A 114,885-nucleotide genomic window follows, 5' to 3' on the forward strand; every position below is an offset into this window, starting at 1 on the left:
GAGCAGATCCGCCCGACCCCGGAGTTCGGCGCCGCCGTGGACACCCGCTTCATCTCCGGGATCGGCACCCAGGACGATCGCATGCTGATCCTGCTCGACATCGAGACCCTGCTGGACAGCGCCGACATGGGCCAGGCAACCACCCTCGACGACGTCGCCGCCTGATGACAGACCCGCGGCCGCCGCGCACTGCGACGAAGGTCGACATTGACCCTTCAGTTCCCGCGCGCGTGGCCGATAGCTGGAATCAGGACCCGGCTGTGCTGGACACCCCAAGGCCGGGCCAACTTGTCCACATCCTCCGGAGAACCATCCGATGAAGTCCCTGTTTGCGCTGTTTTCTGCTGCCGTGCTCGCCACCACCGCCTCGTCCGCCTTCGCGCAGACGGCCGAAATGATCCCGCCGGAAATGGCCCCGCGTGCAGTCGGCAAGGACGGCATGGTCTGCGGCAAGGTGGAAAAGGCACGTTACGCCGAAGGCTCCGAAGGCCAGCCGACCTTCCTGTACATGGGCGGCGCCTTCCCGCGCCACACCTTCTCGGCCCGCATCGCCGGCGCCAACCGCAGCAAGTTCAGCTTCCCGCTGGAAACCCTGGAAGGCAAGACCGTGTGCGTGATCGGCAAGATCGCCCGCGATGCCTCGCGCGCTGAAATCGAAGTCAGCTCGCCGGCCGGCCTGAAGCTCGCCAACATCAAGTAATTCGCTGTACGCCATGCCACGCCGGCGCTGGCCGGCGTGGTCGCTGCAACCGGGCACGATGCCCGGACGCGTTTGCCACCGGAGACCGCACCGCCCATGCCGTGGATCAACAACCTCAAACTGATGCCCAAGCTGATGCTCACCTTCGGTGTCATCCTGCTGGTGATGCTGCTCCAGGGCATCGTGGCCTATCGTGGCTTGTATTCGCTCAACAACGTCACCACCGAGCTGGCGGGTCACCGGATGGAAAGCATCCGCATGGCTGGCGAAATCCGTGGCATGGTCGGTGAGTATCGCAACTCCGCCTATCAGGGTCTGATCCGCGCCAGCGACGACGTCAAGGCCGAGGCCAAGACGCGTGCCACCGATCTGCGCGGCAAGATCGACGCCTCGATCAAGAAGTACCCGGCGCTGATCGACAACCCGCAGCAGAAGCAGCTGTTCGACACCTTTGCCAAGGATTGGAACGCCGCCTTGGCGTCCTATGACTCGGTCACCGAGATGCTCGAACTGGACCTGCCGGACGATGCGGTCGACACCTTCGTCGGTGAGACCCGCACCAGACACCGCAAGGCCTCCGCCGCGCTCGAAGCGCTGATCGCCGAGGACAACCGCCTCGCCCGCGCCTCGCGTGAAGAAGCCGAATCCACCTACGCCGCCTCCGCCACCCTGACCGTGATCGCCCTGCTCGGCGGCGCGGCGCTGGGCCTGGTGCTGGTGTGGCTGTTCGCCCGCTCGCTGGTGGGCAGTGTCCGCGGCGCCGTCTCGGTGGCCAACGACGTGGCCGGCGGCAAGCTCGACGGCCACATCGATTTCACCCGCAAGGACGAAGTGGGCGACCTGCTGCAGGCCATGCAGCGCATGCAGCGCGACCTGCGCGAGCGGACCGAGACCGACCAGGCGATCGCCCGCGAGAACCTGCGCATCCGTACTGCGCTGGATTACAGCTCCACCGGCGTGTACCTGACCGACGACAGCCTCAACATCGTCTATACCAACCGCGCCCTGCAGCACACGCTCACCCGGTACCAGGACGAAATCCGCAAGGACCTGCCGGACTTCGATGCCGCCACCTCGCTGATCGGCAAGCCGGTGACCGTGCTCGAACACGGCAACGAGATGGACCAGCGCACCTTGAGCCAGCTCAAGGAGCATGGCGTCAGCCGCCGTCCGATGCAGTTCGGCGACGCCCAGTTCGCGCAGGTGGTCTCCTCCATCGCCAACGAGCAGGGCGACACCGTCGGCCACGTGGTCGAATGGCGCGACCGCACCCCGGAAGCCGCCGTCGAAGCCGAGGTGGCCCGCGTCATCGCCCAGGCCGCCGCCGGCGACCTGTCCGGCCGCATCGATGACGCCGGCAAGGAAGGCTTCTTCCTGCAGCTGGCCCAGCAGATCAACGGCCTGCTCGAAGCCAACGCGAGCAGCATCGACCAGGTCTCCGGCCTGCTTGCCGCCCTGTCGCAGGGCGACCTGAGCGCACGCATGCACGGCGACTTCCACGGCGTGTTCGCCCGCATGCGCGACGACGCCAACGCCACTGCCGAGCAGCTCAGCGGGATCGTCACCCGCATCAAACAGTCCAGCCAGGCCATCAGCTCGGCCGCGAGCGAAATCGCCACCGGCAACAGCGACCTGTCGCGCCGCACCGAGCAGCAGGCGGCCAACCTGGAAGAAACCGCCGCCTCGATGGAGGAACTGACCTCCACCGTGCGCCAGAACGCCGAGCACGCCCGCCAGGCCAACCAGCTCGCCATCGGCGCGCACACCGTGGCCTCGCAGGGCGGTGAGGTGGTCGGCCAGGTGGTCATCACCATGAGTGCGATCCAGACCTCGTCCAGGAAGATCGCCGAGATCATCTCGGTCATCGACGGCATCGCCTTCCAGACCAACATCCTCGCGCTGAACGCGGCCGTGGAAGCGGCGCGTGCCGGTGAGCAGGGTCGCGGTTTCGCGGTGGTCGCCAGTGAAGTGCGCACCCTGGCCCAGCGCTCGGCCGGCGCGGCGAAGGAAATCAAGGGCCTGATCGACGACTCGGTCGGCAAGGTCAACGACGGGTCGGCGCTCGTGCACAAGGCCGGTGCCACGATGGGCGAGATCGTCGCCTCGGTCCAGCGCGTGACCGACATCATGGCGGAGATTTCGGCGGCCTCGCAGGAACAGTCGGCCGGCATCGAGCAGGTCAACCAGACCGTGGTGCAGATGGACGAAACCACCCAGCAGAACGCCGCGCTGGTGGAAGAAGCCACCGCCGCCGCGCGGGCGATGGAAGAACAGGCTGGCCACCTCAGCGATGCCGTGTCGATCTTCACGCTGGACGAGCGCGACCTGGCACCGGCACCGGTCGCCGCCCCGGTCGCTGCCGCACCGCGCCCGATCCGTTCGACGCCGGCGCCGGCACCGGCTCGCCGTGCGCCGAACCGGCCGGTCGCCACCGAACTGGCCGACGGCGACTGGCAGGAGTTCTAAGCGCGTCGCGCCGGTCAACGACTGAACCGCGAAAGGCTCCGGTGCGAAGGCACCGGAGCCTTTTTCCTTTGCGGCGTCCGCGCCATCCGCCTGCAACCTGAATACGCTCAGCCTGCACACCTCAACCGCAGCGGTTCGCGGCCGATAACTGCATTGCCGCGACACGTTCGCCGACCAACGATGCCATGCCCATGACCTTGATCAGCCGCTGGAACCAGTACTTCTCCAACCTGTCCGTCCGTCGCAAGCTCAACCTGCTGACGGCGCTGATCGCCGTGGGCGTCATCGCCCTGGCGGTGATCGCCGCCCGCATGCAGTACCTGGACCTGACCGACACCCGCAAGGACAGCCTGAAAATCCAGGTCGAACTGACCTACGGCATCCTGGACCACTACCATCACCTCGCCGAAACCGGCGAGCTGACCGACGCGGCGGCCAAGGAGGCCGCGCTGCTGGCGCTGGACCGCATGCGCGCCGACAACGACGCCTACTACTACAGCGTCTACGACACGCAGTACCGCGTGCTGATGCATCCGTTCCGCAAGGACCTGATCGGCAAGGACATGAAGGACTTCCGTTCCGAGGACGGCGTGCGCCTGTTCTACGACATGGTCGGCATGGCCCGCCTGGGCGGCGGCGTGGTCTCCTACAAGTGGGCCAAGGCCGGTGAAGAAGGGCTGTTCGACAAGTCCTCCTATGCCGGGATGTACGCCCCGTGGCAGTGGGTCATCAGCAGTGGCGTGTACATGGAAGACGTGCAGCAGCAGGCACTGGTGTTCACCGCGATCATGACCGCCGCCGGCGGCGCGCTGGTTCTGATCGTCCTGGCCCTGAGCTGGCTGATCGGCAACCGCATCACCCTGCCCCTGCGCCAGGCCACCACCGTTGCCGAGAGCATCGCGCGCGGCAGGCTGGACAGCCGCATCGGCGAGCAGGCCCACGATGAGCCCGGCCGCCTGCTCGAGGCCATGTCGCGCATGCAGAGCCAGCTGCACGGGGTCATCACCGCCCAGCGCGACATGGCCCGCCGCCATGACGCCGGCGAGGTCAGCTACCGCATCGACGAGAGCGCCTTCCCCGGCGAGTACGGGCTGATGGTGCATGAGACCAACACCCTGGTGGGCGCCCACGTGCAGACGATGGAGGCGGTGCTGGAAGTGGTCAAGGCGTACGCGGTCGGCGATCTGCGCGCCGACATCGCGCGCTACCCTGGCGAGAAGGCAACCATCACCGCCACCGTGGACACGGTCAAACAGAATCTGGGCAGCATCAATGCCGAGATCAAGCGGCTGGCAACGGCCGCGGCGGCCGGCGACTTCAGCCAGCGCGGCGACAGCACGCGGTTCGATCACGATTTCCGCCTGATGATCACCAACCTCAACGCCATGATGCAGGTCAGCGACGAGAACCTGGGCAAGCTGTCCGCGCTGCTGTCAGCCATCGCCGAGGGGGACCTCACCGCGCGCATGCAGGGCCGGTTCGAGGGCGTGTTCGCCACCATGCGCGATGACGCCAACGCGACCGTCACGCAATTGACCCGCATCGTCGGCCAGATCCAGGAGTCGGCCAGCAGCATCAACCAGGCTGCCGGCGAAATCGCCACCGGCAACAGCGACCTGTCGCGCCGCACCGAACAGCAGGCGGCCAACCTGGAAGAAACCGCCGCGTCGATGGAGGAACTGACCTCCACCGTGCGCCAGAATGCCGAACATGCCCGCCAGGCCAACCAGCTCGCCATCGGGGCGCACACCGTGGCTTCGCAGGGCGGTGACGTGGTGAGCCAGGTGGTCACCACCATGAGTGCGATCGAAGCCTCGTCCCGGAAGATTGCCGACATCATCTCGGTCATCGACGGCATCGCCTTCCAGACCAACATCCTCGCGCTGAACGCGGCCGTGGAAGCGGCGCGTGCCGGTGAGCAGGGTCGCGGTTTCGCGGTGGTCGCCAGCGAAGTGCGCACCCTGGCCCAGCGCTCGGCTGGCGCGGCGAAGGAGATCAAGGGCCTGATCGATGACTCGGTCGGCAAGGTCAACGACGGGTCGGCACTGGTGCACAAGGCCGGTGCCACGATGGGCGAGATCGTCGCCTCGGTGCAGCGCGTGACCGACATCATGGCGGAGATTTCGGCGGCCTCGCAGGAACAGTCGGCCGGCATCGAGCAGGTCAACCAGACCGTGGTGCAGATGGACGAAACAACCCAGCAGAACGCCGCGCTGGTGGAAGAAGCCACCGCCGCCGCGCGGGCGATGGAGGAGCAGGCCACGCAGCTGGCCGATGCCGTGTCGATCTTCCGTCTGGACAACCAGGTGGCCGCGGCGGTCAGCGCGGTGACCGCGCGCATCAGCCGTGCCGCGCCGCAGCCGGTACGCAGCACGCCGGCCCGCACCGTGGCCCCCGCCGCCGGGCCCGCAGCGCATGCGCCACGTGCCGCGCTGCCCCGCGACGACGGCCATTGGCAGGAGTTCTGAGCCGTGTCCACGCCTCCCCCCGTTGTGGCCACCTCGCAGGCCGGTCGCGAGTTCGAGTTCGCCGACCGCGACTTCCGCCGCATCTGCGACCTGATCTACCAGCGCGTCGGCATCTCGCTGGCGCCGGCCAAGCGCGACATGGTCTATGGCCGCCTGTCGCGCCGCCTGCGCGCACTCGGCATGCGCAGCTTCCACGACTACCTCGACCAGCTCGAAGCCCACGGCGGCGACGAATGGCAGGCGTTCACCAATGCGTTGACCACCAACCTGACCGCCTTCTTCCGCGAGCCGCACCACTTCGAGAAGCTCACCGACGAGCTGCGTGCGCGCAGCGGCCACGGCACGCTGCAGTTGTGGTCGTGCGCGGCCTCCACCGGCGAGGAGCCATACTCGATGGCGATCACCGCCTGCGAGACCTTCGGCACGCTCAAGCCACCGGTGCGCATCCTGGCCACGGACGTGGACACCCAGGTACTGGCCACCGCCAGCCGGGGCGTCTATGCCATCGACCGCGTTTCCGGACTGGACCCGGCCGTGCGCAAACGCTATTTCCAGCGCGGTACCGGCCCCAATGAAGGCCACTGCCGCGTGCTGCCGGCGCTGCGCGAGCTGATCGACTTCCGCCCGCTCAACCTGCTCGCCACCCGCTACGACGTCGGCGGCCCCTTCGACGCCCTGTTCTGCCGCAACGTGATGATCTATTTCGACAAGCCCACCCAGCGCGGCATCCTCTCGCGCCTGATCCAGCACATGGGCGACGACGGCCTGCTCTACACCGGCCACTCGGAGAACTACCTCCACGCCGCCGACCTGATCCAGCCCTGCGGGCGCACCCTGTACAAGCGCGCACCCGGAGCCCCGGTATGAACCAGGCCGCACGCAGCGACGAAGTGATGCGCTACTTCGACAGCCGCTTCCAGGTCACGGCGGCCAAGCTGCTGCCGACCCAGTATCTGGCCGTGGACGACACCACCGCCCTGACCACCACGCTTGGCTCGTGCGTGGCCGCCTGCCTGCGCGACCCGGTGCTCAAGATCGGCGGCATGAACCACTTCCTGCTGCCCGAGGGCAACGTCGGCGATGGCGCGCCTGCGCGCTACGGCAGCTACGCGATGGAACTGCTGATCAACGACCTGCTCAAGCGTGGCGCGCACCGCAAGCGTCTGGAAGCCAAGGTGTTCGGCGGTGCGAACGTGCTCAAGGGCTTCACCAGCAACCCGGTCGGCACCCGCAACGCGGAGTTCGTGCGCCAGTACCTGCAGGCCGAGCACATCCCGATCATCGCCGAGGACCTGTGCGGCATCCATCCGCGCAAGGTGTGGTTCTTCGCCGATAGCGGCCGTGTGGTGGTGCAGCGCCTGCCGCACGCGCACGAAGCGGAGGTGGCCGCCACCGAATCCGCCGTACGCGCACGCCTGTCGCGTGCGCCCGTCACCGGCGGCGTGGAGCTGTTCGAATGACCGTTGGCCCGCCCTGCAAAGTCCTGATTGTCGACGACTCGGCCGTCGTCCGGCAGATGCTCAGCGAAATCCTGGCCAGCGATCCCGGCATCGAGGTGGTCGGCACCGCGGCCGACCCGTTGCTGGCGCGCGAAAAAATCAAACGCCTGCATCCGGACGTGATCACGCTGGACGTGGAAATGCCGCGCATGGACGGGCTGGCGTTCCTGGAGAATCTCATGCGCCTGCACCCGGTGCCGGTGGTGATGATCTCCTCGCTGACCGAGCGCGGCGCCGATACCACCCTGCAGGCACTGGCGCTGGGTGCGGTGGACTTCGTGTCCAAGCCGAAGCTGGACGTGGCGCGCGGTCTGCAGGGCTACGCCGATGAGATCATCGCCAAGGTCAAGATGGCCGCCCGCTCGCGGGTACGCAGCCTTGCCCGCACCACCGTGCCGCGCATCACCCTGGAAACCACGGCCACCCCTGCCCCGCGCTCGATCCAGTTCCGCACCACCGATCGGCTGATCGCCATCGGTGCCTCCGCTGGCGGTACCGAAGCGCTGCGCGTGGTGCTCGAAGGCCTGCCTGCCGACGCACCGGCCGTGGTGATGACGCAGCATCTGCCCGCGACCTTCAGCAGCGCGTTCGCCGAGCGTCTGGACCGGCATTCGGCGATGTCGGTACGCGAGGCCAGCGACGGTGAAGCCGTGCTCCCCGGCCATGCCTACCTGCCCCCGGGCGGCAGGCACCTGCGCGTGATCCGCGACGGTGCGCGCTGGCGTTGCCGGATCGACGACGGCCCGCCCATCAACCGCCACAAACCGGCGGTGGACGTGCTGTTCCGTTCGGTGGCCGAGAGTGCCGGTGCCAATGCCATCGGCGCCATCCTCACCGGCATGGGCGACGACGGTGCACGCGGCCTGCTGGAGCTGCGCAATGCCGGCGCCCCAACCCTGGTCCAGGACGAAGCCACCAGCGTGGTCTGGGGCATGCCCGGCGCGGCCTACAAGCTCGGCGCCGCAGAGGAAATGGTGCCGCTGGAGCGCATCGCCGAACGGCTGATGGCGTTGGCGCGCGGCTGATCCCCATCGGCCGGTGTAGACTGCGGAAACTGAAGGAGCAAGACCATGCATGGACCCTGCCATATCCTGGGTGGGCTGCTACTGGGCGGCCTGTTGATGACAGGCCCTGCCGGCGCACAGGGAAAGGCCCCCGCTGCCGACGCGCGCGTGCGCATCTTCGGCCAGAATGGCCAGGCCATCACGATGTACACCAACGCGGCCTGCCGGGAGGTCTACGACAACCGGGTGGATATCGCCCGGTCGACCCATCTGGTCCTCAACACGATGATGAGCGGTGCGCCGGCAAATGTGTCGCTCGGCATGCCGCAGACCGATGCCGTGCGCAACATGAAGAGCGTCATGTTCTCCCGGCCCAGCTACGAGGAGTACAGCGTTGCCAGTGGCCAGCCGCTGATCTTCGACGCGCGGGTCGCCAACACCAACGACTACCGCTGTTCAGGCCCGCTGACGCTCCAGTTCACACCCGAGCCGGGCAACGATTACGAGATCCAGATGACCACCGCCGACCGGATCTGCCGGTTCGGAGTGAGGCGCGTGGCTGCCGACGGCAGCGTGCAGCCGGAAGCCTTCACATTGCCGCCGGAACGCTGTGAAGCACCCGCACCCGCCCAGGCCGTCGTGGCGGCGCCCGCCGCCGTGGACGAGACCCCTGCCGAAACGGTGTCCCCTGCGCCGGCCGGCGGCCCGCTGCGGGACTGGACGCGGACCGTGGAGGTGGTGGCGGGCCTGGACCCCAGCCAGGAAGGCGGCGACGAAGGCGCCCTCCCGCTGCGCCTGGTGACGCGAGGCAGGATCGCCGGCGCACAGGTGGGCGCACTGGCGCTTGCGTACTTTGGAAACGGAAAGCTGCAGCGGTTCGCCAAGACCGCGCCGCGCGGCAGCCGTATCGACACCCTGCCAAGCCCGGCGCTCTCGGACATGCCGGGGCTGCTGCGCACGCATCTCGCGCACTTCTTCCTCACCCATCCCGACGCCATCCCCGTCGAGCCCCGGACCGTCCAGAGCCTGGCGGGCGACTGGGTGCTTGCTTACGTGGAAGACTCCGGGGACACCAGTCAATACGAGCTCAGGCACACGGCCACGGTCGGATTCCGGCTCTCCGACGAGGGCGCCAGGCAGACCGCTGTCACCTGCAATGAGCGCCGCCAGGCCCCGTTGGAGGACTGGCAGGCGGATGACTACGCCAAGGTCAGGTCGGCCTCGCACGCGTTCGCCGAGCGCTGCGCGGCACGGTTTGCAACGCAGTTGCCGTCGCTGTTCCCGGCCGTCACCGCGCCCGTCCTGGCGGCGCCTGCGGCGGTCGCGCCCGAGTGAGGTGACGCGGCCGCCGCGCCCGCCGGCATCGCCAACACCAAAAAACCCCCGGTTCTCACCGGGGGTTTTCGTTCAACACATCAGCCGATCAGGCTCAGGCAGCAACCGTCTTGGCCACGTCCTGGTAATCCTCGATCTGGTCGAAGTTCATGTAGCGGTAGATGTCCTTGCTGCTGGCATCCAGCACGCCGATATCGGCCATGTACTCTTCCCTGGTCGGGATGCGACCCAGACGCGAGCAGATGGCGGCCAGCTCTGCCGACCCCAGGTACACGTTGGAGTTGCGGCCCAGGCGGTTCGGGAAGTTGCGGGTCGAGGTCGAGAACACCGTCGCGCCCTCACGCACCTGCGCCTGGTTGCCCATGCACAGCGAGCAGCCCGGCATTTCCATGCGCGCGCCGGCGGTGCCGAAGGTGCCGTAGTGGCCTTCCTTGGTCAGCTCCGAGGCGTCCATCTTGGTCGGCGGAGCCACCCACAGTTTGGTCGGAATGTCGCGCTTGCCTTCCAGCAGCTTGGCGGCCGCACGGAAGTGGCCGATGTTGGTCATGCACGACCCGATGAACACTTCATCGATGGCCGCACCGGCCACGTCCGACAGCGTCTTGACGTCGTCCGGATCGTTCGGGCAGGCCACGATCGGCTCGTGGATATCGGCCAGGTCGATCTCGATGACGGCGGCGTACTCGGCGTCGGCATCCGGCTCCAGCAGCGCCGGGTTGGCCAGCCAGGCCTCCATCTTCTCGATGCGACGCGCCAGCGAACGGGCGTCCTGGTAACCCTCGGCGATCATCCACTTCAGCAGCGTGATGTTGCTGGTGAGGTACTCGATGATCGGCTCCTTGTTCAGGCGCACCGAGCAGCCGGCGGCCGAACGTTCGGCCGACGCATCGGACAGTTCGAACGCCTGCTCGACCTTCAGGTCCGGCAGGCCTTCGATTTCCAGGATGCGGCCGGAGAAGATGTTCTTCTTGCCGGCCTTGGCGACCGTCAGCAGGCCCGACTTGATCGCGTACAGCGGAATCGCGTTGACCAGGTCGCGCAGGGTCACGCCGGGCTGCATCGTGCCCTTGAAACGCACCAGCACCGATTCGGGCATGTCCAGCGGCATGACGCCGGTGGCGGCGGCGAAGGCGACCAGACCCGAGCCGGCCGGGAACGAAATGCCCACCGGGAAACGGGTGTGCGAGTCGCCGCCGGTGCCGACGGTGTCAGGCAGCAGCATGCGGTTGAGCCAGCTGTGGATCACACCGTCGCCCGGACGCAGCGAGATGCCGCCACGGGTGGAGATGAACTCCGGCAGGGTGTGGTGGGTCTTGACGTCCACCGGCTTCGGGTAGGCGGCGGTGTGGCAGAACGACTGCATGACCAGGTCGGCCGAGAAGCCCAGGCAGGCCAGGTCCTTCAGCTCGTCGCGGGTCATCGGGCCGGTGGTGTCCTGCGAGCCCACCGAGGTCATCTTCGGTTCGCAGTAGGTGCCCGGGCGCATGCCCTTGCCTTCCGGCAGGCCACAGGCGCGGCCCACCATCTTCTGCGCCAGCGAGAAGCCCTTGCCGGTATCCGGCGGGTCCATCGGCAGACGGAACAGGTCGGTCGGGGCCAGGCCCAGCGCTTCACGCGCCTTGGCGGTCAGGCCGCGGCCGATGATCAGCGGAATGCGGCCACCGGCGCGCACTTCGTCGAACAGCACGTCGGACTTGACCTTGAACTCGGCGATGACCGCACCGTCTTTCAGTGCCTTGCCGTCGTACGGACGCAGTTCGATCACATCGCCCATGTTCATCTGCGACACGTCGAGTTCGATCGGCAGCGCGCCGGCGTCTTCCATCGTGTTGTAGAAGATCGGCGCGATCTTCGAGCCCAGGCACACGCCACCGAAGCGCTTGTTCGGAATGAACGGAATGTCTTCGCCGGTGAACCACAGCACCGAGTTGGTGGCCGACTTGCGGCTCGAACCGGTACCGACCACGTCGCCCACATAGGCGACCAAGTGGCCCTTGTCCTTCAGCGATTCGATGAACTTGACCGGGCCGCGCTTGCCGTCTTCTTCCGGCTCGATGCCATCGCGCTTGTTCTTCAGCATCGCCAGGGCATGCAGCGGGATGTCCGGGCGGGTGGTGGCGTCCGGTGCCGGCGACAGGTCGTCGGTGTTGGTTTCGCCGGTGACCTTGAGCACGGTGATGGTCAGGCTCTGCGGCACTTCCGGCCGGCTGGTGAACCATTCGGCATCGGCCCAGCTCTGCAGCACGCCCTGGGCGTTGGCATTGCCGGCCTTGGCCTTTTCCTGCACATCGTGGAAGGCATCGAACACCAGCAGGGTGTTCTTCAGCGCATCGGCGGCGATCGCGCCGACCACGGCGTCGTCGAGCAGCTGGACCAGCGGGGCGACGTTGTAACCGCCGAGCATGGTGCCCAGCAGTTCGGTGGCGCGCTCGCGGCTGATCAGCGGATTGGTTTCGCTGCCGAGGGCGATCGCGGCCAGGTACGAGGCCTTGACCTTGGCGGCATCGTCGACGCCGGCCGGCACGCGGTGGGTCAGCAGGTCGAGCAGGAACTCGGCCTCGCCCGCGGGCGGGTTCTTCAGCAGTTCAATGACGTCGGCCGTCTGCTGGGCGCTCAGCGGCAGCGGCGGGATGCCAAGCGCGGCGCGCTCGGCTACGTGGTGGCGGTAGGCTTCCAACATGACAACTCCCGGGTGATTCTTTGCAGAATGCGGTTGAATACAGCGGTGAAAAGGGCGGGCTCAGGCTTGCGGCACGATCAGCTTCAGGCCCTTGAAGTAGTCGCGGTAAAACGTGTCGTTCCAGGTGATCAACCCGTCGCACTGCAGCAGTGCGTGCGCGCCGACCATGAAGTCATCGATGCCGCGCTTGCCGGTGCCGCGCTGGCGGTGGCGGCGGTGCATTTCGCCGGCGCGCAGGGCGGACTTGGCTTCCAGCGGGCTGAAATGGATACCCATCTCCTCCAGCGCTTCCTGCACTTCGGCGCCGCCGCGCAGCGCGGCGCAGATCTCGGCCAGCACCACCCCGCAGATCACCACGCGGCCACCCACCAGGCTCTGGCGCAGGCAGGCTTCCACGGCATCGGCCTGCGGGCCGTTGCTGAGCAGTTCGATCAGGATCGGGGAATCGACGGCAATCATGCGCGGCTCATTCCTCGTCGCGGACCGCATCCACGGCGGCCTGCGCCGAGTCGAAGCCATCCAGCGCGAACTTGCCGCGGGCACGCGAGATGGCATCGTCCACGCTCTTGCGCAGGATGATGCGGCTGCCCTCCAGTTCGACCTTCAGCTGAGTGCCCTTGGTCAGACCCAGCGCATCGCGGACCGCCTTGGGCAAGGTGATCTGTCCGCGTTCTGCAACGGTGGCTTCCATCGGTACGCCCTCCAAAGTATGCACAAATTATACATACTCCAGGGGGCATACTTCCACCCTCACCCCGCTTCGTCCCGCCCCCGGGCCTTGCAGGGCATAAGGATACGCAGCGACCCATGACATCAGCGATACATATCTCCATGTAGCCTGAGACCCTATGCCGCAGGCCACGGGCCGGCTGAATCGTTCATACTCGGACGGTCACCGGGCCCACGGCCATCGGCGAACGCAAGCAGGCCTGCCTCGGGCGGGCCACTGCAAGCCATCCGCAAGAGGAGTCACCCCGCATGAGCGATTCGTTCTCCACCCGCAGTCAGCTGGATGTCGCCGGCAAGACCTACGACTACTTCAGCCTGCCCAAGCTCGGACAGCAGTTCGACATCTCCCACCTGCCCTACTCGATGAAGATCCTGCTGGAGAACCTGCTCCGGCACGAGGACGGGGGTGCGACCGTCGGCCGCGACCACATCGAAGCGGTCGCCCGCTGGAATCCGAAGGCAGAGCCGGACATCGAGATCGCCTTCATGCCCGCGCGCGTGGTCCTGCAGGACTTCACCGGCGTGCCCTGCGTGGTCGACCTGGCCGCGATGCGCGACGCCGTGGTCAAACTCGGTGGCCGCCCGGAACAGATCAACCCGCAGATCCCCTCCGAGCTGGTGATCGACCACTCGGTGCAGGTGGATGTATTCGGCACCCCGGACGCACTGGACCTCAACGGCAAGATCGAGTTCCAGCGCAACCAGGAGCGCTACGGCTTCCTGCGCTGGGGCCAGAAGGCTTTCCACAACTTCAAGGTAGTGCCGCCCAACACCGGCATCGTCCACCAGGTGAACCTGGAGAACCTGGCCCGCGTGGTCATGACCGCTGACAAGGACGGCACGGCCATCGCCTACCCGGACACCGTGTTCGGCACCGACAGCCACACCACCATGATCAACGGCATCGGCGTGCTGGGCTGGGGCGTGGGTGGCATCGAAGCGGAGGCGGCCATGCTCGGCCAGCCGTCCTCGATGCTGATCCCGCAGGTGGTCGGCTTCAAGCTGACCGGCAAACTGCCCGAAGGCGCCACCGCCACCGACCTGGTGCTGACCGTGACCCAGATGCTGCGCAAGCACGGGGTGGTCGGCAAGTTCGTCGAGTTCTTCGGCGAGGGCCTGCAGCACCTGCCGCTGGCCGACCGCGCGACGATCGGCAACATGGCCCCCGAATACGGTGCCACCTGCGGCATCTTCCCGATCGATCACGAATCGCTGAACTACCTGCGCCTGTCCGGCCGCAGCGAGGAGCAGATCGCGCTGGTCAAAGCGTATGCGAAGGCACAGGGGCTGTGGCACGACGCGCAGACCGCACACGCCAGCTACAGCGCCACGCTGGAGCTCGACATGGGCACGGTGAAGCCGTCGCTGGCCGGTCCCAAGCGCCCGCAGGACCGCGTGCTGCTGGAAGACGTCAAGCAGAACTACCGCGACAACCTCGGTGGGCTGACCACCAGCCGCGACAAGCGCAATGAGGACGTGTCCACGTTCGTCAACGAGGGCGGTGGCGCGGCAGTCGGCAACGAACAGCTGGCCAAGGGCTACGCCGATGTCGAGATGGACGGCAGCCGCTTCCGCCTGAAGGACGGCGCGGTGGTCATCGCCGCCATCACTTCCTGCACCAATACCTCCAACCCGGCGGTGATGATCGGCGCCGGCCTGCTGGCCCGCAATGCGGCGGCCAAGGGCCTGGACCGCAAGCCTTGGGTCAAGACCTCGCTCGGGCCGGGCTCGCGCGTGGTCACCGACTACCTGGAAAAGGCCGGCGTGCTGACCGAGCTGGAGAAGATCGGCTTCTACGTGGTCGGCTATGGCTGCACCACCTGCATCGGCAACTCCGGTCCGCTGCCGACCGAAGTCAGCGCCGGCATCGCCGCCGGTGACCTGGTGGTGACCTCGGTGCTGTCGGGCAACCGCAACTTCGAGGGCCGCGTGCACCCCGAAGTGAAAATGAACTACCTGGCCAGTCCGCCGCTGGTGGTGGCCTACGCGATCGCCGGCACCACCGACATCGACCTGACCACCGAACCGCTGGGTACCGGCAGCGATGGCCAGCCGGTGTTCCTGCGCGACATCTGGCCGAGCAACAAGGAAATCGGTGACGTGATCGCCGCGACCATCGGGCCGGAGATGTTCAAGCAGAACTACGCCGATGTGTTCAAGGGCGATACCCGCTGGAACACCATCAAGTCGCCCGACGGCGACCTGTACGACTGGGACGGCAGCTCGACCTACATCAAGAACCCGCCGTACTTCGAGGGCATGACCATGCAGGTCGGCCACATCGAGGACGTGCACGGCGCGCGGGTGATGGGCCTGTTCGGCGATTCGATCACCACCGACCACATCTCCCCGGCCGGCAACATCAAGAAGGACTCGCCGGCAGGACGCTTCCTGCAGGAGCGCGGCGTGCAGCCGGCCGACTTCAACAGCTACGGCAGCCGCCGCGGCAACGATGACGTCATGGTGCGCGGCACCTTCGCCAACATCCGGATCAAGAACCTGATGTTCGGTGGCGAGGAAGGTGGCAACACCCTGTACTTCCCGGCCGATGGCGGCGAGCCGCAGAAGCTGGCGATCTACGACGCGGCGATGAAGTACAAGGCCGAGGGCGTGCCGCTGGTGGTGTTCGCCGGCAAGGAATACGGCACCGGCTCCTCGCGCGACTGGGCCGCCAAGGGCACCAACCTGCTTGGCGTCAAGGCGGTGATTGCCGAGAGCTTCGAGCGCATCCACCGCTCCAACCTGGTCGGCATGGGCGTGCTGCCGCTGCAGTTCAAGGCCGGCGAGAACGCACAGAGCCTGGGCCTGGACGGCTCGGAGACGATCGACATCACCGACCTGCAGGACGGCGCCAGCAAGACCGCCACCGTCACCGCGACCCGGGCCGATGGCACCTCCACGCGCTTCCAGGCGCACGTGATGCTGCTGACGCCCAAGGAAGTGGAGTACTTCAAGCACGGCGGGCTGCTGCAGTACGTGCTGCGCCAGTTGGCCGCCCGATAAGGCGGGCCCTGCTCTGTCGGCGCCTGCCGTCCCCGATCAGGGGGACGGCAACCGATGCCGGCGCTGCCGCGCCGGCATCCGGTCGGTCAAGGCATCACGCCGTACAGGAACCAGGGCGCACGGGTGACCTCCCCGTACAGGGTGACACTGCGCAGCCCGTCTTCCTGGCGGGTCTCGCCATCGGCCGCTGCGATGTTGCGCACGCTCACGGTCATGGTGAAGGGCGGATGCGGCACACCGCCGCTCAGGTAGCAGACCACGCCGCGGTCGCCGGTATGCACGTTCTGTTTGAAGCCCGCCGGGCAGTCCACCGCGAAGAACCGGTACCCGGTATCGTGATCGGCGCCGGGGATCGTCGCATGCACCGAGTAGGCCGAGACGCCCTCGCCCCCGGCGTGCGCCGGTACCTGGACCCGGAACTGCCCCGATTCACCGCGTGCCAGGACCGGAAAGTCCAACTGCTGCAACGGCTCCGGCGCCGCCTGCGCCTGCGCGGCGGGGGCAACGGCCAGCATCAGCGCAACCGTCCAGGCACGACACCGGCGCTTTGCATGGAACTGCGTCATGTTGAGGGTCTCCTTCGGTCCGGCGTTCGAGTCTGCACAGCGTCCAGCGGCAGCGTCTGTAGGAATACGTGCAAACGGGACCCCGAGGCCCGCGTTTCCACGCGGCGTGCACGCGGTTTTCACCAGCCCTTCGCGTTTTCCATTCGGCCCGGTATGCTGCCGGGGCATGAACTGACGGATACTCTCCGTCACCGCACCATTTCATCCACGTTTCCTGGAGGGGGAATATGAGTCTGGAACGTCCCTGGCTGCAGAGTTATCCCAAAGGCGTACCCGCCGAGATCGACGTCAACGAGTTCCATTCGGTGTCGGCGGTGTTCGACACCTCGGTGGCCAAGTTCCGTGACCGCCCCGCCTACTCCAGTTTCGGCAAGGTGCTCACCTATGGTGAAACCGACGCCCTGGTCGAGCAGTTCGCCGCCTATCTGCTGGGCGAACTGCAGCTCAAGAAGGGCGATCGCGTCGCCCTGATGATGCCCAACTGCCTGCAGTACCCGGTCGCCACCTTCGGCGTGCTGCGTGCAGGCCTGACCGTGGTCAACGTCAACCCGCTGTACACCGCGCGCGAGCTCAAGCACCAGCTGGTGGACTCCGGCGCGGCGGTCCTGGTGGTGGTGGACAACTTCGGCGACACCGTGCAGCAGGTGATTGCCGACACGCCTATCCGGCAGGTGATCACCACCGGCCTGGGCGACATGCTCGGCGCCAAGGGCGTGGTGGTGAACTTCGTCCTGAAGTACATCAAGAAGATGGTCCCCAACTACAGCCTGCGCGGCGCGATCCGCTTCAACCAGGCGCTGAAGATCGGCAGCGGTCACAGCCTGCCCAAGGTCGAGATCGACCACGACGACGTGGCGTTCCTGCAGTACACCGGCGGCACCACCGGCGTGGCCAAGGGCGCCATGCTGACCAACCGCAATCTGGTGGCCAACATGCAGCAGGCCTCGGCGTGGATCTCCGCGTCGGGCATCGAGATGGGCAAGGAGTGGATCATCACCGCCCTGCCGCTGTACCACATCTTCGCGTTGACGGCGAACGGCCTGGTCTTCATGAAGTTCGGTGGCTGCAACCACCTGATCACCAACCCGCGCGACATGAAGGGCTTCGTCAAGGAGCTGAAGTCGACCCGCTTCACCGCCATCACCGGTGTCAATACACTGTTCAACGGCCTGCTCAACACCCCCGGCTTCGACGAGATCGACTTCTCCTCGCTGAAGGTCACCCTGGGCGGCGGCATGGCGGTGCAGCGCGCCGTGGCCGAGCGCTGGAAGAAGGTCACCGGCGTGACCCTGGTCGAGGCCTACGGCCTGACCGAAACCTCGCCGGCGGCGTGCATCAATCCGCTGGATCTGGCCGAGTACAACGGCGCCATCGGCCTGCCGATCCCGTCCACCGACGCCTGCGTGAAGGACGACAACGGCAACACCCTGCCCGCCGGCGACGTCGGCGAGCTGTGCATCAAGGGCCCGCAGGTGATGAAGGGCTACTGGCAGCGTCCGGAGGAAACCGCCAAGGCGGTCGATGCCGAGGGCTGGCTGCACACCGGCGACATGGCGCGCATGGACGAACAGGGTTTCTTCTACATCGTGGACCGCAAGAAGGACATGATCCTGGTGTCCGGCTTCAACGTGTACCCGAACGAAGTGGAGGACGTGATCGCGATGATGCCCGGCGTGCTCGAAGTGGCCGCGGTCGGCGTGCCGGATGAGAAGTCCGGCGAAGTGGTCAAGGTGGTCATCGTCAAGAAGGACCCGAACCTGACCGCCGAACAGGTCAAGGAACACGCCCGGGCCAACCTGACCGGCTACAAGCACCCCAGAATCGTCGAATTCCGAAAGGAGCTGCCGAAGACCAATGTCGGCAAGATTCTGCGCCGCGAACTGCGCGATACGCCCGCCCCGTAAGGGTTTGCGCCCATCGTGAACGGACAGGGCCTGCACCGGCGACGGGGCAGGCCTTTTTCATGGCGACCGGCCCGGGGGGTGTAGCATCGCCGCGTGTGGACCCGTCCGGCCCGCCGACCACAACATCCTCCCTGCGGGCCCGCATCGTTGAGGAAATCGCCATGAGCACCATCGAAAAGCTGCCCGTCAGCCACCGCTACGCCACCATCCGCACTGAAACCACCGGCGACGATGCCGCACATTGGCTGTTCATGCATGCTGACGCCACCAGTGGTGTCCGTCCCTGCTGCCGCAAGGACATGCTGGATGAAATGTGGAACTACATGAGCGCCATCACACGCACGCCCGCCGAGCGCAACAGCGGCAAGCTGCGTCATTTCGTGCTGGCCTCCGACGCTACGGCCTACAACCTGGGCGGCGACCTGGACCTGTTCACGCGCCTGATCCGCGAAGGCAACCGCGACCGTCTGCTCACCTACGCCCAGCGCTGTGTGGAAGGCGTGCACCACCTGCACACCGGCTTCGGCGGCGACGTGCGCTCCATCGCACTGATCCAGGGCGACGCGCTGGGGGGCGGGCTGGAGATGGCGTTGGCCTGCCACACCATCGTGGCCGAAGAAGACAGTGGCATGGGACTGCCGGAGGTGCTGTTCGGCCTGTTCCCGGGCATGGGGGCCTACTCGTTCCTGTGCAAGCGGGTGGCACCGCAGCTCGCCGAGAAGATCATTCTGGATGGCCGGGTGTACAGCGCCGAGGAAATGCACGCGATGGGCGTGGTGGACGTGCTGGTGCCCAAAGGCCAGGGCGTGAAAGCGGTCGAGGATCTGATCCGCCAGCACCAGCGCATCCCGCACTCCTATCTGGCCATGAACGCGGCACGCAACCTCGCCCAGGCCGTGCGTTACGACGAACTGCTGGAAATCACCAAGGTGTGGGTCGATTCTGCCCTGGCGCTCGGCGACAAGTCGCTGCGCACGATGGACCGCCTGATCAAAGCACAGACCCGCCGCGCCACCCTTGATGTCGCCTGAGTTCCACCCTCCCCTGCTGTTGTTCAAGCCCGGCCGCCGCCGGGCTTTTTTATGGCTGTTCTCCCGGCCCTGCCGCCGCGCCTGGGCTGGCCCGATCGGACGCACGCCTGTATGGTGCCCTCCCCCATCATCCTCAAGGACCGACGTTGATGTCTCCGCAGCGACATGATCCGGCGAGGCACAGCCTGCGCAAGCTCCTGTGCACATCCCTGCTGGTCATCGCCCCGGCTGCCGACGCGCTCGCGGCCGGCTACGTGCCCAGCGCGGTCGAGGCGTTCATTCTCGAGACCGTGCTGGCCGATGAAGCGCGCACGCTCGAACAGGGGGGACAGACAGTGCTCCTCGCGCCTGCCGACGCCTCCGCCCCGGGTGCCACGGCCGCCGCGGCGACGGTGCGGCACCAGTTCGCGGCGTTCTACCGCGGCGAACGTACGACCGCCCGTGCGATTCCCCACATGGCGGTGGTGATTGCGATGACCGCCTTGCGGCTTGAACAGCCCGGGCAGTGCCGGACGGATCATCGCACCTGCGCCGAGGCCATCCGCCGTGCAGGTCCGACCCGCGACGACACGGACGGTCTGCGGACCGTGGTGGCGCGGTTCCAGGCGGCAGGTCTGGACATGAGCGCCATTGAATCGAGCGGCGCACGGCCGACGGATTGACGGCTCAGCGCACGTCGCTGTCGTTGTCGCCTGGCCGCGCGCGCTGGCGCGCACGCGCCTCCAGCGCCTGGCGGCCTTCCTTGATGCCGCCCTGCAGCACCGACAGGCGCTGGCGCCATTCGCTCTTGAGCTGCCAGTCGGCCATCCGCATCAGGTCGCCGGCGCGGTTGGCCACGCGCACCAGGCCCAGGTTGCTGGCCACGCCTTTGATGGCATGCGCCTGCTCGCGGAAATGGACCCAGTCGGCACGCTCGCCGTCGGCGGTCGCCACCGCCACGCACTGATCGGCATCAGTCAGGCACTGGCGGATGAACTCCCGTTCGAAGCCGTCGCCCATGCCCAGCGACGCCAGCTCGTCGAGCACGCCCGGGTCGAGCACGCCATCGAGCTGGGTGGCGGTGCGCACGATCGGCGCGCTGGCCTTGAGCTGCCCGTTGGAGGCAATGTCGGCCAACGTGTCCAGCAGGCGGACGGCCACCACCGGCTTGGCCAGGAACGTGTGCGCGCCGGCCTGCGTGCAGCGCTGGATCGCCTCGGGGGTGACATCGGCACTGAGCACCAGCACCGGCGTCCGCGGCCCGCCCCCGGCCTGCATCACGCGCAGTTCCTTGAGCATGTCCAGCCCGCTCATGCCGGGCATGTGCAGGTCCACGATGGCCGCGTCGAAGTCGCTCTCGGCCATCGCATCCAGCACCGCTTCACCGCCATTGACGCACAGCACTTTGTGGCCGGCCTTCTGCAGCAGACGCTGCAGGACCATGCGGTTGGCTTCGTGGTCGTCGGCCACCAGAATCTGCATGCTGCGCACGCGGGCGCGGTGGCGCAGGAACGGGTCGGCGAAGGCGATCACATTGCCGTTGCCGTCCTGCTCGCCGTCCCCCACCAGTGCCGGGGTGACGGTCCCCAGCGGCACCCGCGGCGGCGCGAACGGCAGCTCGACCCAGAAGCGGCTGCCCTGCGGCGGATTGTCGTCGTAGCCGATATCCCCGCCCATCGCTTCGGCCAGACCCTTGGCGATGGTGGTGCCAAGCCCGGTGCCCTCGTGGCGACGCGCCATGCTGACGTCGGCCTGCTCGAAGGCTTCGAACAGGCGCGGCCGCATCGCCGGCGCCACGCCGATGCCGGTATCCAGGATGTCAAAGCGCAGGCGGACGCCGCCGTGGGCGTCGGCGCTGAGCACGGCCACGCGGATCTCCACCTTGCCGTGGTCGGTGAACTTGACCGCGTTGCCGGCCAGATTGAGCAGGATCTGGCGCAGGTGGCCGACGTCGCCGCGCAGCAGCGGCGGCACGTTCTCGGCGATCCGGACGCGGTAATCCAGGCGCTTGGCCTTGGCCTGCGGCAGCAGGATCAGCCCGATCGCCTGGATCACGTCGCCGAGTGCGAAATCCTCGGCGGTCACGCGCAGCTTCCCGGCCTCGATGGCGGAGATGTCCAGCACCTCCTCCACCAGCGCCAGCAGGCTGCGCGACGAGGCCTGGATGGTGTTCACGCACTCGCGCTGCTCATCGTCCAGGCGCGTGGTGGCCAGCACCTCGGTCATGCCCGACAACCCGTTGAGCGGGGTGCGGAACTCATGGCTCATGTTCGCCAGGAACCGGCTCTTGGCCTCGCTGGCCCGACGCGCCTCGTCCATCGCGTGGGTCAACTGGCGCAGCAGGGTCGAGAAGTACAGCGGCACCGCCGCCAGCCCGAGCCACAGGCCGAACGCCAGGCGCGCGTTCTGCTGCCAGTACGGGGTCGTCGCCGCGGTGCTGCCGAAGCTCACCAGCGCCATCGCAACGGCGACATACAGATAGTTGTTGCCATAGCGCATGCCGTTGCCAACGGTCACCCACATCACCACGATGTAGACCCAGGCCAGCGGTTCGCCCATCTGCACCATGCCGGCCGCGATCAGGCCGTAATCGGCCAGCATGCCGGCCACGCGGCGCGGGTCCGAGCGCCCCGGCCGTGCCAGCAGCCAGCCGAACAGCGCCAATGACAGGCCCAGACCAGTCAGGACGATGGCCAGCACGCCGTTGTACTGCGTGGGCGGCAGGTCGTTGCGCACCCCCGGCATGGCCACGTAGGTCAGGATCAGCGTGATCAGCACGATGCGGACGATGGCCTGCCCGTGCTCGGTATCCGGGCGTTGCGCCAGCCTGTGTTTCAGCCGCTGGTACAGACGCTGCATGTCACGTCCCCGGGCGCGTGGACGCCGTGGAATGCTGGGCACAGATCGCATCGAGCTGCTCGCGCCCGCGCAGCAGCGCATCCACGCAGCGCGGGTCGAACAACCGCCCGCGCTGGGCATAGAGGTAGGCCAGGGTCGCCTCCATGCTCCATGCCTCCTTGTAGGGGCGTGGCGAGATCAGCGCGTCGAACACGTCGGCCACTGCAACGATACGTGCCTCCAACGGGATCGCATCGCCCACCAGCCCATCCGGATAGCCACTGCCGTCGTAGCGTTCATGGTGGCGCAGGGCGATCAGCGCACCCACCTGGATGAAGCGGTTCTGGCTGCCGCTGAGCAGTTCGTAACCGATGCGCGGGTGCCGGCGCATGATGACCAGCTCCTCCTCGTTGAGCTTGCCCTGCTTGAGCAGCACCGCGTCGGGGATGGCGATCTTGCCCATGTCGTGCAGCGGGGCGGCCATCTCGATCAGTTTGACCTCCTCTTCGGGAAGTCCCAGCTGTTCGGCAATCAGACCGGCCACATGGGCCATGCGTTCCAGATAGGCACTGGTGCCCGCATCACGGAACTCAATGGCGCGCGCCAGCCGCGACAGGGTCTCGCGTTCGCGCTCCTCGACCTCGTGCATGCTGGCCAGCAGCCGCTGTTCCAGCGACAGCGCGCGCTGTTTGACGTTCTCCGACTGCTGCCGCAACTGCAGCAGGTTGTAGCAGCGCGCGCGCAGTTCGCGCGGCCGGATCGGCTTGACCAGGAAATCGATGACACCCGCTTCCAGCGCCGCCTGGCGGATGGGTTCGTCGCCGACCACGGTGATCAGGATCACCGGGATGTCGCGGTGCTTGGGCAACCGGCGGAAACGACGGGCAAACTCAAGCCCGTCCATCTCCGGCATGCGGTAATCGAGCAGCAGCAGGTCAACCGGATGCGACTCGCACCACGCCAGCGCCGTCAACGGGTCGCCGAAGTCATGCACGCTCAGTTCGGGCGCGATGTCCTCGATGACATGGCGCAGCATGGTTCGCGCGGACGTTTGATCGTCTACGATGACAATATTCAAGGCTGCTTCCGCCGTCTTCCTGGACCACACTGGAACATGCAGCGAAGAGGATACCCCGCCGCTCTGCACACTGGCACCTTGCATGAGTCCCGCCTCCGGTGATGTTCGCCCAGTTCATGATCGTCGTCACAGTGTGATGCGCATGTCACGCATCGCACCGGACGGTCATGGTCCGTGGCTATCACCCCCCAACGTCGCAATAGCCCACGTCGAAACCATACGCGCGCGGCCACGCCAGCGGAAGCCCGTCCGGGCGGGCCACCCGGCCCCCCCGGAATGCAGTTCTCAGTTTTCAGGGCGCATATAGGGGAACAGCAGCACGTCCCGGATCGAACTGCTGCCGGTCAGCAGCATCACCAGGCGGTCGATGCCGATGCCCAGACCGCCGGTCGGCGCCATGCCGTACTCCAGCGCACGGATGTAATCGGCGTCGTAATGCATGGCTTCATCGTCGCCACCTTCCTTGGCCGTCACCTGCGCCTGGAAACGGGCCGCCTGGTCTTCCGGGTCGTTCAACTCGGAGAAGCCGTTGGCCAGTTCCTTGCCGTTGATGAACAGCTCGAAGCGGTCGGTGTAACCGGGCTGGTCGTCGTTGGCGCGGGCCAGTGGCGACACCTCGACCGGATGGTCGGTGATGAAGGTCGGCTGCACCAAGGTGTGCTCGACGGTGGCCTCGAAGATCTCCAGCAGCAGCTTGCCCCAGCCGTAGGACGGCTTGATGCGGATCTTCAGGCGCTCGCAGTGGGCAGCCAGCGCGTCACGGTCGGTGCAGTCGGCCGCGCTGATCTCCGGGTTGTGGTGGCGCACCGCTTCGTCCATGCGCCAGCGGCGGAACGCCGGGGCCAGGTCGATGGTGGCGCCATCCCACTCCACCGTGGTGGTGCCCAGCACCTTGCTGGCCACGTCACGGATCACGCCTTCGGTCAGGTCCATCACTTCGTTGTACGTGGCGTAGGCCTCGTACAGCTCCATCATGGTGAACTCGGGATTGTGGCGGGTGCTGACGCCTTCGTTGCGGAAGTTCCGGTTGATCTCGTACACCCGCTCCAGGCCGCCGACGACCAGGCGCTTGAGGTAGAGCTCCGGGGCCACGCGCAGGTACAGGTCCAGGTCCAGCGCGTTGTGGTGGGTGGTGAACGGCTTGGCCGTGGCGCCGCCGGGGATGTAATGCATCATCGGCGTTTCGACTTCCAGGAAGTCGCGGTTGTCCAGCCAGGCGCGCATGGCGCGGATGATCCGCGAGCGCTTGATGAAGACCTCGCGGGATTCCGGCGTCACGATCAGGTCGACGTAGCGCTGGCGGTAGCGCTGCTCCACGTCGGCCAGGCCATGCCACTTGTCCGGCAGCGGCCGCAGCGACTTGGTCAGCAGGCGGATGGTGGTGGCCTTGACCGACAGCTCGCCGGTCTTGGTGCGGGTCAGCCCGCCCTCGACGGCGATGATGTCGCCCACGTCCCAGCCCTTGAAGGCGTTGTAGGCATCGCCGAGGGTGCTGCCCTGCAGGAACAGCTGGATGCGGCCGGATTCGTCCTGGATCTGGGCGAAGCTGGCCTTGCCCATCACGCGCTTGGCCATCAGGCGGCCGGCCATCTTCACCTGGCGGCCAGCCGCTTCCAGTGCCTCGGCGGTCCACTGTTCGGCGTCGGCGAACTCGGCCTGCAGAGCGCCGGCGAACTGCTCGCGGCGGAAATCGTTCGGGTAGGCGATGCCCTGCCCGCGCAGCGCGGTCAGTTTCGCGCGGCGCTCGGCGATGAGGCTGTTCTCGTCGACGGGGGGCTGCGGCGCGGCGGTCTGATCGTTCATGGCGTGGGTCTGTGTATGTCGGGGGGAGTGGGGGTCCCCGCCATCATGCCGATGGCCGGGGGGAATTGCGAAACCGGGCGGAGCCCGGGGGACAACGGAACGGGGCCGCGCGTGGCGGCCCCGACGGTCAGGCGTCGGTGCGTTTGGCACCCACGGCCAGGCCGGACTTCAGGCTGGCTTCGACGAATTCGTCGAGGTCGCCGTCCAGCACCTTCTGCGTATCCGAGCGTTCGATGCCGGTGCGCAGGTCCTTGATGCGGCTCTGGTCGAGCACGTAGTTGCGGATCTGGCTGCCCCAGCCGATGTCGGACTTGGTGGCTTCCACCGCGTCGCGCTCGGCATTGCGCTTCTGGATTTCCAGCTCGTACAGCTTGGCGGCCAGCATCTTCATCGCGTTGTCGCGGTTCTGGTGCTGGCTGCGGCCGGTCTGGCAGGCCACGACCGTGTTGGTCGGGATGTGGGTGATGCGCACCGCCGACTCGGTCTTGTTGACGTGCTGGCCACCGGCGCCGGAGGAGCGGTACACGTCGGTACGCAGGTCGGCCGGGTTGATGTCGATCTCGATGTTGTCGTCCACTTCCGGGGACACGAACACCGAGGTGAAGCTGGTGTGGCGGCGGTTGTCCGAATCGAACGGCGACTTGCGCACCAGGCGGTGCACGCCGGTTTCGGTCTTCAGCCAGCCATAGGCATAGTCGCCTTCCACGCGCAGCGTGGCCGACTTGATGCCGGCAACGTCGCCACCGGACACTTCCATCAGCTCGGTCTTCCAGCCGCGCGATTCGCACCAGCGCAGGTACATGCGCAGCAGGATTTCGGCCCAGTCCTGGGCTTCGGTGCCACCGGCACCGGCCTGGATGTCGACGAAGGCTGCCGCGTTGTCCATCTGGCCGGAGAACATGCGCTGGAACTCCAGCTGTTCCACGTGCTTCTGATACTTGTCCAGGTCGGCGACCACGGCCAGCGCGGTATCGTCGTCCTGCTCGCTCTCCGCCAGCTCCAGCAGTTCGCCGGACTCGGCCAGCCCATCCAGGATGGAGGCGATGCCGCCGACGGTTTTTTCCAGGTTGGCGCGCTCGCGCCCCAGGTTCTGGGCGTACTCGGCGTTGTTCCAGATATCCGGGTTTTCCAGTTCCCGGGTTACTTCTTCCAGACGCTCTTTCTTGGCGTCGTAGTCAAAGATACCCCCTGAGCGAGAGCACGCGATCGGTGAGATCGGTGATCCGCTGGCGGACAGGATTGAGCTCGATCATGTCGGCAGTTAATGCGTGCGAAAAGACTGTCAATGATAGCCCATCCGGCGCCTTCACGCCGAGGTGGAGGCCGTGCGCCGGGCCAATCGGGGCATCACGTCAAGAAAACGACACCGGGCGTCACAGCGGTACGGTGCAGACGGTAGACTGCCCGCCGGCCGCGCCCGCCCTGCCCCCGCAGGAGGCCCGGCCGCCCCTGCAATCACATGGAGTTCTACCCTGATGAGGAAGTCATCCTCGGCCGCCCTGCTGGCCATCGCCTGCCTGGCCGCCGGTACCGCCTCGGCCCTCGATCTCAAGCAACTGTCCAGCACCGGCCTGAAGGCCGGCCAGGCCCTGACCCTGTCCGACCAGGACGTGGCCAAGGCCGCCGACCAGTCCTGCGTCTACATGGACAAGGAAAACAAGGTCGCCCCGGCCAGCAGCCCGTACGCCCAGCGCCTGGCCAGGATCACCGAAGGCCTCGCCAACGAAGACGGTCTGAGCCTGAGCTTCAAGGTCTACCTGACCGAAGATGTCAACGCCTGGGCGATGGCCAACGGCTGCGTGCGCGTGTATTCAGGCCTGATGGACATGGCCTCGGACGATGAAGTGCGCGGCGTGATCGGCCACGAGATCGGCCACGTCAAGCTGGGCCACAGCAAGTCCAGGATGCGGACCGCCATGCTGGCCTCGGCCGGACGCGACACCCTGGCTGCGTCGGGCAACGCCAACATCGCCCAGCTCACCCAGGGTCAGCTCGGCGAACTGGCCGAAGGCTTCGTCAACGCGCAGTTCTCGCAGAAGGAAGAGAGCGCGGCCGACGAATACGGCTACCGCTTCATGAAGCGGCACAGCTACGACCCGGCCGCACTGGCCAGCATGTTCCGCAAGCTGTCCAGCCAGGGCGGCCTGATGTCCTCGCACCCGGGTTCGGAAGCACGCGCCGGGCGCATCGACGCGATGATCAAGAAGGACGGCAAGCGCTGAGCTGCCTGACGGCATCCCGGCATGCCGGGATGCCGGGCCGGCCGGTGGCACCGTGCCGTCAGCCGGTCGGCTGCACCGCCAGCGCCTGGCGGAACAGCGGGAGCTGCCGCCGGCTGCACGGCACCTTGGCCCCATCATCCATATGCAGCAGCGCTTCGCCGCCGTCCAGGGGCTCGATCGAGACCAGCCGGCGCGCATTGACCAGCCAACTGCGATGGGCGCGTACGAACACCGCCGGGTCCAGCTTGGTCTCCAGCGCGGCCATCGTGGTGCGCAACGGGTAGTCGTGCCCGCGCACGCGCAGATTGACGTAGTTGCCCGCCGCCTGGGCGTATTCAATGTCGGCGGTGGCGACCAGGAAGTCGCGCCCCAGCTTGCGCACCAGGAACCGCTCCGGCCGCTCCACCGCCTCCACCGGTGGCGCATCGTCCGGTGCCACGAGCAGGTGCGCTTCGCCCTGCCGACGCCGTCCGAACCAGCTGAAGAAGTGTTCAATCGCCACGAAAGAGAAGAACGCGCGGACATCCTTCAGGTACTCATAGAGCGCGCGGACCGCCCAGGTGGCGTCGTCCTGGTAGTGGTGCCCGAGCGCGGCATAGGCCAGATGGCGCAGCGCCATCATCCCCAGCACGTGCACCAGCGACCACGCCACACTGGCCAGCAGATACAGCGGCAGCCGCCGCTTCCAGGTATCCGCATGCAGGGGCCAGCGCTGGCATCCCCACCACAACACCGGCAGCGTCAACAGGATCATCGAGACGCTGCTCAGCTCCCAGATCATCGGCTGCCACAGGCCAAGATCGTCCCCACGGCGCGCCGCGTCCATGACTTCGACCAGCGCATTGGCCACCGCACTGGTCAGCAGGATCACCGACCACACCAGCATCCGCGCGCCGGGTCGCCACCGTGCCGCTGTGCCGTTCGCCATTGAATCATCCATCCGCAAAGGGTCGTCAGCCTGACTCATACCGTCATGGTAGTGCGCCCCACCCGTCACCGGGCGACCGCCATTGGTCACCCGCCCCCGGCGACAAGCCCTGTGCGTGCTGCGCCCCCGTTTCGGACGCCGCCGGCAGCCGGTATCGTTGCCCGTCACGCCGGCGCCTGCCCGGCCCTGAGGAATACGGATGTTCCAGACCCATTGGCATGTGTGGCTGCAGGCGTTCTTCGATGCCGCGTGGATGGTGCCGCTGATGACCTTCGTGAGCACGCTGGGCTACGAATGGGCGTACGTGCTGCTGATCGTTGTGCTCAGCTTCGGGGTACGGCTGCGCGCCGGGCTGGGCGTGATGCTCGCGGTACTGCTCATGTCCACGGCCACCCACGCCATCAAACAGAGTGCGGCGCTGCCCCGCCCCAGCGATGTCGACATCCACGTGCTGGACAAGGGCCGCCCTGGCCACGCGCTGGTGGACGATGGCGCTGCCGGGTCGTTCTGGTCGCTGCCCAGCGGTGAAGCAATTGCGGCGTTGCGTGCGCAGCCCGATCCGGACTACGGGTTCATCAGTGGTCACGTGGGCGTGGCGACGGCGGCGATGATGGCGCTGGTGCTGTGCTTCGGCATCCGCAGCCGGGGCTGGCGGATCGCGCTGCTGATCGGCTGGCCGCTGTTGATGGCGCTGTCACGGATGTACCTGGGCCGGCATTTCCTGTCCGATGTGCTGGGCGGCTGGCTGGTCGGCATGGCCCTGGCCTGGCTTGCCTGGCAGTGCCTGCCCTCGCCCGCGCATCACAATCGAACGCGCTACCTCCTCCTCGCCACCCTGGGCGCTGGCATGACGGCAGCGGCGTTGACCACCGGGCTCGTCCCGGCCGACAGCGCGGGGCGCTACCTGGGCCTGCTGCTGGTCTTCGCCTTCCTGCACTGGCGCGGCTGGCCGCTGGACCCGCAGACGCCGTGGCAGCGGATCGGCCGGGTGCTCGCCGTGATCGCGCTGTACCTTGTCATCAGCCCTGCGCTGGAGGCGGTTGCCAACGTACTGGCACTGCCGGACACCGCCGTGGTGGAGATGGTGTTCAACACCGCCGGCAACGCGGCGATCTTCATCGGTGGCATCGCCCTGGCGGGGCACTGGCCGCTGTCCGCGCGCCGCGTGCATCGGGATGCCGCCGCCGGGTAGGCAGCGGCATCCGCCTGCAGCGCGTCCTGCTCACTTCACCTCGAACTCCCCGACCAGCACCGTCTCGGCGCGGTCCTTCAACCGCAGCGTGACCTGCTGGTCGCGCTGGTCGCGGCTGCCCCACTTCGTGCTCAGGCGAAGCATCAGCGTGGTCGCGCCGGTGACCAGCTGCTCGCGGCTGCCGAAGAAGTTGGCCTCCACCTTGTAGATGCCCGGCTTGGCGTCGCGCAGCGAGAACTGCTCCGGGCCGTAGCCGCCGGTGAAGTCCGGCGACATCTGCCCGCCCTGGTAGGTCAGCCGGTTGCCGTAATACGCGCGCTCGCCGTTCGGATCGGTGACCCACAGGTCCATGTCGCTGTTGTCACTGTCCCAGCTCAGCACCACGCGCAGGTCCAGCGGCATCGCACGGCGCAGGCGCGGATCAATGGCGGATGCGTCCACGCGCTCGCGCGCGACCAGCCGGGTCAGTTCGTCCAGCGCGATCAGCGAAATGCCGTCGAAGCGGCCATCCCAGGGGCGCACCACCACCTCGTACAGCGACGCCAGTGCGGCCTGGTGCTGGCCACTGGCCTCAAGTGCCAAGCCAAGATCGCGGAAGCTCTGCGGCTCCTCTTCGCCGATCGCCAGCACGTCACGGAACACCGGCACGGCCAGTGCCGGCGCCTCGGCCTGCAGCAGCCGATAGCCGAGCACGCGCAGCACATGGCGGTTTTCCAGCTGCATCTCGGCCAGGTTGGACAGCACCCGCAGCGCCAGGTCGCGCTGGCCGGCGGCGAACAGCAGGTCCGCCACATCGAGGTAGAAGGCGGTGCTGTCGGCATGCTGCTCGCGCTCGGCCAGGTAAAGCCCATACAGCTGGTCCGGCCGGGCGTCACGCAGGCGACGGGCATAGGCCGAGTCCGGCGCCCACGCTGCCACGCTGATCGCCAGCGTGCCGTCGTTGACCTGGCCGGCCGCACGTTCGGCGGGCGCAGCGCGGCGTGCCCGGCTGGCAGCCGCCATCGGCGCAGGCGCCGCCACGGCATCGGCAGCGGACTCGCCGGCCATCTGCATGGCCTGTGGGGCCGCCCGCACCGTCAGGACCGGCGGTGGGGGCGCTGACGGCGACGCCACCTTGGCCGCCTCAACCGCCGGGGCGTCCTTGGGCCACGGCGTGTTCCACCAGCGTTCGCGCTCGGCGAACCGGCGGGCGACCTGATCCAGCCGCTGCTGACGCGCCTGCGCTTCGTCGGCAACGCGCACCGCGTGCAGGCGGTCGTAATCGCCACGCAGCGGTGACGGCGGGCGAATGCCGTAGCGCAGGTAGTCGTCGAGCGTCTCCAGCACCAGCAGCGAGGTATCGGCACTCACCAGACCGAACTGCTGCGACAGTGCCCGCGCCGCGCCCGCATTGCCCTGCGGATCGGCTGCGTACTGTGCCAGGCGGGCATGCGCCCACGCGTCCGCCACCAGGCGGCCGCCCAGCGCACGGGCGCCGGCAACCGCCACCCGATGCTGCTGGATGCGACCGTCGCCCAGGCGCACACGCACGGTCACCTCGCCCGTGTCGCGCTGCACGCGCCCCAGCACGCGCAACCAGAGCTGTCCGGTACTGCGGGTGTCGGCCATCAGTGCATCAATGCCCTGCCCCTCCACACCAATCACCTCGACACCCTGCGCCAGCAGCAACGGCAGAACCGCGTCGACCTCACGCGTGCTGGAGAGCAGCAGGGCCTGGCCGCGATGGGCCCCGGTCCAGGCGCGCAGCCGCGCCGCGTCGGTCCGCGCGCCGGCGGTGCTCAGTGCATACAGGCGCTGGCCCGCCCGCAGCGTGGGCAGCTGGCGTGCACCGTAGTTGGACCGGCCGTCGCTGACCAGCAGGTACTCCTTGATATCGGCCTTCGGGGTCCAGTCGCCGAGGGCGCTGGCCCCATCCTGCGGCAGGCTGCCCAGGTACGCGCGCAGTGCGCTCCAGTCGCCGTTGCGGATGTCGAATTCGCGCGGGGCGTCGGCACGGTCGCGCAGCACCGTCAGCTGCACCTGGCCGTTGCCGATTGCCCGGAAGTAGCGGTCCAGCACTGCCAGTTCGGCGGCACGGTCGCGCTGCCGCGCCGAGCCGGAGGCATCCCAGAGCAGCCCCACGCGGCTGGGCAGCGCCCGCGGCGCCGTGTTCGCCGGCAGCGGAATCTGCGCCAGCAGGTAGCGCTGTCCGTCATGCAGGCCGGTCACCACATCGGACTGACGCACCTGCGGCAGCGACCACTGCCACTGCGCGGGCAGCGTCTCACCACTGCCCTGCCATTGCGCCTGGTAGCTGCCGCCCTGCAACCGGAACGCGACCGGTCCGGCGGCCGCGGGCTGCGGCGCACCGGTTCCGGCGGCCTGCAGCCGCACCGACACCTGCGCTGCGCCGCGCGCGAACTGCATCGGCAACGTCCAGCGCAGCCCCTGCGCATCCACCGGCAGCGTGTCGCGCACCGTCAGCGCGACCCGACGGCTGCCACGGGCGGGAATGGGATAGACGCGCAGGCGGAACCGGTTGCCGGCGGTCTGCTCGAGCAGCCCCGGGTCGACCCGGCGCCGCTCGATCGCCTCGAAGACCTGGCGGCCCTGCGCCTTCGGCACCGGCACCGCGTCGCGCAGCACGCCATCGACGTCCAGCGCAAACCCGGCGACCTGCTGGTCGGCGGCCAAGGGGAATTCCAGCTGCCCTTCCAGGACGCGGGCGTTGGGATTGAAGAACTCCATCTCGATCCGGGTCTCACCCAGCCCGGCCACCACGTGGCTGTCCAGCACCACGCTGCGCAGCTGCACCGGCACTTCGGCGCCGGCCACCTGCAGCACCTGCACCCCAGCCGGCGCATCGGCGATGACGACCGATGGGCGCGGCGGCGGGAACCGGCGCGCGTCCACAGTGCCGACCTGCATGACCAGCCCCAGCATGCCGAGCATGCCGATCCCACGAAGTGCGCGTTCCATGTGACGCTCCCGATCCAATGACAGCAGGTTGAACGGACGATGCCGGCAAACGGGGTTGCGCGGAGACAGCCCTTGGCGGCACGGACGCGGTAGCCCAAGATGCGGCTCCCCCGATGCCCCCACAAGGACGTTGCGATGCGATTTCTGCCCACGCTGCTGCCCCTGCTGCTCGTGTCTGCGCCGGTTCCGGCGCAGGCGGCACCACAGGGCGGCGAACGCTTCACCCATCACGACTGGACCCTGGCCTGCGACAACACGCGCACCTGCCGCGCCGCCGGCTACCAGAACGATGACGAGGGGGGCAACGCGCCCGTGTCGGTACTGCTGACCCGAGCGGCCGGCCCGAACCAGCCCGTCAGCGCCGAGCTGATGCTCGGGCAGTACGAGGAAACCACCTTCCCCGCGCGCGTGACCCTGCAGATCAATGGTGTGGCGCTCGGCGCCCTTGCATACAACCGCGAGGACGGCAGCGCCACGCTCACTGCGCCGCAGGTGGCGGCGCTGCTGGCGTCGCTCAAGCGCGACAGCCACATCGACGTGATCGGCAACGATGGCCGGCGCTGGGTCCTGTCCGATCGCGGCGCGTCGGCCGTCCTGCTGAAGATGGATACGGTGCAGGGCCGGCTCGGCACGCCCGGTGCGCTGATGCGCAAGGGCACCGTTGCCGAAAGCAGCGTGCTGCCGGCGCTGCCGGTGCCGGTGATGACGCTCGGGAAGGCCTTCGCCACCCGTCCCGCCGATGCGGCACTGGGCCGTTCCCCGGCGCTGCGCGCCGCCCTGGCGGCCGCCACCTCGCCGGACGACTGCGAAGCGCTGGGCCCGGGCGAAGGCCTGGTGGCGGGCGAAGCGCCGCAGGACATGACCGTCACCCGTCTATCGGCCACCAAGCTGCTGGTGTCGGTCGGCTGCTGGCGCGCGGCCTACAACACCGGCGATGGCTACTGGGTGATCAACGACCGCGCGCCCTATGCGCCGGTGCTGGTCACCACGCTGGGCAACGACGACGACGGACGCACCATCACCTCGGCCAGCAAGGGCCGTGGGCTGGGCGACTGCTGGTACACCGCCACCTGGAGCTGGGATGGGGCCCGCTTCGTGCCCACCGCCGAATCCAACACCGGTCTGTGCCGGCTGGTGGCCGCTGGCGGGGCGTGGGAAATGCCCACGCTGGTCACCCGCGTGCAGGAGTGAGCGGCACGGCTTACGCGTTGGCGCAGTGCTCCACGATCAACTGGATCGCCCCGCCACCGCGGTAGTCATCGCTGACCAGCCGGTAAGCGATATGGACGTGGTTGGCCGGCGCGTTGCCGGTCCAGCCGCTGAAATGGATCGCGTTCACCGGTTCGGCGCGACCGGGAACGCGCAGGCTGAGTTTCAGGTGCTTTTCCTTCAGCACCTGCCAGCGTGCCACCTGGAAGTGGCCGTCGAACAGCGGCTCGGGGAACCCCTGCCCCCAGGGGCCGGCCAGGCGCAGGGCTTCGGCGTGGCGGAAATCCAGCTCGTTGCCATCGAGCTCGCCGTCGCTCAGCAGTTGCTGCTGCAGCGCCGCCGGGTCCATGCTGGCCTCGACCACGGCAACGAAGGCCTGCTGGAAGTCGGGCAGCCGCGCGTGCGGCAGGCTCAGCCCCGCGGCCATCGCATGGCCACCGAACCTGTCGATCAGGCCCGGATGGGCGGCATTGACCAGCGCCAGCGCGTCACGGATGTGGAAGCCGGGAATCGAGCGCGCCGAACCACGCAGCGAATCGCCGCCGGGCTCGGCCGGTGCAAACGCGATGACCGGGCGGTGCAGCCGGTCTTTCATCTTCGAGGCAACCAGCCCGACCACACCCGGGTGCCATTCCGGATCAAACAGGCACGCCGCGATCGGACGTTCGCCTTCGGCCTGCAGCACCGCGCGCGACACGGCCCGTTCGGCGTCGTCGGTCATCACCTGCTGCACCGCGCGACGCTCGGCGTTGATCTGCTCCAGCGTGCCGGCGATCTCGCGTGCCTGGACGACATCTTCGGTAAGCAGCAGTTCGATGCCCAGCGCCATGTCTTCCAGCCGCCCGGCCGCGTTCAGGCGCGGCCCCAACGCAAACCCGATATCGGTGGCCGTCAGGCGCTTTGGATCGCGGCCGCTGGCGGCGATGAGCGCCTGCAGCCCGACACAGCCCTGCCCCGCGCGCAGCCGGCGCAGGCCGGCCGAGACCAGTGCGCGGTTGTTGGCATCCAGTACCACCAGGTCAGCGACGGTACCGACCGCCACCAGGTCCAGCAGCGTCAGCAGGTCCGGCTCGGTCCCGGCGGCGAATGCGCCCTGCAGCCGCAGGTGGCGGCGCAGCGCCATCAGCACGTAGAAGATCACCCCGACGCCGGCCAGCGCCTTGCTCGGAAACGCGTCGCCGCCGATGTTGGGATCGACCAGCACGTCGGCCGGCGGCAACTGCTCGCCGGGGAGATGGTGGTCGGTGACCAGCACCTTCCATCCCAGCGCCTTGGCCGCGGCCACACCGGCATGGCACGCGATGCCGTGGTCCACCGTGACCAGCAGGCCCGGCTGCAGGTGCGCCAGGTCGGCCACCAGAGAAGGCGACAGGCCGTAGCCGTGGAGCATGCGGTTGGGCACGGCGTGCATCACGTCGCGCGCGCCCAGCATGCGCAGGCCACGCACGCCCACCGCGCACGCGGTGGCACCGTCGCAGTCGAAATCGCCGACCACCAGGATGCGTTCGCCGGCGGCGATGGTGTCGGCCAGCAGCTGCACGGCAGCCTGCATGCTGCCCATCAGCTCCGGCGCGTGCAGCTGGGCCAGCTTCGGCTGCGCCTGTGCGGCATCGGTGACGCCGCGTGCGGCGAACACGCGCTGCAGCAGGGGCAGCATGTCGGCGGGCCACTCGCCGCTGTCGGGGATGGCGCGGCGCTGGATCTGGGGGGAATCGGGAGAAGACAAGGCAGGCTCGAAGAACGAACGGGAAGGGGTCACGCGTCGTGCAGTTGCAGCGGCTTCTTCCAGAAGCGCCAACGCTGGCCCTTCTCCAGCTCAAACCGCATGCCGTCTTCGAAATCCAGGACCAGGCGTCGCAGTTCGCCCCGTTGCAGCGCCGACAACAGCGGGCGGATCGCGTCGTTGCCGAGCTGGTCGAGCGAGCGCAGTTGCCGCAGATCGACCAGCGCATCCACCTGCTGATCGCCATCGGCCTGCACGCCGGCCGCCTTGGCCAGTGCCTGCAGAAGCGCCTCACGGCTGCGCACCTGGGCATGCGCGGTATGCACGGACTGCGGCGGCTCGCCGCCGCCCCAGAACCACAGTGAATTGATGGCGCGCTTGCCCGCCGCAACCCGATGCTGGTTCCAGTCGTGCTGATGCAGCACCACCTGCGCCTCGGTCAGCAGCGCACGCCAGCGGCGGCCTGCATCGCCTTCGGGCAGGTGGGCGAACAGATCATCGCCCAGCACGTCGTCGGGCGCGGCAAACGCGGGCAGCAGGGTGCCCGGCGGCAGGCGCAGATACCAGCGCGACGGCACCGGCGCGTCCAGCACGAAGCCGAACCCGGCAAACAGCGGCTGCAGTGCCGGCAGCAGATGCGCGACATCCTCGGCGTCGGGGCGCAGCGTATCGCCGTGCCCCATCATCCGTGCGCCGTGCATGTCGGGCACCACATTGGCCGGATCGGCGCGCAGCCAGACACCGTCGGCGGCATCGCCGACGTCGAACTGGCGGGTCAGCGCGGCTACGGGCCACTGCGCCGGCTGCAGTTGAAAATGCCGCTGCAGCTGGGCACGCTCACCTGGCTCGACGCTGTTGCGTTCGGCCCGTCCCAATGCCCTGGCCACGTCCTCGGGAAGCGGCGTGGCAGGGAACCGGCTGCGCGCGGGCAGCAGCAGCGTGGCCGTGGCCATCGTCGGTCAGTCCAGGTACTGGACGCTGACGATTTCGTACTCGCGCTGGCCGGCAGGTGCATCGATGGTGACCGCATCGCCTTCCAGCTTGCCGATCAGGGCGCGCGCCAGCGGCGAGGAGATCGCGATCAGGCCCAGCTTGATGTCGGCCTCCAGATCGCCAACGATCTGATAACGCTTCTCTTCATCACTCTCGACATCGGCCAGCTCCACCGTGGCGCCGAACACGACCTTGCTGCCGGCGTTGAGCTTGGTGATGTCGATGATCTCGGCGTGCGACAGCTCACCTTCCAGCTGCTTGATGCGGCCTTCGATGAAGCCCTGCTCCTCACGCGCGGCGTGATACTCGGCGTTCTCCTTCAGATCGCCGTGCTCACGCGCTTCTGCGATGGCAGCGATGACCTTGGGGCGCTTGACCGACTTCAGGTGGTCAAGCTCCTCGCGCAGACGCTGCGCGCCCTTCAGGGTGATCGGTGCTCTCATGCGTTCAACTCCTTGTGCAGTTCCTGCAGCGACCAGACAGGGCCGGTGCCGCGGAATTCCAGTGAATGCACCAGCGCCTTGGCGCCGGCAATGGTGGTCGAATAGGTCACGCGGTGCTGCAGCGCTTCGCGACGGATCGAGAACGAGTCATTGATCGCCGCGCGACCTTCGGTCGTGTTGACGATATACACGATCTCGCCGTTCTTGATCGAATCGACGATGTGCGGGCGACCTTCGACCACCTTGTTGACGATCTCGCAGTCCATGCCGTGCTGCTGCAGCCACGCCGCGGTGCCACGGGTGGCCACCAGGCTGTAGCCACGCTCCAGCAGGGCCTGTGCGACCGGCAGGACGCGCTTCTTGTCCGGATCGCGGACCGAGACGAAGGCCTTGCCCAGCGGCGGTGCCTTGATGCCACCGGCTTCCTGCGCGCGCGCGAAGGCGGCGCTGAAGCTGCGGCCCACGCCCATCACCTCACCGGTGGAGCGCATCTCCGGCCCGAGGATCGGGTCGACCCCCTGGAACTTGGCGAACGGGAAGATCGCTTCCTTGACCGAGTAATAGTCCGGCACGATTTCCTTGGTCGCGCCCTGCTCGGCCAGGGTCTTGCCGGCCATGCAGCGGGCGGCGATCTTGGCCAGCGCCATGCCGGTGGCCTTGGACACGAACGGCACGGTGCGCGAGGCACGCGGGTTCACTTCCAGCAGGTAGACGATGTCATTGCCATCGTCGCCGACCTGGATGGCGAACTGGGTGTTCATCAGGCCGACCACGTTCAGGGCCTTGGCCAGCTCGACCACCTGGCGGCGCAGCTCGGCCTGGGTCTCGCCCGACAGCGAGTACGGCGGCAGCGAGCAGGACGAGTCGCCCGAATGCACACCGGCTTCCTCGATGTGCTCCATCACGCCGCCGATCAGCACGTTGCCGTCCTTGTCGGCAATGATGTCCACATCCACTTCCACGGCGTTGTCGAGGAAACGATCCAGCAGCACCGGCGAGTCGTTGGACACCTTGACCGCATCGCGCACGTAGCGCGCCAGGTCGGATTCGCCGTACACGATTTCCATCGCGCGGCCGCCCAGCACGTAGCTCGGGCGCACCACCAGCGGGTAGCCGATCTCACGGGCCAGCAGCAGGGCTTCCTGGTCGTTGCGCGCGATGCGGTTCGGCGGCTGCTTCAGGCCGAGCGAGTCGACCAGCTGCTGGAAACGCTCGCGGTCTTCGGCGAGGTCGATCGAGTCCGGCGAGGTGCCGATCACCGGCACACCGTTGGCTTCCAGCGCGCGTGCCAGCTTCAGCGGGGTCTGGCCGCCGTACTGCACGATCACGCCCTTGGGCTGTTCCAGCTCGACGATTTCCAGCACGTCTTCCAGCGTCAGCGGCTCGAAGTACAGGCGGTCGGAGGTGTCGTAGTCGGTGGAGACGGTTTCCGGGTTGCAGTTGACCATGATGGTTTCAAAGCCATCATCGCGCAGCGCCAGTGCCGCATGCACGCAGCAGTAGTCGAACTCGATGCCCTGGCCGATGCGGTTCGGACCGCCGCCCAGAATCATGATCTTGTCGCGATTGCTCGGCGCCGCTTCGCACTCGTCCTCGTAGGTCGAGTACAGGTAGGCGGTGCTGGTGGCGAACTCGGCGGCGCAGGAGTCCACGCGCTTGTACACCGGGCGCACCTTGTGGGCGCGGCGCAGCGCGCGCACGGCGGCTTCGTTGGTGCCGGTCAGCTCGGCCAGGCGGGCATCGGAGAAGCCGGCGCGCTTGAGCGTGCGCAGACGGGCGGCGTCCAGCACGTCGATGCCATCGGCGGCGAGCTGGATTTCGGCCTGGATGATTTCTTCGATCTGATCCAGGAACCACGGGTCGATGTGCGACAGCGCGAAGACGTCCTCGACGCTGAAACCGGCACGGAACGCGTCACCGACGAAGAACAGGCGCTCCGGGCCCGGAGCCTTCAGTTCGCGCTTGAGCGTGGTGATGTCGTCTTCATTGGCCAGGTCCAGGCCGGTCGGGTCCAGGCCGATCTTGCCGGTTTCCAGGCCACGCAGCGCCTTCTGCAGGGATTCCTGGAAGGTGCGGCCCATCGCCATCACCTCGCCCACCGACTTCATCTGGGTGGTCAGACGGGCGTCGGCGGCCGGGAACTTCTCGAACGCGAAGCGCGGGATCTTGGTGACGACGTAATCGATGGACGGCTCGAACGAGGCCGGGGTGAGCCCGCCGGTGATTTCGTTGCGGAGTTCATCCAGGGTGTAACCCACGGCCAGCTTGGCAGCGACCTTGGCGATCGGGAAGCCGGTGGCCTTGGAGGCCAGCGCCGAGGAACGCGACACGCGCGGGTTCATTTCGATCACCACCACGCGGCCGGTGGTCGGGCTGATGCCGAACTGCACGTTCGAGCCGCCGGTGTCCACGCCGATCTTGCGCAGCACGGCGATGGAGGCATCGCGCAGGCGCTGGTATTCCTTGTCGGTCAGGGTCTGCGCCGGGGCCACGGTGATCGAGTCGCCGGTGTGCACGCCCATCGGATCGAGGTTTTCGATCGAGCAGACGATGATGCAGTTGTCGGCGGTGTCACGCACCACCTCCATCTCGAATTCCTTCCAGCCCAGCACCGATTCCTCGACCAGCACCTCGGTGGTCGGCGACAGTTCCAGACCGCGGGTGACGATGTCGACCAGCTCTTCGCGGTTGTAGGCGATGCCGCCACCGCTGCCACCCAGGGTGAAGCTCGGGCGGATGATGGTCGGGTAGCCGACGCGGGTCTGGATCTCGATCGCTTCTCCCAGCGTGTGAGCGACAGCCGCCTTCGGGCATTCCAGGCCGATTTCCCCCATCGCCACGCGGAACAGCTCGCGGTCTTCGGCCATGCGGATCGCGTCGCGCTTGGCGCCGATCAGTTCGACGTTGTACTTCTCCAGCACGCCATTGTCGGCCAGGTCCAGCGCGCAGTTCAGCGCGGTCTGGCCGCCCATCGTCGGCAGCAGCGCGTCGGGCTTTTCCTTGGCGATGATCTTTTCGACCGTCTGCCAGTTGATCGGCTCGATGTAGACGGCGTCGGCCATCTCCGGGTCGGTCATGATCGTGGCCGGATTGCTGTTGACCAGCACCACGCGGTACCCCTCGTCGCGCAGCGCCTTGCAGGCCTGCGCGCCGGAGTAGTCGAACTCGCAGGCCTGGCCGATGACGATCGGGCCGGCACCGATGATGAGGATGGTTTTAAGGTCAGTGCGCTTGGGCATTGTCTTCTCTAAGTCAGTACAGCGTGGCGGGGGAAACTGATCGCACGCTGTCGATCAAGTAGCTTGGGGACTGCTGACACCGCAGTCTGACTGGAACCGTTGATGCATTTGCTGTGTTCGCCTGAAATTGAACGCGGGCTGGCCAGAGAGCGCCCTGACGAAGGCCATGAACGGCACCGACGACATGAACGCCTCGGCCTCGGCGCGGAACTCCGGCGCCGGCAGCGGCGCCTGGCTGTCGTCGCCGAACTCCAGCTTGGCCTGCATGTTCGCCGCGAACGCGGCCATGAACGCAGCGCCGGCCGGGGTGGCGGCGAAATCCAGCCAGGACTGCACCTGGTCGGCGGTCATCCGCTCGACCAGGCGCTCGCGCATCACCTCGTCCAGGGTGGCGTTGAGCACCCGCGCCGCGCAGGCGCGCTGCGGGCCGTCCAATGCACCCAGGCCGGGATCTTCGGCGATCAGGCCATCGGCGATCAGGATGAGCGACCGCTGCCACCCAACCTGCGCGACCATCCGGTCAACCCGCTGCGCCTGGCCGCTGTCCTGCGCCATCGCCGGGGCCATGACCAGCGCGGACAGCAGCGCGGCACGGCCCAGCACGACAACGAGGGATTTACGCGGCTTCAGCATGTCACTCCAGGCTTCATCGGTTTCCGGCAGTCGGGATGGGCCGCAGCCCTGCCGCGTCTGCCAGGCGGGACATCAGGCCTTGGCCTGCGCCATCAGGGTCACGAAACGGTCGAACAGCGGAGCGACGTCGTGCGGCCCCGGCGACGCTTCGGGATGGCCCTGGAACGAGAACGCCGGCACGTCGGTGCGCGCGATGCCCTGGTTGGTGCCATCGAACAGCGACCGGTGGGTGACGCGCAGGGTGGCCGGCAGCGAGGCCTCATCCACCGCAAACCCGTGGTTCTGCGAGGTGATCATCACCCGGCCGTCGTCCAGGTCCTGCACCGGGTGGTTGGCACCGTGGTGGCCGTGGCCCATCTTGATGGTCTTGGCGCCGGACGCCAGCGCCAGCAGCTGGTGGCCAAGGCAGATGCCGAACACCGGCACCTTTTTGTCCAGGAACACCTTGATCGCCTCGATCGCGTAGTCGCACGGTTCCGGGTCGCCCGGGCCGTTGGACAGGAACACGCCATCGGGATTCATCGCCAGCACCTCGGCGGCCGGGGTCTGCGCCGGCACCACGGTGATGTCGCAGCCGCGTTCGGCCAGCATGCGCAGGATGTTGAGCTTGGCGCCGAAGTCGTACGCCACCACCTTGTACTGGGGGGCCGCGCTGGCGAACGTGTTGGAATCCAGGTCGAGCTGGCCCTCGTTCCAGCTGTAGGCCTTGCTGGTGCTGGTCACCTTGGCCAGGTCCATGCCCTTCAGGCCCGGGAACTTGCGTGCCGCTTCCAGCGCCACGTCCACGTTGATGTCGTCGCCGGCCATCAGCGCACCGTTCTGGGCGCCGCGCTCGCGCAGGATGCGCGTCAGCTTGCGCGTATCGATGCCGGAGATCGCCACCACGCCACGCTGCAGCAGCCAGTCCTGCAGCGATACCTGGCTGCGCCAGTTGCTCGGGCGGCGCGGCACGTCGCGCACGATCAGACCGGCCGACCACACCTTGTGGGCTTCGTCGTCCTGGTCGGTCATGCCGGTGTTGCCGATATGCGGGTAGGTCAGCGTGACCATCTGCCGGGCGTAGGAGGGATCAGTCAGCACTTCCTGGTAACCGGTCATGGCGGTGTTGAACACCACCTCACCGACGGACAGGCCGGGCGCGCCTACGGATTCGCCCTCGAATACGGTGCCGTCTTCGAGGACGAGGATTGCGGCTTGGGTCACGGGAATCTCACTTTGGCTACCGAGGGGTCACCGAAGTCACGCCACGCTTCACGGAAAAGCGGTTGCAAAAAAGCGCGGACTGCGGTGCGGGACCGGTCCGGCTGTCGTGATTCGGCGAGCGGGAATTGTAAAGGCAAGCACCCGGCGACGCCAGCGTTTGCTTGCAATCGCTGACGTACGGGCACGCACGGCCACCCCCGGGTTCAGGGTGGCAAGCGCCCTGTTCAGCCTGCCGGACCCGGCGGGGGGCCGTCGAGCAGGTCGCGGACCCGATAGCTGCCGGGGGCACGCCCATTCAGCTGGGTCGCGGCAAACAGTGCGCCGCGCGCGAAGATGTCGCGGTTGGTGGCGCGGTGGATGAGCTCGATGCGCTCGCCCAGCCCGGTGAACTGCACCAGGTGCTCGCCCACGATGTCGCCGGCGCGCAGGCTGGCGTAGCGCGGCTGCGCCCCGCCCTTGCGTGCGGCCTCGCCCAGGGTCAGCGCCGTACCGGACGGCGCATCCTGCTTGTGGACATGGTGGGACTCGACGATGTCGCACTCCCACCCCGACAGGGCAGCGGCGGCCCGTTCCACCAGCTCGTCCAGCACGGCCACGCCCAAGCTGAAGTTGGAGGCCCACACCAGCGGAATGCGGCTGGCGGCGGCAATCAGCGCCTGGCGTTGCGATTCGCTGATGCCGGTGGTGCCCGAGACCAGGCCGGCGTTGCGCTCCACGCACAGCGCCAGGACCGGATCGAAGCCGTCCGGCAGGCTGAAGTCGATTGCCACGTCGAACGGCGGTGCACCGGACAGCTCGGCGCTGGCGAAGTGCGGCACGCCGTCGACAACGCGCTGCGCCGGCGCACGGCCGGTCACAGCCGCAACGACCTGCAGATGGGAAGTGCCGGCTGCCAGCCGGAGCAGGGTCTGGCCCATCCGCCCGGAGGCACCGTGGACGAGCAAACGAAGGGGGGAAGTGGTCATCCCTGCAGGCTAGCGGGTGGCGGCAAGCCTGCACAAGGGGAAACAGCGTCACTGCACCGCCCGGAGCGCCCTCGCCGCTTGCTACGCTGTGGCCCGGTTTCTTCAGGCAGCCTGCCATGCAGCTTTCGCATCACCTCGTCCTGGTCACCGGCGGCGCCCGTGGCCTGGGGGAGCACCTGGTCCGCGCGTTCGCCCGTGAGGGCGCACAGGTCATCATCAACTACCTGCACAGCGCCGATGCCGCCGAGTCCCTGGCCGGCGAACTGGGGGCCAATGCGCTGGCCGTGCGCGCCGATGTGACCGATCGCGCGGAGGTCAACGCCCTGATCGCTGCGGCGCGCCATCACTTTGGACGCGAGGTCAGCTGCGTGGTCAACAATGCCCTGGCCGCGTTCTCGTTCAATGGCGACGCCCGCGCCCCGGCCGACAGCATCGACTGGCAGGCCTTCAGTGCGCAGTTCGACGGCAGCGTGCGCGGTGCGCTCAACACGGTGCAGGCGACCCTGCCCGGCATGCGTGCACAGGGCTTCGGCCGGATCATCAACATCGGCACCAACCTGTTCCAGAACCCGGTGGTGCCCTACCACGATTACACCGCTGCCAAGGCCGCGCTGCTGTCACTCACCCGCACCCTGGCCGGGGACCTCGGCCCGCACGGCATCACCGTCAACATGCTGTCCGGCGGCCTGCTGCGCACCACCGATGCCAGCGCGGCCACGCCCGCGGCGGTGTTCGACTACATCGCCGCCAACACCCCGCTGCGCAGCGTGACCACCCCGGCCGAGTTCGCCGACGCAGCGCTGTTCTTCGCCTCGCCGTGGGCGCGCGCGATCACCGGCCAGAACCTGGTGGTGGACGGCGGACTGGTGCGCGACTGACCGTGCGCATCTCCGATATCGCCCGGCGCAGCGGCGCCAGCCAGAAAGCCATCCGCCTGTACGAAGCACGGGGCCTGCTCGCCCCGGTGCCACGCATCAACCGCTACCGGGACTACAGCGAGCAGGACCTCACCCTGGTGCTGCTGATCCGCCAGGCACAGGCGCTGGGCTTCCGGCTGGCCGAGGTCGTCGCTGTGCGCCGGCCCGATGGCAGCTTCGACGGTGATCGCCTGCAGGCGCTGCTGGCCCAGCGGCAGCAGGCGGTACGCGGTACGCGGCGACATTGCGCGGCTGCAGCAGCTGGACGCTGCGCTGACCGTCCTGCGCGGCGACATCGCAGCGCTGGTCGCGCAGGGTGACGCCGGCGTACTGGACGCGTGCATCTCGGCGGGCGCCTGCGCCACGGCTTGACTCTGCCCCACGGGGCAGACCGTAGCCTGCGCCCTTCTTCTTCGAGCGTCCCCATGTCCAGATCGATCGTCATACTCCTTGGCCACCCCGATCACGACAGCCTGTGCGGCGGCCTGGCCGAGCGCTACCAGCAGGCCGCCCTCGCCGCAGGCCATCGCGTGCAGCTGTTCCGCCTGGGCGATATCGATTTCGACCCGGTGCTGCGGCATGGCTACCGGCAGATCCAGCCGCTGGAGCCGGGACTGCAGCAGATCAACGACGCCATCGCACAGTGCGAGCACCTGGTACTGGTCTACCCCACCTGGTGGGGTGGCATGCCGGCCCTGCTCAAAGGCTATTTCGACCGTGCGTTCCTGCCCGGGTACGCCTTCCGCTACCGCACGGACTCGGTGTGGTGGGACCGCCTGCTGAGCGGCCGCAGCGCGCGGGCGATCATCACGATGGACACCCCGCCCTGGTACTACCGCTGGGTGTACCGGATGCCCGGCCACCAGCAACTGAGGCGGACCATCCTGGACTTCTGCGGAATCCGGCCGGTGCGGATCAGCAGTTTCGGCCCGGTGCGCAGCGCCGACACCCGGACGCGCGCGCGGTGGCTGGCCACCGTGGAGCGCTTGGGCGCACAGGCGCGCTGAGCGACCTGACGCAGGCCCGTAGAGCCGGGCTCTGCCCCGCTGCCTTTCGTTGGGTATCCCACGATCTGACGCAAGCCGGGTAGAACCCGGCTCTACAAGGCTGCGCTTTGCCTGGGTGTCCCACGATCTGACCCAAACCCGTAGAGCCGGGCTCTGCCCGGCTGCCTTTCGTTGGGTGTCCCACGATCCGACCCAAACCCGTAGAGCCGGGCTCTGCCCGGCGGCCTTTCGTTGGGTGTCCCACGATCTGACGCAAGCCGGGTATAACCCGGCTCTACAAGGCTGCGCTTTGCCTGGGTGTCCCACGATCTGCCCCAAACCCGTAGAGCCGGGCTCTGCCCGGCTGCCCTTCGTTAGGTATCCCACGATCTGACGCAAGCCGGGTAGAACCCGGCTCTACAAGGCTGCGCTTTGCCTGGGTGTCACGCGATCTGACGCACGCCGGGTAAAACCCGGCGCTACCGCTTCGGCGGGGTTGGGCCGCAGCTGTCGCAACCGCCGCACGCGCCACCGCCGCCACTGGCGGGCGGGGCGATCTTCCTGCCCAGCGCCTGCAATGCGGCGCTGCGGTCGGGCTTGAGCAGCGCCAGCGCCAGGACGCCGCGCACCTTGCGCACGGTGCCCGGAAACTGCTTTTTCAGCACCACCCAGGCACTGAACAGGACGATCAGGGCGACCACCACGTACTGCAGGAACAGACCGGCGCTCATCAGCCGCCTCCCAGCGCCACGGTGAGCTGATAGGTGACCAGCGCGGCCAGGTAGGCCGCCGCGAACAGGTAGAAGGTGGCGAAACCGACCTGCTTCCACGAGTTGGTTTCACGCTTGATCGTGGCAAGCGTCGAGATGCACATCGGCGCATAGATGAACCACACCAGCAGCGACAGACCGGTCGCCAGCGACCAGCCATGCGCCACCACCGGGGTCAGCGCCTGGATCGCGGCATCATCGTCGGGCGCGGACAGCGCGTAGATGGTTGCCAGCGACGACACCGCCACTTCCCGCGCGCCCATGCCCGGGATCAGCGCGATGCAGATCTGCCAGTTGAAGCCCAGCGGCGCGAAGAACACTGCCATCGCGTGGCCGATCTGGCCGGCGTAGCTGTAATCGATCGCCGGCATGGTCGCGTTCTCCGGCGCCCCCGGGAACGACAGCAGCACCCACAGCAGAATGGTCAGCGACAGAATGATGCCGCCCACGCGCTTGAGGAAGATCATGCCGCGCTCGTACAGGCCCACCGCCAGATCGCGCGGGTGCGGGATGCGGTAGGACGGCAGTTCCAGCATCAGCGGGTGCTCGCTCTTGTCGCGGCGCCACTTCTTCATCACCCATGACATCGCCAGCGCACTGAGGATGCCGGCCACATACAGACCGAACAGCACCAGCCCCTGCTGGCTGACGAAGCCCCACAGGGTTCTGGCGGGAATGAACGCGCCGATCAGCAGCGCATACACCGGCAGCCGCGCCGAGCAGGTCATCAGCGGTGCCACCAGGATGGTGGCCAGGCGGTCGCGCGGGTCCTGGATGCTGCGCGTGGCCATGATCCCCGGCACCGCGCACGCGAAGCTGGACAGCAGCGGGATGAACGACCGCCCGGACAGGCCGGCCGAGGCCATCATCCGGTCCAGCAGGAAGGCGGCACGAGGCAGATAGCCGGATTCTTCCAGCGCCAGGATGAAGGCGAACAGGATCAGGATCTGCGGCAGGAACACCACCACCCCGCCCACGCCGGCAATGATGCCGTCGGTGAGCAGGCTGGTCAGCGGCCCTTCGGGCAGTACCGCACCAACGGTTTCGCCCAGCCAGCCGAAGCCGGCGTCGATGCCGTCCATCAGCGGCGTGGCCCAGGCGAACACCGCCTGGAAGATCAGGAACATCACCACCACCAGCGTAAGCAGCCCGAACACCGGGTGCAGCAGCCAGCGGTCCAGCGCGTCGTCGATCTTCGCGGTGCGGGTCGGCATGCTCACGGCCGCGGCCAGGATGGCGCGGACGCGGGTGTGGTAATCCTCGCGGGTGTCAGGCGCCGCCACCGGTGCCTGCAGGTGCGGCACCATCGCGTCGAGGCGCTCGACCAGCGCGTGGGCGCCGTTGCGGCGCACCGCCACGGTTTCCACCACCGGCACGCCCAGCGCCTGTTCCAGCGCGGCAACGTCGATCCTGATGCCGCGACGCTCGGCCGCATCGACCATGTTCAGCGCCACGATCATCGGCTTGCCCAGCTCGCGCAGTTCCAGCGCGAAGCGCAGGTGCAGGCGCAGGTTGGTGGCGTCGATCACGCATAGCAGCACGTCCGGCGCCGCCTCGCCGGGATAGAAGCCCCGGCACAGGTCGCGGGTGATCGCCTCGTCCAGGCTCGCCGGCTGCAGGCTGTAGGCCCCCGGCAGGTCGAGCACGGCGAACTCGCGGCCGGACGGCGCACGCAGGCGCCCTTCCTTGCGTTCCACGGTGACGCCGGTGTAGTTGGCAACCTTCTGGCGGCTGCCGGTGAGCTGGTTGAACAGCGCGGTCTTGCCACTGTTGGGGTTGCCCACCAGCGCCACGCGCAGCGGAAGGGCCGCGGCGCTCATGCCGGGGCTCCGGCGACGACCGCGGTCACCTGGATGCGCCGGGCCTCACTGCGGCGCAGGGCGAAGCGGGTGAACCCGACCTGCACCAGCAGCGGCTCGCCGCCGACCGGACCACGGGCTACCAGACGCACATCTTCTCCCGTCACAAACCCCAGCTCCTGGAGCCGGCGGGCGATGGCATCGTTTGCATGCAGTTCCTGCACGGATTCCACCAGGGCGGAGCTGTGCAGAGGCAGATCGGACAGCGTCACAGAGCGCCTTCTGGTTGATAGGAATGGTTATCAATTCTAGCATCGCCGCGTCGCGTCATGGCCCGTGACCAATGGCCCGCTATGATCTGTACATGTATGGAGTAATCGCAGGCCCCCTCGATGAGTGATGCACTACGGATAGAACGCAGCGGGTCGGTCCTGACCCTGTGGCTGAACCGCCCCGCCCTCCACAACGCCTTCGACGCGGCCCTGATCGCCCAGTTGACCGCCGCGCTGGAGGCCGCCGGCCGCGACGCCCAGGTCCGCGCGGTGGTGTTGGCGGGCCAGGGCGCCTCGTTCTCGGCCGGCGCGGACATGCAGTGGATGCGCGGCATGGCGGCGGCGAGCGAGGAGGACAACCGCCAGGATTCGCTGGCGCTGGCGCGTCTGATGCGCACCCTGGACGAGCTCCCCCGCCCGACCATCGCCCGCGTGCACGGCGCCGCGTTCGGCGGCGGGGTGGGCCTGGTGGCCTGCTGCGATATCGCCATCGCCAGCACCAGCGCGCGCTTCGGGCTGACCGAAAGCCGGCTCGGCCTGCTGCCGGCGGTCATTTCCCCGTACGTGATCGACGCCATCGGCCCACGCCAGGCGCGCCGCTGGTTTGCCACCGGCGAGCATTTCGATGCCGAGACCGCCCTGCGCATCGGCCTGGTACACCAGCTGATCGAACCTGAACGCATCGACGAAGCCGTGCAGCGCCAGCTCAGCCTCCTCGACAAGGCCGGCCCGATCGCCTCGTCCTCGGCCAAGGACCTGGTCCGCCGGGTGTCGGTGGGCCGCGACCGCGACGCTCTCGACCGCGACAATGCCGCGCTGATCGCCCGCCTGCGGGTATCGGCCGAGGGCCAGGAGGGCCTGGGCGCCTTCCTGGACAAGCGCGCCCCCCATTGGGTTACCCAGGACTGAGAACGCCACCATGCTCGACCACATCGGAATCCGCTGCGCCGACTTCGCCCGCAGCCTGGCCTTCTTCCAGCAGGCGCTGGCCCCGCTCGGCATCGGCGTGGTGATGCAGGTCAGCGCCGCCCAGACCGGCGACCACGACCATGCCGGCTTCGGCCGCACCGGCAAGCCGGACTTCTGGATCGGCAACGCCCCCGGCGCCCACGGCGGCGTACACGTGGCCTTCAGCGCCGGCAGCCGCGCCGAGGTTGACGCCTTCCACCAGGCCGCATTGGCCGCCGGCGGGCGCGACAACGGCGCTCCCGGCATCCGCGAGTACTACCACCCCGATTACTACGGGGCGTTCGTGCTCGATCCGGACGGCAACAATATCGAAGCGGTGTGCCACCGCCCGGCCTGACCCACCCGCCGGCCGCCCCGGCGGCCGCGCCATTCACCGCGGGCTGGCCGCTTTGCCGCCCATCCCGCGTATCCCCCTTTCGTGGCCCGCCGGGGAACGTGGGCCACCCTTGCCTGCCAGGACTCTACGTGACTTCTCCCCTGACCCGCGCTCTCCCGGTTGCCCGCCCCGTCCCGTCACGGGAGCGCGCGCATGGATGATTTCGTCCGCATCGTCGAGGTCGGCCCGCGCGACGGGTTGCAGAACGAAGCCCATCCGGTGGCAACCGCCGACAAAATCGAGCTGATCCGCCAGTTGTCCCTTACCGGCCTGCGCACCATCGAGGCGACCAGCTTCGTCAGCCCGCGCTGGGTGCCGCAACTGGCCGACGCCGCCGAGGTCTATCAGGGCATCGACCGCCTCCCCGGCATCGCCTACCCGGTACTGGTGCCCAACGAACAGGGCTACGACCGTGCCCGTGCGGTGGGCGTGGACGAAGTGGCAGTGTTCACCGCTGCGTCGGAAACGTTCAACCGCACCAACACCAACGCCGGCATCGACGAGTCGCTGGCGCGCTTCGCGCCGATCCTGGAACGCGCCCGCGCCGACGGGGTCAAGGTCCGCGGCTACGTCTCCACCGTGCTGGGATGCCCTTACCAGGGCGAGGTGCCGGTGAGCGAGGTGGTGCGCGTGGCCACTGCGCTGTACGCGATGGGCTGTTACGAAATCTCGCTGGGCGACACCATCGGCGTGGGCACCCCGCGCAAGGCCCGCGCGATGCTGCATGCGGTCGCGGCCGAGCTGCCGATGTCGGCCCTCGCCGTGCACTTCCACGACACCTATGGCCAGGCCCTGGCCAACATCGACGCCTGCCTGGACGAAGGCGTGCGCGTGGTCGATTCTGCCGTGTCCGGCGCGGGCGGCTGCCCGTACGCCAAGGGCGCCAGCGGCAATGTCGCCAGCGAGGATGTGGTGTATCTGCTGCACGGCATCGGCATGCGCACCGGCATCGATCTGCCGGCACTGGCGGCCACCGGCCGCTGGCTGGCGGCGCGGCTGGGCCGCGACACCGGCAGCAAGACCGGGAAGGCGCTGGCGGCCACATGACCCGACGCAGCCCGCGCAAGGACGCTGCGGTCGGTGATCATCTCACCGCCCACGTCGACGCGCTGGCTGCGCTGGACCGCGCCCTGGCGCAGGCACCGCCTGACGCACTGCGCCAGCTGCTGGAAGTGGCGCAGGCCGCCCTGCAGGAAGCGATGGACGAGCGCCAGCTCGCCCTGCGCCGCTATGCCGCGCTGTTCGACGCGGTGCCCGACCCGGTCAGCATCCTCAGTGAAGCGGGCGTGGTACTGGACCTCAACCACGCCGGCGTGCGTGCCTACGGGCGCAGCCGTGAGGACATCATCGGCCAGCCGATCGAACTGCTCAATCCGGACCTGCCCAGCGACCACCTCGACCCCGTCTGGGAGGCGCTGCATCGCGGGGAAACCTACGTTATCGAAGTCACCAACATGCGCGGCGACGGCAGCCGCTTCCCGGTGGAGGTGCACTCGGCCGGCTTCGAGCACCAGGGCGAACACTGCATCGTCGCCGTCGCGCGCGACCTCAGCAGCCGCTGGCAGGCCGAGTCGCGCTACCGCCTGCTGATGGAATCCATCGACAAGGGCGTGATCCTGTTCGATCGCCAGCTGCGGGTGGTGTCGGCCAACCCTGCCGCGCACCGCATCCTGGGCATTCCCGGCAACGGCAACAGCCTCCAGGCGATGCTCTGCCCGGAGGACTGGATCAGCGTGGACGAGCATGGGCACCCGCTCACCCGGGAGCAGTGGCCGGCGGCGGTCTCGCTGCGCACCGGGCGGATCATCCGCAGCACCATCGTCGGGCTGTACCACCGGCCGCGCGGCCGGATGATCTGGATCTCGACCACCAACGTTCCGGTCTACGGCAACGGCCGCGACAGTCCCGACCATGTCTTCGGGCTGTTCAGCGACATCACCGAGCTCAAGCGCAACAACACCCTGTTCGACCGCGCGCAATCGCTGGCCCATATCGGCGGCTGGGAGTGGGATCGCGGCCTGCAGCGGCTGTACCTCACCGACGAGGCCACCCGCATCCTCGGCCAGGAGCCGCCGCTGCAGGACATGGCCCAGCTGCTCGACTGCCTGCGCCTGAACGACCGCTCGCTGCTGCAGCAGGCCCTGCTCGATGTGATCGACAAGCAGGCACCCTTCGAGCTGGAACTGCAGGGCCAGCGCAGCGACGGACATACCTTCTGGGTGCGCATGATCGGCGAGGCAGAGGCCGGCGACGTCAACGCCGCGCGCATCGCCGGCACCGTGCAGGACATCACCGCGCGCAAGCAGGCCGAGGAAACCCTGCGCATCCAGGCGCGTACCGACCCGCTGACCGGCATCATGAACCGCGACGCGGTGCTCAACGATCTCGCCGCACGCATGTCCAATCCGACCCATTGCCGGGTGGCGGTGCTGTACATCGACCTGGACCGCTTCAAGACCGTCAACGACCTGCTTGGCCACAACGCCGGTGACGAACTGCTGATCGACGCCACGCGCCGCATCGCCACGGCGATCGGCACCGAAGGGCTGGTGGCCCGCTTCGGTGGTGACGAGTTCCTGGTGATCTGCGACACCCGCGACCAGCACGACCAGCCCGAGCGCCTGGCCGACGCGATCACCCAGGCATTCAGCACGCCGTTCCGCTTCGGCAGCGACGAGTTCGCAGTCACCGCCAGCATCGGCATCGCCCGCGCACCGCAGGACGGACTGCGTCCGCAGCAGCTGATCCAGAACGCGGACATCGCCATGTACGACTGCAAGCGCCGCACCCGCAACGGCTGGCAGGTGTTTTCCCCGGAACTGGCGCAGCGCCAGCACGATCGCCTGCAGATCGAAAGCCGCCTGCACCGGGCGCTGGACGACGACGAGTTCCACCTGGTTTACCAGCCGCAGGTGGACCTGCGCAGCGGCCAGCTGGTGGCCGCCGAGGCGCTGATCCGCTGGCGCAACACACAGCTGGGCGAACTGCGCCCGGACATCTTCATCGGCCACGCCGAGAGCACCGGCGACATCGTGCGGATCGGCCTGTGGGTGCTGCGCGAGGCCTGCCGCCAGGTCCGCCAGTGGCAGGATGACGGGCTGGGGATCGTGCGGGTGGCGGTGAACGTCTCCTACCGCCAGTTCGTCGGCGAGGACCTGGCCCGCAACGTGCGCCAGGTGCTCGACGAGTTCGGCCTGCCCGGCAGCGCGCTGGAGCTGGAGTTCACCGAGCGGGTACTGATCGAGGATGCACCGGACACCCTGCAGACCTTCGCCCGGCTGCGCGAGATGGGCGTGCTGCTGACCATTGACGACTTCGGCGAAGGCTACAGCGCGCTGAACTACCTGCGCCGGCTGCCGATCCACGGCCTCAAGCTGAGCCAGCTGTTCGTCGAGGGCGTGCCCGGCAACCGCTCGGACGTGGCGGTGTGCGAGGCGGTGTGCGGCATTGCCCGCAGCCTCGGACTGGGACTGGTGGCCGAGGGCATCGAGTCCGAACAGCAGCGCCACTTCCTGCAGGCGCTGGGGGTATCGGTCGGCCAGGGCTTTCTGTTCGCCCCGGGCCTGCCGCCGGATGAGTTCGCCCGCCGCCTGGCCGCGCGCGCCGCGCCGGCGGTGGCGGTGCACAACGGCGAAACCGGCCGCATCCGCTAGAATCGGCGCTTCCAGACTCCACAGGTACGCGCAATGCAGCTGTCTTCCGTCCGCGCCGTCATCACCGGCGGCGTTTCCGGCCTGGGCCTGTCCGTGGCCCGTCACCTGGTCGCCCACGGCGGCAAGGTGGCCCTGTTCGACCTCAACGACGACAAGGGCGCGGCCGCCGTTGCCGAACTCGGCGACGCCCATGCGCGCTACTTCACCACCAACGTCAGCGACGAAGCCGCCGTGGTGGCCAATATCGATGCCGCCCACGACTTCCTCGGCGGGCTGAACGTGGCGATCAACTGCGCCGGCATCCTCGGCGCCGGCCGCGTGCTGGGCAAGGAAGCGCCGATGCCGCTGGCCAACTTCCAGGGCACTGTGATGGTCAACCTGGTCGGCAGCTTCAACGTCGCCAAGGCCGCCGCCAACCGCATGCAGCACAATCCCGCCGGCGACGACGGCGAGCGCGGCGTGATCATCAACACCGCCAGCGTGGCCGCCTACGAAGGCCAGATCGGCCAGGCCGCCTATGCTGCCTCCAAGGGCGGCGTGGTCGGCATGACCCTGCCGATGGCGCGCGAGCTGTCGCGCTTCGGCATCCGCGTGATGACCATCGCGCCGGGCATCTTCTGGACCCCGATGGTCGATGGCATGCCGCCGGCCGTACAGGAATCGCTGGCCGCGTCGATCCCGTTCCCGCCGCGCCTGGGCAAGCCGGAGGATTTCGCCGGCCTGGTCGGCCATATCCTCGGCAATACCTACCTCAACGGCGAAACCATCCGCCTCGATGGTGCGGTGCGCCTGGCACCCAAGTAACATCCGCGCCACCCTCCGGGCGTCCTCGCGGGCGCCCGACACCTCCACGAACCGACCGTCACTCCCATGAAAGCCAACGACATCAAGAAAGGCAACGTCGTCGAATACAACAACGGCGTCTACCAGATCCGCGACATCGAACGCAGCTCGCCGCAGGGCCGCGGCGGCAATGTGCGCTTCCGCTTCATCATGTACAGCGTGCCGGGCGGCAACAAGCTCGACGCCAGCTTCGATGCCGACGACAACCTGCCCGAAGTCGAGCTGCTGCGCCGCCAGTCCACCTATTCGTACAAGGACGGCGACGCGTTCGTGTTCCTGGACGACGAGGACTACACCCCCTACACCCTCGATGCCGATGTCATCGGCGATGACGCCGGTTACATCACCGATGGTCTGAGCGGCATCTACGTGCAGGTGATCGACGAAACGCCGGTGGCCGTGCAGTTGCCCACCAGTGTGGTGCTGGAAGTGATCGAAACGCCGCCGGAGCTCAAGGGTGGCACCGCCACCAAGCGCCCGAAGCCGGCCAAGCTCAACACCGGTATCGAGATCATGGTGCCGGAGTACATTGCCAACGGCGAACGCGTGCTGGTCAACACCACCACCGGTGAATTCGCCGGCCGTGCGGACTGAACGCCTCGTTCTGACCGCCTGCCTGTCCCTGCTTGCGGCGTGCGCGCCGCGGGCGGCGGACAGCGCCGACGAAGGTGCCGACGCGGTGGTGGAGACGCGACCTGCGGACGAGGTGGCGACAGCAGCCCACGTGCCACTGCCAACCGATGCCGTGCCTGATCTCGACCGGGCACCGGACAGCACCGGCGCCACCATCGGTGGCGATGCGTCCGGCATGCCCGACAGCCGCGAACAACTGGATCGCGCCCGCGCCGAGGCCGGATGCGACATTCCCGAGACGGTCTACGACCTCAACGACATCCGCGTGTACTGCGCGCTGCCAGCAGACGCGCGCGCCTTTCTCGAGCGCGAGAACACCTGCCAGCACGTTGCTGGCGAAGAGGCCTATGACGAGGCCCGTGGCAGAGAACTGGCCGCTGCCGCAGAAGCCTTCTGCAACGGACGCGAACGCCTGTTCGCCGGCCTGTTGGACGCCCACGGTGACGACTGCAGCGTCCGCCTCCTTCTTCTCGACGTGGGCAGGCGCTACGACCTGCTCACCGGCGTGCCGCCGGACGACTGCCCGCCCGGCATTTCCCGCTGAGACCGGTGCCGGTCAGGGCCGCGCCGCCAGCGACGGAGCGCCGGCGAAGTCGCCACAGCCGTGGTACTGGCGCGCGCCTACCGTCAGCATCGCGGTGGCACCGAAGGCCTGGCCGCTCATGTCGTCCTGGCACACGGTGCGCTGGAAGGTGAGTTTGATGTCGGTCCCATCGGCCGCCTTGCCCGACCAGCCATCCCTGCCCTGCGTGGGCGTGGCGATCTCGAAGGTGCGCTGCCCGTAGTCGGTTTCCACCCGCAGATGCGGCGAGGCGCCATCGGCCACCACGGCCAGCCAGCCCGGTTCGTTGCCGGTGGCGCGGAACACCATGCCGGTCGCTGCGGTCGACGGCGGCGCCGGCACAGCGTCTTCCCCGCCCGGGCCGGTGCAGTTGCGATCCGCCTCGCCCTTCAGCGACAGGACGCCCTCGGTGGTGCCCTTCGTCCAGAACACGTTGCCCTCGCCGTCGCCGTACTTTGCGCCGGACGCCGCAGGCTGGGACGACATCGCGAACGTCCGCTCGCCGGCGACCACGGTCGCCGCATCCTCGCCCCTGTAGGTCGCCCGCACTGCAAGATCACCGCACTGGAAGGCATAGGTGCGCGCATCGGTGGTTGCGGTCGTGGCCGGCGGCGCATCGGTGCTGCCCGCTGCGGGATCGACCGTGCCCGCCGGTGTCTGCTGCGCCGGCTGGCAGGCCGCCAGTCCGAGCACGATGGCCACACTCAACAGTCCCTGGGGTGCACGCATGTTCGACTCCTTGCAGTTGTTCCACTCAACACCCGATGCTAGCGCGCCCCCACCCGGGGGAGGTGAAGCGGCGGTGACTCGCCGGACCCCACGCACTCAGGTGTCGCGGGCCGGCAGCATCCCCACCGAGAGCAGGTGGACACCGGCAGGCGATGAACAGCGGGCCCACACCCGCAGCAGCCGCAGGCGACGCAGCTGTTCGCCACCGTCGGCAATGCAGGTCAGGGACACGTCGCTGGCAGCGAGCAGCAACTGTCCGCAGGCCAGATACTCGATGGCGCTCTGCTCGATCGCCACCACCCGCAGGCGACGCGCGGCCCACGCCTCCAGGCAGGGATGCGCGCCCTGCCAGTGGCCCGCCGCATCGGTGAAGAACAGCGACGGCGACAGCCACTGCCGCGCCGCCTCGACATCCTGCGCCAGCAGTGCGTGGCGCAGCCCGGCTTCGGCCCGCGCGGTGCGCTGCTCGATCCCATCCACAGTCATCTCACCCTCCCCGGTGTCGTCGCCACGGCCAGCGCCAGCGGCGCATGCCCTGCACCAGCACATAGAACAGCGGCACGAAGAACACGGCCAGCACGGTGCCCGTCAGCATGCCGCCGAACACGCCCGTGCCAATCGCATGCTGGGTCTCCGCCGATGCACCGGAGGCCAGCATCAGCGGCACCACGCCCAGCGCGAACGCCAGCGAGGTCATCAGAATCGGCCGCAGCCGCAGCCGCGCCGCTTCCACTGCCGCCTCGACCACGCCGCGCCCCTGCTGCTGCAGCTGGCGGGCGAACTCCACGATCAGGATCGCGTTCTTGGCCGACAGGCCGATCACTGTGATCATGCCTACCTTGAAGAACACATCATTGGGCAGGCCGCGCAGCAGCACCGCCGCAACCGCGCCCAGCAGCCCCAGCGGCACCACCAGCATCACCGCCGCCGGAATCGACCAGCTTTCATACAACGCCGCCAGCACCAGGAACACCACCAGCATCGACAGCACCAGCAGCCACGGTGCCTGTGCGCCCGATGCCTGCTCCTGCAACGACTGGCCCGTCCATGCCAGCGCGAAGCCGGCCGGCAGCTGCCGGGCCAGCCGCTCCATTTCGGCCATCGCCTGGCCGCTGGAGGTGCCAGGCGCGGCGTTGCCGGACACACTCAGTGCCGGAAACCCCTGATAGCGCTCCAACTGCAGCGGCGTCTGCGACCATACCGGCGTGACCACTTCGGACAACGCCACCATGCCCCCCGTGGCGTTGCGCACGTGCAGCGCCAGCACATCCTCCACCTGCATCCGGTGCGGCGCGTCGGCCTGCACGATCACCTGCTGCATGCGCCCGGCATTGGGGAAGTCGTTGACGTACTGCGAGCCCAGCGCCGCCGACAGCGTGTCGCTGATGCGGGTGAAGCCCACGCCCATCGCTTCGGCCTTGTGGCGATCGATCTCCAGCCGCACGGTACTGCCAGCCGGCAATCCCTCGGCATGCACATCGCGCAGCAGCGGGCTCTTCGCCGCCAGCGCCAGCAGGTGCTGCAGCGCCGCCTGCAGCTGCGCGTGGTCCTGACCGGCACGCGCCTGCAGCCGCAGCTCGAAGCCCGATGACGTACCCAGGCTGTCGATCGCCGGTGGCATCACGCTCATGATCTGCCCCTCGGGCGCGGCAGCCATCGCCGCCTGCGCGCGCTGCACTTCGTCGCCCGCGCTGGCACCATTGCGGGCGCTCCAGTCCTTGAGCATGGTGTAGGCCAGCGCCGCGTTGGGGCCGGAGCCGGCGAAGCTGTAGCCCATGATCGACTGGTTGGAGGCGATCCCCGGACGCGAGGCGACGTGCGCTTCGTAGCGCTTCACCACCTCCAGCGTGCGCTCGGCGGTGGCATCGGCGGGCAGCTGGATCGATGTCATGAAATAGCCCTGGTCTTCCTCGGGCAGGAACGCCCCCGGCACCAGGTGCAGCCCCAGGCCAAGGGCAACCACCAGCGCGACGAACACGGCCATGCCGCGACCGCCACGCTGCAGAATACGCACCACGCGACGCTGGTAGCCGGCCGTCATCCGCTCGACACCGCGATTGAACCACCCGAAGAAACCGCTGCGTCCATGATGGCCGCGGGTACTGGGGCTGAGCAGCGTCGCGCACAGGGCCGGGGTCAGGCTCAGGGCGAGGATGGCCGAGAACAGGATGGACACCGACATCGCCAGCGTGAACTGGCGGTAGATCGCGCCGACCGATCCATCCGCGAAGGCCATCGGAATGAACACAGCGGTCAGCACCAGGGTGATGCCGATCACCGCGCCGGTCAGCTCCTTCATCGCCTTGGCCGTGGCCTCGCGCGGCGGCAGGCCTTCCTCGGCCATGATCCGCTCCACGCCTTCCACCACCACGATCGCATCGTCGACGATGATGCCGATCGCCAACACCATGCCGAACATGGTCAGCACGTTGATCGACACGCCTGCCGCCAGCATCACCGCGAACGTGCCAAGCAGCGCGATCGGCGCCACGATGGCCGGGATCAGCGTGTAGCGGATGTTCTGCAGGAACAGGTACATCACCGCGAACACCAGCACCATCGCCTCGATCAGCGTGATCAGCACCTGGCGGATGGAGATCTCCACGAATGGGGCGGTGTCGAACGGCACCGTCGCCTCCATGCCTGCCGGCAACGTCGGCGCCAGCTCGGCGATGCGCGCCCGTACCGCCCGCGCGGTGCGCACCGCGTTGGCGCCCGGCGACAACTGGATCGCCGCCGCTGTGGCCGGCACGCCGTCCTCGCGGGTGGACCACGCATAGCTCTGCGCGCCCAGTTCGACCCGCGCCACGTCGCCGAGCACCACCGTGCCGCCGTCGGCACGGGCGCGCAGCACGATCGCCGCGAACGCGGCCGGCGTGGTCAACTGGCCCTCGGCCGTCAGCGGGATCGTCACCCGCTGGCCCGGCAGCGCGGGCGAGTCGCCGACGCGGCCCGGCGCGATCTGCACATTCTGCGCGGCGATCGCCTGGGCAAGGTCGTCCAGCGTGAGGCTGTACGCGGTGAGCTGCGACGGGTCCACCCAGATCCGCATCGCGCGCTCGGCACCGAACAGCTGCACGCGGCCGACCCCGTCGATGCGGCGCAGCTCGTCAACGATGTTGCGCGCCATGTAGTCGCTCAGGTCCACCTCGTCCAGGCGTCCGTCCACCGATTTCAGGCCGACCAGCATCAGGAAGCCCGAATCGGCCGCTTCCACCGTCAATCCGTTCTGCCGCACCACCTGCGGCAACCGTGGCTCGATCGCCTTGATCCGGTTCTGCACATCCACCTGCGCCAGTTCCGGGTCGGTGCCCGGGCGGAACGTCGCCGAAATGGTGGCCTCGCCGGAGGTGTCGGTGGACGAGGAGAAGTACAGCAGGTGTTTGACGCCCGACAGCTCGCGCTCGATCAGTCCGACCACGGCATCGTTCATGGTCTGCGGCGTTGCGCCGGGGTAGCTGGCGTAGATGCTCACGCTGGGCGGCGCAACTGCCGGATAGCGTTCGATGGCCAGCCGGGGAATCGCCAGCACGCCGGCGAGCACTACGAAAATGGCCAACACCCAGGCAAATACCGGGCGATCAATGAAAAACTGGGGCATGCAACGTCCTTTGCACATCGGGCAGGCGCTGGCGCGCCTGTTCCGACGGGGTCAGCCGGGGGAAATCAGGGCGCGCCCAGCGCGCCCGTCGTCTGTGGGTGTTTCCAGGGCCTGGCATCGACCACCACGCCTTCCTGCAGGCGCTCCTGGCCTTCCACCACCACGCGTTCGCCGGCATGCAGGCCGTGCTTGACCACGTACTGGCGTTCGACCTGGCCGTCGATCTCGACGGTGCGGATCACCGCTTTGCCATCCTTGCCGATCACCCATGCGTAGGCCTGCCCGCCGGTACTGCGCAGCACCGCCTGCTGGGGCAGCAGCAGCGCCGCCGGCTGCACGCCGCGTGGCACCCGGGCGCGCACGAACATGCCGGGCAGCAGACGCCGTTCGGGATTGTCGACCACGATGCGCAGCACGATGTCGCCCGTTTCGGCATCCACGTTGATCCCCGAGAACAGGATCCTGCCCTTCTCCGGGTAAGCCTGCCCGCCACTGCCCAGCAGCGTCACCGGCAGGCCCGTGGCCTTGTCGAGCTGACCGGACACCACGCTGCGCTGGATGCTCTCCAGCATCGAGGCCGGCTGCCGCACATCCACGTACACCTGGTCCAACTGCTGCACCACCGCCATCGGCGTGGCATCGCTGGCGGTCACCAGCGCGCCCTCGGTGACCAGCGCCTGGTCGATGCGGCCGTCGATGGGCGCATCGACTGTCGCATAGCGCAGATCCAGCCGACGTCGTGCGAGCGTGGCGCGTGCCTGGGCCACATCGGCAAGCGCCTGCTGATGCTCGGCGCGTGCGTCGTCGCGGGCCTGGTGGCTGACCACCTGCGCCGCCGCCAGCGACTGCAGCCGTTCGGACTGCACGCGGGTACGCGCCAGGGTCGCCTCGCTGCGCTGGAGCATCGCCGCCGCGCTGTCGACCTCGGCATGGAACGCGGCAGGGTCGATCTGGAACAGCGGCGTACCGGCCTTGACCTCGGCCCCCTGCTCGAACAACCGCTTGAGCACGATCCCGCCCACCTGCGCGCGGATCTGCGCGGTGCGTACCGCGGCCACCCGGCCGGGCAGCTCATCGTCGAGCTGGACGATCGACGGCGACAGCGTCGCCACCGTGACCGCAGGCGCCGCGACGGCAGGCACGTCTTCCCTGGAGCAGGCCGTGGTCACGGCCATGATCGCCGCGCAGGCGGCGGCGCAAATCCTGTTGGTCTTCATGTGCAGCACACGGGCCGGATCACCGGCTGAAATCATGAATGGCCAAGTCTGCGTGGAGCACGTGGGGTTTCGATGGAGGAAATGTGGAGATACGATGGAGCGCTAAGCACCTTCCGGCCCTGCCTGCATGCACGCCACCGATTCGCCCCGCGCCAGCCCCGCGCGCTGGGACCGCTCCCTCCACGCGCTGGTCCTGATCGTCGAAGACGAGCCGGAGATCGCCGACATCGTGGCCGCCTACCTGGAACGTGAAGGTCTGCGCACGCTGCGCGCGCAGGACGGGCTGGCCGCGCTGGCCCTGCACCGGAGCGCGCGCCCGGACCTGATCCTGCTCGATGTGCAGATGCCCGGCATGGATGGCTGGACGGTGCTCAACACACTGCGCCAGCGCGGCGATACCCCGGTCATCATGCTGACCGCGCTTGACCAGGACCTGGACAAGCTGACCGCGCTGCGCATGGGCGCCGATGACTACGTGGTCAAACCGTTCAACCCGGCCGAAGTGGCCGCGCGGGTGCGGGCGGTGCTGCGGCGTACGCTCAACCAGCGCGCGGCCGGCGCCTCCGGCGTGTTGCGCGTGGCCAACCTGGTCATCGATGCGGAGAACCACCAGGTCCATGTGGAAGGCGACGGCTACAGCCACGAACTGCTGCTGACGCTGACCGAGTTCAAGCTGCTGCACTGCATGGCGCTGGCGCCGCTGCGCATCTTCAGCCGCAGCGAACTGATGCACGAATGCCTGCCGGAGAGCGAGGCGTTGGAACGCACGGTGGACAGCCACGTCAGCAAGCTGCGGCGCAAGCTCGACGAGGTCGGCCTGGAGAACGTGCCGGCCAGCGTGCGCGGCGTCGGCTACCGCCTGGCGGCGGATCGCTGATGCGCCGGTCCGGGCTGAGCCGGCACATCGTGGTGTCGATGTCGCTGATGGCGCTGTCGGTGATCGTGATGGTGATCCTCAGCTCCTATGTGCTGTACGCCATCCTGGTGACCTTCTATCCGGGTGCCACCGAGGAGCCGGCCAACTGGGCGCCCAGCGGCCCCGAACTGGTGTGGATGGCCGGGGTGACCCTGATCGGGCTCGGACTGGCGATCGCTGCTTCGGTGCGGTTGTCGCAACGCATCCTGGGGCCGCTCAATTCGGTGGTGGACAGCATCCGTCGTCTCGCCAATGGCGATCTCGGCGCACGCGCCGCCGCCAGCCACCACTCGCTCGGCGAGGTCGCGCTGCTGGTGGACGACTTCAACGCGATGGCACGGCGGCTGCAGAACATGGATGCCGACCGGGTCATGTGGCATGCGGCGATCGCGCACGAACTGCGCACCCCCGTGACCATCCTGCGCGGTCGGCTGCAGGGGCTCGCCGAGGGCGTGTTCGCGCCCGACGAAGCGCAGTTCCGCAGTTTGCTGGCACAGGTGGAAGGGCTGTCACGGCTGATCGAAGACCTGCGCGTGCTGAGCCTGGCCGACAGCGCGCGCCTGGATGTGCGCCGTGCGCGCAGCGACGTGGTCCAGGAGGTGCATTCGGTGATGACCCTGGTCGACCCCGGCTTCCGCACCGGCGGCTTCGTGCTGGAGCTGGAAACCTCACGCGGCGAGCACCCGGCGCACTGCGATCCCACCCGCGTGCGCCAGGCCCTGATGGCGCTGCTGGAGAACGCCCGCCGCTACGCCACGCCGGGACGCGTGCGCATTGCCGTGCACGACACCGCCACCCACGTGGAGATCGCCGTCGACGACGAAGGCCCGGGCGTCGACCCGACACTGAGCGCGCACATCTTCGACCCGTTCATGCGCGGCGACGGCTCGCGCTCGCGTCAACGGGGCGGCAGCGGCCTGGGATTGGCCGTGGTCAAGGCCATCGCCGATGCGCATGGCGGCCAGGTCTGGTGCACCGCCAGCGCGCTCGGCGGTGCACGGTTCGTCATCGCATTGCCGCGCCAGTAGCGGTCTCGGCCTGCGCCAGCCGGCGCATGCGGTCGCCCAGGCGCGCCAGGCTGGCGTCGATGGTGTCCAGTTCCCGCTGCTGCGCCGGCGGCAACCGGGCCCGCATCTGCTGCTGCAGCGCGGTCCACGCCGGGATGCCGCGGGCGCTGATGCGTGCGGCGGCGGCGGCCGCCTCGGCGCGCTCGGCCGCCATCGGCAGCCCGTAGCCGCCGTCGTCCACCAGCGCCGCCGGACTGACCAGCTGGCCGGTATCGCGGAGCAGCGCAAGCAGGGTGTCGCGGGCGGCATCGATGCTCTCGCCAGGGCGCCCCAACGTGTGTTTCAGCCGGTCGCGGGCGCGCAGCTCCTCGCGATGGCGGGCAGCCTGTTCCAGCAGCAACAGCGCCGAGGTGGCACGCAGCCCGCCCTGCTCTATCCAGCGGGCGCGCTCACTCGCCGGGCGCTGCAGCCACGCCGCGACCGCATCGGTGTCCAATGGCAGCTCCTGCCGCGCCACATCGAACAGCTGCTGGTAATGCGTCTGGGCGGACGCGAAGTAGTACCCGTTGCGGGTGGCCGCCGCACGGTCGTCCAGCACCGAACGGTCTGCCAGACCCTGCCGTTCCAGCCGGGTCAGCAGACCGCGTGGCGTGATCCGGTTGAGTCCCGGCGACGCCAGCCGCGGCACGCCTTCCTGCAGCAGCTTGCCGGTCTCCACGGCGCAGTTGTTGCTGACGAACAGATAGCGGCCGTCATAGCTCCAGTGCACCTGCGCGACCCGTTCGAGCAGTGTGGCGATCTCCGCGCGGTCCAGCCGCAGCGGCACCGAGGACAGGCCACGCAGTTCCAGCTGCGTGTACTCGTTGACCACTTGATTCAGTGGCAGCACGAACAGACGCGAGGGATAGGAGCCGGTCAATCCGCGCCAGCTGGAGATCTGCACGTCACCCACGAACGCACGGAACGACAGCACGCGGTGATACGACAGATCCATGCGGCATGCCGGTCCAGGCACACGGCCGGGGGCGCACACGACCAGCCGCAGCATGCTGTGGCCCCAGCGGCTCATCAGCTGGTCATTGCCTTCGGCCAGCAGGTAGTCCACCGCGTAGATGCGCGCGGGGTCCAGTTCCAGCAGCGATGCCGCCCCCGTGGCGTCGTCGGCCTGCACCAGCGGCAGCCGCACGTCGCAGTCGGGCGCGTCGGCGCGGGCCCCCAGGTGTCCGGCAAACCAGGCCTGAAGCGCGGGGCGTCGGCACGCATAGTCCGGGTCCAGCAGATAGTGCTCGGCGTTCACCGCCAGGAACTCGGCCGGGCTGGCGCGCTCGTAGGCGTCGGGGCTGCGCGCACTGAAATGATTGCCGGTGCGCCCCCAGCGCCACGGCCGCTGCTGCCAGCCGGCCAGGTCGCGCCAGCGCGCGCTGCGCGACCAGCCACCGGCATCGGCGCGGTCCAGCACGTGGGTGAGTTCATGGATCAGCGCCGCCTGCACGGCGCGCGGCAGCGGCTGCCCGTCCTCCACGGCGTCGAGCAGCGAACGCTTCAGTGTGATCGCGCCGTTGCGCGCACGGCCGTGCACGCGGTCCGGCAGCGTGTCCGACCAGCGCACCGGCACGGGCGCATCAAAGCGGGCCTGCCAGTCGGCAGGCAGTCGGACCTGCACCGCTGCCAGGACACGTTCGGCCGCCTTCGCCTGCCGGGCGTCCAGTCCCTGCGGGTCGAGGTCCAGCTGCAGCGCCGCCTGGGCCAGCGGCGCGAGCAGCAGCGCGGTCAGGACCGTCCAACGCCAGCGACGGGCCGGACCGCGCACGCTGGACATCAGCGGGCCAGCAGCGCCTTGGCCAGGGCCATGTCGCTGACCTGGCGCTGCGTTGCATCGCGTTCGCGCACATGCAGCAGTGCCGCTTCCAGGCGGGCGCCACGGATGGCGCCGTCGGTGGCGACAAACGCCGCGGCATCGTCGCGCGCATCCAGCACGACCTTGTCGTCACTCGAACTGGACGAGCCGGCCGACGACGCACCGGACGCCGAACCGGCGGAGCTGCCAGCGAAACTGGACGCGAGCGCCGACAGCGGCAGGGCGAGGACGGCGAGAAGCAGGATCGGACGCATCATCAGGGTGTCGTTCGGGTAGGAAAACGCAGAGCGTATAGGCTGCGTGAAGATCTGTCGCGCGTCAGAGGTCGAACACCTTGCCCGGATTCAGCAGCCCTTGGGGATCAAATGCATGTTTGACCGCCTTCATCAGCGCGATCTCGGGCGCGCTGCGGGTGCTGTCCAGGTAGCCCTTCTTGACCAGTCCGATGCCGTGCTCGGCCGAAATGCTGCCATCGAAACGCGCCAGCACCTGCGCCAGCAGCCTGGTTACATGCTCGCACTGGGTCAGGAACTCGGCATCGCTGGTGGCGTCGGGCTTGAGCACGTTGATGTGCAGGTTGCCGTCGCCGATGTGGCCGAACCACACCACGTCGAAATGGGGGTAGGCCTGGCCGATCAGCGCCTGCGTTTCGGCCATGAAGGCGGGCATCGCCGAGATCCGCACCGACACGTCATTCTTGTACGGCTTGTAGCGCGCCACCGCTTCGGTGATGCCCTCGCGCAGCCGCCACAACTGCGCCGCCTGCGCCTCGCTCTGGCTGACCACGCCATCGCTGACCCAGCCCTGCTCCATGCACGCTTCGAACGCCGCCATCGCCGCCGCTTCCTGCACCTCGTCGCCGGCGGCGAACTCGGTGACCACGTAGAACGGATGCACCTCGGCGAATGGCGCCTGCGCGCCATGCGCGAGTACATGCGCCAGCGCGCGGTCGGTGAAGAACTCGAAGGCCTGCAGCTGCAGGCGGTCGCGGAACGCGGCGAACACCTGCATCAGCACGTCGAAACTCGGCAGCGCCAGCAGCATGACGTTGCTGGCCGGCGGAGGATCGGCAAGCCTGAGCGTCGCCTCGACGATCACGCCCAGCGTGCCCTCCGATGCGATCAGCAGCTGGCGGAAGTCATAGCCGCTGGAGTTCTTGATCAGGCCCTTGTTGAGTTCGAGCAGCTGGCCGTCGGCGGTGACCACCTTCAGGCCGGCGATCCACTCGCGGGTGTTGCCGTAGCGGATCACCCGGATGCCGCCGGCATTGGTGGCGATGTTGCCGCCGATCGAACACGAGCCGCGCGCGGCGAAATCCACCGGATAGATCAGCCCGTGTTCCCGTGCCGCGTTGTGCACGGCCTCCAGCGCCATGCCCGCCTGCACCGTGAGCGTGCGGTCCACTGCATCGAAGGCCAGCGCCTTGTTCATGCGCTCCAAGCTCAGGACCAGCTCGCCGTTGGCCGCCACGGCGCCGCCGGAGAGGCCGGTGCGGCCGCCCGACGGCACCACCGCCACGCGGTGCGCCGACGCCCAGCGCAGGATGGCCTGCACCTCCTCGACACTGCCGGGCAGCGCGATCGCCAGCGGCGACGGCACCCAGCGCCGGGTCCAGTCCCGCCCGTAGTGCTCCAGGTCGCCCGCGTCCGTCGTGAGCCGCAGCCCGGGGCAGTCCTGCAGCAGGGAAGAAAGGCGCGGGTCGGTCATGGCGTCGGCACGGAACGGGGGAAGCCCAAAAGGGTAGCAGACCGCCCTGCGCCGGCTGCATTCCGGGCCACCCGATAGGTGCATCTGAAACCATCGTCGCGCCCTTTGGCGCACTGCACAATCGCGCCCGGCTTCTGGCATAGTTGGCGGCTCCCGTCCTACATGCTGCCGCTCGCCCATGTCGCCGAAGAAGACCTCGTTCCCGAAGCAGGATATCCGCGTGCTGTTGCTGGAGGGGGTGAGCCAGACCGCGATCGACGTGTTCACCGCCGCCGGGTATTCGCAGATCGAACAGCACACCAAGGCGCTGCCCGAGGACGAGCTGAAGGCCCGCATCGCCGAGGCCCATATCGTCGGCATCCGCTCGCGTACCCAGCTCAGCGCCGAGGTGCTGGCCCATGCCAAGCGCCTGATGGCCGTGGGCTGCTTCTGCATCGGCACCAACCAGGTGGACCTGGAGGCGGCCGAGCTGGCCGGCATCCCGGTGTTCAACGCCCCCTACTCCAACACCCGCAGCGTGGCCGAACTGGTGATCGCCGAGGCGATCATGCTGACCCGCGGCATTCCGCAGAAGAACGCCGAGTGCCACCGGGGCGGCTGGTCCAAGTCGGCCGCCGGCAGCCACGAAGTCCGCGGCAAGACGCTGGGCATCATCGGCTACGGCCACATCGGCACGCAGGTCGGTGTGATGGCCGAGGCGATGGGCATGCAGGTAATCTTCCATGACATCGAGACCAAGCTGTCGCTGGGCAATGCCCGCGCGGCGATCGACCTGGACGACCTGCTGGCGCGGGCCGACATCGTGACCGTGCACGTGCCGGAAACGCCGGCCACGCAATGGCTGATCGGCGCCGACCAGCTGGCGCGGATGCGCCCTGGCGCACACCTGATCAATGCCGCGCGCGGGACCGTGGTCGACATCGACGCACTGGACGCGGCGCTGCGCAGCGGCCACATCGGCGGCGCGGCGCTGGACGTCTTCCCGGTCGAGCCCAAGGGCAACGGCGATGCGTTCGTGTCGCCGCTGACCGCGCACGACAACGTGATCCTGACCCCGCACGTGGGTGGCAGCACGCTGGAGGCGCAGGACAACATCGGCGTGGAAGTGGCCGCCAAACTGGTGCGCTACAGCGACAACGGCAGCACCCTCTCGGCGGTCAACTTCCCCGAGGCCACCCTGCCCGAGCACGCCGACAGCCTGCGCCTGCTGCACATCCACCAGAACGTGCCGGGCGTACTGTCCAAGGTCAACGAGATCTTCTCGCGCCTCAACGTCAACATCGACGGCCAGTTCCTGCGCACCGATTCCAAGGTGGGTTACGTGGTGATCGACATCACCGCCAGCGAAGAACAGGCGGGCGCGGTGCGCGAAGAGCTCGCGGCCATTCCCGGCACCCTGCGCACCCGCGTGCTGTACTGACGCCGCACCGGATACCCGGGGACGCCGCCGCGTAGCGCCGGGTTCAGCCCGGCTGACGGCTGGCGGTGGTGCTTCCGTGTCCGGTCAACGGCAGCCGGGCAGAGCCCGGCTCTACGGAGTGGACCGCAATTCCAGACGCGCGCACGCGGGAGGTCGCCGGCAGTTCCAACCGAACGGCCGCGGGAGGTCCCAGCAATTCCAGACGCGCGGACGCGGGAGGTCGCCGGCAATTGCGGGCGGGGGCGCGAGGTGGCCGGCGAGTGCAGGCGTGCCGAGTCCGGCGCTACCGCGCCAACCAGCGCTTGGCCATGCGCGGCAGCGAGTCGTCGCCGTCCGGCGTCTCGATCATGGCGGCAGCCACGTCACGGATATCGCGCCAAGCCAACGCCAGCGACTCCTCGCTGACCGCGAACTGTTCGCTGCCCAGCGCCCGGACGACGTAGCGGGCGTCGTAGTGCCAGTGCCCCGGCACGTCCTTCCGTTCCGGAATCCAGTGCCTGTCAATGTCGAACAGGACGCCATCTTCCAGCACCAGCGCGCTCAGCCCGGACTCTTCCTCGGCCTCCTTCAGCGCCACCTGCGCCAGGTCGCGCTCGCCATCGGCATGCCCACCCAGCTGCAGCCAGCGGCCCAGCTTGCGGTGGTGGGTAAGCAGCACGCGCTCCCCGTCGGCGCTGACCAGCCACGCGCTGCCGGTGAAATGGCCGGACAGCCGCTCGCGCAGGAAGGGATTCTCCGGGTCATCCAGCACTGTGCCGAATTCGGCAGCCAATGCGGCGTGTTCCGGGTGCCGGCGCGCGTAATCAGCCAATTGGCGGCGCAGCGCGGCGTCAGCAACGACAACGGATTCAGGGTTCAGCGACATGGTGGGCCGGGGATGGGACGGAATCTGCCGATTATCTCGCGCCCATGCTGCATTTGAGCTTGTGCGCAGGCTTCAGCTTTGGCTAAGGTACAGCGGGCCCCGCATCGCAGGGGCGCCCAGTCGCCATCAGGGGGCGCGGCAATGTACCGCGCACCTCACCTTTGTTCACTTAGGGAAGCACTGCATGCTGAAGTCTCTGTTGAGGGTCAAACCGGTCGCACCGGCACCGCACGTCGATGCCGGCGAGCCCATCGAAGGCAGCCTGGACGGCGAGCCCACACTGAAACGGACCCTCACAGCCAAACATCTCATCATGCTCGGCATCGGCGCGGTGATCGGCGCCGGTATCTTCGTACTGACGGGCCAGGCCGCCGCCAACCATGCCGGCCCGGCCGTGATGCTGTCGTTCGTGTTCGCTGGCTTCGCCTGTGCCCTGGCCGGCCTGTGCTACGCCGAGTTCGCGGCGATGATGCCGGTGTCCGGCAGCGCGTACTCCTATTCCTACGCCACCCTCGGCGAAGGCATGGCCTGGTTCATCGGCTGGTGTCTGGTGCTCGAGTACCTGTTCGCATCGGCCTCGGTTGCGGTGGGCTGGTCGGCGTACCTGATCAGCTTCATCACCACCACGTTGAACATGCCGTTCCCCGACGCGCTCAGCGCAGCGCCCATCGCATGGACCGGGAATGAGTTCATCGCCTCGGGCAAGCTGTTCAACCTGCCTGCGGTGCTCATCGTGGCGGCCGTGACCGGCCTGCTGTATGTCGGCGTGACGCAGTCGGCTTTCGTCAACGCGATCATCGTTGCGATCAAAGTCACCGTGATCTGTCTGTTCATCGGCTTCGGCGCAGCGCACCTGGACCCGGCCAACTGGCAGCCGTTCATCCCGGAAAACACCGGCGTGTCCGGCGAGTTCGGCTGGAGTGGCGTGTTCCGCGCGGCGACGATCGTGTTCTTCGCCTACATCGGCTTCGATGCGGTCTCCACCGCTGCCGGCGAGACCAAAGACCCGCAGCGCAACATGCCGATCGGCCTGCTGGGTTCGCTGGCGGTGTGCACGATCGTGTACATCATTGTGTGTGCGGTGCTGACCGGCATGATGCCCTATCACCTGCTGGGTACCGACAAGCCGGTCGCGACCGCCCTCGAGCCCTATCCCACGCTGTCCTGGCTGAAGACCGCTGTCGAGATCGGCGCCATCGCCGGCCTGTCCTCGGTGGTGCTGGTGATGATGATGGGCCAGACCCGGATCGCCTACACCATTTCCCGCGACGGCCTGTTGCCGAAGATCTTCGGCAAGGTCCATACCCGCTTCCGTACGCCCTACTGGAGCACCGTGATCGTGGGTGTGATCGCGGCAGCGCTCGCCGGCATGGTGCCGCTGAACGTGCTCGGCGAGCTGGTGTCGATGGGCACGCTGCTGGCCTTTGCCACGGTCTGCATCGGCGTGCTGATCCTGCGCTATACCCGCCCGGAGCTGCCGCGTCCGTTCCGCGTGCCGCTGGTGTGGGTGATCTGCCCGTTGGGCGCGCTGGCCTGTCTGTTCCTGTTCTGGCAGGCGTTCGTGGTGCATTGGCACCTGTTTGTGGGCTGGACGCTGCTGGGCCTGTGCATCTACTTCGGCTACGGCATCCGCAACAGCAAGCTGAACAAGCCCTCCGCCTGATCGCTGCCGGGCCGGCCCAGTGCCGGCCCGGTCGTTTCTGCTCCATCGCGCGCGTTCTGCCGCGCCAACCAAGACACTCAACACCATGTTCAAGCAACTGTGGGCCACCAAGCATCCGCACGCCGCCCATGAAGACGCCAATGGCCTGAGCCTGCGCCGCACCCTCGGGCCGTGGGGCCTGACCGCGCTGGGCATCGGCGCGGTGATCGGCGGCGGCATCTTCGTGATCACCGGCCAGGCCGCCGCCAACCACGCCGGCCCGGCGATCATGCTGTCGTTCGTGCTGGCCGCGATCTGCTGCGCGTTCTGCGCAATGGCCTACGCCGAGTTCGCCGCGATGGTGCCGGTGTCCGGCAGCGCCTACACCTATACGTATGCCACCTTCGGCGAGCTGTCGGCCTGGTTCATCGGCTGGATGCTGGTGCTGGAGTACGGCGTTTCCGCCTCGGCAGTGGCGGTGAGCTGGACCGGCTACTTCCTGAGCCTGCTCAGTCATTTCGACATCCATCTGCCTGCGGCGCTGGTCAGCGCGCCACTGGACGCCCAGCTGCGGCCGACCGGGGCGATCGCCAACCTGCCGGCGGCGATCCTGGTGCTGCTGCTGACCTGGCTGTGCTACGTGGGCATCAGCAAGTCCTCGGCGATGAACATGGCGATGGTGGTGCTCAAGACCGGCCTGATCGTGCTGGTGATCATCGCCGGCTGGAAGTACGTGGACCCGGCCAATTGGACCCCGTTCATTCCCGACAACGAAGGCCCCGGCAAGTACGGCTTCGAAGGCGTCCTGCGCGGCGCGGCGATGGTGTTCTTCGCCTACATCGGCTTTGAGGCGGTGTCGGTGGCCGCGCAGGAATCACACCGGCCGCAGCGCGACATGCCGATCGGCATGCTGCTTTCGCTGGTGATCTGCACGGTGCTGTATATCGCGATGGCCGCCGTCATGACCGGCCTGGTGCCCTATCCGCTGCTGGGCACCGACGAGCCGGTGGTGACCGCAGTGGCCGCGCATCCGCAACTGGGCTGGCTGCGCATCATCGTGGAGATCGGCGCACTGATCGGCCTGTCGTCGGTGGTGCTGGTGATGATCATCGGGCAACCGCGCATCTTCATGATCATGGGCCGCGACGGCCTGCTGCCGCCGGTGTTCACCAAGATCCACCCGACCTACCGCACCCCGCACATCAATACGGTGATCACCGGGATCGGCATCGCCCTGCTGGCGGCGCTGTTCCCGCTGGACATCCTGGGCGAGCTGACCTCGATGGGTACCCTCATCGCCTTCGCTGCGGTCTGCGCGGGCGTACTGATCCTTCGCCGTACCCAGCCGGACCTGCCGCGCCCGTTCCGCATGCCGATGGCCTGGCTGATCTGCAGCCTGGGCGTGCTGAGCTGCATCGCCCTGCTGACCGCCATGACCGCGCACAACTGGATGCTGATGGGCGTCTGGACCGCGCTCGGCTTCGCCATCTACTTCTTCTACGGCTTCCACCACAGCCGCCTGCGCGGGAAGTAAGGGGAAGAGGGACTGCCGGGCCTGCGGCCCGGCGCCCGCTGTTTTGGCAACAGCCAGAACCGGAGCCGGAGCCGGAGCATTGGCTCGACCGTTGGGGTCGGTTTGGCGGGGCGGTATGGAGTCGCGGGGGACGCCGTGAATACGTCCATAGCAACGGCTAAGGCGGCAGGTTTGAGATCTGCTGGAACGCTGGATGTCTGCTGGAACGCTGGATAACCGGTGTGTGGCGACCATTGGTCGCCACGCCGTGGAGCCGGCTGGCCGCCGGCTCTGCCCTTGCCCCGATCCCCCCAATGCCGGCACTCGCCTCAGGACGCCCTGCTTTTAGCGCCTCATCTAGCTAAAATGCCGGCATGAACAACACCCCCTACGACACCGCGCGCCTGGGCGAGCTGGCCCAGCTGTTGATCGACAACGTCCGCGAGCTGGCGCAGGCCGGCTGGACCCCGGCCACCAGCAGCAATTTCTCCCACCGCCTGGATGACCGCCACGCCGCGATCACCGTGTCCGGCAAGGACAAGGGGCGGCTGGTGAAGGACGACATCATGGTGGTGGACTTCGACGGCAAGGCCGTCGGCCGCCCGCTGCGGCCCTCGGCCGAGACCCTGCTGCACACCCAGCTGTACCGCCGTTTCCCGGAGATCGGCTGCGTGCTGCATACCCATTCGCCGGTGCAGACCGTCGCTTCGCGCCTGTATGCCCCGCAGGGCCACATCCGCCTGGAAGGCTACGAACTGCTCAAGGCCTTCCACGGCAACAGCACCCACGACATGGCCATCGACGTCCCGGTGTTCGCCAACACCCAGGACATGGACGTGCTGTCCGCCCAGGTCGAGGACCTGCTGGACCGGCAGTGCCTGTGGGGCTATCTGATCGACGGCCACGGCCTGTACGCGTGGGGCCGCGACATGCCCGAGGCGCGCCGGCACCTGGAAGCGTTCGAGTTTCTGCTGCATTGCGAACTGGAGCTGCGCAAGCTGCGCGGGCCCTGATCGACACCGCGTCGCCCAGGACGCGCCAGGGCCGGCCAGCGGCCGGCGCTACCGGTGCGGCGGCCGGGATGCTGAATTCCAGGACAGGCTGTCGGGTTGCCGGGCAGAGCCCGGCACTACACACTGTTGCCCCCCCCCCCTCGCCGTTCAAGCTGCCGCCATGAGCCGACTGCGCATTTACGACCACGATGTTCCCGACGCCCCGCTGCTGGACACCCAGGACGGCGAGCGGATTGCCGATGCGCTGCAGAAGATCGGCGTGACCTTCGAACGCTGGCAGGCCGCCCATGAGGTCGCCCCCGGTGCCAGCCAGGACGAGGTCTTCGCCGCCTATCGCAGCGACATCGACCGCCTGGTGGCCCAGCACGGCTTCAAGAGCGTGGACGTGGCCTCGATCGCCCCGGACAACCCCAACCGCGCCGAGCTGCGCAGGAAGTTTCTGGACGAGCATTTCCACAAGGAAGATGAAGTCCGTTTCTTCGTCGCCGGCTCCGGCCTGTTCACCCTGCACGTGGACGACAGGGTCTACGAGATCGAGTGCGTCAAGAACGACCTGATCGCCGTGCCGGACGGCACCCCCCATTGGTTCGACATGGGCGATGAGCCCAGCTTCGTCGCGATCCGCTTCTTCACAGAGCCGGACGGCTGGGTCGGCCACTTCACCGGCACCGACATCGCGCAGAAGTTCCCCCGTTACATTCCGACCAAGGCGTCCTGATCCATGCCCCACCCCACCGTCATCCTCACCGACATCGAAGGCACCACCAGCAGCATCTCGTTCGTCAAGAACGTGCTGTTCCCGTATGCGCGCAAGGCACTGCCGGCGTTCGTCGCCGCGCATGGCCAGCAGCCGGAGGTGCGTCGCTGGCTGGATGCGGTGGCGGCGGAGATCGGCGGTGCCTGCCAGGACAGCCTGATCGTGGAAACCCTGCAGGGCTGGATCGACCAGGATCGCAAGCACACCGCGCTGAAGGCGCTGCAGGGCATGATCTGGGAGAGCGGCTACCGCAACGGCGACTACAAGGCCCACTTCTACCCCGACGTGGCCGCCGTCCTGAAGGGCTGGCACGCCGAAGGCAAGCCGCTGTACGTGTACTCGTCCGGGTCGGTGCCGGCGCAGAAGCAGTTCTTCGGCTTCAGCGAGGCCGGCGACCTGACCGGCCTGGTGTCGGGCTGGTTCGATACCGAAGTGGGCGGCAAGCGTGAGGCCGACAGCTACCGCACCATCGTCAAGGCCATCGGCGTGCCCGCCGCCCAGATCGTGTTCCTGTCCGACGTGGTCGAGGAACTGGACGCGGCGCGCGAGGCCGGGCTGCAGACCCGTCTGCTCGACCGGCTGGACGACTACCCGATGCCGCGCAGCGGCGAGGCCACCCACGGCCACGAACGCGTCGAGAATTTCCAGCAGATCGCGCTCTGAGCCGATCTGCCAGCGTCTACACGGAGCACAACAGAGATGGATATTGATTTCATGGTCGGGACCACGCCGGTCAAGCTCACCCGCGACTGGTTCTGGGGCGGGATGAAGCTGGTCAGCGCCGATGAGACCGTGTGGGTCCAGCACCCGGCACACCCGGGCACGCATTTTTCCTTTACCACCACCCAGTCCTGGCTGCGGCGCATCGCCGGCCAGGAGGTGATCGTGGAAAAAACCCGCTCGATCCTGTTCGCGGCCTTCCGCGAACAGCGTTTCCGCGTGCTGGTCAACGGTATCGAAGTGGTCAACCGCAGCGGCATGTAGGCCGCTGCGGCGGCGCGATCAACGCGCGGCGCTGGCGTCCGCCGGCGGTACCAGCGCATCGGCCAGCGACTGCACCCGCAACGCGCGGCGCAGCGTGGCCAGGTCGGCGTCTGCAGTGAGGTTCACCTGCACGGTTTCGCCGGGCAGCAGCGTCAACGCATTGTCCTGCAGCACCGCGTCCAGTCCGTCGAACCCGATCCACACCGCACGGGCCAGCCGGTCGCTGCGCAGGCGCAGGCCGTAACCATCGCCTGCGCGCTGCAGGTCGGTGTGGATCTGCGGCCGGGACAGCGCCAGCGCCTTGGCCACGTCGAAGTACACCACGCCCTGCGACACCGGCTTGCCGCCGCCATCCAGCAGTTCGACCACGGCCACGGTGCGATGGGGATCGGCCTGGCCAAGCAGCGCCGCATCGTCCAGCCGCGCCACCTCCAGCGCCGCGCCCGGCGGCACCGTCACGGCGTGCTGCTGCCGTGTGTGGACGCGACCGTCGAGGTCCATCACCCGCAGCCGCCACTGCCCCACCAGCGCGTCGCGGCGGTCGTTGAGCAGGCTGATCCGGGTGATGCCGTCGTCATCACGCAGCGCGGCCACCGCCTGGTCGGCGAAGAAGCGGCGCGCCTGGAAATGCAGTGCCTTCCAGCGGCCGGCGTAATCGATGCTGGACCACGACGCGCCCGGCCACACATCGTTGAACTGCCAGTACAGCGAACCCATCGTGTACGGCCGCGACGCGCGGTGGTGCAGTGCGGCCAGCGCGATGCCCTCGGCCTGCATGACCTGGCTGAGGTACACGAACGTGGGGAAGTCGCGCGGCGTGCCGTAGCCTTCCTCGATGTACTTGAGCAGGCGCTGGTTGCCCTCCCCGGCCATGAACTTCTGGTGCGCGCGCACGGTCGGGCTGTCCACGCGTTGCTCGGCGGCCGGGATGATGCCGTCCAGCGTGCGCAGCACCGGCCACGCCTGCAGGCCGTACTCGGACATGAAGCGCGGCGTCTCGCGCAGGTAAGCCGTCACCGGCAGCGCCGGGTTGCCCCAGACCTGCCAGTAATGCTTGTCGCCACGGGTGGAATCGTTGGCCTTCTCGTCCAGGTCATTGCCGGGCGAACTGGACCAGTACGGCACACCGAGCCCCTCCTCGGCCACCACCTGGCGCAGGTCCAGCCCGAACAGGTCGACATAGCCCTGCCAGACCTTCGCCGCAAAGACCGGATCGGCGGCGGTGAGGTCACGCCCGTGGCCCCAGTCCTTCCAGGCGGTCTCTTCCTCGTTGTTGCCACACCAGAGCACCACGCTGGGATGGTGACGCAGGCGGCGCACAGTGTCGCGTGCCTCGGCCACCACGTTGGCGCGGAACGCCGGGTCGTAACCAGGCTGCATGCCGCCCCCGAACATGAAGTCCTGCCAGATCAGCAGGCCCAGCTCATCGGCGATATCGAAGAACGCGTCGTCTTCGTAATAGCCGCCGCCCCAGTTGCGCAGCATGTTCATGTTGGCATCGCGCGCGGCGGTCAGCTCGCGGCGGATGCGCGCAGGGTCCACCCGCGCCGGGAACATGTCAAAGGGAATCACATTGGCGCCCTTGGCGAAGATCGGCACGCCGTTGATCACGAATGCGAAGCCCTGGCCGCCGCTGCGATCGACCTCGCGCCGCAACTCCACCGTGCGCAGCCCGATGCGGCGCTCCATCCGCAGGGCGCCCGCCGTACCTGCGGCAAGGGTGGCACGCGCGGTGTAGCGCGCCTGCTCGCCCTGCCCCACCGGCCACCAGCGACGTGGCGCGGGCAGCACCACCGGCACGACCACGCGGTTGTCGCCCGCGCGCAGGGCCACACGCGGGTCGAACCGGCGCACCACCCGCCCGTCCGGATCGATCAGTTCAATACGCAGCGGCGCCGTCCCGGCGGTGGCGCTCTCCACCTGCACCGCGATGTCCAGCTCGGCTTTGTCCGCATCCAGGCTGCGCGTATGCACAGCCAGATCGGTCAGGCGCTGCGCATCCCAGCTCTCCATCCGCACCGGGCGCCAGATGCCTGCCGTGACATACCGCGGGCCCCAATCCCAGCCGAAGTGGTATCCGGGCTTGCGCACGAAGTTGCCGACCATCGCATCCTTGGGCTCGTCCCCGTACGGCGATGGGTAGTTGCCGGCAATTTTGTGGGGCATTGCCTGCACGCCTGGCAGCAGCGTGGTGATCGGCGAGCGCAGCACCACGCGCAGTTCATTGCCGGTGGGGCGCAACCGCCCGTCCACCCGCGCCCGCCAGGTGCGGTGGCTGTTGTCGGCCCGCAGCAGCGGCGCGCCGTTGAGCTCGACGGTGGCGAACGTGTCCAGACCATCGAAGGCAAGTTCGGCATGCGCCCTGGCCAGCGTGGCCGCATCCACGTCGAAGCGGCCCCGGTACTCCCAGTCGGCCAGGCCGATCCATTGCAGGCCCGCCTCCGGCGCTCCCACGTAGGGGTCCGGGATCAGGCCCTGGGCCAGCAGGTCGGTGTGCACGGCGCCGGGCACCTGCGCACTGTGCCAGTCGGCCAGCTGCGGATGCGCGGCCAGCCGGGCATCGCCGGGCAGCAGGCGGAAGGTCCACTGCGCCTGCAACGGCGCCGCCGACAGCGGCAGCGCCCCCAGCAGCAGCAACAGCGACCCGACGATCAGACCGAAACGACGCATCCGCATGTGCTGCTCCCCGTTCTGTCAACGCACCACGTTGAGCACTTCGTAGCAGGCGCCCATCGTGTGGTAGTCGGTCTTGCCGGCCGGGCTCTTCTCGTCGCTGTACTTGCGGTTGTCCGCATCCAGAATGCGGTACCAGGCGCCGTAGCGATGGTCGATCATATGTGACCATGCATAGGCCCACAGCCGATCGTACCACGCCCAGTAGGCGTCATCGCCGGTACGCGCGGCCAGCAGGGCGGCGGTGGCCAGCGACTCGGCCTGCACCCAGAAATACTTGTCGTCGTCGCAGACGCTGCCATCCGGTGCGAAACCGTAGTACAGGCCGCCGCGCTCGTCGTCCCAGGAACGGGCCACGGCGGTGTCGAACAGGTGGCGCGCGGTCGGCACCAGCCAATCGGCCTGCACGTGCCGATCCAGGATCAGCAGCAGTTTGGCCCATTCGGTCTGGTGGCCGGGCTGGAAGCCCCACGGGCGGAACAGGTGCCTGGGATTGTCTCGGTTGTAGTCCCAGTCGATCCGCCACTGCCGGTCGTAGTGTTCCCAGACCAGGCCGTCGGCCTGCGCGGCCTGGCGGCGCGTCATGTGGTCGGCCAGCAGCAGCGCGCGGCCGAGATAGCGCTGCTCGCCGCTCGCCTCGAACGCGGCCAGCATCGCCTCGCACATGTGCATGTTGGCGTTCTGGCCACGGTAGTCGCTGAAGGTCCAGTCCGCATCGGCCTCATCCTTGTACAGACCGAACCCAGGCTCCCAGAAACGGCTTTCGAGCAGCGTCCAGGTTTCGTCCATCCAGGCGCGCGCCTCGCCGATGCCCGCCTTCAGCGCGCAGCTGTAGGCCAGCAGCACGAAGGCCACGCCGTAGCAGTGGTTGGTGGCATCCTCGACGACACCATCGCGCAGGGTCCAGGCATAGCCGCCCGTGACGGGGTTGCGATGCACCTCGCGCAGGAAGCGGATGCCATGCTCGACCGCCTTGAGGTCGTCGGGGTTGCCGAACTCGCGGTACGCCATCGCATGGTTGAACACGAAGCGCGTGCTGCTGACCAGGTGACGGTGGCTGGCGTCGTACACGCTGCCGTCGTCACGGAAGTAGTGGAAGAACCCGCCCGTCGGGTCGATCTCGTTGGGCCGGTAGAACGCCATGCTCTGCGCGATGTGGGCACGCAGGAAGTCAGGCGAGCGGAAATCGGGTTGCGGCGGAACCGGCGTGGTCATGCGGCGTCATCCTGTTGTTGCTGCAGCAGTTGCTGGACTTCATCTAGAGTGGGCATGGCCGCGAACGCGCCCTTGCGGGTCACCGCGAGCGCGCCCACGGCGGCGGCGAAGCGGATCGCATCCGCGAGCGCGGCCGGGTCCTGGCAGAACGCGGCGAATGCGCTGCCATCCCCCCCGCGCTCACCGATGCCAAACAGCAGCCCGCCGACGAACGCGTCGCCGGCGGCCGTGGAATCGACCGTCTGCACGCGGAAGCCGGTGAGTACACCCTGCGTACGGCGGGTGAACCAGCGGATCGGGGCGGCACCGTCGGTGATCACCACGGCCTGCGCCTGTGCGGCCAGCAGGCGCTGTACCACCGCCTCGCCGTCGCCGGCCTGCGCTGCGGCCAGATAATCCAGTTCCTCGCGCGAGAGCTTGACCAGGTCGGCCAGCAGCAGGGCTTCCCACAGGCGCGGCAGCGGATCCACGCCGGCCGGCCACAGGGCCGGGCGCAGGTTCAGGTCGACGCTGACCATCGCCCCGGCTGTGCGCGCACGGCGCATGCCCTCCAGCGTGGTCTCGGCGATGTCGGCTTCGGTCAGGCTGTTGGAACACACGTGGAAGCTGCGCGTGCCGTCAAAGCAGGTTGGATGGAAGTGCGCACTGCGGAACAGCAGATCCGCCGCAGGCGGGCGGTAGAAGCTGAAGCTCCGCTCGCCACTGGCATCCAACGCCACGAACGCCAGCGCGGTCTTCGCCGCGTCGGTGCGCACGATGCAGTCGGTGGCCACACCGGCATCGGCCAGGCTCTCGGCGAGGAAGTCGCCGAACATGTCCTGCCCCAGCATGCCGGCGAAGTGCGTGTCGGCACCCAGCCGCGCGGCAGCCACCGCGACGTTGGCCGGAGCGCCCCCGGCGTACTGCAGGAAGGCGCGCGGGGTATCCGGCGAGGCCGGTGGCTGGGCGAGTAGATCGATCAAAATCTCGCCGAAACAAACAATCTTGGACATCGTGCCCTCACGCTCCCTGGCGGAATCCGACCGCCGGGCGCGAGCCCGACAGACCGTAGAAAATGATGTAGCCGTAGCACAGCAGCGGCAGGATGAACGACTCATGCAGGCCGATCTGGTCGGCCAGCAGGCCCTGCAGGTACGGCACCACTGCGCCGCCGACGATGGCCATGATCAACAGGCTGGAGGCCTTGTTGGTCAGGGTGCCCAGGCGTTCGATGCTCAGCGCGAAGATGGTCGGGAACATGATCGAGTTGAACAGGCCCACCGCCACGATCGAGTACAGCGCGACCTGTCCCTGGCTCAGCAGGGTCGCCGCCAGCAGCGCCACGTTGATCCCTGCAAACAGGGTCAGCAGCACGCGCGGCGAGAACCGGGTCATGATCGCCGAGCCGGCGAAACGACCGATCATTGCCAGCGTCCAGTACGCCGACACATAGTGGGTGGCTTCCTTCTCGGTGAAGCCACCGATGTTGGGCAGCGACAGGTAGTTGACCAGGAAGCTGCCGATCGACACTTCCGCGCCCACGTAAAAGAAGATGGCCAGCACGCCGAACAGCACATGGCGATGGCGCAGCGCGTCCAGCAGAGTGTGCTTGCCGGTATCGGCCTGCTCGGTGGTTTCGGTCAGCGCCGGCAGGCGGAACAGATAGACGAATACCGCCAGCAGGAACAGCGCCACGGCCAGGCCGACGTACGGGCCCTGAACGGACTGCGCTTCCTGCACCCGGTAGGCGATCTGCTCGGCACCCGGCAGCGCCTTGATCTCCTCGGCACTCTTGACCGTGTTGCCCAGGATCAGCAGGCCGCCGAAGATCGGCGCGATCGCCGTGCCCAACGAGTTCAGCGCCTGGGCCAGGGTCAGCCGGCTCGACGCGGTCTGTTCCGGCCCCAGCAGCGCGACGTACGGGTTGGCCGCCACCTGCAGCACAGTGATGCCGGTGGCGAGCACGAACAGCGCGCCGAGGAAGGCCTCATACACGCGCAGTTCGGCCGCGGGCCAGAAGCCGAGCGCGCCGACCCCGGCGATCGCCAGGCCGGCCACGATGCCCTTTTTGTAACCCAGGTGCGCCACCAGCCGGCCGGCCGGCAGCGACATCAGGAAGTACGCACCGAAGAAGGTGAACTGCACCAGCATCGCGCGGGCGTAGTTCAGTTCGAACACCGCCTTCAGATGCGGGATCAGGATGTCGTTGAGGCAGGTCAGGAAGCCCCACATGAAGAAGATCGTGGTCGCCACCGCAAGCGCGACGCGCGTGTTGACCACGGGTGCGGCGGCGGATGAGGCAGGCAGTCGGGGCGTTGGCGAAATGGGCATTCAGGTACGCGCCTCAGTGCGCGGGCAGGTGACAAGGGAGGTCATCAGGCAAAGGAAGGGCCGCTGCTGTCGCGGACGCGCAGCTGGACGGGTGCAACGGTGCGCTGGGGTGCGGCGTCGGGGTTGTCCAGACGCTGCAGCAGCAGTTCCGCCGCCTGACGCCCGCGCGCGCGCGGATCGACGGTCAGCGTGGTGAGCGGCGGCATGGCCACCGCTGCTTCGGAAATATCGTCGAAACCGGTGACCGCAAAATCGCGACCCGGGTGCACGCCACGCGACGCCAGGCCCAGCATCAGTCCCAGCGCGACGCTGTCGTTGTAGCAGACCGCCGCGGTGGGCACCGTCGCAGCGGCAAACAGCTCGCCGCTACGGGCCGCCGCGTCCAGGCGGCTCGGAGAGGTTTCAATCAACCAGTCCGGCTGCGTCTCCAGTCCGGCCTCGTGCATTGCCTGGGCATAACCGGTGCGGCGCTGGTGGCACGAGCTGGACACCGCGTGACCGCCAAAGAACGCGATGCGGCGGTGGCCGCGCTCGATCAGATGGCGCGTGGCCAGGTACGCACCCTGCTGGTTGTCCAGGGTCAGGAAGTCCCAGGTCGCCCCGGGCAGCTCGCGATTGAACAGCAGCACGTTGGCATGTCCGAGCACCTGGCGCAGCTGGGCGGCATCGCTGCCTTCGGCCGGCGACAGGATCAGTCCGGCTGGCATGTGTTCCATCAGCGTGGTCAGCACCGCCTGCTGACGCTCCGGGGACTCGCCGGTGCTGCCCAGCAACGTCACGAAACCCTTGCCGCCGAGCGCTTCGTCGACGCCGGAGGCGAACTCGGCGAAGAACGGGTTGGACAGGTCGTTGATCACCAGTGCGATGCTGGACGAGGTGCGCCGGCGCAGGTTGGCCGCCCCCCGGTTGTAGACATAGCGCTGCCGGCGCAGTTCGGCCTCGACCCGCGCTCGCGTATCCACGTTCACCAGCGGGCTGCCGCGCAGCACCAGCGAGACGGTGGCGCGCGACACGCCGATCGCCTCGGCGATGTCGGTCACTGTCACCGCGCGCGTGCCCTTGCCGGCAGGGGAAGCTTTGTCATTCATCGTGTGCTGGGGTTCCTTGGCATCGTGCAAGCCTAAACGATTGCAGCAGCCCTCATTCGAGCGCCGCACCCGGGGTGGCGCAGTACGACACCGGCAGGTCGGCCACCTGCGTGCCCCACCCGCTTTCCGGCGCCTGCGTTGCCAGCGCCACATCGATGCGCCCCCCCTGCTGCAGGCGCGCCCAGTCCAGCCACACCGGCGCATGCGCGCGACCATCCACCTGCACGCCCTGCACGTACTGGAGCGTGCGGCCATCGGCACCCGGCGCCTTCACGGTCAGGGTGCGGCCCTGACCGAGATCGACATCGACCTGGGCAAAGCGCGGGGTGTGCAGCAGGAACTGACCGCTGCCCGGCACCGCCGGGTACAGCCCCAAGGCGCTGAACAGGTACCACGCCGACATCGTGCCGAGGTCATCGTTGCCGGTGACGCCATTGGGCGCGTTGGTGAACAGCTGCTGCGCGGCGCGCACCACCGTGGCGGTTTTCCACGGCTGACCGATCAGCGTGTACATCCACGGCGCATGCAGGTCCGGCTCGTTGTTGGGGTTGTAGCGGAACTGGTTGTAGTAGCTGTACGGCCCCACCACCCATTCTTTGCGCGCGGCCGTCAACGGGGCCTGGCGCAGTGCGTCGTAGGCGAAGAAGGCATCCAGCCGGCGTGCGGCCTCGGCGCGACCGTCCATCGCCTGCACCAGGCCCGGGATGTCCTGCTGGGCCAGCCACTGGTACTGCCACGCCGTGCCTTCATGGAACCCGTGGTGCGAACGCGGGCTGTAGCGGCCATCGGCCGGCACGTACCACTTTCCGTCCTCCATGCGCGGCCGCGGGAAGCCGCTGAAGCCGCCCTCGTCGCGCACGTCCGGGTCCCATACCTTGTTCCAGTTGCGGCCACGCGTGCGCAGCACACCGGCGTCGTCGGCGTGGCCGAGGCCGTCGGCCATCTGTGCCAGCGCGCAGTCGGCCAGTGCGTACTCCAGTGTGGCCGAGCCGCCATGATGCGGATCCACATCCATGCCCTTGGAGGGGAACGCACGGTCGTACTGCACGAAGCCATTGGCAAGATAGCTGGGATTGCCGGACCGGCCGGCGTGACGCGAGTTGATCGGCGGCGTGCTGAACGCATTCTTCCGCAACGCCGTGTACGCCTCGGCCTCACGCCCGTCGAGCGCGCCGAAGCGCCACAGATCCACCATGAAAGGCGTCACCGGATCGCCGGTCATGATGTTGGTTTCGAAGTTGGCGTAGCCCCAGCGCGGCAGCCAGCCGCCCTGCGCATCGATGGCCAGCAGGCTGCGGCCGATGTCGCGGGCGACCTGCGGACGGGTCAGTGCCAGCCACTGGTTCTGCGCACGATAGGTATCCCACAGCGAGAAGTACTCGTAGTAGGTCCAGCCGTCGGCGCGGTGGATGGCATCGTCGTAACCACGGTAGCGGCCGTCGGCATCGCTGCCGGTCAGCGGCTGCAGCAGGGCGTGGTAGAGCGCGGTGTAGAACACGGTGCGGTCGTCACCGTTCCCGCCCTGCACGCGCACGCTGCGCAGTTCGTCGCGCCAACGCGTCTGCGCCAGCTCGCGCATCCGGTCGAAGCCGAGCAGGCGGCCCTTTTCCATGCCGTCGCTGCGCAGGTTGGCGCGCGCACCCTCGGCATCCACGTGCGAGATCGCGCTGACCGCCGTGACCGCTCGTCCCTGCGACAGGTCGAAGCTCAGCCAGGCGCCGCTGGGCTTGAGTTCGCCTTCCATGCCGTGGCGCGCACCGGGCAGCCCGCCGCCCTCGCCCCAGGTGCCGAAGGCCTTGAACGGGCGGTCGAACTCGATGCGGAACCAGGTGGTGTACTGATGGCCGCCGCAGAAGCTGCGGGTGACCAGCTTGCCTTCCACCGCACGGTCGCCCACTACATCGATGACGCTGCCGATCACCGAATGGCGTTCGTTGGCCTGGCCGACGTTGACCAGCACGTGGCCGTTTTCCGCACCGGCGGCGAACGTGTAGCGTTCGGCTGCGGCCCGGGTGCGCGCGGTGGCCTCGGCATCGATGCCGCCGTAGCTGGTCAGGCGCACCTTGTAGTAGCCGGCCTGGCCGACCTCGCCCTCATGGGTGTAGGAGGCTGCGTAGGCTTTGTGATCGAAGCTCTTGGCGGTGGCGGTGTCGAAATCGCCGCCAGGACCGATGCTGCCGGTGACCGGCAGGACGGACACCTGGCCCCCCTGCTCCCAGCAGCCGGCACCGGACAGGAAGGAATGCCCGAACCCGCGGATCTTCGGGTCGTCGTAACGCCAGCCGGCGTAGTGCTCCCCGATCGGGCTGACCTGGATCAGGCCGAACGGCGCCGAGGCCCCCGGGAACGTATTGCCGTCATCCTTGCTGCCGATGAAGGTGTTGACCTCGCGCTCCAGCGCGGCCGGCGCGGCCGCCTGCAGCAGGGGCGCACAGGCCAGGGCAAGCAGAGAGGTGACGGCGAGGACAGACGTTCGGCGCATGCGGGGTTCCTGTGGGTCGATGTCGGTGCGGGCGACCGGTGGCCCGGCCGATGCCGGGAACCAGGCGACTGGACGGGTGAAAGCCCCGCCATTGCTGGCCGGCCATCCCCCTGTTGGCGCGCGTCCAAATCCACGCAGCAGTGAATTTAGATCGATTCAAGTAAAGCACGGGGATTTCGACGGATGCATTCTGCGGCGCAACATGGATGTCGTCTGTGGCGGCGGCCTGGCTGCCGGCTGCGCCTGGAACGACCGCCTGGCATGGCGCCTGCGCAAGAAAACGTTTTTACCTCCACAGCGAAAACCGGCCGTTGCCGACATACCGCGGTCATATTGCGCAGCAGCATGCTTCGCCTCCCGGGCCGTGCTAAAAATCCCCCGCCAATCGTTTAGATCGATCCAACTCCGAACGGTCACGATTGACGGACAGGTAGGTGGGGGGGACCTGCCTCACGTTGCATGCGGGACGCACCGTCGTTCGTTGCTGGCAACAGCGACCTCCAGAATTAGATCGATTCAATCACGTATCGCCACCGTTTCAATCCAGGAGAGGGAGAGAGTGGAATGAACAAGATGTCCCGCATGCGCAACCGCGACACGCTGTCGGCAGCCATCACCGCCGCGCTGTTCGCCGCCGCGCTGGCCCCGGCCGGCGCCTTCGCGCAACAGGCCGGCACGACCCCGTCGCCGGACGCCACCACGCTCGACAGCGTGACCGTCACCGGCTACCGCTACGCCATCGAAAAGAGCCTGCAGCAGAAGCGCGATGCCAATGCCGTGGTCGAAGTGATCACCGCCGAGGACGTGGGCAAGTTCCCCGACAAGAACGTGGCCGACGCGCTGCAGCGCGTGCCGGGCGTGGTCATCACCCGTGATGGCGGCGAAGGCAAGACGGTCAGCGTGCGCGGCCTGGCGCCCGATCTCACCCTCACGCAGTTGAACGGCAACTACGTCGCCACCTCGGAAACCAACAACGAAGCCACGCGCTCGTTCAACTACACCCTGCTGCCGTCGAACATGCTGTCCAGCGCCGAGCTGTTCAAGTCGCCGGAAGCGCGCATCGACGAAGGCGGCATCGGCGGCACGGTGATCCTGCATACCCGCCGCCCGCTCGACATGGAAGCCAACTCGGGCTACGTCACCGTCGAGGGCACCACCTCCGACACCAGTCACGACATCGATCCGCAGCTGTCGGCGCTGTATTCCTGGCACAGCAAGGACGAGCGTTTCGGCGTGCTGGTCGGGGTGACCCAGCAGAAGCGCACCAGCCGCACGATGGAAGCCAGCACCGAGGACTTCCAGTGGTACGGCAACAACACCGATGCGCGCGACGCCAACGGCAACGTGCTGGAACAGGACGGCATCCACTACTGGTGGGGCCGGTCCGGCTTCAATGACCAGAGCGGCCGCAACTACAGCGAATTCTTCATGCCGACCTCGGTGAACTTCGCCGTGAAGGAAGAAGAGCGCGAGCGCAAGGGTGGCCAGTTCACCTTCCAGTTCAAGCCGCTCGACAACCTGACGCTGACCGCCAATTACTTCCGCTTCGAGCTGGAAGGCAACTACACCCAGAACATGCTGAAGATTCCCGAATGGAATCTGGCGCGCTACAACGGCGACGGCAACTGGGCCGGCGGCCGCATGCTGGACGGGCTCACCTTCGATCCCAGCGGCAGCATCGTGACCGGCGCGCAGTACGAGAAGCTGGCCGGCAAGACCTATTACTGCAGCGAGGAACAGGCTGCGGCCGCAGGCCTCGCGCCGGGTGGCTGGGGTCCGGACGACTGCACCATCCCCACCCCGCAGCTGACCGGCGACTACAGCCGTGAGAAGGCGCTGTCGCAGACCGCCGATCTGTCCATCGACTGGGACATCAGCCCGCTGTGGAAGGCCTCGTTCACCGGCGGCCGGACCTGGTCCGAAGGCGGCCCGTCGATGAAGTTCCGCATGGCGGCCAAGCCACGCCGCCAGGTCAATGGCGTGTGGCAGTCCGGCAACAGCTACAGCGCCTGGGACCTGACCGGCACGCCGAGTGCGACGTTCTCGCCGGACCTGCAGGAACAGTTGATGGCCGGCATCGCCGAAGTCGACACCGGCTCGACCGATTCGTCGTGGACGCAGACCGACATCAAGCAGAACTACTTCCAGGCCGATGTCACCAAGCTGTTTGAAAGCGGCTGGCTGGATTCGATCCAGTTCGGCACCAAGTACCGTGACGGCTCGGTCCATCGCAACACCGGCAACACCTACTGGGTGTGCCAGGGCAAGGATCCCGATCCGGCGTTCTACGACCAGAACCGCTACCAGTCCGGCTGCGATGCCTCGGCCGGTGTCGCCCAGCCCGGTTTCTTCCTGTCCAACCCGATCAACAACATCGCCGGCGGTTTCAACGCCAACGTGTTCCCGGGCATCAACTATCCGGCGTACATCAACTACCTCAACCAGACCTACGGTGGCTCGCACAATCGCAAGGAAGAGGATTTCGTCTACAACGTCGACGAGAAGATCTACTCGGGCTACTTCCAGGCCAACTTCCGCACCGAACGGGTCCGCGGCAACGTGGGCGTGCGTGTGGTGCGTACCCGCCAGTTCGCCGAATCCAGCGACTCGGTGGAGAAGTTCAACGACTACTTCCAGGACAACGCCGCCGGCACGCCGATGGGCTGCAACGATCCGGCGGCGGCACCGCTGATCGCCTCCAATACCGGCTATGTCTGCCAGAGCGGTTTCGTGCGCCTGCCCGACAACCTGGCGCGTGAGAAAACCTATGCGCTCAGCTCGATGGAGAAGACCTACACCGACTTCCTGCCGAGCTTCAACATCGCCTGGGACATCACCGACAGCCTGGTGCTGCGCGGCGCCGCGTCCAAGGTCATCGCCCGCCCCGGCTACACCAGCATCGCCTACCCGGGCGGTCTGAGCTATGTCAGCGAGGAGTACAGCAACGATCGCCGCGTCGCCGGCGGCACCGACACTCCCGGCTGGTACGGCTCGGGCAGCAACAAGAACCTGCAGCCGTTCGAGGCCACCCAGTACGACCTCGGTCTGGAGTGGTACTTCCGTCCGGGTTCGGTGGCCGGTGTGGCGCTGTTCCGCAAGGACATCAGCAACTTCACCGTGCCGGTGGTGCGCGACCAGCAGATGAACGTCGGTGGCCAGTCGGTGACGGTGCAGAAGTACTCCACCCAGGCCAACGGCCAGGATGGCGTGTCGCAGGGCGTTGAACTGTACGGCCAGTACACGTTCGATATCGGCCTGGGCATCCAGGCCAACTACACCTACAACGACACCAACCTGGCCGCCGTGGTGCTCGATGGCGAACGCATCGGTTCCTCGCCGCTGGTCGGCAGCGCCAAGAACCAGGCCAACGTCACGGTGTTCTACGAGAACGAGAAGTTCCTGGCGCGCGCCTCGTTCAACCGCCGTGGCGAAGTGGTGGGCGGTCTGAACAACGGTCTCACCCAGTACTCCGAACCGTATGACCAGCTGGACCTCAACGCGGCCTACAACATCACCGACGCCCTGATCCTGAGCGCATCGGTGCTCAACGCCACCAAGTCCGAGCAGCGCGTCTATCTCGGCAACGACAGCAAGGCGCGCCTGCTGTCCAACCTGTACTCCGGTCGCCAGCTCTACCTCGGCATGACCTGGAAGTTCTGAGTGTCTCCCCCCGCCCTCGGGCGGGGGTTGTTCCTCCACGGCAGCCGCGCTGGTACAGGCGGCTGCCGTTTTTGTTGTCGCAGCGGGCCGATGTCTCCGCGCGGCTCTACCCTGCGCGTGCGTCCAGCGCGGCGCGCAGCGCCGCCACTTCCGCGGCATCGGTGGCGATCCAGTCCGGCGACAGCCCGGTCAGCGCCAGGTTGTGGTGGCGCATGGCCGAGCGTTGCACGGCCTTGGCGGACGCATGCAGTTCCGTACAGCCGCTGCGGGCGGCAACGGCGACAATGTTGCCGGCGTTGAGCCCTGCCCCGGCCATCACGCCGATGCGTCCGTTCGCCTGCGCGACCAGTGCGGCCAGCACCGCGGCCCCTGTCTCCGCGTTGGCCTGGCCGCCGGACGTCAGCACCCGCTGGCAGCCCAGTGCGATGACCTGCTCCAACGCGCGGGGCAGATCGCGCGCGGCATCGAACGCGCGATGGAAAGTCACCTGGAGCGGGCCGGCGGCCTGCACCAGCGCGCGGCACAGCGCCTCGTCGATGTCACCCTCGGCATCCAGCGCGCCGATCACCACGCCATCGCAGCCCAGTGCACGGCAATGGGCGATATCGCGCAGCATGATCTCCGCGTCAAGCACGCCGTAGTGGAAGTCGCCGGGACGCGGCCGGATCAGCACGAACAGCGGAATGCGCAGCTGCTCGCGCGCCACCGCGATGCTGCCGTGCGACGGCGTGGTGCCGCCTTCGGCAAGATTGTCGAACAGCTCGATCCTGTCCGCGCCACCCTGCTGCGCGGCGAGCGCCGACGCAACCGAGTTGGAGGCGATCTCCAGCAGCCGGCGCGCCATGCTCAGCGCTGCTCGCTGGTATAGACCGACGCCGAGTCGCGCAGGTCATCCTGGCGGTCCTTGTCGCACACCGCGTAGACGAAGCCCCGGTGCAGCGCGTACGCGCCGACCTCCCCATGCCGGTCCATCGCCAGGAAACATACCTGCAGGGTCCTGCTGGCCTCCGGGCGCTTGCGCACCAGCCGTGCGATCGCTTCGCGGCACGCCTGTGCCGGCGACCGGCCCTGGCGCATGAGCTCCACCACCAGGAACGAGGCGGCATTGCGCATCATCTCCTCGCCGACGCCCGACGCCGTGGCGCCGCCGACCTCGTTGTCCACGTACAGGCCGGCGCCAATGATCGGGCTGTCACCGACACGTCCATGCAGTTTCCAGGCCATGCCGCTGGTGGTGCAGGCGCCAGCGAGGCGACCGTGGGCATCGATGGCGAGCATCCCCAGCGTGTCATGGTTGCTGCTGTCGCCGGGGCGGCCGCGCCGCTCCACGTTGATCTCGGGCGTGTACTGTGCGGTCTTCAACCAGTCGCGCCACGCCTTTTCGGCAGCCGGGGTGAGCAGCTTCTGGCGCTCGAAGCCCTGTTCCACCGCAAACTGCTGTGCGCCCTGCCCGACCAGCATCACGTGCGGCGTGTTTTCCATCACTTTGCGTGCCACCGACACCGGATGCAGGATGTCGGTCAGGGCAGCTACCGAGCCACAGCGGCCGTCGCCGTCCATGATGCTGGCATCCAGGCTGAGCACACCATCGCGGTCGGGGTTGCCGCAGCGCCCCACCGTGGGGTTGCACAGTTCGCTTTCGGCCCAGCGCGCGCCGGCCTCCACCGCATCCAGCGCGGTGCCCCCGGCCGACAGCACCGTCCATGCCGCCTGGTTGGCGCCCACGCCGAAATCCCAGGTGGACACCACCCGCGCGCCACTGCGGCGCTGCGCGCCTGCGTGCGGCAACACCAACCCACCGGCGGCCAGCGCCCCGGCCTGGAGAAACTGCCTGCGATCGGTCATGCCCACCCCTCCCTGCACTGCCTGTCGTCATCCCGCCGCACCGCGCGGCGGGAGTGCCTCACGCAACGGCGCGGCCGCGCCGTGCGTCGTGCCACACCGCCGCGCCGAGCATGCCCAGCTCGCCGTGGTCCACCCGCCACACCGGCACCTGCGCCAGCACACCGCTCATCACCCCCTTCGACAGGAAGCGCGCGCGGAAGTCACCGGCATGCAGGAAGGTGGCGATGCGGGTGGGAATGCCGCCGGCCAGGTACACCGAACGCGCGCCGAAGGTGATCGCCAGATCACCGGCCAGACTGCCCAGCCACGCGCTGAACACCTGCAGCGTTTCCACCGCCAGTGCGTCGTCGCCGGCCTGCGCGGCGGCGATCAGGTCTTCGGTGGTCTGCCAACGCGGCGTCACGCCGCGGATGCCGCACAGACACGGGTACAGGTTCATCAGGCCGCTGCCGGACAGGATCCGCTCCTGGTCCACATGCGCCCAGCGCTGCTGCATCTGGCGCAGGATCTCCAGTTCCAGCGCATTGCCGGCGGTGAGCGCGGCGTGCCCTGCTTCGCTGGCCAGCACCGGCTGGTCGCCGCCCTGGAAGCGCAGTGCCGCACCCAGCCCGGTGCCGGGGCCGAGCACCAGCGCCGGCCAAGGCGAGGCGACGACCGGCTCGCCGTTGAGCGCCACCAGGGTGTCCGGCTGCACGTGCGGAATGGCGTAGGCCACCGCTTCGAAATCGTTGATCAGCGCCAGCGAGCGCAGACCGGCCTCGGCCCGCGTGGCCGCCACCGATACAGGCCAGGCCAGGTTGGTGTTGACCAGGTGGTCGCCTTCCAGCAGCCCGGCGATCGCCACGACGGCGGTGTCGACCGGACGCAGGGCGGCGCGCGTGAAGTCGGCCAGGATCGCCGCCAGGCTGGCGTAATCGGCACAGCGGTACTGCCGCAGCCCGCTCAGGCGCGGCGGCAGACCCGCCTGCACCTCGGCAAGCCCGAGGCGTGCGAACGTGCCGCCGACATCGGCAACGATGATCGGATCATGGCGCATGGCCGGACCGGGCGTCGCACGGGACGAATCGGAAGGGAGCGGGACATGCCCGGAAAACGGTGCCGCAACGCTCACTCGCAGGCCTTGGCTGGGATCGAATCAATCCGGGCGATTTTCGGCGATCGCCCGGGGTTTGCAAAGCGGCGCCTGCCGTACAGGGGCGTATGCCAGCTCAGGGCGAGGCGACCTGCAGGCGATAGGTGGTGCTGGCGGTGGCGGTGGGGCCATCGCCGTGCACCGCGCGCACCTCGACTTTGTGCGCGCCGGCCGCCAGGTCGGTAGGCAGCGCCCCGCGCCACAGGTGCGGCGAGGGCGTGGCCTCCGGCGAGCGGTCGAAGCCGCGCAGACGTTCGGCGGTGTCGTCGGCGACATTCTCTTCCAGCAGGCGCGGGTCCGCCTGCACCACGCGCTTCATCGGCTGCCACGCGCCGTCATCGACGCGGTATTCGACCAGGGTGTCGTCCTGGCCCATGAACACATTGGCGTAAACGCCCCAGGCCGGATATGCGCCCTTGCGCAGCACGCGCGGCGCATGCAGCGCGATCTGGTAGTCATCCGGCGCACGCGCCACGTAGTAGCGCAGGGCATAGTCGCCAGCCGGCTTGACCGACAGCACGGCGTAGCCGTTCGGGGTGCCATCGCTCATGGTCGCGTCGGGGATGCCGTTGCTGTCTTTGACCCCCGACCAGAACGCACCGCAGGCCGCACCGACGTTGTACTCGTGCAGGGGCTTGGCGCCCTGCCAGCCCTCGGCGGCGCTGTGGTAATAGTGCCGCTGGGTGTGGCTGTGGCCGCTCAGCACCAGCACGTTGGGGAAGTCCTTGAGCAGCGCGAACAGGCGCTTGCGGTCGGCGTGGCGGAAGGTCTCGCGGCCCGGTTCGGCATCGAACAGCGGGATGTGCATGCCCAGAACGACCAGGCGGTCGCGCGGCAGGCCCTTGAGGTAGTTGCCGAGGAAGGTGAACTGGTCCGCGCGCAGGCCGCCGATGTACTTCGGCCGCGCGGTGGGGTCGTAGACCACGTCGTCGAGGAACACGAAACTGGCGCCGCCCTCTTCCACCGCGTAGGTGTCCGGCCCGTACACCGCGCGCCAGCTGTCCAGCGAATGGCGGTCGTCGCCGGCGTCCATGTCCAGGTCGTGGTTGCCCGGCACGTGGAACCACGGCACCTGCAGCTGCGCGGTGACCTTGTTGATGGCCGGGTACAGCGACAGGTCGTCGTTGACGATGTCGCCCAGCGTGGTGCCCAGCCGCGCCGGGTGCTTGCCGACGATCGGCTCGACGATGGCGCGCTGGTAATACCCGATGTCCTGGCGGCTGGCGGTCTGCGAGTCGGAGAACACCAGCATCTCGAAGCCATCGCGGGCCGAGGCGGCGTCCTCGACCGGCTCCAGCGCGAAATCCCAGTGGCGGGTGCCGGCGCCGGTGGCGGCGATGCCGTCGTACTTCAGCCTGGGCGAGCCCTGTGGCGCGTAGTGACGCCAGTAACCCGGCAGGCCGTTGGACGCCGCCGGGAACCGGTATTCATCCGGTTTGATCACGAAGACCGTCTGGCCGTCGCGCACCGGCAACGCATAGCTTCCGTCGGCGGCGGTCCGCACGATGGTCTCGCCGTTGGATACCTGCACGCCGGCCAGGCCCGGATCGGTGGGGCCGCGCCCCGGCTTGCCGTCGCGCTCCTGATAGACCTTGCCGGTCACGGTCACCTCGGCAGCCCAGGCAGGGGCGGTCGTCAACAGCAGGCAGGCCAGCCAGACAGCAGTGCGGGTCATCGAGGGGGTTCCGTTCGGGGTGGGCGATTGTAAAGCCGCACATCATCCCCCGCGGTGCGTTTCACCAACGTTAAACGCACCGGTTCAACGCTCAGGCGGCGTGCCGTGCGGCCAGTACCGCCACCGCATCCTCCAGCCCGAGTCCCCGCGCACGCAGCAGCACGGTGAGGTGGAACAGCAGGTCCGCCGATTCGCCGAGCAGCGCCGCATCGTCCTGCACCACACCTGCCAGCGCGGTTTCCACGCCCTCCTCGCCCACCTTCTGGGCAATGCGACGGGTGCCTGCCTCGAACAGCGAGGTGGTGTAGCTGCCGGCCGGACGGTCCTGCGCGCGCTGCCGCACCAGCGCATCCAGCCGCCCGAGGAAGCTGCCGGGCGCCTGCGCGAAGCAGCTTTCGGCGCCGGTATGGCAGGTCGGTCCCGCCGGGCGTGCACTGACCAGCAGGCTGTCACTGTCGCAGTCCACCCGCACGGCCGTCACCGCCAGCACGTTGCCGGACGACTCGCCCTTGGTCCACAGCCGCTGCCGGCTGCGGCTGTAGAAGGTCATGTGGCCGGTCACCAGGGTGAGCTCCAGCGATTCGGCATTGGCATAGCCGAGCATCAGCACGGCCAGCGTATCGGCGTCCTGCACCACCACCGGCAGCAGGCCGTCGCCCTTGGCCCAATCCAGTGCAGCCAGCGCCTCGCGGGAGGGGAATACGTCAATAGACATCACGGACCTCGATCTGCTGCTCGCGCAGGAACTGCTTGAGTGCGGGAATGGCAATGGCGCCACTGTGGAACACGCTGGCGGCCAACGCACCGTCGACGTCGGCCTGGTCGAACACGTCAGCGAAGTGCTGCATGTCCCCGGCGCCGCCGGACGCGATCAGCGGCACCTGACACAACGCGCGTGCCTGGCGAAGCTGGGCCACGTCGTAGCCGCGGCGCACGCCATCGCTGTCCATGCAGTTCAGCACGATCTCGCCGGCACCGCGGCGCTGTGCCTCCACCAGCCAGTCCAGCGTGCGCATCGGCACTGCCTGGGTCTTGTCGGGGTCGCCGCTGAAACGGCGCACCCGCCATTGGCCATCAGGCTCGCGGACCGAATCGATGCCGACCACCACGCACTGCACGCCGAAGGCGTCGGCCAGTTCCTCGATCAATGCCGGGCGCCCGAGCGCCGGCGAATTGATCGATATCTTGTCGGCGCCGGCATACAGCACGCGGCGGGCGGTCTCCACGTCGCTGATGCCACCGGCGACGCAGAACGGAATGTCGATCAGACGTGCAATGCGCTCGATCCAGCCCACATCGACCGCACGGCCCTCCGGGCTGGCCCCGATATCGTAGAACACCAGCTCGTCAGCGCCCTGGTCGCGGTAGCGCAGGGCCAGCTCGGCGATGTCGCCCATGTCCACGTGATCGCGGAAGCGTACGCCCTTGACCACGCGGCCGTCGCGCACGTCCAGGCAGGGAATCAGCCGGCGGCTCAGCATGCCAGCGCCTCCGCCAGGCTCATGCGCCCTTCCAGCAGCGCCTTGCCCAGGATCGCGCCACCGCATCCCACCACCTTGGCCTCGGCAACATCGGCGGCGCTGCGCACGCCGCCGGAGGCCTGCACGGCCACGCCGGGCAGCAGCGTCGACAGGTGCCGGTACAGCGCGATGTTCGGCCCGGACAACATGCCGTCCCGGGCGATGTCGGTGCACAGCAGGTGGCGCATGCCGGCCTGCGCATAGCGCTGGGCCAGTGCATCCAGGGTCACGTCGGCGGTCTCGGTCCAGCCGTGCACCGGCAGCAGCCAGCGGCCGTCGTCGGCCTGCCGGGCATCGAGTGCGATCGTCAGCCGCTCCGCGCCGAACTCACGGAGCCAGCCGATCACCGTATCCGGTTGGCGTACCGACACGGAGCCGACCACCACGCGGGCAGCGCCCGCCTGCAGGAGGCGCGCGACATCCTCGCGCGAGCGCACGCCCCCGCCGGTCTGCACCTTCAGCCCGGTCTGCGCGGTGATCGCCGTGAGCAGGGGCGAGAGGGTGTAGCCGCCGGCACGGGCGGCGTCGAGGTCGACCAGGTGCATCCAGCTCGCGCCGGCGTCCGCAAAGACCTGCGCGCGCGGCAGCGGGTCGTCGCCATAGGTGGTCTGCCGGGTGTAATCCCCCTGCAGCAGGCGCACCACGCGGCCGTCGCGGATGTCCAGTGCGGGATAGACGATGAAACTCATGGGGAGGCGTTCTCGATGAAGTTGCGCAGGATCCGGGCACCGGTGGCGGCCGACCGCTCGGGATGGAACTGCGCGCCGCTGTGGCGGCCGCGCTGCACCACCGCCGCGAACAGGCCGCCGTGGTCGCATGCTGCCACGGTGTGTTCGTTCAATGGCGCGGCGTAGCTGTGCACGAAGTAGGCACTGGCACGATCGGCCACGCCGTGCATCAGCGGCGCATCGCGCAGCGGCAGCAGGCGGTTCCAGCCCATGTGCGGCACCCGGATCCCGGTGGCCGGATGCAGGTGGCGGACGACGCCGGGCAGCAGCCCGAGGCACTCGACATGACCTTCTTCGGAGCCTTCAAACAACAGCTGCATGCCCAGGCAGATGCCCAGCAACGGCACCTCCAGTTCACGCAGGGGTTGCACCAGCCCCTGCGCATGCAGGCGCGCCATGCCATGCGGCGCGGCACCCACACCGGGCAGAATCACCCGCGACACGCCGCGCAGGCCGGCCGCGTCGCGCACCAGTCGCACGCGCGCGCCAAGCCGTTCCAGCGCATAACGGACCGAGCCGAGATTGGCGCCGCCGGCATCGATCAGGGCGATTTCGCTCACAGCGCCCCCTTGGTACTGGGCATCGCGCTGCCCTGCCGTGGCAAGGCCTGGCGAAGGGCGCGCGCAAGTACTTTGAAGCACGCCTCGACTTTGTGGTGGTCGTTGTCGCCTTGCACGCGGAGGTTGAGGTTGAGCCCGGCCGCGTCGCACAGCGAGCGGAAGAAGTGGGGTACCAGCTCGGTGGGCATGTCGCCCACACGTTCGCGCTTGAAATCGCCCTCGAACACGAAGTACGGCCGGCCGCTGAAATCCAGCGCGGCGCTGGCCAGGGTCTCGTCCATCGGCAGGGTAAAGCCATAGCGGCCGATGCCGCGCTTGTCGCCCAGCGCCTCGCGCAGGGCCTGGCCCAGGGCCAGACCGGTGTCCTCGATGGTGTGGTGCTCGTCGATATGCAGGTCACCCTCGGCGTGCACGGTCAGCGCGAACCCGCCGTGCTTGCCGATCTGCTCCAGCATATGGTCGAAGAACGGCAGACCGGTATGGATCTGCGGTTCGGCGACGCGGTCCAGATCGACCTCGACGCGGATGCGGGTTTCCCTGGTAGTGCGCTGCACTGTCGCCCGGCGTGGCGCGTCGGCCAGCTCGTGCGCAATGCCGTTCCAGTCCCACTCGCCGCCGAACTGTGCGGTGCGCAGCTGGAAACCGCGGATGTTCATGTTCTGCGCGAACTGGATGTCGGTGGGGCGGTCGCCGACCATCGCCGAGCGCGCCCAGTCGATGCTGCGGTCCTGCAGATAGGGCAGCATCAGGCCGATGCCGGGCTTGCGCGTCGGCGCATTGTCGTGCGGCCAGGTGCCATCGATGAGCACGTCACGGAACACGATGCCCTGGCTGGCGAAGATCTGCAGCATCAGGTCGTTGGGGCCGTCGAAGCTGGCCTGGGGATAATCTTCGCTGCCCAGCCCGTCCTGATTGCTGACGATCACGAACTGATAGCCGGCGTCACGCAGTTTGAGCATCGCCGGGATCACATCGCGGACGAAGCGCAGCTTCTCGTAGGCATCGATCTGGAAATCGGCTGGCTCCTCGATCAGGGTACCGTCGCGGTCGACAAACAGAATCGGGGTCATGCGGCAGCCCTCCGGGCAATCAGGGCGGCAAGCACGCGGTCGTTCTGCTCCGGGCTGCCAATGGTGATGCGCAGCGCATCGCCGAGCTGGGGCGCGGCACGCTGGTCGCGCACCACCACACCGGCGGCGAGCAGCGCATCGAACGCAACCTGTGCATCGGCAAAGCGCACGAGCAGGTAGTTGCCCTGCGAGGGGTACACGCGCACCACGCCGGGCAGCACGGCCAGGCCAGCCTGCAGACGCGCGCGTTCGGCCTTGACCTGTGCGATGCGCTGGCCGGTGACGGCCAGGGATTCCGGCTCAAGACCGGCCAATGCCAGATCCGCACAGGGGGCCGGCACCGGGTAAGGCGCCTGGCAGCGGCGCAGCAGCTGGATCAGCGCGGCATCGGCGATCAGGCTGCCGATGCGGGCGGCCGCCAGCGCGTGCGCCTTGGACAGCGTCCGCAGCACGGCGATGTTGTCGTGGCGGCTCAACAGCGTCGTGGCAGACGGCTGCTCCGCATACTCGCCATAGGCCTCGTCCACCACCACCAATGCTCTGCTCTGCAGCGCCGTCGCGACACGCTCGATCTCGGCCAGCGCGATCGTGCTGCCGGCCGGGTTGGATGGCGAACACAGGAACACCAGCTTGGCGTTGCCGCCCAATGCGGCAGCGATCACCGCGTCGATGTCGGCGTCCAGCGCGTCGCCGCGGTCAATCAGCGGCACTTCGACCAGCGGCGCCTTCTGCAGCCGCGCGCACACCGCGTACATGCCGAACACCGGCGGGGTGGTCACCACCGCGTCGCGGCCCGGCTCGCACAGGGCACGCACCAGCAGATCGATGGCTTCGTCGCTGCCGCGCCCGATCAGCAACTGCTCGGGCGCGCAGCCATACAGAGCGGCCAGCCGCTCGCGCAATGCCGCCGGCTGCGGGTCCGGATAGCGCCGCGCGCCACCGGCCACGTCGGCCGGGTTGGCCCACGCCGATTCGTTGGCGTTGAGCCACACATCGCCCACCAGCGCACTGCTGCGTGCCGACGAGTAGCCCGCAAACGCCTGCAGATCGTCGCGCACCAGCGACAGGATGGAGGCAGCGTTCATGCGGCCGCCTCCATGCGCAGCGTCACCGCGTTCTCGTGCGCGTCCAGGCCTTCGGCGCGGGCAAGGATGCGCGCGCATTCGCCGATCGCGGCGATGCCCGCAGGCGTGGCCGACTGCACGCTGATCAGGTTCTGGAAGCTGGCCACGCTCACGCCGCTGTAGGCACGCGCGGCACCGGCGGTGGGCAGCACGTGGTTGGTGCCGCTGCAGTAGTCGCCCAGCGCTTCGGGGGTGTAGTCGCCGAGGAACACCGAGCCGGCCGCCTCGACCTTGTCCAGCCAGGCACGTGGTTCGCGCAGCGCCAGGATCAGGTGTTCGGGCGCGTAACGGTTGCTGATCTCGAAGGCCTGCGCCAGGGACTCCACCTGGATCAGGCGCGATGCCTGCAATGCCTGCACCGCGATCGACGCGCGCGAGAGGCGGCCGAGCTGGTCGTCGACGGCCGCCGCCACCCTGGCGAGCATGGCCGGATCATCGGTGAGCAGCAGCACCTGCGAATCCGGGCCGTGCTCGGCCTGCGAAAGCAGGTCTGCGGCGACGAATGCGGGGTTGGCGCCGGCATCGGCGATCACCAGCACTTCAGAGGGACCGGCGGGCATGTCGATGGCCGCCGCGCCGTCCTGCGCCACCTGCTGTTTGGCCTCGGTGACGAAACTGTTGCCCGGCCCGAACAGCTTGTCGCAGGCCGGTACACTCTCGGTGCCGTAGGCCATTGCGGCGATGGCCTGTGCGCCGCCGAGCGTGAACACGCGGTGCACCCCGGTCAGGCGCGCGGCCACCAGCACTGCCGGATCGGCGCTGCCGTCGCTGCGCGGCGGCGTACACAGCACCACTTCGCGGCACCCGGCCAACCGCGCCGGCACACCCAGCATCAGCGCGGTGGACGGCAACGGCGCGCTGCCGGCCGGCACGTACAGGCCGACCCGGCCAATCGGCCGCACCACGCGCTCGCAGCGCACCCCGGGAGCGGTATCCACCGCATAGCCCTGGCTCATGCCGGCCTGGTGGAACATCGCGATGCGTGCGGCGGCCTCGCTCATCGCCTTGCGCAGGTCGGCCGACACCGCCCGCTCGGCGGCGGCGAACTCGGCCTCGCCGACCTCGAAGGTTGCCGGGGCTACGCCATCGAAGCGCAGGCTGATTTCGCGCAGCGCCGTATCGCCGTCGGCGCGTACCGCCGCGATCAGCGACGCCACCGATTCACGGGTGCGTGCCGCTACGGCCTGCACGGGGCGCTGCAGCGCCTGCGCCTGGGCATCGGCATCCAATTGGGACCATTGCAGACGATTCATGCCAGCGACCGCTCCACGCTCAACACCATCAACCCCTGGGCGCCAGCGCGCTCCAGCTCCTCCAGCCGCTGCCAGGTCAACGCACCGTGGCACATGGTCTGCAGGCGCAGGTGTCCACCGTCGTCGGGCAGGTGCACCAGCGGATCGGCATCGGGCAGCAGCCGGCTCAGCTCGGACACGCGGTCGCGTGCGGCGCGGAACATCAGCAGCTTGCTGTCCTGCACGTTGACCACTGCATCGAGCCGGCGCAGCAGCATTGCCATCAGGCCGGCGCGCGCGTCGTCGGGTGTCCGCACCGGACCGGCCAGCACCGCCTCGCTGTCCAGCAGCGTTTCCACCGGCGTCAGCTGGTTGGCGGCCAACGTCGCGCCGCTGGAGACCAGGTCGCAGATCAGGTCGGCCGTGCCGAGGCGCGGGGCGATCTCGACCGAGCCGGACAGCTCCACCACCTGCGCGTCGATGCCGCGCGCCTCCAGCCAGTCGGCCAGGATCGCCGGATAGCTGGTGGCGATGCGCTTGCCGGCCAGCGTGGCCACGCCCTGCCACTCCCATTCCTCCGGCACGGCGAGCATCAGCCGGCACTGGCCGAAGTTGAGCCCGCGCAGGGCCTGATAAGCCTGCGGCAACCCGATCCGGCGACGGGCGGCGCCCTGCTCGTCCAGTTCGTTGCGGCCGACGATGCCGAAATCGCAGACGCCGTCAGCGATCAGGCCGGGAATGTCGTCGTCGCGCACCAGCAGCAGGTCCACCGGCAGCGATTCGCCATAGCAGAACAGCTTGTCACGGCTCTGCCGCCAGCTCAGCCCGCAGGCGGTCAGGAGGCTGCGGGCAGGCTCGGCCAGCCGCCCGTTCTTCTGGATGGCAATACGCAGCCGGTCGCGTGCCGGGGCAGTCTGGGTTGCACTCATGGGGAGGGTCTCTACGTGGATTCGGAGGTGGACGCAGTGGCGGCAACGGCAGCGGCATAGCCGCCGTGTCCATGCTCCAGCGAACGCGCGACACGGCCGGTGGTGGTCACGCTGACGCCTGTCAGTTCATGGATTTCGCGATACGGCACGCCCTGCTGCAGCAGCGGCACCACCTTCCAGCGGTCCGACAGCGCCTCCAGTTCGGCCGGGGTGCACAGGTCGCGCAGGAACGCGGTCACCTGTGCCGGACTGGACAGCGCAGCGAACGCGCGGGCCAGCGCCGACAGGTCGGCCTGGGCATCTTTTTCACGGGGGATAGGGCGTAGTTTCATCGTATGAATGTAATAGCGCGCTAATACATTAGCGCAAGTAAACGGCCGCGGTCAAACGCCGACGGGTGCGGACCGGGAAGGATTCAGCCGGGCGCTGGCCAGCGGGCCGCGCAGGGCGTAGGTGCTCAGGGGGTGCGATGGCGGACGGAAGCGCCGCCTAGCAACGGGCGGCTCGACCGGACGTGGTGCCAGGGTATCGGGGGGCGGCGGTGCCGAGGGGTCGAAGAACGATGGCGGATGACAGATAAGCCGACCGACGGTCCGCTCTACCGGGGGGTGCGCTGGCAGCGCACCTCGGCGCGCAGGGCGCCGCTGCGCAGGCATTCGCCGAACAGACTGCCCTGGCGGCTGGGAATGGGCTGCAGCGCTTCCAACGGGCCGGCCCGGCCGCCGCACGTCCGCGCGGCGAGGGCTTCCAGATCCAGCTCCAGCGGATTCCGCCGCGGCGGCGCCGGGAGGAGAACATGGCAGCGGTCCGCCTCCAGCCGGTAGTGTCCCGGCCCGATGCGCTGGCTGTGCAGCGCCGGGTCGCTCTGGCACCCCGTCAGCAGGAGTGCCATCAGCGCCCCGGCCGCGGCCTGCCTCACGGCATGACCTTGGCCTGTTCCAGCTCCACCTGGAGGGCGCTGGCCAATTCCTCGCGGGCAACCTCGAACTGCTGCTCGCGCAGCAGGTCCTTGACAGCGACCACGCCGCGCGCCAGCTCGTCCTCGCCGGCCAGCACCACGAAACGGATGCCCGCCTTGGCGGCGTACTGGAACTGCTTGCCGATCTTCTTCGGCTCCATCTGCACTTCGGCATTGATGCCGCCGGCACGCAGGCGGCGGGCGATGTCCAGCGACTGGGCCAGACCGTTGTCGTCCATCAGCGCCACCAGCGCATGCACGCTGCTGTCCTCGATGCCGGCGATCAGCCCGGCTTCGCGGAGCTGCCAGAACAGGCGGGTCAGGCCGATCGAGATGCCCACGCCGGGCAGGCGCGACTTGCTGTAGTGGCTGGCCAGGTCTTCATAGCGGCCGCCCGAGCAGATCGACCCGATCTGCGGGTGGTCGGTGAGCGTGGTCTCGTAGACGGTACCGGTGTAGTAATCCAGGCCGCGGGCGATGGAGAAATTCAGGCAGTACGCGGTCTCCGGCACGCCCAGCGCCTTGACCAGCTCCAGCACCTCACGCAGCTCGGCCACGCCGGCCTTGAGCATGTCGCTGGCGGCCGGGTCGGCCAGCAGTGCATCCAGCTGCGCCAGCGCATCGGCGTGGCTGCTGGAGCGCACCGCGACGAACGCCAGGATCCGCTCGACCTGCCCGGCCGGAATGCCGAAGCCCTCGCCCACCAGTGTCTCGCGCACGTAGTCCGGGCCGCGCTTGTCCAGCTTGTCCACTTCGCGCAGCACCGCCAGCTGGCGTTCGCCATCGGCCACGCCCAGGCTTTCGAAGAAGCCGCGCAGCAGCTTGCGGTTGTTCAACTGGATGCTGAAATCACCGATGCTCAGTTCGGCGAACACCGCGTGGATCACGGCCAGCACCTCGGCGTCGTAGCGCACGCTCAGACTGTCCTTGCCGATCACATCGATGTCGCACTGGTAGAACTCGCGGAAACGCCCGCGCTGGGCGCGCTCGCCGCGGTACACGCGCTGCATCTGGTAACGGCGGAACGGGAAGGTCAGGTCGTGCTCGTGCTCGGCCACGTAACGCGCCAGCGGCACGGTCAGATCGAAACGCAGGGCCAGTTCCGGCAGGCTCCGGTCGCCCGCTTCGGCCGCATTGGCCAGCGCGCCGGTGGACTGCACGAAATACACCTGGCGCTCGGTCTCGCCACCGGACTTGGTCAGCAGCACGTCGGACAGCTCGAACACCGGCGTCTCCACCGGCAGGAACCCGAACCGCTCGTAGTTGCGGCGGATGACGTCCAGCATGCGCTGGAACGCGATCTGCTCACGCGGCAGCAATTCCATGATGCCGGGCGGCGTACGGGGCTTGATCACTTGCGGGACTCCTGCAAAACGGGGGGATGAGCGAGCTGCGTATTCTAGCCGCAGCCGGGCGGCGGCACCTCGTCCGGCGGGCATGGCCCGGGCCAACGACCGCATGACGTATCATAGGCAGGCCCCGCTCCCTGGTTCGACATGACCCGGCCTCACCCCGGTAACGCTCTCTCCGCCGTTGAAGACCCTGCCACGCCGGGCTGCTCGCCGCTGCGCGACTGCCTGCACTGCTCGGTGCGCCATCTGGCAGTGTGCTCGGCGCTGGCGCCGGACGAGGTGCTGGCGCTGGAGCGGGTCACCGTGTCGCAGCCGCTGCCGCTGGGTGCCAACCTGGCCCGCGCCGGCGAGCCGCGCCATCATGTCTATACCTTGACCGCCGGCGCGCTGCGCCTGGTCCGCACCCTGGCCGACGGCCGCCGTCAGATCAGCGGCTTCGTACTGCCGGGAGACTATCTCGGCCTCAGCGGCAGCGACCATCACCGCTATGACATCGAGGCCATCGCCGACAGCCGCGTGTGCCGGGTCGCCCTGCCGCAGATGAAGGACCTGCGCGCGCGCTTCCCGCACCTGGAGCGCAAGCTGCTGCAGCGCGCCTGCCAGGAACTGGATGCCGCGCAGGACGCCGCGCTCGCGCTGGGCCGTCTGCAACCGGCCGAGAAGCTGGCCGACTTCCTGCTGCGGCTGGCCGCGCGCGAGGCACGGCTGGGGGGCGACGGGACACGCGTGACCCTGCCGATGGGGCGCGGCGACATCGCCGACCACCTTGGCCTGACGATGGAGACGGTCAGCCGCACCTTCACCAAGCTGCGCCAGCAGGGCCTGATCGCCCTGCCCCATCTGAACACTGTCGAGATCCTCGACGAAGATGCACTGCGCCAACTGTCGGCCGACGAGGCGTACTGACGCACGGCCGGGCTCCCTCCGGCGTTGACGGGCGTTACGGCTGCAGCAGCACCTCACGCAACGCGGCGTAGTCCGGCGCGCAGGGTTCGGCGCTGGCCGGGCGCTGCAGCAGCCGGGCCAATGCCGGCGGCACCTGCAGCGCACGGCCGATCAACGGCTCGACCACCCCCTCGAACTTGGCCGGATGCGCGGTGGCGGCCACCGCCCAGTCCCCCGCGACCCCCTCCGCGCGCAGGCGTTCGAGCAGGGCGACCGCCGTTGCCGTATGCGGACAGAACACCTCGCCCGCCTGCGCATACCGCCGCGCGATCAGGGCCCGGATCGCCGCATCGTCCATCGCATCGGCACGGAAGTCGGCCCGCAATGCCGTGTCGTCCTCGGCATACAACCAGCGCAGCCGTTCGAAATTGCTGGGTGCCCCCACGTCCATCGCGTTGGCCACCGTCTGCACGCTGGCGGAGGGTGCGTAGTCGGCGCCGTGGAAGTAACGCGGCAGCACATCATTGGCATTGGTGGCCAGGGCGATCCGGCCCAGCGGCAGGCCCATCGACCGCGCCAGTACCGCGGCCATCGCATTGCCCAGGTTGCCGGTGGGCACCACCAGGTTCAGTACCTGCCCGGTGGCGGCGTGGTGTTCCAGCGCGGCGTGCGCGTAATAGCTCATCTGCGGCAGCCAGCGCCCGAGGCTGATGCTGTTGGCCGAGCTCAGCGGCACCTGCGCCTGCAGCGCGCGGTCGCCCAGCGCCTGCTTGACCATCGCCTGGCAGTCGTCGAACGATCCGGCCACGCGCAGGGTGCGGATGTTGTCGCCGAAGCAGCCCAACTGATGCGCCTGGCGTGGCGATACCCGCCCATCCGGATACAGCACCACCACCCGGATGCCCGGCTGGCGATGGAACGCGGCCGCCACGGCAGCCCCGGTATCGCCGGAGGTGGCCACCACGATCGTCAACGGGCGGGCCTGGTCGCGCTGCAGCCGGGCCAGGCTGGCGGCGAGGAAGCGTGCCCCGAAGTCCTTGAATGCCGCCGTGGGCCCGTGGAACAGTTCCAGTACGTGGTCACCCGGGGTGGACAGGGCGCGCAACGGCGCGGGGAAATCGAACGCCTGCGCGCACAGCGCCGGCAGCGCCGCGGCCAGCGCATCACCAGCGAAGTACGGGGCGAGCACTGCTGCGGCATCCTGCGCGAGGCTGCCCTGGGCGCGCCATGCCTGCGGTGCCGGACGTCGGGCGGGAACGTACAGCCCGCCATCAGGCGCAAGCCCGGCAGCAATGGCCTGGCTCAGCGAAGCGGCGGGGGCGGCATGACGGGTGGAAACGAAATTCATCGGACATCCTGGGGAAAGGGAGAGGATCGCGGCGCTCACAGCAGATGCGCGCCGGGCGCGTTCAACGGTGACACCCAGGCCTGGCTGTCGAACCCGGCATTGGCGAACGCCTGCTGCACCGCCGCCTGCGCGGCCTGCGCCGCAGCGGCATCTTCGAACCAGGCGAACACGCTGGGACCGGCACCGGAAATGCTCGCCCCCATCGCATCGGCCGCCAGCGCCGCATCGCGGGCGGCGTGGAAGCCGCCGATCAGCCCGGCACGACGCGGCTCGACCAGCACATCGCGCAGCCCGGCGCGCACCAGCGTCGCGTCGCCGGTGTAGCAACCGCTGAGGACCAGCGCGAGGTTGGCGCTCTGCGCGACAAACTCCGACAGCGCGTAGGCGCCCTGCAGGGCCGCGCGTGCGCGCCGGGTTTCCAGCACCGCCTCGGGATGGACCAGCAGGCTGTGCCACCCCGCCGGCACCGGCACCGGCACCAGCCGGTCGGCGGTGCTCAGCACCACCCCGCCCAGCAGCATCGGGCCAAGGTTGTCGCCGTGGCGGCCGCCGCTGGCCACCGCCTCGCCGGTCAACGCGAACGGATACAGCGCCTCGCGCGCCAGCGGCACCGCCAGCAGCGCGTTGGCGGCCACCAGCGCGGCCACGCACGATGCGGCCGAACCGCCCATGCCCGAGCCCAGCGCGATGCCCTTGTCGATCTCCACCGCGAAACCGAACGGCAGCGCCAGTGCCTCGCGCAGCGCGATCAGGGCGGCTCCGGCGGTGTTGTCTTCGGCGCGCAACGGCAGGTCGAACGGGGTGCCGCGGATGGCCGCGATGCGCACCTCGGGCGCATCGATCCGCCGCACCGTCACGGTATCGCCTATGCCGGCAATGGCATGGCCGAGAATGTCGAAGCCGACGGCCGCGTTGCCGACCGACGCCGGTGAGAACGCCCGGGCCTGGTCCGTGCCTGCGCTCACAGGCGCGCTCCTTCACCGGCGGCCACGCGCAGCAGATCGGCGAACACGCCTGCCGCCGTCACGTCCGGCCCGGCCCCCGGCCCCTGCACCACCAGCGGGTTGTCGCAGTAGCGTCGCGTGGTGAACTGCACCACGTTGTCGGTGAGCCGCAGGCCTGCGAACGCGTGCCCCGCCGGCAGTTCGACCAGCCCCACCGCCGCGCCCTCCGCCGACAGCCGCGCCACGTAGCGCAGCACCGCCCCGCGCGCCCGCGCCTGCGCCAGGCGCTCGGCGAACACCGCATCCACTGCGCCCAGCCCGGCCATGAAACCCTCCACGCTGGTCTGGCGCAGCGCTTCGGGCACCAGACTCTCCACCTGCACCTGCGCCAGGCTCAGCTCGCGCCCCGCTTCGCGTGCGAGGATCACCAGCTTCCGCGCGACGTCGACACCGGACAGATCATCGCGCGGGTCCGGCTCGGTGTAGCCCATTCCGCGCGCCTGCTCCACCAGCGCCGAGAACGGTACCTGCCCGTCGTACTTGTTGAACAGCCACGCCAGCGTGCCGGAGAAGATGCCGTCGATGGCCAGCACTTCGTCGCCGGTATCGACCAGGTCGCGCAGCGTGGTAATCACCGGCAGCCCGGCGCCGACCGTGGCTTCGTAACGGAAGCGCGCACCGCTGGCGGCGGCGGCGTCGCGGATGGCGTGATAGCGCGCCAGCGAGCCGGCGCCGGCCTGCTTGTTCGGCGTGACCACGTGGATGCCGGCCGCCAGCCAGCCGGCGTAGCGGTCGGCAACGTCTGCGCTGCCACTGCAGTCGATGATGACCGCATGCGGCAGGTGCGCCGACAGCAGATGCGCAGTAAAGGCGTCCAGGTCGCTGGGCACGCCGCCGGCCGACAACGCCTGGCGCCACGGCCCCTGCAGGCTGCGCGGATCCAGCAGCATCCGGCTGCGCGAGGCCACCGCCCGCAGCCGCAGGTCCAGGTTGGTCCGGCCCAGCAACGACGCCTGCGCACCCTGCAACTGGTCCAGCAGCGCTGCGCCGACGTTGCCGGGGCCGATCACGCCGACCGCGAAGGTCTGCGGCGACAGCCAGAAGCCGGCGTGTGCCGCACGCAGCGCCTTGGTGGCGTGCCGGCTGTCCACCGCCACCGAGATGTTGCGCTCGGACGAGCCCTGCGCGATCGCCAGAATGTTGACCTGCGCGCGGCCGAGCGACTCGAAGAGCCGCGCGGCCACGCCGGGCTGCCCGGCCATGCCGTCGCCGACCGCTGCCAGCACGCTCACGTTGTCGGTGACCTGCACGCGCTGCACCTGGCCCAGGCTCAGCTCATGGGCGAACGCGTGCAGCAGCGCATCGCGTCCACGGGCCACTTCGGCCTGCCGGACCACGCAGCAGATCGAGTGTTCGGACGAGCCCTGCGAGATCATCACCACCGATACGTGCGCGTTGCGCAGTGCCGCGAACACGCGCTCGGCGGTGCCCGGCACGCCGATCAGGCCAGTGCCTTCCAGGTTCAGCACCGCCAGATCCGGACTCAGTGTCAGGCCTTTGATCGGGCCGGACGCGGTGCGCTCGGCCGTGATCCGCGTCCCCGGATGATCGGGCCGGAACGTGTTGCGGATGATGATCGGCAAGCCGCGCTCGATGGCCGGCGACATCGTCTGCGGATGCACCACCTTGGCGCCGAAATAGGCCAGTTCGCAGGCCTCGTCGTAGCTCAGCGCCTCCAGCTGCACGGCTTCGGGGACAACGCGCGGATCGGCCGACAGCACACCATCCACATCGGTCCAGATGTGCAGTTCATCGGCATTGAACAGCGCGGCGAAAATGGCACCGGAGTAGTCGCTGCCGTTGCGGCCGAGAGTGGTTACGCGGTCGCGCCGATCGCGAGCGACAAAGCCGGTGGCCACCACGCGGGGAGCCGGGTGCGCCACCCGCCACTGCTGCAGGCGCTGGGCGCTGACGGCCCAGTCCACATCCACGCCCAGTTCGCCGCGGTCGACCACCAGCACGTCGCGCGCATCCAGCACCTCGCACGCCACGCCGGAAGCCTGAAGGTAGTGCCCAAGCAGATGCGCCGAGTACACCTCACCCAGGCCCTGCACCCGGTCGAGCACTTCGGCCGGCAGCTCACCGATCACTGCCAGCGCGCCCAGCACTTCGGCCAACTGGTCGAAACGCGCATCCAGCCATTCCACGGTCGCACCGGCATGCTCGCCCAGCAGCGCCACGGCCGCCCCGCGGTGCCGCGCGCGCAGGTCGTGCCAGTGGTCCCGCCAGGTGGGCGCGTTGTCGGCGGCCAGCCCGGCCAGGGCGATCAGCGCGTCGGTGACCCCCTTCATCGCCGACACCACGGTGACCTGGGTCGCCTCCTCGCGCGCCAGCAGCAGGTGCGCGACATGGCGGTAGCGCTCGGCATCGGCGACCGAGGTACCGCCGAACTTGTGGACCACGGTCGCGGTGACCGCGCGCAACGGCGCGGCAGCAACAGGGGCTTCGTCGGAACAGGGGGGAACGGCGGCAGAAGACATGCTGACCTCGATTCGAGGCCCCGCGTCATTCAGGCTGAAGGCATCCCCCGCAACCTGATCTGGGTGCGGGGCCGTGGTTTTCGGAAATTACGCGAAGACGACGGGCCGCACCAGGCGAGTGGTGACGGTGGTAATGGTGGTGGTACCGGCAGCCGCGACCGGGCGACCCGCAGAGGCGGGAAGCGACGTCAGGGCGGTGGCGGTACGCAGGTCCATGCGGCAAGAAAACTACGCCGGCCCCGCGACTGTCAAGTGCTGCGTTGCAAAAAAGCCGATGCGGCCAACGCCACGCAACCTCGGCGAAACGGTTGCGAATGTGACCATCCTTGCAGCGTGCGGCCTGGCGGTCAGCCGGCGTGCTCGGCCACCGCCCGCGGCGGCCGATGCGCGTGCGCGCACAACAGCACGCCGGAGACCAGGCAGACGATCGCCACCGCCTCCATGTGCGTGGGCCAGCGTTGCTGCCAGGCGAATCCGTACAGCAGCGCGAACAGGGTCTCGAACACGATCATCTGCCCGGTGAGCGTCAGCGGCAGATGCCGGCTGGCCCGGTTCCAGCAGGCATTGCCCAGCACCGAGGCCACCACCGCCACACCGGCGCTGGCCAGCCAGAACAGGCCCCACTGTGCCGGCGGGTGCGCGGGCGTCCCGGCGAAGAAGGCAGTGGGTACCAGCAGCAGGGCCAGCGCACCGGTCGCCACGCCGGTGAGCAACGACCAGTCATGCCCGCTCAGGTCGGGACGACGCGCCAACCAGCGGCTGTTGCCAATCGAGTACACCGCCCACGAGAACAGCGCGCCAATCGCACACAGCAGGCCGAGCAGACGTTGCGCGGCCGACCCCTCCGCATGTTCGGCCTGCAGCGCTTCGTAGCCGACCAGCGCCACCCCGAACAGGCACAGCAGCAGCGCCGGTGCCAACCTGCGCAGCGGCACTGCGCCCTCCTCGCGTACGCCGGCCAGGGTGACCACCACCGGAATCAGGCCGACAATCAGTGATGCCGCCGCGCCACCGGCCCACTGCACGGCAGTGGCCAGCAGCAGGAAGTAGACCAGGTTGCCGGCCAGGCTGAGCCACAGCAGGCCTCGCCACTCGGCCATGCCCAGGCGGCCGCGCAGCTGCCGCCAGCGTGGCGCCAGCAACACCACCGCAATCAGCCCATACACCAGATAGCGGCCAGCCGACAGCTGGTCGGCGCGGAAGCTGGCCAGCATCGCCGGCGCCAGAAACACCACGCCCCACAGCGCACCGGCTGCGATGCCATTGGCGATACCCCATCCGATCGATCGATTCATGCGCCTGTGGCGGCCCTGCAGAGTCTGGACGCGGCAGTGTAGGCACGCCGCCCCTGTCCGTCTTGACCGGAACTACTGCCGCGCGTTGCGCCGCACGTCGGTCGGCGTGACGCCACACTCGCGGCGCAATGCCCGGGTCAGCGCACTCTGTTCGGAGTACCCGGCCTGCACCGCGATCTGGGCGATCGGGAGATCGCTTCCGGCCAACTGCGCACGCGCCCAGCGCAGCCGGCTGGCTGCCACCCAGGCCTGCGGCGTCAGATCAAACGCCTCGCGGAACAGCGCATGCAGCCGGCTGCCGCTGACACCGGCCTGCGCCGCCATCCGCGCGACCGGCCACGCATGCCCCGGCTCGGCATCGATGGCGGCGCACAACGCATGCAGGCGTGCGCGCCCGCCGGCCCGCCCGAACGACTGCAGCAGCAGCGGCAGTCCGCGCCGCGCCACCGACGCCGCCACCCGCCCCTGTGCATCGCCCAGCGCAACGGCCTCGTCCACCAGCGCGCGCACCGGCCGCGACAGCGCCAAGAGCGGCTGACGCCGCCACCCCTGTAGGTCATCATCGTCCAGCAGCGCCTGCGGGCAGTCCACGATCAGGAAGCGGTTGTCGCCCCGCGCGCATTGCGCATGACCGGCATCGGGCACCACACAGGCGCCCAGCACCCGGTCCAGCACGACGCCCTTGCCCTCCAGCTCGAACGCCAGATCGCCGCGCACCGGCAGCACCCATTGCAGGAAGTCGTGGCGGTCCACGCTGGAGGTGGTGCCGTAGCTGCGGAGGTGGAAGGCGGGCGAGGCGGACATGGGGAACATCGTAGGGCGGCACGACCCAGTGTGGGCGCGGCGTCAGCCGTGCGCAAACGGCGGCGGTTCCAGCCGGGCCGGTGCTATAGTCGGGCGGCCATTCATGCAGGTGCCACGATGCAGTTTTACGTCCTCAGTGAGCATCCCGAATGGATGCCCCTCCTCGCCCAGTGGTACTTCGACACGTGGGGGTGCCATGTGCCCGGGCACACGCTCGCCGATGAGCAGCAGCGACTCGAGGTGTTCCTGCAGGCAGACGAACTGCCGCTGCTGCTGGTCGCGGTGGACAACGACGTACCTGTCGGCGCCGCGCAACTGAAGTTCCACGAACGCACCGAGCGTCCAGAGCGCCTGCACTGGCTGGGCGGCGTGTACGTGGCGCCCTCGCACCGTGGCACCGGCCTGGCCGCGACGCTGATCGACGCGCTGGTGGCGCGCGGCGCGGCGTTGGGCGTACGCGACCTCTACCTGCAGACCGAGGTCGATGATGGCGGCCTGTACGCCCGGCATGGGTGGCAACGGCTGGAATCGACCCGCCACGCCAGTGGCGTACCGGTGCGCATCATGTGGCGCCCGCTCGCTGCGGACGCCGGCTGAGGCCGGATCAGCGGAAGCGCACCGGTTGCGGCGCCGGCCGATCGGCCAGCGAGCCCAGCGTGAAGGTGTAACCGGCCTCTTCAAGCAGTTTGCGCATGCGCAGCTCGGCGCGCTTGGGATAGGCCAGCGAGGTCGGCGCGTGCAGGGCATAGGAGGTGGACTTGCCCGGCAGCGATTCACGCGACACCGAGGACTGGTTTGTCTCGCACGCATTGGACCACAGGTCCATCAGCGCCTTGGGTCCGATGGATTGATTGTTGCCAAGACGAAGCGTCAGCCAACGCATGTGTTCCATAGGGGATCCAAAACGGTCTCTGGTTCCGAGTATGCACCAATTCCCCCACCCCCGTACGTCACCGTCGGTAACGCCCCCGGCATCGGATTTCCGACAGTCGATCTTCATGAACACGTACCCGGCGCGGGAATCAGACGAACGGTAGTTGCAACCTCTCCGGCATCGACGCACAGTGCGCCACGCCGCCCCCGCGGCAGCCCTTGGATACCACGTGCCGCCATGCCCGCCACTGCCCATCAGCAAGCGGAATTCAGGTTCGCGCGCGAGTCGCTCGCCCGGCTCTGGCGTAGCGATATGCGCCAGGCGGAGCGGTGGGCGCGGTATGACCTGATCCGTGAGCACCTGGTACGGCAGTGGCCTGCGCAGGCCACCCGGATCGACTGCATGATGCTCGACTGGGTGAGTGCGCTGCGACACCCGGCCCCCCCGGCGGAGGCGACCGATACCGTTCGCGCCGATCCGGACTGCGCCAAATGAAAACGCCCCGGCAGGCCTGCCGGGGCGTTTTCGTTGGACATCCCGCCGTGCGCCACGACGGGCGTCGGTGTGGTCAGCGCTTCATCGCATGCTTGCGGTCGCGCATCACGGCATGGCATTCCTGCACCTGCGGCAGCAGGCGCTGAACCTGGTCGCGTGCAGCCGGCGGAGTGTCGGCATCGGTCAGTACATCCTTGAACGCCTTCAGCAGGCGGTCTTCGGACTCTTCCAGTTCGGCGACATAGCCATACTGCGTGTCGCCCAGCGTCGCACGCACCTTGCCGTAGAACTGCTGCATGCTGCCGACGAACGTGCCGTGATCGGCGGGCTTGCCACCGGCGGCGAGCACCGTCGTGCTCAGCGAACGGACGATCTCGTCCTTGACGCCGGCGATGCGGGTGAAGAGCGCCGCAAGCTCGGCGTCTTCGACCTTGCCCGCCGCCTCGGTGTAGAACGCCTTGCCGTCGCGGGCAATCTCGATGAGGTCGTTCAAGCTGTGCGTGGTCTTCGATTCAATAGTCACTGCGGTGTACTCCAGTCTGTTCCGGGAAGCCCGTGGTGTTGCTCGGGTGGAATGACTTTTCCGCATTGCAGATGATGCCCGCGTGACACGAAAATCCTGCGATTCAGCCACGTCATCGCATCGTCTGAACCATGTTCACGCCGCGTGCCGGAGACGTGTTCGCCGCCTCCACGCGGCGGCGAACACGCCCTGCTCCCGTGTGGCGTGGACTACAGGCCGCGAAGGCCCAATGCGGACACACGGCCGAACGGCATCACCGTCAGTCTGTCGCAGTTGCCTGCACCGACGCCGGTCCACTTGCCGGACTTGACGATGCCGAAGCCGGAGTTCTGCCAGAACACCGCCGCACCGCTGTCGCCGCCGGTACAGGACAGTGCACTGCCCTCCACCCGTACCCAGTCCGGGTTGCAGGCGATGCTCGCCCCGCAGGTGCCTTCGGGTACGTGCGTCACCGACACCACCCGGCCACAGCTGTAGCCGGACACCGCGCCACGGAAGCACAGGTTTGAGTCCTCCATCGGTGCGGCATACATGAACATGATCGAGCGCTTGCCATACTCGCTGTTCGAACTGCCGAACACTTCCTGCGTCACGCCGTGTGGCGCCGGGATGGTGTGCCACTGCACGTCATGACTGCCGTCGAAAATGGCATTCTGGAACGTCAGCGGGAAGGTCACCTTGGTGTTGTTCTGGGTACTGCCGTAGTTGCCGTAGATCAGCGCATCCGGACAGTGCGCGGCGGTGATGATGCCGCGGGTGTTGGTGGCCTTGTGCAGCACGGCAAAGCCGGTGGTGCAGTAGTCATTATTGTTCTGCAGTACCGCGCCGCCGCTGGCATTGGACGCGTTGCTTTCCCTGCCCTGCGAGTGCTCCAGCTCCACCTTCAACCCGGATACGCGCTCGATTTTCGGCAGCACCCGCGCGTACCGGGCGGCCTCGTCGGCATTGCCTTCGATACTCACCACAACGCGGTTGTCGCCCGCGAAGCCGGTGATGCCCGATACGCCCGGAATCAGGCTGCGGATCAACGGGGCGGTGTCCTTGATCCGTGTGCGGAACTCCTCCTGGGTGAAGGTGCGTCCGACACGGAATTCCACCCGCGTCTCGCCGCTCGCCGTGCGGATCACCCGCGACGGCACCGGGCGATCGCCTTTGAGATCCACGCGGATGTACTGGTCGGGAGCGTGCATCAGCCGGATCGCGGTGAACCGCTCGGCGAACTCGCCCTGGAGATTCTCGCTGAACGGAGCCAGTTCAGCCTGGACCTGCAGCCGGCGTACCGCCTCGTCCATCGTCACCTGATCGTGGCCGGCCATGTAGGCCTTCACCGCCACCGCCAGTTCCTCGTCTGTTTCCGCGTCCTGTGCAGCGGCCACACCCGACCCTGCCACGCCCGCCACCATCAACAGCCATGCCATCCGTTTCATCTGCAGTCCTCTCATGATGTTGTCATGAGGCCCACGGCGCCGCCGCAGGCCTCGTGAACCTGCACCTTCATGTGCAGCAGAGAGAACCTATCACTCACACCAGATGTGAAATGGGATACCAATTGCAGAACCGGCAGGCACCCATGTCCAGGAGCGCGTACCATGCCGGCATGAACACACCCGATCCAGACCGCAGCGCGCCGCGCCTGCTGGGCTTCGACGTGCCCGATCTCCAGGCCGATGTCGATCCTGAGGAAGACGAGGCGATCACCGCGATGCTGGATGTCGAACCTTCGGCCCCGTGGCTCGTGGTCTTTCGCCGCCAGGTGGAAGCACTCAAGGGTGAGCTCGGCCTGGCCAGGGTGCTCATGTCGGGCCGGACGATCCGCTTCTACGGCTCGGTCGCCGACAGCCGCCGCCTGGCCAACGAAGTTGCCGGGCTGATTCACGATGTCACCGCCGAACTGCGCGGCAACGGCCGCACGCGCGCAGACGCGCACGCCCGTCGCGACTAGGCGGCGCACCTCCGCGCTGCGTGCGGGGCCGGCGGCTGCTCGCCGGGGGGCTCTTCGCGCGGCGGCGGGTCAGGCGGCGGATCGCGCTCGGGGGGCACTTCGTTCGGCGGCTCACGCGGTGGCGGGTCCTGCCGGATCGGTTCTTCGACCGGGGCCGGCGGCGCGGTCGGTGGCTGGCCGGGCTGTGGCACCTGCGCGACGGCATGTGACCCGGCACGGACGTGCGCGTGGGCATCGAAGACACGCATGCGCGGTACTCCTGCGGAATGAAGCACCGAGCATGGCCCTGGCCATGTCAACGACGGGCGAGGACACGCATCCGGCCGTACACTTCCCCGATCACACTGCGGGACGTCGACCATGCGCAGAACGCTGCTCACCCTTGGACTGCTCACGGCGGCCGGCGTATCGGCGGCCCCGCCGGCTGCATCGGACCTGGCCCCTCTGGCGTGGCTGGCCGGCTGCTGGGCGCGCGACGGCGCCGACGCTGGCAGCGGCGAGCAGTGGAGCACGCCCGCGGGCGGGACGATGTTCGGCATCGGCCGCACCGTCAAGGGCGGCCGCACCGTCGGTTTCGAGTTCATGCAACTGCGCCGGCAAGACGACGGCGCGCTGGCGTTCATCGCCTGGCCCGGCGGCCAGGACCGCACCGCGTTCCGTGCAATCCGGATCAGTGCGGAGGAAGCCCGCTTCGAGAACCTCGACAACGATTTCCCGCAGCGCGTGATCTACCGCCGCGACGGCGACACCCGCCTGCTGGCGCGCATTGAAGGAGCTATCGGCGATCCTGGCAAGGCCGTGGATTTCCCCATGACCCGCGTTGCCTGCGACACCGCGCCGTTGCCGCGCTGACGTCGCGCCGGGAACTCAGTCCAGGGCCGTCAGTGTCAGCTGCATCATGGTCTCTTCCGAAGGCGCGCTGTAGTCGAGCGCATAGCGCAGCTCGACCCGGAACATATCCTCCGACGCGGTCAGCCGGGTGAACCGTGCGGTGCCCGACCAGGCATCCACGCCGGTGTTGCCCAGGTAACCCACGACGCGCTGCCCCTGCAGGCAGGCGAGCGCGCGGTTGACGTTGTATTCCATGAACTCGGTGGACGTGTTGTCCATCAGCCAGGCGCAGAACCGCGTGGCCGCGAGGTCGCCCTCGGCGTGCGTGCAACGCTTGTAATGGTTGACCATCCAGACGCCACCGCGGACCAGCTCCACCGAGGTTGTCTGCCCGGGCGACAGTCCCTTTCCCCACGTGTCGATCTGCGCGCACATCGCGTTGTCCGACGCCTTCGGACCGGTTGCGCACGCAGCCAGCAGCAGACAGGCCGCCCCCAGCACACCGCCGTTGAATCTCATCATGAGCCACTCCCTGACCGCATCGGGGAAGAGTGCCACGCGGGGCATCGAACGTCAGCGCTGGCGCATGCGGGTCAGGCTGGACACCGTGCCGTCGTTGCCGACCATGCACAGATGGCGTCCGTCGGCATAGTCGACGATGACTTCCATGTAGCGCTCACCGACCGGCACCTGGGTCACCAGCGCACCGTCCTCGCCCTTCCTGGCATTGCAGGCGGCCAAGGCGTTGCCACCGCCAGCGGCAGCAGACGAACGCGTGGGCGCGGACGTATTGCGGAATACCGCCCGGCAGCCACCACTCACCCACACCGAGTGACGCGAAAGCCCCCAGGTCTGCCCCTCGATGCAGCGGGCGTGGCTGAGCTGGCGATCGACGATCACGGTGCCACGTGTGTTCATGTCGCAGGACGTCTGCCGCTGATCGTCCGATTCGCAGGTCACCTGATTGGGCAGGTTGTCATCGTCCCCGTCATCGCGGCGCGCGTCGTCATGGTGACGATGCCCCGGTGCCGTGGCGCCAGTGGCGGTGGTT

Annotated in this window: 99 protein-coding genes (2 of these 99 cut by a window edge); 40 read left to right on the forward strand and 59 right to left on the reverse strand. The window is 68.3% G+C overall.

Translation table 11 applies throughout. The features are described 5' to 3' along the window. From GDJ08_RS01885 to GDJ08_RS01920, 8 genes are all read left to right on the forward strand, one after another. Window positions 1-165, forward strand: partial view of a chemotaxis protein CheW gene (locus tag GDJ08_RS01885; protein ID WP_017354388.1) — the final stretch only. The gene continues 327 nt to the left of window position 1, outside the view; the window shows 165 of its 492 coding nt (coding positions 328-492); the start codon falls outside the window, past its left edge; its stop codon occupies window positions 163-165. A gap of 151 nt (window positions 166-316) precedes the next feature. Then, on the forward strand, window positions 317-700 hold the full coding sequence (locus GDJ08_RS01890) for a hypothetical protein (protein WP_017354387.1): 384 nt from the start codon (window positions 317-319) through the stop codon (window positions 698-700). A gap of 96 nt (window positions 701-796) precedes the next feature. Continuing rightward, window positions 797-3,166: a methyl-accepting chemotaxis protein gene (locus GDJ08_RS01895; protein ID WP_153164185.1), complete on the forward strand. Its 2,370-nt coding sequence runs from the start codon at window positions 797-799 to the stop codon at window positions 3,164-3,166. Window positions 3,167-3,357: 191 nt separating this feature from the next. Further along, window positions 3,358-5,634, forward strand: a complete 2,277-nt coding sequence (locus tag GDJ08_RS01900; protein ID WP_153164186.1) for a methyl-accepting chemotaxis protein — start codon at window positions 3,358-3,360, stop codon at window positions 5,632-5,634. A gap of 24 nt (window positions 5,635-5,658) precedes the next feature. Beyond that, a complete protein-coding gene (locus tag GDJ08_RS01905; protein WP_153164601.1) occupies window positions 5,659-6,501 on the forward strand; it encodes a CheR family methyltransferase in 843 nt (280 codons plus the stop codon). Continuing rightward, a complete protein-coding gene (gene cheD, locus GDJ08_RS01910) occupies window positions 6,498-7,094 on the forward strand; it encodes a chemoreceptor glutamine deamidase CheD (RefSeq protein ID WP_136004035.1) in 597 nt (198 codons plus the stop codon). The genes GDJ08_RS01905 and cheD overlap by 4 nt, the downstream gene beginning before the upstream one ends. Continuing rightward, window positions 7,091-8,158: a protein-glutamate methylesterase/protein-glutamine glutaminase gene (locus GDJ08_RS01915; RefSeq protein ID WP_017356392.1), complete on the forward strand. Its 1,068-nt coding sequence runs from the start codon at window positions 7,091-7,093 to the stop codon at window positions 8,156-8,158. Before cheD ends, GDJ08_RS01915 begins: the two co-directional genes overlap by 4 nt. Before the next feature lie 147 nt (window positions 8,159-8,305). After that, a complete protein-coding gene (locus GDJ08_RS01920) occupies window positions 8,306-9,472 on the forward strand; it encodes a hypothetical protein (protein ID WP_153164187.1) in 1,167 nt (388 codons plus the stop codon). Window positions 9,473-9,566: 94 nt separating this feature from the next. Here the strand turns inward: GDJ08_RS01920 and acnB are convergent, their stop codons facing one another. Genes acnB through GDJ08_RS01935 form a run of 3 tightly spaced genes read right to left on the reverse strand, consistent with a single transcriptional unit; the run spans window position 9,567 to window position 12,843 of the window. Further along, window positions 9,567-12,152 carry a bifunctional aconitate hydratase 2/2-methylisocitrate dehydratase gene (acnB, locus tag GDJ08_RS01925; RefSeq protein ID WP_017356394.1) on the reverse strand — a complete coding sequence of 862 codons (2,586 nt, stop codon included), beginning with the start codon at window positions 12,150-12,152 and terminating at the stop codon, window positions 9,567-9,569. A 60-nt stretch (window positions 12,153-12,212) separates the two neighbouring features. Next, window positions 12,213-12,611 carry a type II toxin-antitoxin system VapC family toxin gene (locus tag GDJ08_RS01930; RefSeq protein ID WP_136004029.1) on the reverse strand — a complete coding sequence of 133 codons (399 nt, stop codon included), beginning with the start codon at window positions 12,609-12,611 and terminating at the stop codon, window positions 12,213-12,215. 7 nt (window positions 12,612-12,618) lie between these two features. Then, window positions 12,619-12,843: an AbrB/MazE/SpoVT family DNA-binding domain-containing protein gene (locus tag GDJ08_RS01935; protein WP_017356396.1), complete on the reverse strand. Its 225-nt coding sequence runs from the start codon at window positions 12,841-12,843 to the stop codon at window positions 12,619-12,621. Between the two features lie 287 nt (window positions 12,844-13,130). On the opposite strand from GDJ08_RS01935, the gene acnA reads away from it, so the two are divergent. Then, the gene (gene acnA / locus GDJ08_RS01940) at window positions 13,131-15,884 is read left to right on the forward strand and encodes an aconitate hydratase AcnA (protein ID WP_153164188.1); all 2,754 of its coding nucleotides are present in this window, start codon (window positions 13,131-13,133) and stop codon (window positions 15,882-15,884) included. Between the two features lie 86 nt (window positions 15,885-15,970). On the opposite strand, the gene GDJ08_RS01945 is transcribed toward acnA, so the two are convergent. Next, window positions 15,971-16,450, reverse strand: coding sequence for a hypothetical protein (locus tag GDJ08_RS01945; protein WP_051008626.1), 480 nt, complete (start codon window positions 16,448-16,450; stop codon window positions 15,971-15,973). 227 nt (window positions 16,451-16,677) lie between these two features. On the opposite strand from GDJ08_RS01945, the gene GDJ08_RS01950 reads away from it, so the two are divergent. The 3 genes from GDJ08_RS01950 (at window position 16,678) to GDJ08_RS01960 (ending at window position 20,047) form a co-directional block, all read left to right on the forward strand. After that, the gene (locus GDJ08_RS01950; RefSeq protein WP_017356399.1) at window positions 16,678-18,354 is read left to right on the forward strand and encodes a long-chain fatty acid--CoA ligase; all 1,677 of its coding nucleotides are present in this window, start codon (window positions 16,678-16,680) and stop codon (window positions 18,352-18,354) included. Between the two features lie 161 nt (window positions 18,355-18,515). Beyond that, entirely contained in the window at window positions 18,516-19,385 is an 870-nt protein-coding gene (locus GDJ08_RS01955; RefSeq protein WP_153164189.1) for a crotonase/enoyl-CoA hydratase family protein, read from the forward strand. 149 nt (window positions 19,386-19,534) lie between these two features. Then, on the forward strand, window positions 19,535-20,047 hold the full coding sequence (locus tag GDJ08_RS01960; RefSeq protein ID WP_136004025.1) for a hypothetical protein: 513 nt from the start codon (window positions 19,535-19,537) through the stop codon (window positions 20,045-20,047). A gap of 4 nt (window positions 20,048-20,051) precedes the next feature. Here GDJ08_RS01960 and GDJ08_RS01965 read toward each other — a convergent pair whose 3' ends face one another. The 4 genes from GDJ08_RS01965 to prfB form a co-directional block, all read right to left on the reverse strand. Continuing rightward, the gene (locus tag GDJ08_RS01965; RefSeq protein WP_017356402.1) at window positions 20,052-22,223 is read right to left on the reverse strand and encodes an ATP-binding protein; all 2,172 of its coding nucleotides are present in this window, start codon (window positions 22,221-22,223) and stop codon (window positions 20,052-20,054) included. Window position 22,224: 1 nt separating this feature from the next. Beyond that, a complete protein-coding gene (gene rpfG / locus GDJ08_RS01970; RefSeq protein ID WP_017356403.1) occupies window positions 22,225-23,364 on the reverse strand; it encodes a cyclic di-GMP phosphodiesterase response regulator RpfG in 1,140 nt (379 codons plus the stop codon). Between the two features lie 201 nt (window positions 23,365-23,565). Then, window positions 23,566-25,083 (reverse strand): lysine--tRNA ligase, encoded by a 1,518-nt coding sequence (gene lysS / locus GDJ08_RS01975; protein WP_153164191.1) that lies wholly within the window; start codon window positions 25,081-25,083, stop codon window positions 23,566-23,568. Window positions 25,084-25,210: 127 nt separating this feature from the next. Continuing rightward, a protein-coding gene (prfB, locus tag GDJ08_RS01980) for a peptide chain release factor 2 (RefSeq protein WP_136004022.1) occupies window positions 25,211-26,336 on the reverse strand; the annotation gives its coding sequence in 2 pieces (ribosomal slippage) (window positions 25,211-26,260 and window positions 26,262-26,336; 1,125 coding nt in all). A 222-nt stretch (window positions 26,337-26,558) separates the two neighbouring features. Between prfB and GDJ08_RS01985 the strand changes: the two genes are divergently transcribed. Further along, complete coding sequence (locus GDJ08_RS01985) at window positions 26,559-27,305, forward strand: M48 family metallopeptidase (RefSeq protein WP_017357272.1); 747 nt, start codon at window positions 26,559-26,561, stop codon at window positions 27,303-27,305. 58 nt (window positions 27,306-27,363) lie between these two features. Here GDJ08_RS01985 and GDJ08_RS01990 read toward each other — a convergent pair whose 3' ends face one another. After that, window positions 27,364-28,233, reverse strand: a complete 870-nt coding sequence (locus GDJ08_RS01990; protein WP_026070963.1) for a LytTR family DNA-binding domain-containing protein — start codon at window positions 28,231-28,233, stop codon at window positions 27,364-27,366. Between the two features lie 199 nt (window positions 28,234-28,432). On the opposite strand from GDJ08_RS01990, the gene GDJ08_RS01995 reads away from it, so the two are divergent. After that, the gene (locus tag GDJ08_RS01995; protein WP_153164192.1) at window positions 28,433-29,425 is read left to right on the forward strand and encodes a phosphatase PAP2 family protein; all 993 of its coding nucleotides are present in this window, start codon (window positions 28,433-28,435) and stop codon (window positions 29,423-29,425) included. A gap of 30 nt (window positions 29,426-29,455) precedes the next feature. Here GDJ08_RS01995 and GDJ08_RS02000 read toward each other — a convergent pair whose 3' ends face one another. Then, on the reverse strand, window positions 29,456-32,347 hold the full coding sequence (locus GDJ08_RS02000) for a VIT domain-containing protein (RefSeq protein WP_423669701.1): 2,892 nt from the start codon (window positions 32,345-32,347) through the stop codon (window positions 29,456-29,458). A 171-nt stretch (window positions 32,348-32,518) separates the two neighbouring features. On the opposite strand from GDJ08_RS02000, the gene GDJ08_RS02005 reads away from it, so the two are divergent. Next, on the forward strand, window positions 32,519-33,574 hold the full coding sequence (locus tag GDJ08_RS02005) for a DUF1176 domain-containing protein (protein ID WP_153164196.1): 1,056 nt from the start codon (window positions 32,519-32,521) through the stop codon (window positions 33,572-33,574). Between the two features lie 10 nt (window positions 33,575-33,584). On the opposite strand, the gene recJ is transcribed toward GDJ08_RS02005, so the two are convergent. The 7 genes from recJ to dapB all read right to left on the reverse strand — a co-directional run bounded on the left by recJ (window position 33,585) and on the right by dapB (window position 42,791). Further along, the gene (gene recJ / locus GDJ08_RS02010) at window positions 33,585-35,318 is read right to left on the reverse strand and encodes a single-stranded-DNA-specific exonuclease RecJ (protein WP_153164602.1); all 1,734 of its coding nucleotides are present in this window, start codon (window positions 35,316-35,318) and stop codon (window positions 33,585-33,587) included. A gap of 29 nt (window positions 35,319-35,347) precedes the next feature. Continuing rightward, entirely contained in the window at window positions 35,348-36,268 is a 921-nt protein-coding gene (locus tag GDJ08_RS02015; protein ID WP_017356338.1) for a hypothetical protein, read from the reverse strand. Window positions 36,269-36,274: 6 nt separating this feature from the next. Beyond that, complete coding sequence (gene greA, locus GDJ08_RS02020; RefSeq protein ID WP_026070814.1) at window positions 36,275-36,739, reverse strand: transcription elongation factor GreA; 465 nt, start codon at window positions 36,737-36,739, stop codon at window positions 36,275-36,277. A gap of 8 nt (window positions 36,740-36,747) precedes the next feature. Further along, window positions 36,748-39,990, reverse strand: a complete 3,243-nt coding sequence (gene carB / locus GDJ08_RS02025) for a carbamoyl-phosphate synthase large subunit (RefSeq protein WP_153164197.1) — start codon at window positions 39,988-39,990, stop codon at window positions 36,748-36,750. A gap of 54 nt (window positions 39,991-40,044) precedes the next feature. Beyond that, complete coding sequence (locus GDJ08_RS02030; RefSeq protein WP_153164199.1) at window positions 40,045-40,623, reverse strand: hypothetical protein; 579 nt, start codon at window positions 40,621-40,623, stop codon at window positions 40,045-40,047. Window positions 40,624-40,695: 72 nt separating this feature from the next. Further along, on the reverse strand, window positions 40,696-41,826 hold the full coding sequence (gene carA, locus GDJ08_RS02035) for a glutamine-hydrolyzing carbamoyl-phosphate synthase small subunit (RefSeq protein ID WP_017356342.1): 1,131 nt from the start codon (window positions 41,824-41,826) through the stop codon (window positions 40,696-40,698). A 224-nt stretch (window positions 41,827-42,050) separates the two neighbouring features. Then, the gene (gene dapB, locus GDJ08_RS02040; RefSeq protein WP_026070816.1) at window positions 42,051-42,791 is read right to left on the reverse strand and encodes a 4-hydroxy-tetrahydrodipicolinate reductase; all 741 of its coding nucleotides are present in this window, start codon (window positions 42,789-42,791) and stop codon (window positions 42,051-42,053) included. Window positions 42,792-42,907: 116 nt separating this feature from the next. On the opposite strand from dapB, the gene GDJ08_RS02045 reads away from it, so the two are divergent. The 3 genes from GDJ08_RS02045 (at window position 42,908) to GDJ08_RS02055 (ending at window position 44,715) form a co-directional block, all read left to right on the forward strand. Continuing rightward, a complete protein-coding gene (locus GDJ08_RS02045) occupies window positions 42,908-43,669 on the forward strand; it encodes a 3-oxoacyl-ACP reductase (protein WP_017356344.1) in 762 nt (253 codons plus the stop codon). Window positions 43,670-43,671: 2 nt separating this feature from the next. Then, window positions 43,672-44,028 (forward strand): MerR family transcriptional regulator, encoded by a 357-nt coding sequence (locus GDJ08_RS02050; RefSeq protein ID WP_229296424.1) that lies wholly within the window; start codon window positions 43,672-43,674, stop codon window positions 44,026-44,028. Between the two features lie 105 nt (window positions 44,029-44,133). Then, complete coding sequence (locus tag GDJ08_RS02055; RefSeq protein ID WP_017356346.1) at window positions 44,134-44,715, forward strand: NAD(P)H-dependent oxidoreductase; 582 nt, start codon at window positions 44,134-44,136, stop codon at window positions 44,713-44,715. 458 nt (window positions 44,716-45,173) lie between these two features. Here GDJ08_RS02055 and GDJ08_RS02060 read toward each other — a convergent pair whose 3' ends face one another. Genes GDJ08_RS02060 through GDJ08_RS02070 form a run of 3 tightly spaced genes read right to left on the reverse strand, consistent with a single transcriptional unit; the run spans window position 45,174 to window position 47,535 of the window. Beyond that, window positions 45,174-45,425, reverse strand: a complete 252-nt coding sequence (locus tag GDJ08_RS02060; protein ID WP_017357245.1) for a DUF6587 family protein — start codon at window positions 45,423-45,425, stop codon at window positions 45,174-45,176. Then, complete coding sequence (feoB, locus tag GDJ08_RS02065) at window positions 45,425-47,284, reverse strand: ferrous iron transport protein B (protein WP_153164201.1); 1,860 nt, start codon at window positions 47,282-47,284, stop codon at window positions 45,425-45,427. Before feoB ends, GDJ08_RS02060 begins: the two co-directional genes overlap by 1 nt. Continuing rightward, the gene (locus tag GDJ08_RS02070) at window positions 47,281-47,535 is read right to left on the reverse strand and encodes a FeoA family protein (protein WP_017357247.1); all 255 of its coding nucleotides are present in this window, start codon (window positions 47,533-47,535) and stop codon (window positions 47,281-47,283) included. The genes feoB and GDJ08_RS02070 overlap by 4 nt, the downstream gene beginning before the upstream one ends. 120 nt (window positions 47,536-47,655) lie before the next feature. Here GDJ08_RS02070 and GDJ08_RS02075 point away from each other — a divergent pair, with 120 nt between their 5' ends. From GDJ08_RS02075 to GDJ08_RS02105, 7 genes are all read left to right on the forward strand, one after another. Continuing rightward, the gene (locus tag GDJ08_RS02075) at window positions 47,656-48,444 is read left to right on the forward strand and encodes an enoyl-CoA hydratase-related protein (protein ID WP_017357248.1); all 789 of its coding nucleotides are present in this window, start codon (window positions 47,656-47,658) and stop codon (window positions 48,442-48,444) included. A gap of 10 nt (window positions 48,445-48,454) precedes the next feature. After that, a complete protein-coding gene (locus tag GDJ08_RS02080) occupies window positions 48,455-48,841 on the forward strand; it encodes a VOC family protein (RefSeq protein WP_153164202.1) in 387 nt (128 codons plus the stop codon). A 192-nt stretch (window positions 48,842-49,033) separates the two neighbouring features. After that, complete coding sequence (locus tag GDJ08_RS02085) at window positions 49,034-49,927, forward strand: hydroxymethylglutaryl-CoA lyase (protein WP_017357250.1); 894 nt, start codon at window positions 49,034-49,036, stop codon at window positions 49,925-49,927. Beyond that, a complete protein-coding gene (locus tag GDJ08_RS02090) occupies window positions 49,924-52,533 on the forward strand; it encodes a sensor domain-containing protein (protein ID WP_017357251.1) in 2,610 nt (869 codons plus the stop codon). Before GDJ08_RS02085 ends, GDJ08_RS02090 begins: the two co-directional genes overlap by 4 nt. 33 nt (window positions 52,534-52,566) lie before the next feature. Beyond that, window positions 52,567-53,337, forward strand: coding sequence for an SDR family NAD(P)-dependent oxidoreductase (locus GDJ08_RS02095; protein WP_136003997.1), 771 nt, complete (start codon window positions 52,567-52,569; stop codon window positions 53,335-53,337). A 66-nt stretch (window positions 53,338-53,403) separates the two neighbouring features. Next, on the forward strand, window positions 53,404-53,970 hold the full coding sequence (yeiP, locus tag GDJ08_RS02100) for an elongation factor P-like protein YeiP (RefSeq protein WP_017357253.1): 567 nt from the start codon (window positions 53,404-53,406) through the stop codon (window positions 53,968-53,970). After that, window positions 53,945-54,553 (forward strand): hypothetical protein, encoded by a 609-nt coding sequence (locus GDJ08_RS02105; RefSeq protein ID WP_229296425.1) that lies wholly within the window; start codon window positions 53,945-53,947, stop codon window positions 54,551-54,553. The genes yeiP and GDJ08_RS02105 overlap by 26 nt, the downstream gene beginning before the upstream one ends. A 12-nt stretch (window positions 54,554-54,565) precedes the next feature. Here GDJ08_RS02105 and GDJ08_RS02110 read toward each other — a convergent pair whose 3' ends face one another. The 4 genes from GDJ08_RS02110 to GDJ08_RS02125 all read right to left on the reverse strand — a co-directional run bounded on the left by GDJ08_RS02110 (window position 54,566) and on the right by GDJ08_RS02125 (window position 60,118). Next, window positions 54,566-55,300 carry a COG3650 family protein gene (locus GDJ08_RS02110; protein ID WP_153164204.1) on the reverse strand — a complete coding sequence of 245 codons (735 nt, stop codon included), beginning with the start codon at window positions 55,298-55,300 and terminating at the stop codon, window positions 54,566-54,568. Between the two features lie 96 nt (window positions 55,301-55,396). Next, a complete protein-coding gene (locus GDJ08_RS02115; protein WP_136003993.1) occupies window positions 55,397-55,786 on the reverse strand; it encodes a nuclear transport factor 2 family protein in 390 nt (129 codons plus the stop codon). Window position 55,787: 1 nt separating this feature from the next. After that, window positions 55,788-58,901: a multidrug efflux RND transporter permease subunit gene (locus GDJ08_RS02120; RefSeq protein WP_136003991.1), complete on the reverse strand. Its 3,114-nt coding sequence runs from the start codon at window positions 58,899-58,901 to the stop codon at window positions 55,788-55,790. A gap of 65 nt (window positions 58,902-58,966) precedes the next feature. Next, window positions 58,967-60,118 carry an efflux RND transporter periplasmic adaptor subunit gene (locus GDJ08_RS02125; protein WP_026071000.1) on the reverse strand — a complete coding sequence of 384 codons (1,152 nt, stop codon included), beginning with the start codon at window positions 60,116-60,118 and terminating at the stop codon, window positions 58,967-58,969. Window positions 60,119-60,245: 127 nt separating this feature from the next. On the opposite strand from GDJ08_RS02125, the gene GDJ08_RS02130 reads away from it, so the two are divergent. Next, window positions 60,246-60,995, forward strand: a complete 750-nt coding sequence (locus tag GDJ08_RS02130; protein WP_017357425.1) for a response regulator — start codon at window positions 60,246-60,248, stop codon at window positions 60,993-60,995. After that, window positions 60,995-62,062: an ATP-binding protein gene (locus tag GDJ08_RS02135; protein ID WP_153164206.1), complete on the forward strand. Its 1,068-nt coding sequence runs from the start codon at window positions 60,995-60,997 to the stop codon at window positions 62,060-62,062. The genes GDJ08_RS02130 and GDJ08_RS02135 overlap by 1 nt, the downstream gene beginning before the upstream one ends. On the opposite strand, the gene GDJ08_RS02140 is transcribed toward GDJ08_RS02135, so the two are convergent. The 3 genes from GDJ08_RS02140 to GDJ08_RS02150 form a co-directional block, all read right to left on the reverse strand. Next, window positions 62,040-63,860 (reverse strand): DUF7844 domain-containing protein, encoded by a 1,821-nt coding sequence (locus tag GDJ08_RS02140; RefSeq protein WP_153164208.1) that lies wholly within the window; start codon window positions 63,858-63,860, stop codon window positions 62,040-62,042. The two genes, GDJ08_RS02135 and GDJ08_RS02140, sit on opposite strands and share 23 nt — an antisense overlap. Continuing rightward, window positions 63,860-64,156: a DUF2388 domain-containing protein gene (locus tag GDJ08_RS02145; RefSeq protein ID WP_017355453.1), complete on the reverse strand. Its 297-nt coding sequence runs from the start codon at window positions 64,154-64,156 to the stop codon at window positions 63,860-63,862. Before GDJ08_RS02145 ends, GDJ08_RS02140 begins: the two co-directional genes overlap by 1 nt. 61 nt (window positions 64,157-64,217) lie before the next feature. Beyond that, entirely contained in the window at window positions 64,218-65,606 is a 1,389-nt protein-coding gene (locus GDJ08_RS02150) for an FAD-binding oxidoreductase (protein ID WP_017355454.1), read from the reverse strand. 178 nt (window positions 65,607-65,784) lie between these two features. Here GDJ08_RS02150 and serA point away from each other — a divergent pair, with 178 nt between their 5' ends. Next, window positions 65,785-67,026: a phosphoglycerate dehydrogenase gene (gene serA, locus GDJ08_RS02155; RefSeq protein ID WP_017355455.1), complete on the forward strand. Its 1,242-nt coding sequence runs from the start codon at window positions 65,785-65,787 to the stop codon at window positions 67,024-67,026. Window positions 67,027-67,309: 283 nt separating this feature from the next. Here the strand turns inward: serA and GDJ08_RS02160 are convergent, their stop codons facing one another. Next, a complete protein-coding gene (locus GDJ08_RS02160; RefSeq protein WP_153164210.1) occupies window positions 67,310-67,891 on the reverse strand; it encodes an NUDIX hydrolase in 582 nt (193 codons plus the stop codon). 184 nt (window positions 67,892-68,075) lie between these two features. Here GDJ08_RS02160 and GDJ08_RS02165 point away from each other — a divergent pair, with 184 nt between their 5' ends. The 6 genes from GDJ08_RS02165 (at window position 68,076) to GDJ08_RS02190 (ending at window position 73,800) form a co-directional block, all read left to right on the forward strand. Next, window positions 68,076-69,554 (forward strand): amino acid permease, encoded by a 1,479-nt coding sequence (locus tag GDJ08_RS02165; RefSeq protein WP_136003984.1) that lies wholly within the window; start codon window positions 68,076-68,078, stop codon window positions 69,552-69,554. 85 nt (window positions 69,555-69,639) lie between these two features. Next, on the forward strand, window positions 69,640-71,067 hold the full coding sequence (locus GDJ08_RS02170; RefSeq protein ID WP_153164212.1) for an amino acid permease: 1,428 nt from the start codon (window positions 69,640-69,642) through the stop codon (window positions 71,065-71,067). Between the two features lie 353 nt (window positions 71,068-71,420). Continuing rightward, complete coding sequence (locus tag GDJ08_RS02175) at window positions 71,421-72,059, forward strand: methylthioribulose 1-phosphate dehydratase (RefSeq protein WP_017355459.1); 639 nt, start codon at window positions 71,421-71,423, stop codon at window positions 72,057-72,059. A gap of 160 nt (window positions 72,060-72,219) precedes the next feature. Next, a complete protein-coding gene (locus GDJ08_RS02180; protein WP_017355460.1) occupies window positions 72,220-72,777 on the forward strand; it encodes a 1,2-dihydroxy-3-keto-5-methylthiopentene dioxygenase in 558 nt (185 codons plus the stop codon). Between the two features lie 3 nt (window positions 72,778-72,780). Then, entirely contained in the window at window positions 72,781-73,479 is a 699-nt protein-coding gene (gene mtnC / locus GDJ08_RS02185; RefSeq protein ID WP_017355461.1) for an acireductone synthase, read from the forward strand. A 36-nt stretch (window positions 73,480-73,515) separates the two neighbouring features. Continuing rightward, a complete protein-coding gene (locus tag GDJ08_RS02190; protein WP_017355462.1) occupies window positions 73,516-73,800 on the forward strand; it encodes a hypothetical protein in 285 nt (94 codons plus the stop codon). An 18-nt stretch (window positions 73,801-73,818) separates the two neighbouring features. Here the strand turns inward: GDJ08_RS02190 and GDJ08_RS02195 are convergent, their stop codons facing one another. From GDJ08_RS02195 to GDJ08_RS02220, 6 genes are read right to left on the reverse strand one after another with little or no spacing between them, the layout of a single operon-like run. Beyond that, entirely contained in the window at window positions 73,819-76,470 is a 2,652-nt protein-coding gene (locus GDJ08_RS02195) for a beta-mannosidase (RefSeq protein WP_153164604.1), read from the reverse strand. Between the two features lie 24 nt (window positions 76,471-76,494). Further along, a complete protein-coding gene (locus tag GDJ08_RS02200; protein WP_153164213.1) occupies window positions 76,495-77,688 on the reverse strand; it encodes an AGE family epimerase/isomerase in 1,194 nt (397 codons plus the stop codon). Beyond that, window positions 77,685-78,680 (reverse strand): carbohydrate kinase family protein, encoded by a 996-nt coding sequence (locus GDJ08_RS02205; RefSeq protein WP_153164215.1) that lies wholly within the window; start codon window positions 78,678-78,680, stop codon window positions 77,685-77,687. The genes GDJ08_RS02200 and GDJ08_RS02205 overlap by 4 nt, the downstream gene beginning before the upstream one ends. A gap of 7 nt (window positions 78,681-78,687) precedes the next feature. Next, window positions 78,688-79,998 (reverse strand): L-fucose:H+ symporter permease, encoded by a 1,311-nt coding sequence (gene fucP, locus GDJ08_RS02210; protein ID WP_017356274.1) that lies wholly within the window; start codon window positions 79,996-79,998, stop codon window positions 78,688-78,690. Between the two features lie 44 nt (window positions 79,999-80,042). Next, window positions 80,043-81,086: a LacI family DNA-binding transcriptional regulator gene (locus GDJ08_RS02215; protein WP_026070801.1), complete on the reverse strand. Its 1,044-nt coding sequence runs from the start codon at window positions 81,084-81,086 to the stop codon at window positions 80,043-80,045. A 52-nt stretch (window positions 81,087-81,138) separates the two neighbouring features. Continuing rightward, entirely contained in the window at window positions 81,139-83,568 is a 2,430-nt protein-coding gene (locus GDJ08_RS02220) for a GH92 family glycosyl hydrolase (protein WP_017356272.1), read from the reverse strand. A gap of 564 nt (window positions 83,569-84,132) precedes the next feature. Here GDJ08_RS02220 and GDJ08_RS02225 point away from each other — a divergent pair. Beyond that, complete coding sequence (locus GDJ08_RS02225) at window positions 84,133-87,228, forward strand: TonB-dependent receptor (RefSeq protein WP_017356271.1); 3,096 nt, start codon at window positions 84,133-84,135, stop codon at window positions 87,226-87,228. 106 nt (window positions 87,229-87,334) lie between these two features. Here the strand turns inward: GDJ08_RS02225 and GDJ08_RS02230 are convergent, their stop codons facing one another. The 15 genes from GDJ08_RS02230 to hisS form a co-directional block, all read right to left on the reverse strand. Further along, window positions 87,335-88,072 carry a copper homeostasis protein CutC gene (locus GDJ08_RS02230; protein WP_153164216.1) on the reverse strand — a complete coding sequence of 246 codons (738 nt, stop codon included), beginning with the start codon at window positions 88,070-88,072 and terminating at the stop codon, window positions 87,335-87,337. 2 nt (window positions 88,073-88,074) lie between these two features. Then, a complete protein-coding gene (locus GDJ08_RS02235) occupies window positions 88,075-89,073 on the reverse strand; it encodes a glycosylasparaginase (RefSeq protein ID WP_017356269.1) in 999 nt (332 codons plus the stop codon). Between the two features lie 58 nt (window positions 89,074-89,131). After that, window positions 89,132-90,109, reverse strand: coding sequence for a glucokinase (locus tag GDJ08_RS02240; RefSeq protein WP_017356268.1), 978 nt, complete (start codon window positions 90,107-90,109; stop codon window positions 89,132-89,134). Window positions 90,110-90,281: 172 nt separating this feature from the next. Then, entirely contained in the window at window positions 90,282-91,880 is a 1,599-nt protein-coding gene (locus tag GDJ08_RS02245; protein WP_153164218.1) for a calcineurin-like phosphoesterase C-terminal domain-containing protein, read from the reverse strand. A 91-nt stretch (window positions 91,881-91,971) separates the two neighbouring features. Beyond that, window positions 91,972-92,595: a bifunctional phosphoribosyl-AMP cyclohydrolase/phosphoribosyl-ATP diphosphatase HisIE gene (hisIE, locus tag GDJ08_RS02250; RefSeq protein ID WP_017355830.1), complete on the reverse strand. Its 624-nt coding sequence runs from the start codon at window positions 92,593-92,595 to the stop codon at window positions 91,972-91,974. After that, window positions 92,585-93,361, reverse strand: a complete 777-nt coding sequence (hisF, locus tag GDJ08_RS02255) for an imidazole glycerol phosphate synthase subunit HisF (protein WP_017355829.1) — start codon at window positions 93,359-93,361, stop codon at window positions 92,585-92,587. Before hisF ends, hisIE begins: the two co-directional genes overlap by 11 nt. Beyond that, window positions 93,355-94,089, reverse strand: coding sequence for a 1-(5-phosphoribosyl)-5-[(5-phosphoribosylamino)methylideneamino]imidazole-4-carboxamide isomerase (gene hisA, locus GDJ08_RS02260; RefSeq protein WP_017355828.1), 735 nt, complete (start codon window positions 94,087-94,089; stop codon window positions 93,355-93,357). Before hisA ends, hisF begins: the two co-directional genes overlap by 7 nt. After that, entirely contained in the window at window positions 94,086-94,688 is a 603-nt protein-coding gene (gene hisH / locus GDJ08_RS02265) for an imidazole glycerol phosphate synthase subunit HisH (protein ID WP_017355827.1), read from the reverse strand. The genes hisA and hisH overlap by 4 nt, the downstream gene beginning before the upstream one ends. Next, window positions 94,685-95,758, reverse strand: coding sequence for a bifunctional histidinol-phosphatase/imidazoleglycerol-phosphate dehydratase HisB (hisB, locus tag GDJ08_RS02270; RefSeq protein WP_017355826.1), 1,074 nt, complete (start codon window positions 95,756-95,758; stop codon window positions 94,685-94,687). Before hisB ends, hisH begins: the two co-directional genes overlap by 4 nt. Then, window positions 95,755-96,843: a histidinol-phosphate transaminase gene (hisC, locus tag GDJ08_RS02275; protein ID WP_153164220.1), complete on the reverse strand. Its 1,089-nt coding sequence runs from the start codon at window positions 96,841-96,843 to the stop codon at window positions 95,755-95,757. Before hisC ends, hisB begins: the two co-directional genes overlap by 4 nt. Further along, complete coding sequence (hisD, locus tag GDJ08_RS02280; RefSeq protein ID WP_153164222.1) at window positions 96,840-98,135, reverse strand: histidinol dehydrogenase; 1,296 nt, start codon at window positions 98,133-98,135, stop codon at window positions 96,840-96,842. Before hisD ends, hisC begins: the two co-directional genes overlap by 4 nt. Then, the gene (gene hisG / locus GDJ08_RS02285) at window positions 98,132-99,043 is read right to left on the reverse strand and encodes an ATP phosphoribosyltransferase (RefSeq protein ID WP_017355823.1); all 912 of its coding nucleotides are present in this window, start codon (window positions 99,041-99,043) and stop codon (window positions 98,132-98,134) included. The genes hisD and hisG overlap by 4 nt, the downstream gene beginning before the upstream one ends. Before the next feature lie 11 nt (window positions 99,044-99,054). Further along, window positions 99,055-99,375, reverse strand: coding sequence for a YerC/YecD family TrpR-related protein (locus GDJ08_RS02290; protein WP_017355822.1), 321 nt, complete (start codon window positions 99,373-99,375; stop codon window positions 99,055-99,057). Window positions 99,376-99,641: 266 nt separating this feature from the next. Continuing rightward, a complete protein-coding gene (locus GDJ08_RS02295) occupies window positions 99,642-99,935 on the reverse strand; it encodes a hypothetical protein (protein ID WP_017355821.1) in 294 nt (97 codons plus the stop codon). Between the two features lie 23 nt (window positions 99,936-99,958). Then, window positions 99,959-101,356 (reverse strand): histidine--tRNA ligase, encoded by a 1,398-nt coding sequence (hisS, locus tag GDJ08_RS02300; protein ID WP_017355820.1) that lies wholly within the window; start codon window positions 101,354-101,356, stop codon window positions 99,959-99,961. 141 nt (window positions 101,357-101,497) lie between these two features. On the opposite strand from hisS, the gene GDJ08_RS02305 reads away from it, so the two are divergent. Next, window positions 101,498-102,259, forward strand: coding sequence for a Crp/Fnr family transcriptional regulator (locus GDJ08_RS02305; protein ID WP_017355819.1), 762 nt, complete (start codon window positions 101,498-101,500; stop codon window positions 102,257-102,259). A 34-nt stretch (window positions 102,260-102,293) separates the two neighbouring features. Here GDJ08_RS02305 and thrC read toward each other — a convergent pair whose 3' ends face one another. From thrC to GDJ08_RS02330, 5 genes are all read right to left on the reverse strand, one after another. After that, window positions 102,294-103,586, reverse strand: coding sequence for a threonine synthase (thrC, locus tag GDJ08_RS02310; RefSeq protein WP_153164223.1), 1,293 nt, complete (start codon window positions 103,584-103,586; stop codon window positions 102,294-102,296). Between the two features lie 35 nt (window positions 103,587-103,621). Further along, entirely contained in the window at window positions 103,622-104,551 is a 930-nt protein-coding gene (locus GDJ08_RS02315; RefSeq protein WP_153164224.1) for a homoserine kinase, read from the reverse strand. Continuing rightward, window positions 104,548-107,070, reverse strand: a complete 2,523-nt coding sequence (gene thrA / locus GDJ08_RS02320) for a bifunctional aspartate kinase/homoserine dehydrogenase I (protein WP_165699752.1) — start codon at window positions 107,068-107,070, stop codon at window positions 104,548-104,550. Before thrA ends, GDJ08_RS02315 begins: the two co-directional genes overlap by 4 nt. A gap of 347 nt (window positions 107,071-107,417) precedes the next feature. After that, complete coding sequence (locus tag GDJ08_RS02325; RefSeq protein ID WP_153164225.1) at window positions 107,418-108,365, reverse strand: DMT family transporter; 948 nt, start codon at window positions 108,363-108,365, stop codon at window positions 107,418-107,420. Between the two features lie 72 nt (window positions 108,366-108,437). Continuing rightward, the gene (locus GDJ08_RS02330; RefSeq protein WP_153164226.1) at window positions 108,438-109,169 is read right to left on the reverse strand and encodes a helix-turn-helix transcriptional regulator; all 732 of its coding nucleotides are present in this window, start codon (window positions 109,167-109,169) and stop codon (window positions 108,438-108,440) included. A 117-nt stretch (window positions 109,170-109,286) separates the two neighbouring features. Here GDJ08_RS02330 and GDJ08_RS02335 point away from each other — a divergent pair, with 117 nt between their 5' ends. Next, window positions 109,287-109,766, forward strand: coding sequence for a GNAT family N-acetyltransferase (locus GDJ08_RS02335; RefSeq protein WP_136003950.1), 480 nt, complete (start codon window positions 109,287-109,289; stop codon window positions 109,764-109,766). A gap of 7 nt (window positions 109,767-109,773) precedes the next feature. Here the strand turns inward: GDJ08_RS02335 and GDJ08_RS02340 are convergent, their stop codons facing one another. Then, window positions 109,774-110,061 carry a hypothetical protein gene (locus GDJ08_RS02340; protein ID WP_017356220.1) on the reverse strand — a complete coding sequence of 96 codons (288 nt, stop codon included), beginning with the start codon at window positions 110,059-110,061 and terminating at the stop codon, window positions 109,774-109,776. A gap of 219 nt (window positions 110,062-110,280) precedes the next feature. Here GDJ08_RS02340 and GDJ08_RS02345 point away from each other — a divergent pair, with 219 nt between their 5' ends. Next, window positions 110,281-110,538, forward strand: a complete 258-nt coding sequence (locus tag GDJ08_RS02345; RefSeq protein WP_017356219.1) for a hypothetical protein — start codon at window positions 110,281-110,283, stop codon at window positions 110,536-110,538. A gap of 73 nt (window positions 110,539-110,611) precedes the next feature. On the opposite strand, the gene GDJ08_RS02350 is transcribed toward GDJ08_RS02345, so the two are convergent. Together GDJ08_RS02350 and GDJ08_RS02355 are read right to left on the reverse strand one after the other, a co-directional pair. Next, complete coding sequence (locus tag GDJ08_RS02350) at window positions 110,612-111,061, reverse strand: PA2169 family four-helix-bundle protein (RefSeq protein ID WP_153164227.1); 450 nt, start codon at window positions 111,059-111,061, stop codon at window positions 110,612-110,614. Between the two features lie 209 nt (window positions 111,062-111,270). Further along, window positions 111,271-112,488 carry a chymotrypsin family serine protease gene (locus GDJ08_RS02355; protein ID WP_136003948.1) on the reverse strand — a complete coding sequence of 406 codons (1,218 nt, stop codon included), beginning with the start codon at window positions 112,486-112,488 and terminating at the stop codon, window positions 111,271-111,273. A gap of 170 nt (window positions 112,489-112,658) precedes the next feature. Here GDJ08_RS02355 and GDJ08_RS02360 point away from each other — a divergent pair, with 170 nt between their 5' ends. Next, entirely contained in the window at window positions 112,659-113,003 is a 345-nt protein-coding gene (locus GDJ08_RS02360) for a hypothetical protein (RefSeq protein ID WP_017356216.1), read from the forward strand. A 360-nt stretch (window positions 113,004-113,363) separates the two neighbouring features. Then, window positions 113,364-113,855: a DUF6265 family protein gene (locus GDJ08_RS02365; protein ID WP_136003947.1), complete on the forward strand. Its 492-nt coding sequence runs from the start codon at window positions 113,364-113,366 to the stop codon at window positions 113,853-113,855. A 15-nt stretch (window positions 113,856-113,870) separates the two neighbouring features. Here GDJ08_RS02365 and GDJ08_RS02370 read toward each other — a convergent pair whose 3' ends face one another. Further along, window positions 113,871-114,356 carry a hypothetical protein gene (locus GDJ08_RS02370; protein WP_153164228.1) on the reverse strand — a complete coding sequence of 162 codons (486 nt, stop codon included), beginning with the start codon at window positions 114,354-114,356 and terminating at the stop codon, window positions 113,871-113,873. Window positions 114,357-114,407: 51 nt separating this feature from the next. Then, a protein-coding gene (locus GDJ08_RS02375; protein WP_229296426.1) for a DUF3011 domain-containing protein crosses the window boundary here: on the reverse strand, window positions 114,408-114,885 show its 3' portion. It continues 308 nt past the right edge of the window; the window shows 478 of its 786 coding nt (coding positions 309-786); its start codon lies beyond the right edge, outside the window; the stop codon is at window positions 114,408-114,410.

The sequence above is a fragment of the Stenotrophomonas nematodicola genome (genome assembly GCF_009467805.1).
Lineage (GTDB): Bacteria > Pseudomonadota > Gammaproteobacteria > Xanthomonadales > Xanthomonadaceae > Stenotrophomonas > Stenotrophomonas nematodicola.

Excerpts from the sequence above, each read along its gene's own strand:
- GDJ08_RS01890 (WP_017354387.1), top strand. The coding sequence starts at position 317 with ATGAAGTCCCTGTTTGCGCTGTTTTCTGCTGCCGTGCTCGCCACCACC.
- GDJ08_RS01895 (WP_153164185.1), top strand. The coding sequence starts at position 797 with ATGCCGTGGATCAACAACCTCAAACTGATGCCCAAGCTGATGCTCACC.
- GDJ08_RS01900 (WP_153164186.1), top strand. The coding sequence starts at position 3,358 with ATGACCTTGATCAGCCGCTGGAACCAGTACTTCTCCAACCTGTCCGTC.
- cheD (WP_136004035.1), top strand. The coding sequence starts at position 6,498 with ATGAACCAGGCCGCACGCAGCGACGAAGTGATGCGCTACTTCGACAGC.
- GDJ08_RS01915 (WP_017356392.1), top strand. The coding sequence starts at position 7,091 with ATGACCGTTGGCCCGCCCTGCAAAGTCCTGATTGTCGACGACTCGGCC.
- acnB (WP_017356394.1), bottom strand. The coding sequence starts at position 12,152 with ATGTTGGAAGCCTACCGCCACCACGTAGCCGAGCGCGCCGCGCTTGGC.
- GDJ08_RS01930 (WP_136004029.1), bottom strand. The coding sequence starts at position 12,611 with ATGATTGCCGTCGATTCCCCGATCCTGATCGAACTGCTCAGCAACGGC.
- GDJ08_RS01935 (WP_017356396.1), bottom strand. The coding sequence starts at position 12,843 with ATGGAAGCCACCGTTGCAGAACGCGGACAGATCACCTTGCCCAAGGCG.
- acnA (WP_153164188.1), top strand. The coding sequence starts at position 13,131 with ATGAGCGATTCGTTCTCCACCCGCAGTCAGCTGGATGTCGCCGGCAAG.
- GDJ08_RS01945 (WP_051008626.1), bottom strand. The coding sequence starts at position 16,450 with ATGACGCAGTTCCATGCAAAGCGCCGGTGTCGTGCCTGGACGGTTGCG.
- GDJ08_RS01950 (WP_017356399.1), top strand. The coding sequence starts at position 16,678 with ATGAGTCTGGAACGTCCCTGGCTGCAGAGTTATCCCAAAGGCGTACCC.
- GDJ08_RS01955 (WP_153164189.1), top strand. The coding sequence starts at position 18,516 with ATGAGCACCATCGAAAAGCTGCCCGTCAGCCACCGCTACGCCACCATC.
- GDJ08_RS01960 (WP_136004025.1), top strand. The coding sequence starts at position 19,535 with ATGTCTCCGCAGCGACATGATCCGGCGAGGCACAGCCTGCGCAAGCTC.
- GDJ08_RS01965 (WP_017356402.1), bottom strand. The coding sequence starts at position 22,223 with ATGCAGCGTCTGTACCAGCGGCTGAAACACAGGCTGGCGCAACGCCCG.
- rpfG (WP_017356403.1), bottom strand. The coding sequence starts at position 23,364 with ATGCAAGGTGCCAGTGTGCAGAGCGGCGGGGTATCCTCTTCGCTGCAT.
- lysS (WP_153164191.1), bottom strand. The coding sequence starts at position 25,083 with ATGAACGATCAGACCGCCGCGCCGCAGCCCCCCGTCGACGAGAACAGC.
- GDJ08_RS01985 (WP_017357272.1), top strand. The coding sequence starts at position 26,559 with ATGAGGAAGTCATCCTCGGCCGCCCTGCTGGCCATCGCCTGCCTGGCC.
- GDJ08_RS01990 (WP_026070963.1), bottom strand. The coding sequence starts at position 28,233 with ATGGCGAACGGCACAGCGGCACGGTGGCGACCCGGCGCGCGGATGCTG.
- GDJ08_RS01995 (WP_153164192.1), top strand. The coding sequence starts at position 28,433 with ATGTTCCAGACCCATTGGCATGTGTGGCTGCAGGCGTTCTTCGATGCC.
- GDJ08_RS02000 (WP_423669701.1), bottom strand. The coding sequence starts at position 32,347 with ATGCTGGGGCTGGTCATGCAGGTCGGCACTGTGGACGCGCGCCGGTTC.
- GDJ08_RS02005 (WP_153164196.1), top strand. The coding sequence starts at position 32,519 with ATGCGATTTCTGCCCACGCTGCTGCCCCTGCTGCTCGTGTCTGCGCCG.
- GDJ08_RS02015 (WP_017356338.1), bottom strand. The coding sequence starts at position 36,268 with ATGGCCACGGCCACGCTGCTGCTGCCCGCGCGCAGCCGGTTCCCTGCC.
- carB (WP_153164197.1), bottom strand. The coding sequence starts at position 39,990 with ATGCCCAAGCGCACTGACCTTAAAACCATCCTCATCATCGGTGCCGGC.
- GDJ08_RS02030 (WP_153164199.1), bottom strand. The coding sequence starts at position 40,623 with ATGCTGAAGCCGCGTAAATCCCTCGTTGTCGTGCTGGGCCGTGCCGCG.
- dapB (WP_026070816.1), bottom strand. The coding sequence starts at position 42,791 with ATGACCACTTCCCCCCTTCGTTTGCTCGTCCACGGTGCCTCCGGGCGG.
- GDJ08_RS02045 (WP_017356344.1), top strand. The coding sequence starts at position 42,908 with ATGCAGCTTTCGCATCACCTCGTCCTGGTCACCGGCGGCGCCCGTGGC.
- GDJ08_RS02055 (WP_017356346.1), top strand. The coding sequence starts at position 44,134 with ATGTCCAGATCGATCGTCATACTCCTTGGCCACCCCGATCACGACAGC.
- GDJ08_RS02060 (WP_017357245.1), bottom strand. The coding sequence starts at position 45,425 with ATGAGCGCCGGTCTGTTCCTGCAGTACGTGGTGGTCGCCCTGATCGTC.
- feoB (WP_153164201.1), bottom strand. The coding sequence starts at position 47,284 with ATGAGCGCCGCGGCCCTTCCGCTGCGCGTGGCGCTGGTGGGCAACCCC.
- GDJ08_RS02075 (WP_017357248.1), top strand. The coding sequence starts at position 47,656 with ATGAGTGATGCACTACGGATAGAACGCAGCGGGTCGGTCCTGACCCTG.
- GDJ08_RS02080 (WP_153164202.1), top strand. The coding sequence starts at position 48,455 with ATGCTCGACCACATCGGAATCCGCTGCGCCGACTTCGCCCGCAGCCTG.
- GDJ08_RS02085 (WP_017357250.1), top strand. The coding sequence starts at position 49,034 with ATGGATGATTTCGTCCGCATCGTCGAGGTCGGCCCGCGCGACGGGTTG.
- GDJ08_RS02090 (WP_017357251.1), top strand. The coding sequence starts at position 49,924 with ATGACCCGACGCAGCCCGCGCAAGGACGCTGCGGTCGGTGATCATCTC.
- GDJ08_RS02095 (WP_136003997.1), top strand. The coding sequence starts at position 52,567 with ATGCAGCTGTCTTCCGTCCGCGCCGTCATCACCGGCGGCGTTTCCGGC.
- yeiP (WP_017357253.1), top strand. The coding sequence starts at position 53,404 with ATGAAAGCCAACGACATCAAGAAAGGCAACGTCGTCGAATACAACAAC.
- GDJ08_RS02110 (WP_153164204.1), bottom strand. The coding sequence starts at position 55,300 with ATGCGTGCACCCCAGGGACTGTTGAGTGTGGCCATCGTGCTCGGACTG.
- GDJ08_RS02115 (WP_136003993.1), bottom strand. The coding sequence starts at position 55,786 with ATGACTGTGGATGGGATCGAGCAGCGCACCGCGCGGGCCGAAGCCGGG.
- GDJ08_RS02120 (WP_136003991.1), bottom strand. The coding sequence starts at position 58,901 with ATGCCCCAGTTTTTCATTGATCGCCCGGTATTTGCCTGGGTGTTGGCC.
- GDJ08_RS02125 (WP_026071000.1), bottom strand. The coding sequence starts at position 60,118 with ATGAAGACCAACAGGATTTGCGCCGCCGCCTGCGCGGCGATCATGGCC.
- GDJ08_RS02130 (WP_017357425.1), top strand. The coding sequence starts at position 60,246 with ATGCACGCCACCGATTCGCCCCGCGCCAGCCCCGCGCGCTGGGACCGC.
- GDJ08_RS02135 (WP_153164206.1), top strand. The coding sequence starts at position 60,995 with ATGCGCCGGTCCGGGCTGAGCCGGCACATCGTGGTGTCGATGTCGCTG.
- GDJ08_RS02140 (WP_153164208.1), bottom strand. The coding sequence starts at position 63,860 with ATGTCCAGCGTGCGCGGTCCGGCCCGTCGCTGGCGTTGGACGGTCCTG.
- GDJ08_RS02145 (WP_017355453.1), bottom strand. The coding sequence starts at position 64,156 with ATGATGCGTCCGATCCTGCTTCTCGCCGTCCTCGCCCTGCCGCTGTCG.
- GDJ08_RS02150 (WP_017355454.1), bottom strand. The coding sequence starts at position 65,606 with ATGACCGACCCGCGCCTTTCTTCCCTGCTGCAGGACTGCCCCGGGCTG.
- serA (WP_017355455.1), top strand. The coding sequence starts at position 65,785 with ATGTCGCCGAAGAAGACCTCGTTCCCGAAGCAGGATATCCGCGTGCTG.
- GDJ08_RS02160 (WP_153164210.1), bottom strand. The coding sequence starts at position 67,891 with ATGTCGCTGAACCCTGAATCCGTTGTCGTTGCTGACGCCGCGCTGCGC.
- GDJ08_RS02165 (WP_136003984.1), top strand. The coding sequence starts at position 68,076 with ATGCTGAAGTCTCTGTTGAGGGTCAAACCGGTCGCACCGGCACCGCAC.
- GDJ08_RS02170 (WP_153164212.1), top strand. The coding sequence starts at position 69,640 with ATGTTCAAGCAACTGTGGGCCACCAAGCATCCGCACGCCGCCCATGAA.
- GDJ08_RS02175 (WP_017355459.1), top strand. The coding sequence starts at position 71,421 with ATGAACAACACCCCCTACGACACCGCGCGCCTGGGCGAGCTGGCCCAG.
- GDJ08_RS02180 (WP_017355460.1), top strand. The coding sequence starts at position 72,220 with ATGAGCCGACTGCGCATTTACGACCACGATGTTCCCGACGCCCCGCTG.
- mtnC (WP_017355461.1), top strand. The coding sequence starts at position 72,781 with ATGCCCCACCCCACCGTCATCCTCACCGACATCGAAGGCACCACCAGC.
- GDJ08_RS02190 (WP_017355462.1), top strand. The coding sequence starts at position 73,516 with ATGGATATTGATTTCATGGTCGGGACCACGCCGGTCAAGCTCACCCGC.
- GDJ08_RS02195 (WP_153164604.1), bottom strand. The coding sequence starts at position 76,470 with ATGCGTCGTTTCGGTCTGATCGTCGGGTCGCTGTTGCTGCTGCTGGGG.
- GDJ08_RS02200 (WP_153164213.1), bottom strand. The coding sequence starts at position 77,688 with ATGACCACGCCGGTTCCGCCGCAACCCGATTTCCGCTCGCCTGACTTC.
- GDJ08_RS02205 (WP_153164215.1), bottom strand. The coding sequence starts at position 78,680 with ATGTCCAAGATTGTTTGTTTCGGCGAGATTTTGATCGATCTACTCGCC.
- fucP (WP_017356274.1), bottom strand. The coding sequence starts at position 79,998 with ATGCCCATTTCGCCAACGCCCCGACTGCCTGCCTCATCCGCCGCCGCA.
- GDJ08_RS02215 (WP_026070801.1), bottom strand. The coding sequence starts at position 81,086 with ATGAATGACAAAGCTTCCCCTGCCGGCAAGGGCACGCGCGCGGTGACA.
- GDJ08_RS02220 (WP_017356272.1), bottom strand. The coding sequence starts at position 83,568 with ATGCGCCGAACGTCTGTCCTCGCCGTCACCTCTCTGCTTGCCCTGGCC.
- GDJ08_RS02225 (WP_017356271.1), top strand. The coding sequence starts at position 84,133 with ATGAACAAGATGTCCCGCATGCGCAACCGCGACACGCTGTCGGCAGCC.
- GDJ08_RS02230 (WP_153164216.1), bottom strand. The coding sequence starts at position 88,072 with ATGGCGCGCCGGCTGCTGGAGATCGCCTCCAACTCGGTTGCGTCGGCG.
- GDJ08_RS02235 (WP_017356269.1), bottom strand. The coding sequence starts at position 89,073 with ATGACCGATCGCAGGCAGTTTCTCCAGGCCGGGGCGCTGGCCGCCGGT.
- GDJ08_RS02240 (WP_017356268.1), bottom strand. The coding sequence starts at position 90,109 with ATGCGCCATGATCCGATCATCGTTGCCGATGTCGGCGGCACGTTCGCA.
- GDJ08_RS02245 (WP_153164218.1), bottom strand. The coding sequence starts at position 91,880 with ATGACCCGCACTGCTGTCTGGCTGGCCTGCCTGCTGTTGACGACCGCC.
- hisIE (WP_017355830.1), bottom strand. The coding sequence starts at position 92,595 with ATGTCTATTGACGTATTCCCCTCCCGCGAGGCGCTGGCTGCACTGGAT.
- hisF (WP_017355829.1), bottom strand. The coding sequence starts at position 93,361 with ATGCTGAGCCGCCGGCTGATTCCCTGCCTGGACGTGCGCGACGGCCGC.
- hisA (WP_017355828.1), bottom strand. The coding sequence starts at position 94,089 with ATGAGTTTCATCGTCTATCCCGCACTGGACATCCGCGACGGCCGCGTG.
- hisB (WP_017355826.1), bottom strand. The coding sequence starts at position 95,758 with ATGACCCCGATTCTGTTTGTCGACCGCGACGGTACCCTGATCGAGGAG.
- hisC (WP_153164220.1), bottom strand. The coding sequence starts at position 96,843 with ATGAACGCTGCCTCCATCCTGTCGCTGGTGCGCGACGATCTGCAGGCG.
- hisD (WP_153164222.1), bottom strand. The coding sequence starts at position 98,135 with ATGAATCGTCTGCAATGGTCCCAATTGGATGCCGATGCCCAGGCGCAG.
- hisG (WP_017355823.1), bottom strand. The coding sequence starts at position 99,043 with ATGAGTGCAACCCAGACTGCCCCGGCACGCGACCGGCTGCGTATTGCC.
- GDJ08_RS02290 (WP_017355822.1), bottom strand. The coding sequence starts at position 99,375 with ATGAAACTACGCCCTATCCCCCGTGAAAAAGATGCCCAGGCCGACCTG.
- GDJ08_RS02295 (WP_017355821.1), bottom strand. The coding sequence starts at position 99,935 with ATGGCACTCCTGCTGACGGGGTGCCAGAGCGACCCGGCGCTGCACAGC.
- GDJ08_RS02305 (WP_017355819.1), top strand. The coding sequence starts at position 101,498 with ATGACCCGGCCTCACCCCGGTAACGCTCTCTCCGCCGTTGAAGACCCT.
- thrC (WP_153164223.1), bottom strand. The coding sequence starts at position 103,586 with ATGAATTTCGTTTCCACCCGTCATGCCGCCCCCGCCGCTTCGCTGAGC.
- thrA (WP_165699752.1), bottom strand. The coding sequence starts at position 107,070 with ATGTCTTCTGCCGCCGTTCCCCCCTGTTCCGACGAAGCCCCTGTTGCT.
- GDJ08_RS02325 (WP_153164225.1), bottom strand. The coding sequence starts at position 108,365 with ATGAATCGATCGATCGGATGGGGTATCGCCAATGGCATCGCAGCCGGT.
- GDJ08_RS02330 (WP_153164226.1), bottom strand. The coding sequence starts at position 109,169 with ATGTCCGCCTCGCCCGCCTTCCACCTCCGCAGCTACGGCACCACCTCC.
- GDJ08_RS02335 (WP_136003950.1), top strand. The coding sequence starts at position 109,287 with ATGCAGTTTTACGTCCTCAGTGAGCATCCCGAATGGATGCCCCTCCTC.
- GDJ08_RS02340 (WP_017356220.1), bottom strand. The coding sequence starts at position 110,061 with ATGGAACACATGCGTTGGCTGACGCTTCGTCTTGGCAACAATCAATCC.
- GDJ08_RS02345 (WP_017356219.1), top strand. The coding sequence starts at position 110,281 with ATGCCCGCCACTGCCCATCAGCAAGCGGAATTCAGGTTCGCGCGCGAG.
- GDJ08_RS02355 (WP_136003948.1), bottom strand. The coding sequence starts at position 112,488 with ATGAAACGGATGGCATGGCTGTTGATGGTGGCGGGCGTGGCAGGGTCG.
- GDJ08_RS02360 (WP_017356216.1), top strand. The coding sequence starts at position 112,659 with ATGAACACACCCGATCCAGACCGCAGCGCGCCGCGCCTGCTGGGCTTC.
- GDJ08_RS02365 (WP_136003947.1), top strand. The coding sequence starts at position 113,364 with ATGCGCAGAACGCTGCTCACCCTTGGACTGCTCACGGCGGCCGGCGTA.
- GDJ08_RS02370 (WP_153164228.1), bottom strand. The coding sequence starts at position 114,356 with ATGATGAGATTCAACGGCGGTGTGCTGGGGGCGGCCTGTCTGCTGCTG.